The 109,032-nt window shown below is 67.4% G+C and carries 104 protein-coding genes, 1 tRNA gene and 13 pseudogenes (2 of these 118 running past the window's edge); 61 read left to right on the top strand and 57 right to left on the bottom strand.

Annotation, left to right across the window (positions count from 1 at the left end; all coding sequences use genetic code 11):
* The 9 genes from QT17_RS02695 to sdhC all read right to left on the bottom strand — a co-directional run.
* On the bottom strand, positions 1-784 hold the 5' portion of the coding sequence (locus tag QT17_RS02695) for a HEAT repeat domain-containing protein (protein WP_039455937.1). Its footprint begins 350 nt before the window's first position; only the first 784 of its 1,134 coding nucleotides appear in the window; the start codon lies at positions 782-784; the stop codon falls past the left edge of the window.
* The gene (locus QT17_RS02690) at positions 768-1,130 is read right to left on the bottom strand and encodes a response regulator transcription factor (protein ID WP_235283690.1); all 363 of its coding nucleotides are present in this window, start codon (positions 1,128-1,130) and stop codon (positions 768-770) included. Before QT17_RS02690 ends, QT17_RS02695 begins: the two co-directional genes overlap by 17 nt.
* A gap of 10 nt (positions 1,131-1,140) precedes the next feature.
* The gene (locus QT17_RS14195; protein WP_235283689.1) at positions 1,141-1,842 is read right to left on the bottom strand and encodes a tetratricopeptide repeat protein; all 702 of its coding nucleotides are present in this window, start codon (positions 1,840-1,842) and stop codon (positions 1,141-1,143) included.
* The gene (locus QT17_RS02685) at positions 1,755-3,311 is read right to left on the bottom strand and encodes a HAMP domain-containing sensor histidine kinase (RefSeq protein WP_235283688.1); all 1,557 of its coding nucleotides are present in this window, start codon (positions 3,309-3,311) and stop codon (positions 1,755-1,757) included. Before QT17_RS02685 ends, QT17_RS14195 begins: the two co-directional genes overlap by 88 nt.
* A gap of 43 nt (positions 3,312-3,354) precedes the next feature.
* The gene (locus QT17_RS02680) at positions 3,355-3,672 is read right to left on the bottom strand and encodes a cupin domain-containing protein (protein WP_039455933.1); all 318 of its coding nucleotides are present in this window, start codon (positions 3,670-3,672) and stop codon (positions 3,355-3,357) included.
* Positions 3,673-3,734: 62 nt separating this feature from the next.
* Positions 3,735-4,433, bottom strand: a complete 699-nt coding sequence (locus QT17_RS02675; protein ID WP_039455932.1) for a succinate dehydrogenase iron-sulfur subunit — start codon at positions 4,431-4,433, stop codon at positions 3,735-3,737.
* A 9-nt stretch (positions 4,434-4,442) separates the two neighbouring features.
* Entirely contained in the window at positions 4,443-6,176 is a 1,734-nt protein-coding gene (gene sdhA, locus QT17_RS02670) for a succinate dehydrogenase flavoprotein subunit (RefSeq protein WP_039455930.1), read from the bottom strand.
* Position 6,177: 1 nt separating this feature from the next.
* Complete coding sequence (locus tag QT17_RS02665; protein ID WP_039455928.1) at positions 6,178-6,573, bottom strand: succinate dehydrogenase hydrophobic membrane anchor subunit; 396 nt, start codon at positions 6,571-6,573, stop codon at positions 6,178-6,180.
* Positions 6,563-6,928 (bottom strand): succinate dehydrogenase, cytochrome b556 subunit, encoded by a 366-nt coding sequence (gene sdhC / locus QT17_RS02660; RefSeq protein WP_039455926.1) that lies wholly within the window; start codon positions 6,926-6,928, stop codon positions 6,563-6,565. Before sdhC ends, QT17_RS02665 begins: the two co-directional genes overlap by 11 nt.
* Positions 6,929-7,203: 275 nt before the next feature.
* Here sdhC and speD point away from each other — a divergent pair, with 275 nt between their 5' ends.
* The 4 genes from speD to QT17_RS02640 all read left to right on the top strand — a co-directional run bounded on the left by speD (position 7,204) and on the right by QT17_RS02640 (position 10,745).
* A complete protein-coding gene (gene speD, locus QT17_RS02655) occupies positions 7,204-7,641 on the top strand; it encodes an adenosylmethionine decarboxylase (protein WP_039455924.1) in 438 nt (145 codons plus the stop codon).
* A gap of 87 nt (positions 7,642-7,728) precedes the next feature.
* Complete coding sequence (locus QT17_RS02650; RefSeq protein ID WP_039455923.1) at positions 7,729-8,874, top strand: NEW3 domain-containing protein; 1,146 nt, start codon at positions 7,729-7,731, stop codon at positions 8,872-8,874.
* A 1-nt stretch (position 8,875) separates the two neighbouring features.
* Positions 8,876-9,799: an ABC transporter ATP-binding protein gene (locus QT17_RS02645; RefSeq protein WP_039455921.1), complete on the top strand. Its 924-nt coding sequence runs from the start codon at positions 8,876-8,878 to the stop codon at positions 9,797-9,799.
* Complete coding sequence (locus QT17_RS02640; RefSeq protein WP_039455919.1) at positions 9,789-10,745, top strand: ABC transporter permease; 957 nt, start codon at positions 9,789-9,791, stop codon at positions 10,743-10,745. Before QT17_RS02645 ends, QT17_RS02640 begins: the two co-directional genes overlap by 11 nt.
* A 27-nt stretch (positions 10,746-10,772) precedes the next feature.
* Here QT17_RS02640 and QT17_RS02635 read toward each other — a convergent pair whose 3' ends face one another.
* Entirely contained in the window at positions 10,773-11,153 is a 381-nt protein-coding gene (locus tag QT17_RS02635; RefSeq protein WP_039455917.1) for a cupin domain-containing protein, read from the bottom strand.
* Positions 11,141-11,767 carry a phosphoribosyltransferase gene (locus QT17_RS02630; RefSeq protein ID WP_039455915.1) on the bottom strand — a complete coding sequence of 209 codons (627 nt, stop codon included), beginning with the start codon at positions 11,765-11,767 and terminating at the stop codon, positions 11,141-11,143. Before QT17_RS02630 ends, QT17_RS02635 begins: the two co-directional genes overlap by 13 nt.
* Positions 11,768-11,856: 89 nt before the next feature.
* Here QT17_RS02630 and QT17_RS02625 point away from each other — a divergent pair, with 89 nt between their 5' ends.
* A complete protein-coding gene (locus QT17_RS02625; protein ID WP_039455913.1) occupies positions 11,857-13,539 on the top strand; it encodes a long-chain fatty acid--CoA ligase in 1,683 nt (560 codons plus the stop codon).
* Here QT17_RS02625 and QT17_RS02620 read toward each other — a convergent pair.
* From QT17_RS02620 to QT17_RS02575, 10 genes and pseudogenes are all read right to left on the bottom strand, one after another.
* Positions 13,536-14,660, bottom strand: a complete 1,125-nt coding sequence (locus QT17_RS02620; RefSeq protein ID WP_039455911.1) for a cysteine desulfurase family protein — start codon at positions 14,658-14,660, stop codon at positions 13,536-13,538. The two genes, QT17_RS02625 and QT17_RS02620, sit on opposite strands and share 4 nt — an antisense overlap.
* A 9-nt stretch (positions 14,661-14,669) precedes the next feature.
* Positions 14,670-15,115 (bottom strand): annotated as a pseudogene (locus QT17_RS02615) (Rrf2 family transcriptional regulator).
* Positions 15,116-15,130: 15 nt separating this feature from the next.
* Positions 15,131-15,937, bottom strand: coding sequence for a metal ABC transporter permease (locus QT17_RS02610; protein ID WP_039455909.1), 807 nt, complete (start codon positions 15,935-15,937; stop codon positions 15,131-15,133).
* Positions 15,930-16,670 carry a metal ABC transporter ATP-binding protein gene (locus QT17_RS02605; protein WP_039455907.1) on the bottom strand — a complete coding sequence of 247 codons (741 nt, stop codon included), beginning with the start codon at positions 16,668-16,670 and terminating at the stop codon, positions 15,930-15,932. The genes QT17_RS02610 and QT17_RS02605 overlap by 8 nt, the downstream gene beginning before the upstream one ends.
* A gap of 40 nt (positions 16,671-16,710) precedes the next feature.
* Positions 16,711-17,541, bottom strand: coding sequence for an ABC transporter ATP-binding protein (locus tag QT17_RS02600; RefSeq protein ID WP_039455905.1), 831 nt, complete (start codon positions 17,539-17,541; stop codon positions 16,711-16,713).
* Positions 17,542-17,586: 45 nt separating this feature from the next.
* Positions 17,587-18,784, bottom strand: a pseudogene (locus QT17_RS02595) (ABC transporter substrate-binding protein).
* A gap of 11 nt (positions 18,785-18,795) precedes the next feature.
* Entirely contained in the window at positions 18,796-19,863 is a 1,068-nt protein-coding gene (locus QT17_RS02590; RefSeq protein WP_039455903.1) for a branched-chain amino acid ABC transporter permease, read from the bottom strand.
* A pseudogene (locus QT17_RS02585) lies at positions 19,860-20,757 on the bottom strand (branched-chain amino acid ABC transporter permease). Before QT17_RS02585 ends, QT17_RS02590 begins: the two are co-directional and overlap by 4 nt.
* Positions 20,754-22,689: pseudogene (locus tag QT17_RS02580) on the bottom strand (long-chain fatty acid--CoA ligase). The pseudogenes QT17_RS02585 and QT17_RS02580 overlap by 4 nt, the downstream one beginning before the upstream one ends.
* Positions 22,686-23,447 (bottom strand): ABC transporter ATP-binding protein, encoded by a 762-nt coding sequence (locus QT17_RS02575; RefSeq protein ID WP_039455901.1) that lies wholly within the window; start codon positions 23,445-23,447, stop codon positions 22,686-22,688. The pseudogene QT17_RS02580 and the gene QT17_RS02575 overlap by 4 nt, the downstream one beginning before the upstream one ends.
* Before the next feature lie 161 nt (positions 23,448-23,608).
* Between QT17_RS02575 and rpmH the strand changes: the two genes are divergently transcribed.
* Genes rpmH through prmC form a run of 6 tightly spaced genes read left to right on the top strand, consistent with a single transcriptional unit; the run spans position 23,609 to position 27,020 of the window.
* The gene (rpmH, locus tag QT17_RS02570; protein ID WP_014516087.1) at positions 23,609-23,755 is read left to right on the top strand and encodes a 50S ribosomal protein L34; all 147 of its coding nucleotides are present in this window, start codon (positions 23,609-23,611) and stop codon (positions 23,753-23,755) included.
* A complete protein-coding gene (rnpA, locus tag QT17_RS02565; RefSeq protein ID WP_081995761.1) occupies positions 23,725-24,093 on the top strand; it encodes a ribonuclease P protein component in 369 nt (122 codons plus the stop codon). The genes rpmH and rnpA overlap by 31 nt, the downstream gene beginning before the upstream one ends.
* Positions 24,094-24,098: 5 nt before the next feature.
* A complete protein-coding gene (yidD, locus tag QT17_RS02560; protein WP_039455895.1) occupies positions 24,099-24,341 on the top strand; it encodes a membrane protein insertion efficiency factor YidD in 243 nt (80 codons plus the stop codon).
* On the top strand, positions 24,338-25,630 hold the full coding sequence (locus QT17_RS02555) for a YidC/Oxa1 family membrane protein insertase (RefSeq protein WP_039455893.1): 1,293 nt from the start codon (positions 24,338-24,340) through the stop codon (positions 25,628-25,630). The genes yidD and QT17_RS02555 overlap by 4 nt, the downstream gene beginning before the upstream one ends.
* Positions 25,631-25,639: 9 nt before the next feature.
* Positions 25,640-26,227 (top strand): R3H domain-containing nucleic acid-binding protein, encoded by a 588-nt coding sequence (locus tag QT17_RS02550; protein ID WP_039455891.1) that lies wholly within the window; start codon positions 25,640-25,642, stop codon positions 26,225-26,227.
* Positions 26,190-27,020: a peptide chain release factor N(5)-glutamine methyltransferase gene (gene prmC / locus QT17_RS02545; RefSeq protein ID WP_039455889.1), complete on the top strand. Its 831-nt coding sequence runs from the start codon at positions 26,190-26,192 to the stop codon at positions 27,018-27,020. Before QT17_RS02550 ends, prmC begins: the two co-directional genes overlap by 38 nt.
* Here the strand turns inward: prmC and QT17_RS02540 are convergent.
* Both QT17_RS02540 and lptB read right to left on the bottom strand, forming a co-directional pair.
* Positions 26,952-28,337 (bottom strand): DUF3084 domain-containing protein, encoded by a 1,386-nt coding sequence (locus tag QT17_RS02540; RefSeq protein WP_039455887.1) that lies wholly within the window; start codon positions 28,335-28,337, stop codon positions 26,952-26,954. The two genes, prmC and QT17_RS02540, sit on opposite strands and share 69 nt — an antisense overlap.
* The gene (gene lptB / locus QT17_RS02535; protein ID WP_039455885.1) at positions 28,338-29,066 is read right to left on the bottom strand and encodes an LPS export ABC transporter ATP-binding protein; all 729 of its coding nucleotides are present in this window, start codon (positions 29,064-29,066) and stop codon (positions 28,338-28,340) included. It lies immediately after the preceding gene.
* 54 nt (positions 29,067-29,120) lie between these two features.
* Here lptB and gltX point away from each other — a divergent pair, with 54 nt between their 5' ends.
* The 3 genes from gltX to ftsY are packed head-to-tail and all read left to right on the top strand — an operon-like array spanning position 29,121 to position 31,916.
* Entirely contained in the window at positions 29,121-30,533 is a 1,413-nt protein-coding gene (gene gltX / locus QT17_RS02530; RefSeq protein ID WP_039455883.1) for a glutamate--tRNA ligase, read from the top strand.
* Positions 30,534-30,564: 31 nt separating this feature from the next.
* Positions 30,565-31,002: a hypothetical protein gene (locus tag QT17_RS02525; RefSeq protein WP_039455881.1), complete on the top strand. Its 438-nt coding sequence runs from the start codon at positions 30,565-30,567 to the stop codon at positions 31,000-31,002.
* Positions 31,002-31,916 carry a signal recognition particle-docking protein FtsY gene (gene ftsY, locus QT17_RS02520; RefSeq protein ID WP_039455879.1) on the top strand — a complete coding sequence of 305 codons (915 nt, stop codon included), beginning with the start codon at positions 31,002-31,004 and terminating at the stop codon, positions 31,914-31,916. The genes QT17_RS02525 and ftsY overlap by 1 nt, the downstream gene beginning before the upstream one ends.
* Here the strand turns inward: ftsY and QT17_RS13855 are convergent.
* Positions 31,913-32,065, bottom strand: a complete 153-nt coding sequence (locus QT17_RS13855) for a DUF5522 domain-containing protein (protein ID WP_161791372.1) — start codon at positions 32,063-32,065, stop codon at positions 31,913-31,915. The two genes, ftsY and QT17_RS13855, sit on opposite strands and share 4 nt — an antisense overlap.
* A 30-nt stretch (positions 32,066-32,095) precedes the next feature.
* On the opposite strand from QT17_RS13855, the pseudogene QT17_RS02515 reads away from it, so the two are divergent.
* Positions 32,096-32,502, top strand: a pseudogene (locus QT17_RS02515) (disulfide oxidoreductase).
* On the opposite strand, the gene QT17_RS02510 reads toward QT17_RS02515, so the two are convergent.
* The 3 genes from QT17_RS02510 to QT17_RS02500 all read right to left on the bottom strand — a co-directional run bounded on the left by QT17_RS02510 (position 32,499) and on the right by QT17_RS02500 (position 34,291).
* The gene (locus QT17_RS02510; protein WP_039455877.1) at positions 32,499-33,149 is read right to left on the bottom strand and encodes a chromosome segregation protein ScpA; all 651 of its coding nucleotides are present in this window, start codon (positions 33,147-33,149) and stop codon (positions 32,499-32,501) included. The pseudogene QT17_RS02515 and the gene QT17_RS02510 overlap by 4 nt on opposite strands.
* Complete coding sequence (trpS, locus tag QT17_RS02505) at positions 33,146-34,159, bottom strand: tryptophan--tRNA ligase (RefSeq protein ID WP_039455875.1); 1,014 nt, start codon at positions 34,157-34,159, stop codon at positions 33,146-33,148. Before trpS ends, QT17_RS02510 begins: the two co-directional genes overlap by 4 nt.
* Before the next feature lie 45 nt (positions 34,160-34,204).
* A tRNA-Leu gene (locus QT17_RS02500) sits at positions 34,205-34,291 on the bottom strand.
* Between the two features lie 248 nt (positions 34,292-34,539).
* On the opposite strand from QT17_RS02500, the gene leuC reads away from it, so the two are divergent.
* From leuC to ilvD, 7 genes are read left to right on the top strand one after another with little or no spacing between them, the layout of a single operon-like run.
* Entirely contained in the window at positions 34,540-35,958 is a 1,419-nt protein-coding gene (leuC, locus tag QT17_RS02495; protein ID WP_039455873.1) for a 3-isopropylmalate dehydratase large subunit, read from the top strand.
* Positions 35,959-35,969: 11 nt separating this feature from the next.
* A complete protein-coding gene (gene leuD / locus QT17_RS02490; protein WP_039455871.1) occupies positions 35,970-36,575 on the top strand; it encodes a 3-isopropylmalate dehydratase small subunit in 606 nt (201 codons plus the stop codon).
* Entirely contained in the window at positions 36,572-37,609 is a 1,038-nt protein-coding gene (gene leuB / locus QT17_RS02485) for a 3-isopropylmalate dehydrogenase (protein ID WP_039455869.1), read from the top strand. The genes leuD and leuB overlap by 4 nt, the downstream gene beginning before the upstream one ends.
* A gap of 5 nt (positions 37,610-37,614) precedes the next feature.
* Entirely contained in the window at positions 37,615-38,148 is a 534-nt protein-coding gene (locus QT17_RS02480) for a Uma2 family endonuclease (RefSeq protein WP_039455867.1), read from the top strand.
* Complete coding sequence (locus tag QT17_RS02475) at positions 38,145-38,591, top strand: hypothetical protein (protein WP_039455865.1); 447 nt, start codon at positions 38,145-38,147, stop codon at positions 38,589-38,591. Before QT17_RS02480 ends, QT17_RS02475 begins: the two co-directional genes overlap by 4 nt.
* On the top strand, positions 38,588-39,322 hold the full coding sequence (locus QT17_RS02470) for an SDR family NAD(P)-dependent oxidoreductase (RefSeq protein WP_039455862.1): 735 nt from the start codon (positions 38,588-38,590) through the stop codon (positions 39,320-39,322). Before QT17_RS02475 ends, QT17_RS02470 begins: the two co-directional genes overlap by 4 nt.
* Positions 39,319-40,986: a dihydroxy-acid dehydratase gene (gene ilvD, locus QT17_RS02465; protein WP_039455859.1), complete on the top strand. Its 1,668-nt coding sequence runs from the start codon at positions 39,319-39,321 to the stop codon at positions 40,984-40,986. Before QT17_RS02470 ends, ilvD begins: the two co-directional genes overlap by 4 nt.
* Here ilvD and QT17_RS02460 read toward each other — a convergent pair.
* Genes QT17_RS02460 through QT17_RS02420 form a run of 9 tightly spaced genes read right to left on the bottom strand, consistent with a single transcriptional unit; the run spans position 40,983 to position 47,579 of the window.
* Positions 40,983-41,360, bottom strand: a complete 378-nt coding sequence (locus QT17_RS02460; RefSeq protein WP_039455857.1) for a cytochrome c — start codon at positions 41,358-41,360, stop codon at positions 40,983-40,985. The genes ilvD and QT17_RS02460 overlap by 4 nt on opposite strands.
* A gap of 35 nt (positions 41,361-41,395) precedes the next feature.
* The gene (locus tag QT17_RS02455; RefSeq protein ID WP_039455855.1) at positions 41,396-42,451 is read right to left on the bottom strand and encodes a spermidine/putrescine ABC transporter substrate-binding protein; all 1,056 of its coding nucleotides are present in this window, start codon (positions 42,449-42,451) and stop codon (positions 41,396-41,398) included.
* Complete coding sequence (locus QT17_RS02450; protein WP_039455853.1) at positions 42,448-43,227, bottom strand: ABC transporter permease; 780 nt, start codon at positions 43,225-43,227, stop codon at positions 42,448-42,450. The genes QT17_RS02455 and QT17_RS02450 overlap by 4 nt, the downstream gene beginning before the upstream one ends.
* Positions 43,224-44,084, bottom strand: coding sequence for an ABC transporter permease (locus QT17_RS02445; protein WP_039455852.1), 861 nt, complete (start codon positions 44,082-44,084; stop codon positions 43,224-43,226). The genes QT17_RS02450 and QT17_RS02445 overlap by 4 nt, the downstream gene beginning before the upstream one ends.
* Entirely contained in the window at positions 44,077-45,144 is a 1,068-nt protein-coding gene (locus tag QT17_RS02440; RefSeq protein WP_039455850.1) for an ABC transporter ATP-binding protein, read from the bottom strand. The genes QT17_RS02445 and QT17_RS02440 overlap by 8 nt, the downstream gene beginning before the upstream one ends.
* An 18-nt stretch (positions 45,145-45,162) precedes the next feature.
* Positions 45,163-46,242 (bottom strand): rod shape-determining protein RodA, encoded by a 1,080-nt coding sequence (gene rodA / locus QT17_RS02435; RefSeq protein ID WP_039455848.1) that lies wholly within the window; start codon positions 46,240-46,242, stop codon positions 45,163-45,165.
* Between the two features lie 7 nt (positions 46,243-46,249).
* Entirely contained in the window at positions 46,250-46,471 is a 222-nt protein-coding gene (minE, locus tag QT17_RS02430; protein WP_039455846.1) for a cell division topological specificity factor MinE, read from the bottom strand.
* Complete coding sequence (gene minD / locus QT17_RS02425; RefSeq protein ID WP_039455845.1) at positions 46,471-47,274, bottom strand: septum site-determining protein MinD; 804 nt, start codon at positions 47,272-47,274, stop codon at positions 46,471-46,473. Before minD ends, minE begins: the two co-directional genes overlap by 1 nt.
* Positions 47,271-47,579, bottom strand: coding sequence for a helix-turn-helix domain-containing protein (locus QT17_RS02420; RefSeq protein WP_039455843.1), 309 nt, complete (start codon positions 47,577-47,579; stop codon positions 47,271-47,273). Before QT17_RS02420 ends, minD begins: the two co-directional genes overlap by 4 nt.
* Before the next feature lie 73 nt (positions 47,580-47,652).
* Here QT17_RS02420 and QT17_RS13950 point away from each other — a divergent pair, with 73 nt between their 5' ends.
* From QT17_RS13950 to QT17_RS02410, 3 genes are read left to right on the top strand one after another with little or no spacing between them, the layout of a single operon-like run.
* Positions 47,653-47,790 carry a hypothetical protein gene (locus QT17_RS13950; protein ID WP_152607313.1) on the top strand — a complete coding sequence of 46 codons (138 nt, stop codon included), beginning with the start codon at positions 47,653-47,655 and terminating at the stop codon, positions 47,788-47,790.
* A 9-nt stretch (positions 47,791-47,799) separates the two neighbouring features.
* Complete coding sequence (locus QT17_RS02415; RefSeq protein ID WP_039455841.1) at positions 47,800-49,344, top strand: methylmalonyl-CoA mutase; 1,545 nt, start codon at positions 47,800-47,802, stop codon at positions 49,342-49,344.
* Between the two features lie 4 nt (positions 49,345-49,348).
* The gene (locus QT17_RS02410; RefSeq protein ID WP_039455838.1) at positions 49,349-49,729 is read left to right on the top strand and encodes a nuclear transport factor 2 family protein; all 381 of its coding nucleotides are present in this window, start codon (positions 49,349-49,351) and stop codon (positions 49,727-49,729) included.
* 24 nt (positions 49,730-49,753) lie between these two features.
* Here the strand turns inward: QT17_RS02410 and acs (QT17_RS02405) are convergent, their stop codons facing one another.
* On the bottom strand, positions 49,754-51,700 hold the full coding sequence (gene acs, locus QT17_RS02405) for an acetate--CoA ligase (RefSeq protein WP_039455836.1): 1,947 nt from the start codon (positions 51,698-51,700) through the stop codon (positions 49,754-49,756).
* A gap of 128 nt (positions 51,701-51,828) precedes the next feature.
* Between acs (QT17_RS02405) and QT17_RS02400 the strand changes: the two genes are divergently transcribed.
* From QT17_RS02400 to QT17_RS02365, 9 genes are all read left to right on the top strand, one after another.
* On the top strand, positions 51,829-54,360 hold the full coding sequence (locus tag QT17_RS02400; protein WP_039456219.1) for an AMP-binding protein: 2,532 nt from the start codon (positions 51,829-51,831) through the stop codon (positions 54,358-54,360).
* Positions 54,338-56,221 carry an acetate--CoA ligase gene (gene acs / locus QT17_RS02395; protein WP_039455834.1) on the top strand — a complete coding sequence of 628 codons (1,884 nt, stop codon included), beginning with the start codon at positions 54,338-54,340 and terminating at the stop codon, positions 56,219-56,221. Before QT17_RS02400 ends, acs (QT17_RS02395) begins: the two co-directional genes overlap by 23 nt.
* A gap of 246 nt (positions 56,222-56,467) precedes the next feature.
* Positions 56,468-56,743 carry a DUF485 domain-containing protein gene (locus QT17_RS02390; RefSeq protein ID WP_039455832.1) on the top strand — a complete coding sequence of 92 codons (276 nt, stop codon included), beginning with the start codon at positions 56,468-56,470 and terminating at the stop codon, positions 56,741-56,743.
* Positions 56,740-58,275, top strand: a complete 1,536-nt coding sequence (locus tag QT17_RS02385) for a sodium/solute symporter (RefSeq protein WP_039455830.1) — start codon at positions 56,740-56,742, stop codon at positions 58,273-58,275. Before QT17_RS02390 ends, QT17_RS02385 begins: the two co-directional genes overlap by 4 nt.
* Before the next feature lie 105 nt (positions 58,276-58,380).
* Positions 58,381-60,129 (top strand): putative nucleotidyltransferase substrate binding domain-containing protein, encoded by a 1,749-nt coding sequence (locus QT17_RS02380; RefSeq protein WP_039455828.1) that lies wholly within the window; start codon positions 58,381-58,383, stop codon positions 60,127-60,129.
* Positions 60,126-60,302 carry a hypothetical protein gene (locus QT17_RS13945; protein ID WP_200883374.1) on the top strand — a complete coding sequence of 59 codons (177 nt, stop codon included), beginning with the start codon at positions 60,126-60,128 and terminating at the stop codon, positions 60,300-60,302. The genes QT17_RS02380 and QT17_RS13945 overlap by 4 nt, the downstream gene beginning before the upstream one ends.
* The gene (locus tag QT17_RS02375) at positions 60,299-62,791 is read left to right on the top strand and encodes an ATP-binding protein (RefSeq protein WP_039455826.1); all 2,493 of its coding nucleotides are present in this window, start codon (positions 60,299-60,301) and stop codon (positions 62,789-62,791) included. The genes QT17_RS13945 and QT17_RS02375 overlap by 4 nt, the downstream gene beginning before the upstream one ends.
* The gene (locus tag QT17_RS02370) at positions 62,769-63,128 is read left to right on the top strand and encodes a response regulator transcription factor (protein ID WP_039455824.1); all 360 of its coding nucleotides are present in this window, start codon (positions 62,769-62,771) and stop codon (positions 63,126-63,128) included. Before QT17_RS02375 ends, QT17_RS02370 begins: the two co-directional genes overlap by 23 nt.
* A complete protein-coding gene (locus QT17_RS02365; RefSeq protein WP_039455821.1) occupies positions 63,125-64,999 on the top strand; it encodes a 3'-5' exonuclease in 1,875 nt (624 codons plus the stop codon). Before QT17_RS02370 ends, QT17_RS02365 begins: the two co-directional genes overlap by 4 nt.
* Here the strand turns inward: QT17_RS02365 and purD are convergent.
* From purD to QT17_RS02340, 5 genes and pseudogenes are all read right to left on the bottom strand, one after another.
* Complete coding sequence (purD, locus tag QT17_RS02360) at positions 64,989-66,242, bottom strand: phosphoribosylamine--glycine ligase (protein WP_039455820.1); 1,254 nt, start codon at positions 66,240-66,242, stop codon at positions 64,989-64,991. The two genes, QT17_RS02365 and purD, sit on opposite strands and share 11 nt — an antisense overlap.
* A complete protein-coding gene (gene purN, locus QT17_RS02355; protein ID WP_039455818.1) occupies positions 66,239-67,111 on the bottom strand; it encodes a phosphoribosylglycinamide formyltransferase in 873 nt (290 codons plus the stop codon). The genes purD and purN overlap by 4 nt, the downstream gene beginning before the upstream one ends.
* A gap of 1 nt (position 67,112) precedes the next feature.
* Positions 67,113-68,013: pseudogene (locus tag QT17_RS02350) on the bottom strand (MBL fold metallo-hydrolase).
* Complete coding sequence (locus tag QT17_RS02345) at positions 68,007-68,801, bottom strand: fumarylacetoacetate hydrolase family protein (RefSeq protein ID WP_039455816.1); 795 nt, start codon at positions 68,799-68,801, stop codon at positions 68,007-68,009. The pseudogene QT17_RS02350 and the gene QT17_RS02345 overlap by 7 nt, the downstream one beginning before the upstream one ends.
* A 9-nt stretch (positions 68,802-68,810) precedes the next feature.
* Entirely contained in the window at positions 68,811-69,341 is a 531-nt protein-coding gene (locus QT17_RS02340; protein WP_039456216.1) for a glycerol-3-phosphate acyltransferase, read from the bottom strand.
* 84 nt (positions 69,342-69,425) lie between these two features.
* Here QT17_RS02340 and QT17_RS02335 point away from each other — a divergent pair.
* The 9 genes and pseudogenes from QT17_RS02335 (at position 69,426) to QT17_RS02295 (ending at position 77,126) form a co-directional block, all read left to right on the top strand.
* A pseudogene (locus QT17_RS02335) lies at positions 69,426-70,458 on the top strand (substrate-binding domain-containing protein).
* 3 nt (positions 70,459-70,461) lie between these two features.
* Positions 70,462-70,905: a YqhA family protein gene (locus tag QT17_RS02330; protein WP_039455814.1), complete on the top strand. Its 444-nt coding sequence runs from the start codon at positions 70,462-70,464 to the stop codon at positions 70,903-70,905.
* On the top strand, positions 70,905-71,570 hold the full coding sequence (locus QT17_RS02325; protein ID WP_039455812.1) for a hypothetical protein: 666 nt from the start codon (positions 70,905-70,907) through the stop codon (positions 71,568-71,570). The genes QT17_RS02330 and QT17_RS02325 overlap by 1 nt, the downstream gene beginning before the upstream one ends.
* A 10-nt stretch (positions 71,571-71,580) precedes the next feature.
* A complete protein-coding gene (gene mqnE, locus QT17_RS02320; RefSeq protein ID WP_039455810.1) occupies positions 71,581-72,699 on the top strand; it encodes an aminofutalosine synthase MqnE in 1,119 nt (372 codons plus the stop codon).
* On the top strand, positions 72,699-73,517 hold the full coding sequence (locus tag QT17_RS02315; protein ID WP_039455808.1) for a menaquinone biosynthetic enzyme MqnA/MqnD family protein: 819 nt from the start codon (positions 72,699-72,701) through the stop codon (positions 73,515-73,517). The genes mqnE and QT17_RS02315 overlap by 1 nt, the downstream gene beginning before the upstream one ends.
* 56 nt (positions 73,518-73,573) lie before the next feature.
* Positions 73,574-74,110, top strand: a complete 537-nt coding sequence (locus tag QT17_RS02310; RefSeq protein WP_039455806.1) for a YceI family protein — start codon at positions 73,574-73,576, stop codon at positions 74,108-74,110.
* Entirely contained in the window at positions 74,110-74,877 is a 768-nt protein-coding gene (locus tag QT17_RS02305) for a VOC family protein (protein WP_039455804.1), read from the top strand. The genes QT17_RS02310 and QT17_RS02305 overlap by 1 nt, the downstream gene beginning before the upstream one ends.
* A gap of 138 nt (positions 74,878-75,015) precedes the next feature.
* A complete protein-coding gene (gene aroF, locus QT17_RS02300; RefSeq protein ID WP_039455802.1) occupies positions 75,016-76,050 on the top strand; it encodes a 3-deoxy-7-phosphoheptulonate synthase in 1,035 nt (344 codons plus the stop codon).
* Entirely contained in the window at positions 76,047-77,126 is a 1,080-nt protein-coding gene (locus tag QT17_RS02295; RefSeq protein WP_039455800.1) for a prephenate dehydrogenase, read from the top strand. The genes aroF and QT17_RS02295 overlap by 4 nt, the downstream gene beginning before the upstream one ends.
* On the opposite strand, the gene QT17_RS02290 is transcribed toward QT17_RS02295, so the two are convergent.
* From QT17_RS02290 to QT17_RS02280, 3 genes are read right to left on the bottom strand one after another with little or no spacing between them, the layout of a single operon-like run.
* Positions 77,111-78,064, bottom strand: coding sequence for a GGDEF domain-containing protein (locus QT17_RS02290; protein ID WP_039455798.1), 954 nt, complete (start codon positions 78,062-78,064; stop codon positions 77,111-77,113). The genes QT17_RS02295 and QT17_RS02290 overlap by 16 nt on opposite strands.
* 46 nt (positions 78,065-78,110) lie before the next feature.
* Complete coding sequence (locus QT17_RS02285) at positions 78,111-79,460, bottom strand: FAD-binding oxidoreductase (protein ID WP_039455796.1); 1,350 nt, start codon at positions 79,458-79,460, stop codon at positions 78,111-78,113.
* A gap of 9 nt (positions 79,461-79,469) precedes the next feature.
* Positions 79,470-79,949: a hypothetical protein gene (locus QT17_RS02280; RefSeq protein WP_039455794.1), complete on the bottom strand. Its 480-nt coding sequence runs from the start codon at positions 79,947-79,949 to the stop codon at positions 79,470-79,472.
* A 71-nt stretch (positions 79,950-80,020) separates the two neighbouring features.
* On the opposite strand from QT17_RS02280, the gene QT17_RS02275 reads away from it, so the two are divergent.
* Positions 80,021-80,473, top strand: coding sequence for an EVE domain-containing protein (locus QT17_RS02275; protein WP_039455792.1), 453 nt, complete (start codon positions 80,021-80,023; stop codon positions 80,471-80,473).
* On the opposite strand, the gene QT17_RS02270 is transcribed toward QT17_RS02275, so the two are convergent.
* On the bottom strand, positions 80,448-81,668 hold the full coding sequence (locus QT17_RS02270) for a type II secretion system F family protein (RefSeq protein WP_039455790.1): 1,221 nt from the start codon (positions 81,666-81,668) through the stop codon (positions 80,448-80,450). The two genes, QT17_RS02275 and QT17_RS02270, sit on opposite strands and share 26 nt — an antisense overlap.
* On the opposite strand from QT17_RS02270, the gene QT17_RS02265 reads away from it, so the two are divergent.
* Positions 81,667-82,260 carry an L-threonylcarbamoyladenylate synthase gene (locus QT17_RS02265; RefSeq protein WP_039455788.1) on the top strand — a complete coding sequence of 198 codons (594 nt, stop codon included), beginning with the start codon at positions 81,667-81,669 and terminating at the stop codon, positions 82,258-82,260. The genes QT17_RS02270 and QT17_RS02265 overlap by 2 nt on opposite strands.
* A complete protein-coding gene (gene scpB / locus QT17_RS02260) occupies positions 82,253-82,774 on the top strand; it encodes an SMC-Scp complex subunit ScpB (RefSeq protein ID WP_039455786.1) in 522 nt (173 codons plus the stop codon). Before QT17_RS02265 ends, scpB begins: the two co-directional genes overlap by 8 nt.
* Here scpB and QT17_RS02255 read toward each other — a convergent pair.
* Positions 82,721-83,799 (bottom strand): annotated as a pseudogene (locus QT17_RS02255) (PIG-L deacetylase family protein). The gene scpB and the pseudogene QT17_RS02255 sit on opposite strands and share 54 nt — an antisense overlap.
* Positions 83,800-83,832: 33 nt before the next feature.
* On the opposite strand from QT17_RS02255, the gene QT17_RS02250 reads away from it, so the two are divergent.
* On the top strand, positions 83,833-84,456 hold the full coding sequence (locus tag QT17_RS02250; RefSeq protein ID WP_039455783.1) for a GNAT family N-acetyltransferase: 624 nt from the start codon (positions 83,833-83,835) through the stop codon (positions 84,454-84,456).
* Here QT17_RS02250 and QT17_RS02245 read toward each other — a convergent pair.
* A complete protein-coding gene (locus QT17_RS02245; protein WP_039455781.1) occupies positions 84,453-84,776 on the bottom strand; it encodes a heavy metal-binding domain-containing protein in 324 nt (107 codons plus the stop codon). The genes QT17_RS02250 and QT17_RS02245 overlap by 4 nt on opposite strands.
* Before the next feature lie 17 nt (positions 84,777-84,793).
* Between QT17_RS02245 and QT17_RS02240 the strand changes: the two are divergent.
* The 7 genes and pseudogenes from QT17_RS02240 to QT17_RS02210 all read left to right on the top strand — a co-directional run bounded on the left by QT17_RS02240 (position 84,794) and on the right by QT17_RS02210 (position 94,274).
* Positions 84,794-87,015, top strand: a pseudogene (locus QT17_RS02240) (DEAD/DEAH box helicase).
* A gap of 106 nt (positions 87,016-87,121) precedes the next feature.
* Positions 87,122-87,595, top strand: coding sequence for a hypothetical protein (locus tag QT17_RS02235; RefSeq protein WP_152607311.1), 474 nt, complete (start codon positions 87,122-87,124; stop codon positions 87,593-87,595).
* Positions 87,596-87,646: 51 nt separating this feature from the next.
* A complete protein-coding gene (locus QT17_RS02230) occupies positions 87,647-88,045 on the top strand; it encodes a hypothetical protein (RefSeq protein WP_039455777.1) in 399 nt (132 codons plus the stop codon).
* A 2-nt stretch (positions 88,046-88,047) separates the two neighbouring features.
* Positions 88,048-90,642: an adenylate cyclase gene (locus tag QT17_RS02225; RefSeq protein ID WP_039455775.1), complete on the top strand. Its 2,595-nt coding sequence runs from the start codon at positions 88,048-88,050 to the stop codon at positions 90,640-90,642.
* Positions 90,621-92,353, top strand: a pseudogene (gene dnaG, locus QT17_RS02220) (DNA primase). The gene QT17_RS02225 and the pseudogene dnaG overlap by 22 nt, the downstream one beginning before the upstream one ends.
* A gap of 51 nt (positions 92,354-92,404) precedes the next feature.
* Positions 92,405-93,238, top strand: a complete 834-nt coding sequence (locus QT17_RS02215) for an IS982 family transposase (protein ID WP_039454941.1) — start codon at positions 92,405-92,407, stop codon at positions 93,236-93,238.
* A 52-nt stretch (positions 93,239-93,290) separates the two neighbouring features.
* Entirely contained in the window at positions 93,291-94,274 is a 984-nt protein-coding gene (locus QT17_RS02210) for a malate dehydrogenase (RefSeq protein WP_039455773.1), read from the top strand.
* A gap of 6 nt (positions 94,275-94,280) precedes the next feature.
* Here the strand turns inward: QT17_RS02210 and QT17_RS02205 are convergent, their stop codons facing one another.
* Positions 94,281-94,742 (bottom strand): phosphoribosyltransferase, encoded by a 462-nt coding sequence (locus QT17_RS02205; protein WP_039455771.1) that lies wholly within the window; start codon positions 94,740-94,742, stop codon positions 94,281-94,283.
* A complete protein-coding gene (locus tag QT17_RS02200) occupies positions 94,742-95,959 on the bottom strand; it encodes an aspartate kinase (protein ID WP_039455769.1) in 1,218 nt (405 codons plus the stop codon). Before QT17_RS02200 ends, QT17_RS02205 begins: the two co-directional genes overlap by 1 nt.
* 88 nt (positions 95,960-96,047) lie before the next feature.
* On the opposite strand from QT17_RS02200, the gene QT17_RS02195 reads away from it, so the two are divergent.
* From QT17_RS02195 to QT17_RS02185, 3 genes are all read left to right on the top strand, one after another.
* Positions 96,048-97,181, top strand: coding sequence for a class I SAM-dependent methyltransferase (locus QT17_RS02195; RefSeq protein WP_039455767.1), 1,134 nt, complete (start codon positions 96,048-96,050; stop codon positions 97,179-97,181).
* A complete protein-coding gene (gene rpoD / locus QT17_RS02190) occupies positions 97,178-98,494 on the top strand; it encodes an RNA polymerase sigma factor RpoD (RefSeq protein WP_039455765.1) in 1,317 nt (438 codons plus the stop codon). Before QT17_RS02195 ends, rpoD begins: the two co-directional genes overlap by 4 nt.
* 99 nt (positions 98,495-98,593) lie before the next feature.
* Positions 98,594-99,112 (top strand): EamA family transporter, encoded by a 519-nt coding sequence (locus QT17_RS02185; RefSeq protein WP_052155143.1) that lies wholly within the window; start codon positions 98,594-98,596, stop codon positions 99,110-99,112.
* Here the strand turns inward: QT17_RS02185 and QT17_RS02180 are convergent.
* Positions 99,096-99,601, bottom strand: a pseudogene (locus tag QT17_RS02180) (2'-5' RNA ligase family protein). The gene QT17_RS02185 and the pseudogene QT17_RS02180 overlap by 17 nt on opposite strands.
* Before the next feature lie 134 nt (positions 99,602-99,735).
* Here QT17_RS02180 and QT17_RS14185 point away from each other — a divergent pair.
* The 4 genes and pseudogenes from QT17_RS14185 to ribF all read left to right on the top strand — a co-directional run bounded on the left by QT17_RS14185 (position 99,736) and on the right by ribF (position 102,257).
* Positions 99,736-100,260 (top strand): hypothetical protein, encoded by a 525-nt coding sequence (locus tag QT17_RS14185; protein WP_235283685.1) that lies wholly within the window; start codon positions 99,736-99,738, stop codon positions 100,258-100,260.
* Positions 100,143-100,850 carry a hypothetical protein gene (locus QT17_RS14180; RefSeq protein ID WP_235283684.1) on the top strand — a complete coding sequence of 236 codons (708 nt, stop codon included), beginning with the start codon at positions 100,143-100,145 and terminating at the stop codon, positions 100,848-100,850. The genes QT17_RS14185 and QT17_RS14180 overlap by 118 nt, the downstream gene beginning before the upstream one ends.
* A gap of 57 nt (positions 100,851-100,907) precedes the next feature.
* Positions 100,908-101,395: pseudogene (locus QT17_RS13015) on the top strand (NUDIX domain-containing protein).
* Positions 101,373-102,257, top strand: a complete 885-nt coding sequence (ribF, locus tag QT17_RS02160) for a riboflavin biosynthesis protein RibF (protein WP_039455763.1) — start codon at positions 101,373-101,375, stop codon at positions 102,255-102,257. The pseudogene QT17_RS13015 and the gene ribF overlap by 23 nt, the downstream one beginning before the upstream one ends.
* On the opposite strand, the pseudogene gcvPB reads toward ribF, so the two are convergent.
* The 6 genes and pseudogenes from gcvPB to QT17_RS02130 form a co-directional block, all read right to left on the bottom strand.
* Positions 102,254-103,677 (bottom strand): annotated as a pseudogene (gene gcvPB, locus QT17_RS02155) (aminomethyl-transferring glycine dehydrogenase subunit GcvPB). The gene ribF and the pseudogene gcvPB sit on opposite strands and share 4 nt — an antisense overlap.
* On the bottom strand, positions 103,674-104,990 hold the full coding sequence (gene gcvPA, locus QT17_RS02150) for an aminomethyl-transferring glycine dehydrogenase subunit GcvPA (protein WP_039455760.1): 1,317 nt from the start codon (positions 104,988-104,990) through the stop codon (positions 103,674-103,676). Before gcvPA ends, gcvPB begins: the two are co-directional and overlap by 4 nt.
* Positions 104,991-105,098: 108 nt before the next feature.
* On the bottom strand, positions 105,099-105,485 hold the full coding sequence (gene gcvH, locus QT17_RS02145) for a glycine cleavage system protein GcvH (RefSeq protein ID WP_039455758.1): 387 nt from the start codon (positions 105,483-105,485) through the stop codon (positions 105,099-105,101).
* 18 nt (positions 105,486-105,503) lie between these two features.
* A complete protein-coding gene (gene gcvT / locus QT17_RS02140) occupies positions 105,504-106,553 on the bottom strand; it encodes a glycine cleavage system aminomethyltransferase GcvT (RefSeq protein WP_039455756.1) in 1,050 nt (349 codons plus the stop codon).
* A gap of 18 nt (positions 106,554-106,571) precedes the next feature.
* Positions 106,572-108,296: an ATP-binding protein gene (locus QT17_RS02135; protein ID WP_039455754.1), complete on the bottom strand. Its 1,725-nt coding sequence runs from the start codon at positions 108,294-108,296 to the stop codon at positions 106,572-106,574.
* Positions 108,296-109,032: the 3' portion of a DNA double-strand break repair nuclease NurA gene (locus QT17_RS02130; protein WP_039455752.1), read on the bottom strand. Its footprint extends 142 nt past the window's final position; 737 of the gene's 879 nt are visible here — the last part of the coding sequence; the start codon falls outside the window, past its right edge; its stop codon occupies positions 108,296-108,298. The genes QT17_RS02135 and QT17_RS02130 overlap by 1 nt, the downstream gene beginning before the upstream one ends.

Below are 109,032 nucleotides of genomic sequence, written 5' to 3'. Positions count from 1 at the left end.
CGGCCAAGCCATGGAGCTTCAGCCGGCCCAAGGCCTCCAAGGCCGCCCACACCTCCTCGCTTCCCCCCTCTTGCAAAAAACGCCGCACCACCGGCTCTGCCCGCTCTTCCAGGAGGAGAAGGACCTCCAGCAGAGCCCCCCGGGGCAGCGCCGCCCGCAACAAGGCCTGTGCCAACGCCTCCAGGTCTTCCCCCCTGGCTAGCCGGGCCGCAGCCCGGGCGGCCGCCAAGCGGAGCACGGGGTCTTGGTGGGTCAGGTAGGGGAAGACCAGGGGAAAGGCCTCCGGCAACCGGGCCTGGGCCAAGGCATCCAGGGCCTCGAGGCGGCGGGCCCGGGAGGCGAGGGGGCTCCTCAGGGCCCTTTCCCAGCGGGACAAGCCCTGGCGCAGCCAGGGGAGAAGGGCCTCGGCGAGCTCCCCCTTCAGGCTCTCCCGCAAGGCCAGGAGGGCAACGAGGGCGGCCTGGGGCCAAGGGAGGGGCGGAGGGGGCTCCCCCGCCAGGAGGGCCTGGGTAAAACGCTCTAGATACGCCTCCTTCTGTTGCGCTTCCCTTCCTTCCCGCCAGGCGGTGTAGGCGTGGTAGAGGAGGACATAGGCCCCCAAGAGAACCAAGGCCAGCCCCGTGAGGGCGAGGCCCAGGAGGAGGGCACCCATCGTTTCCCCGTACCCCAGGAGGCCGAAGAGGCGACCCGTGAAGGCCAGGACCAAATACCCCAGGGCCAGGGCCTCGAGGAGGACCACCAGGAAGACCACCAGGGCGTAAAGCCCCTCACCGGGCCGCCACATACCGCCCCAAGCGGAGAATAAGCTCCTTCGGGCTAAAGGGCTTGGTGAGGTAGTCTTGGGCCCCTGCCCGCAGGGCCTCGAGGACGTGGTGCTCCTGCTTCAGCCCCGAGAGGACCAGAACCGGGGTCGCCTTCCCCAAGGTCTGGCGCAGGTGGCGCAGGAGGTCCAGGCCAAACCCCCCAGGCAGGTTGAGGTCCAGGAGGATGGCGTCCCAGTCCTCCCCCAAGGCCGCCAGCGCCGAGGCATAGTCCCGGACCAGATGGGGCAGGAACCCTTCCCGCTTCAGGGCAAGCTCCAGGACCTTGGCCACGGCGGGGTCGTCCTCCACCACCAGAACCCGGGCCACAGAGGCCATTCTATTCGCCGGATAAGCGTTCCAAAAGGCCCCGCACCTCGGGATCGGGATTACGGCGAAGCTCCTCCTCCAGAAGGCGCCGGGCCTCCTCCTTCTTTCCCGCCTCCAAGAGGGCCTTGGCCAGGGTGAACCGGGCCAAGGGGTAGTTGGGCTTTAGGGAAAGCACCTGGCGGGCGAGGAGCTCCGCCTCCTTGGCCCGCCCCAAGGCCAGCACCACCTCGGCGAGGCCCCAGCGGGCGTCCAGGTTGCCCGGATCCGCCGCCAATACCCTGCGGTAGCTCTCCTCCGCCTCGGCGTAGCGGCCCATGTGGTAAAGGAGGCGGCCGTAGCGCACCCGGATGTCGGGGCTATCCAGAAGGGCCAAAGCCCGCTCGTAAAGGGGCTTGGCCTCGGCGTGGCGGCCTTGGAGGTAGAGGGCGAAGGCGAGCTCCCCCAAGGCCTCCGCGTCGTCGGGGAAGGCCTCCACCGCCCGCCTCAAGAAGGCCTCCGCCCCCACGGGGTCCTGGGGCAAGCGCCTTTTGCCTTGGTAAAAGCTATACCGCTCCCGGAAAGGCACGGGGTCCGAGGGGTAGCCCAAAAGCCCCACCTCGTCCAGGGCAAAGGCCCGCACCTGGCTCACCCGGTCCGCCTGGGGAAGGTAGCGGAATAGCCCCCCTTCCGCCCGGGCCGAGAGGACCACCCTTTCCCCGCTTCGCACCTCCACCCAAAACCCCCTGGCCCCCTCGGGGCCCAGGAAGCGGAAGACCACCTCGCCCCCTTCCCCCGGCACCGGCCGCACCAGGGGCGCGGGAAGGAGCTTCCTCCGCACCCCCGTGCCCAAAAGGGCACCCTCCCCAGCGGGCAGGCTCTCCTGCCCCAGGGCAAGCCGGCCCCGATAGAGGGAGACCCGGGCCCGCTCCTCGCGGGATAAGCGCAGGTGAGTGCCCGTGGGCCTAAGCTCCCCCTCAGGGGTGGCGAAGGCGAGGCTTGCGTTTCCCTCCCGCACCGCCTCCACCGCGCCCTTTTCCAAGGCCACGCGGAGCCTTTCCCCCCGCCCCAAAGGCTCCGCCAGCGTCGGGCCTCCCCTTGGGCATCGGGGCTGAAGGCGAGCTCAAGCCCCTTAAGGCGCACCACCTCTCCCGCTGGCACTTCTCCAAAGGCCCGGGAGCCCAAGGGTGCGGGGTAGATGGGAAGCCGGGCCAGGGCGATCACCGCCACCAGGAGCAATAAAAGCCGCCCCACCGGGGCCCGCTGCCCGGGCTTGGGCCGGGGAAGGAGGAGGAGAAAGGTGCTTCCCCGCCCCAGGCGGCTTTTTAGGCGCACTTCCCCCCCGTGGGCCTCGAGGACCCGCTTCACCAGGGCAAGCCCAAGCCCCGTCCCCTCCACCTCCCCCCTGGTGGAGGCCCGGAAAAAGGGCTCAAAAACCTTGTCCTGCTCTTCCACGGGGATGCCGGGCCCGGTGTCGGCCACGGCAATGCCGAAATGGTCCCGGCCCTTGAGAAGCCGCACGCCCACCCTCCCCCCTTCCGGGGTGTACTTGACGGCGTTATTGAGGACGTTGAGAAGGGCCTGGTACAGCCAGTCCCTATCCCCATAGACCCAAGCCTCCCCCTTGGGCAGGGCCAGGCGCAAGGCCAGGCGCTTCCTGCGGGCCAGGGGCCGCACCTCCTCCGCCGCCTGGAGGAGCAGGGCCTTTAGGTCCACCCGCTCCGCCTTAAGCCGCACCCCCTGGCCCAGGCTCAGGTACTCCTGGGCCCTTTGCAGGAGGTCCTGGATGCGCCGGGCAGAGCGCTCGGCGATCTCCAAAAGCTCCTTGGCCTCCTCAGGAAGCTCCTCGGTTTCCCGGGCGAGCTCCAAAGCGCCCAGGACGCTCATCAAGGGGTTCTTGATCTCGTGAAGGAGGAGGCGAAGAAGCCGCCCGCTTTCCCCTTGGGCCCGGAGTAGGGCCAGTTCCCGCTCGCGAAGGGCAAGTACCTCACGGAAGGCCTTAAGGAGAAGGCGCAGGGCCTCCTGGAGCTCCCGGGAAGGAGGCCTCCCCTCCCAGTAAAGGGCGAGCTCCCCCTCCTCCCAAAGCTTTTCCCCCCTTAAAGGCGGCTCGGGCAGCACCTCCCCACGGAAGACCACCCGCACCGGGTAGCGGCGGAGGAGTTCCCCCAAAAAGCCCAGGTCGGCGGGGGGGCGCTCCTGGAGCATGGCCTTGAGCTTACCCCTAAGGCTTGAAAGGGGTGTGAAAGCCTTAGGGCCTAGGGGCCATGACCACCAGGAGGAGGGCGGGGCTCGCCGACTCGTTCCGCACCCCGTGGGGCTTACCCGCCTCGGCCAAGGCCGCCATCCCCGGCGCCAAAAGGGCCTCCTCCTCCCCCACCCGCACCACCACCTCCCCCTCCAAGACGTAGTAGACCTTGTCCGTCCCCTCGTGGGCGTGCACCTTCTGGGCCTGGCCGGGGAGGAGGGCGTACAGGTCGTAGAACATGTAGGGGGAGTCAAACACCGGGATCTTGGCCATTTTCTCCTGGCTGAAGCGGGCCAGGCGCTTAAGGTCGCGGATCTCCATAGATGCAGTTTAGCGAGAAAACGGAGGGGAGAAGTCCCCCCTCCGTCCCCCAAGCGCAACGCTTAGAAGCGGTCAAAGAGGATCTCCCGCTTCACCTCCTCAATGAGCTGGGTGACGGGGATCTCCCGCGGACAAGCCTCGGTGCAGTTGTAGGCCGTGCGGCACCGCCAAACCCCGCTTCCCGAGCCCAAGGCCTTAAAGCGCTCCCGCTTCCCCCGGTCGCGGGAGTCAAAGATGAAGCGGTGGGCCTGGACGATGGCCGCCGGGCCCAAGTAGGTGCCGTTCACCCAGAAGACGGGGCAGCTGGTGGTGCAGCTGGCGCAGAGGATGCACTTGGTGCCCTGGTCAAAGCGCTCCCGTTCCTCGGGGGATTGGAGGCGCTCCCTTTGGGGCGGGGGCTCCTCGTTGATGAGGAAGGGCTTCACCGCCCGGTAAGCGGCGAAGAAAGGCTCCATGTCCACGATGAGGTCCTTCTCCACCGGCAGCCCCCGGATGGGTTCCACGGTGATGACGCTGCCCAGGTCCTTCACCAGGGTCTTGCAGGCCAGGCGGTTCCGGCCGTTGATGAGCATGGCGTCGGAGCCGCAGATGCCGTGGCCGCAGCTGCGGCGGAAGGCCAGGGTGCCGTCCTGGTCCCACTTGACCTTGTGGAGGAGGTCCAAGACCCTATCCCAAGGCTCGGCCTCCACCTGGTAGGTCTGCCAGCGGGGCCTTTGGTCCTTAGCAGGGTCAAAGCGGAGGATCTTCAGGGTGACCTGCATGGGCGCCTCCTAGTAGGTGCGGGCCTTGGGCTCAAAGCGGCCCAGAACCACGGGCTTGTAGCGGAAGGCCACCTTGCCGTCCGCCACCTTGTAGGCCAGGGTGTGCTTGAGCCAGTTGTGGTCGTCCCGCTCGGGGTAGTCCTCCCGGGCGTGGGCCCCGCGGGACTCCGTGCGGTTGAGGGCGGAGTGGACCAAGGCCTCGGAGACCTCCAGGAGGTACCCGAGCTCCAAGGCCTCCACCAGCTCGGTGTTGTAGGCGTCCCCCTTGTCGTCAATGGAGATCCGCTGATAGCGGTCCATGAGCTCCTTGAGGATCTCCACCTGCTTTTGCAAAAGCTCCCCGGTGCGGAAGACGGAGGCGTGGTCCATCATGGACTGCTGCAACTCGGCCCTAAGGACGGCCACCTTCTCCTTGCCCGTGGAGTTCTTGATGCGCTCAATGCGCTCCCGGCTTGGGCCCAGGTGCTCCTCGGTGAGCTCGTGGTAGTCGGCGTCCTTGGCGAAGCGGGCGGCGTGGATCCCGGCCCGGCGGCCGAAGACCACCAGGTCCCCCAAGGAGTTGGTACCCAGGCGGTTTGCCCCGTGCAGGCTCACGCAGGCCGCCTCCCCGGCGGCGTAGAGCCCGGGGACCACGGTGTTCTTCTCGTCCTGGATCACCTGGCCCCAGAGCGTGGTGGGGATCCCCCCCATGGCGTAGTGGGCCGTGGGCATCACCGGCACCGGCTCCTTCAAGGGGTCCACCCCCAGGTAGATGCGGCTGAACTCGGTGATGTCGGGAAGCTTTTTCTCAATGACCTCGGGGGGCAGGTGGGTGAGGTCCAGGAGGACGTGGTCCTTCTTGGGGCCCACCCCGCGCCCTTCCCGCACCTCCAGGTACATGGCCCGAGAGACCATGTCCCGGGGGGCCAGGTCCTTGATGGTGGGGGCGTAGCGCTCCATGAAGCGCTCGCCCAGGGCGTTGCGCAAAATGCCCCCCTCGCCCCGGGCCCCCTCGGTGAGGAGGATGCCCAAGGGGTAAAGCCCCGTGGGGTGGAACTGGTAGAACTCCATGTCCTCCAGGGGCAGGCCCTTGCGGTAGAGGATGGCCTGCAGGTCCCCCGTGAGGGTGTAGGCGTTGGAGGTCACCTTGTAGATGCGACCAAACCCCCCGGAGGCGATGACGATGGCCTTGGCCTGGAAGAGGTGAAGCTCCCCCGTGGCCAGCTCCAGGGCCACCAAACCCTTGGCCACCCCGTCCTCGAGGATCACGTCGGTGACATGGAACTCGTTATAGAAGGTGATGTTGTGCTTGACGCACTGCTGGTAGAGGGTCTGGAGGATCATGTGCCCGGTGCGGTCGGCGGCGTGGGCCGCCCGGTGCACCGGGGCCTTGCCCCAGTCCTTGGTGTGCCCGCCGAAGCGGCGCTGGGCGATCTTGCCGTTGGGGAGGCGGTCAAAGGGAAGGCCCATGTGCTCCAGCTCAATCACCGCCTCAATGACCTCCTTGGCGAAGACCTCGGCGGCGTCCTGGTCGGTGAGGTAGTCCCCCCCCTTGACCGTGTCAAACATGTGCCATTCCCAGTGGTCCTCCTCCACGTTGCCCAGCGCCGCACCTATCCCCCCTTGGGCCGCCCCGGTGTGGCTCCGGGTGGGATAGAGCTTGCTGACCACCGCCACGTCGGCGCCTTCCCTGGCCGCATAAAGGGCGGTGGCGAGGCCCGCCCCGCCCGCCCCCACCACGATGACCTCGTGTCTGTGCGCCATACTACTTCACCCCAAAGTCGTGGTTGAACAGGCTCAGGCTCCCCAGGAAGAAGAGGAAAGCGATGAGGCCGTAGAGCACCACCTTGGTCCAAAAGCGCTTGGCCGGGTGGCGGATCCAGTCGTCCAGCACGTAGCGAAGCCCGTTGCCCCCGTGCAGGAGGGCCAGGGCCAGGATGAGCCAGTCGTAGATTTTCCAGGTGGTCTGGGAAAGTCTCTTGGCCACGTAGTCGTAGTTGATGCTGTTGAGATCCGTCATCACGGCGTTCATCCACATGTGGCCGATGAGCAAGAAGACCAAGACCACCCCAGAGATGCGCATGAAGACCCACCAGTAAAGCTCCAGGTTGGTGCTGGCCTCGAGCCGGGCCTCTGGGTAGCGCTTGGACTTAATCGCCATGGCTCCCTCCCAGGATGCCGCCGCCGATCTTCACCAAGAAGGGCAGGTAGAAGAGGACAAAAAGCACCCACACGGCGTACCAAAGTTGCCTCTGGTAGCGCACCCCCCAGGCGGTGAAGTCCATGAGGATGATCCGAAGCCCGTTGAAGCCGTGGTAGAGCACCCCGGCGATGAGGAACAAAAGCCCCACCTGGAACACGGGCTGGTGGTAGAACTTCATGAGGGCGTTGGACACCTCCGGCCCCCACATGGCGCTGGCGATGTTGGCAACGTGGAGCATGAGGAAGACCAGGATGCCCAGGCCCGAGATCCGGTGCAGGTAAAACGCCCACTGCCCTTCTCTTCCCCTGTACATGGCACCTCCTTGCCGGGGTTATCATACACCCTCCTCCTCGCCCGTTGCGTCGGGAAGGGCACACTCCCCCCTCAATACCCCTATCCCGTATAAAAGGCTTGAGCTGAGGGCATCTCCCCCCAAGCCCCCTGGACCAAGAACCCCCGGCGGTATCCCCCGGGGGCCATCCGGGGTTTTTCCGCCAGGGAACGAGGTATTGACAGGGGGGGGAGGGGGGGGCATAATGGGGGGCGTGCCGCGGGGAATACCCCGGGGGGCACGGGAAGGAGGTGGTCATGGTGGAACTCTTCGGATTCGGTCCGCATCTCATGGTGGACGGGTACGACGCCAACCCCGCCAAGCTCCGGGACGCCGAGCTGGTGCGCCGCGTTCTGGACGAGCTCCCCGAGGAAATGGAGATGACCAAGGTGCTTCCCCCCTTCGTCTACAGCTACGGGCCCAACGGGGAAGAAGGGGTGACGGGGGTGGTGATCATCGCCGAAAGTCACATCGCCATCCACACCTTCCCCAAGAAGCGCTTCCTCTCCATTGACATCTTCTCCTGCAAGGCCTTTGACATGGCCAAGGCCCTGAAGAAGCTGGCCGAGGTCTTTGAGATCGGGCGCTACGAGACCTACATGATCCACCGGGGCAAGGAGTTCCCCAAGGACCCCGAGTTGGCCCGGAAGATCGTCCTGGGCGAGCGGGAGTACCTGGAAGCCCGCATGGGCTAGCGGGCCCACCTCCCTTCCCCGGGCGCGCCCGGGGTTTTCATTTTGCGCTCATCCTTTCTGCCTAGCCTTGATAAAGGAGGCTTAGGTATGGTGCGCAAACTGCTTCCCTTGGCGGTCATCCTCTTGGGTCTGGCCTTGGCCCAAGGTTTCCGGGGCCTTTCCCTGGGCACCCCTTACCCCGAGATGGGGGTGCAGCCCGGGGAGAGCGTGAACCTGACCCTCACCCTGAAAAACCACGGCCTGCCCCCGGGGGTGGTGCGGCTCTCCCTGGCGGAGGTGCCCCAGGGTTGGCAGGCGAGCCTCATCGGAGGCGGGCGGTTGGTGCGGGCCGTCTACCTAGCCCCCGATGGGGAGGCCACCTTGACCCTCCGCCTCCAGCCCCCCAAGGAGGTGAAGGCGGGCACCTACCGCTTCCTGGTCCGGGCCGAGGGGCTGGGCCAGACGGCGAGCCTTCCCATCGCCTTGGTGGTGGGCCAAGGGCTGCCGCAACGGCTTAGCCTCGAGGCCGAACTCCCCGTGCTCAAAGGCCCCCCCACCAGCTCCTTCCGCTACCGGGTGACCCTCAAAAACGAGTCCGATCGGGACCTTTTGGTCTCCCTGGAGTACGAGGCCCCCAAGGGCTTCCAGGTGACCTTCACCCCCGCCTTCGCCAGCCAGCAGGTCACGAGCCTCCCCATCAAGGCGGGGGAAAGCAAGGACCTGGACGTGGAGGTTTCCCTGCCCAAGGATACCAAGGCGGACACCTACGGCCTCACCCTGCGGGCGGTGGCGGGGGAGGCCAAGGCGGAGCTCGCCCTCACCCTGGAGGTCACGGGGCGGCCCGAGGTGCGCTTCACCACCAAGGAAGGAAGGCTTTCCGGCCAGGTGGTGGCGGGCCGGGAGAACCCGGTGAAGCTCCTGGTGAAAAACGAGGGGAGCGCCCCCGCCAAGAACCTCTCCTTCAGCGCCATGGAGCCCTCGGGCTGGGAGGTGAAGTTTGAGCCGGACAAGCTAGAAGCCCTGAACCCCGGCCAGGAACAGGAGGTGACCGCTCGCATCAAGCCCACCCCCAAGGCGGTCACCGGGGACTACATGGTGACGCTTTCCCTCTCGGGGGACGAGGGGGTTTCCGCAAGTCTGGACTACCGGGCCACCGTGGTCCGCTCCAGCCTCTGGGGCCTGGTGGGGGTGGGGATCATGGCGGTGGCCCTCCTGGTCCTGGGCTTCGCCGTGAACCGCTTCGGCCGGAGGTAGCATGACGGTCATCCAAACCCGCGGCCTCACCAAGCGCTACGGTCGGGTGGTGGCCGTGGAGAACCTGAACCTGGAGGTGGCGGAAGGGGAGGTCTTCGGCCTCCTTGGCCCCAACGGCTCGGGCAAAACCACCACCATCCTCATGCTCCTGGGCCTCACCGAGCCCACCGCGGGGGAGGCCCGGGTCCTGGGCCTGGACCCCATGCGGGAGCCCCTAAAGGTGAAGGCCAAGGTGGGCTACCTCCCTGACCAGGTGGGCTTCTACGGGGAGCTCACCGCCTGGGAGAACCTGCGCTACACCACAAGGCTTTTGGGCCTTCCCGAGGCCGAGGCCAAGGCCCGCATTGAGGAGGTTCTAAAGCGCATGGGGCTTTGGGAGGTCAAAGACCGCCGGGTTTCCGCCTTCAGCCGGGGCATGCGGCAGCGCCTGGGCCTGGCGGAGGTCCTCCTCAAAAGGCCCAGAGTGGCCATCCTGGACGAGCCCACCCTGGGCCTGGACCCCGAGGCCGCCCGGGAGTTCTTGGCCCTCATCAAGGGCCTGAAGCAGGAGGGCATCACCGTGCTCCTTTCCAGCCACCTCCTGCACCAGGTGCAGGAGATCTGCGACCGGGTGGGGCTTTTCCACAAGGGAAGGCTCGCCCTCCTGGGCACCGTGGAGGAGCTGGCCCAACGGGTGCTGGGGGGCGGGTACGAGATCCTGGTGGAGGCGAGCCCGGGCCTCGCCCAGGCCTTCGCCGCCTTGGACGGGGTGGCCAAGGTGGAGGCGGAAGAGGGGCGCTACCGCATCCTCGCCACCCGTGACCTCAGGCCCGAGCTGGCCCGCATCGCCGTGACCCAAGGTAGCCTCTACGGCCTCTCCTTACGCAAGCCCAGCCTGGACGAAGTCTACGCCCACTACTTCCAGGAGGTGGCCCATGCGGCGTGAAGGCTCCCCGTGGACCGGGCTTTGGGCCGTCTTCTTCAAGGAGATGGCCGACCACCTCTCGGGGCTCAGGATGCGGATCCTGGAGGCCCTCATCCTCCTTTCCGCCCTGGCCGCCCTATACACGGGCACCCAGACCCTGCGGCAGACCGTGGGGGAGGACCCCTACCTCTACCTCAAGCTTCTCACCACCGCCCAGGACCCCCTGCCCTCCTTCGTGGGCTTCCTCTCCTTCTTTGTTCCCCTGGCGGCCATCGCCCTGGCCTTTGACGCCGTGAACGGGGAGTACGCCCGGGGCACCCTTTCCCGCATCCTCTCCCAGCCCATCTACCGCGACGCCCTCCTCTTCGGCAAGTTCCTGGCGGGGCTCGGCACCTTGGCGGTCCTCCTCCTCGCCCTCTTCCTCCTGGTGGTGGGCCTTGGGCTTTTCACCCTGGGCGTGCCCCCCGAGGCGGAGGAGATGGCCCGGGCCTTCTTCTTCCTCCTGGCCACCCTGGCCTACGCCGGGTTCTGGCTCGCCTTGGGCCTTCTCTTCTCGGTGCTTTTCCGCCAGCCCGCCACCGCTGCCCTGGCCGCCATCGGGGTCTGGCTCTTCTTCGCCGTCTTCTTCCCCATCCTCACCGACCTGGCGGCGAGCGCCCTCCTCCTCCAGGCCGACCCCTTTGACCCAGAAAGCCAGCTGAGGCAGGCCAACCTGGCCCTCTGGATCTCCCGGCTTTCCCCCAACACCCTCTACGCCGAAACCCTCACCGCCGTCCTAAACCCGGCGGTGCGCTCCCTGGGGCCCATCCTCATCACCCAACTGGAAGGGGCGGTGCTCGGGACCCCCTTGCCCCTGGGGCAGAGCCTTCTCCTAGTGTGGCCCCAGCTCACCGGGCTTTTCGCCCTGGTCATCCTCCTCTTCACCCTGGCCTACGTGGCCTTCCAGCGGCAGGAGGTGCGGGCCTAAAAAGGGCCGCGGGCGCGCCCACGGCCCTTACTCCTCCAGCCATTCCGTGGCGTAGGCGCTGGTCTTGGGGATGACGCAGAGGAACTCCACGGGCTCCTCCCCCTCGTTCACGTAGGCGTGCGGGGTGTCGGGGGGAATGTAGACCGCCTGGCCGGCGGAAACCTCCCGCACCTCGTTCCCCAAAAAGACCTTCATGCGCCCGGAAAGCACGTACTGCTCGTGCTCAATGGTGGGGTGCTTGTGCTTGGGGATCCGCCCCCCGGGGAGGAGGGTGAACTTGCGGGTGATGAAGTGGGGCGCCCCGTCCTCGGGGCCGATGAGGACCTGGATGAAGGCCTTCTCCCCCCGCTCCACGGGGCGGGCCTCCACGCTGGCCGCCTGCTTGACCACGGGCTTCATGCCGCCCATTGTAGCAAAAGGCCCTCCACTTCCTCGTCCGTGACCTCGCTGAAGTCCAGGTAGTAGGCCCCCACGGCGGCGAAGTCGGGGGGGGCGGAAAGGGCCACCACCTCCGCCCGCTCCTTCAGCTTTTCCACCGCTTCCGGGCTCGCCACGGGCACCGCCACCACCACGCGCCTCGGGCCCTCCGCCAAGATCACGGAAAGGGCCGCCTCCATGCTGGCCCCCGTGGCGATGCCGTCGTCCACCAACACCACGTCCCTCCCGGCCAGGGGCACCTTGGGACGCACCTTGCGGTAGCGTTCCGCCCGCTTGCGGATCACGTCCTTTTGCCGGGCCGCCTCCCGTTCCAAATAGCTTTGGTCGGCGAACTGCAAGGCGTAGGGGCGGAGGATGAGCTCCCCCCTTTCCCCCACCGCCCCCAAGGCGAACTCGGGGTTGCCGGGCGCCCCCACCTTGCGCACCAAGACCACGTCCAGCTCGCCCCCCAGGCGCCGGGCCACCTCGTCCGCCACCACCACCCCGCCCCGGGGTATGCCCAAAACCACGGGACGCTCCAAGCCCAAGGGTTGTAAGGCCTCGGCCAAGAGGGCTCCGGCGTGCCGGCGGTCACGGAAGCGCATAGGAAACCTCCGCCATCCATGCTACACCAGCCCCTGGTCTTGAACGCGGTATAAAGTGTTTGGTAGCCTGAAGGGCAAAGGAGGGTAGCATGTCCGAAGTCAGCACCAAGCCTTGGTTGGCCCATTACGACCCCGGTGTACCGGCGGAGATAGACGTCCCCCCCATTCCCCTTTGGCGCTTTTTGGAGGAGAGCGCCAAGCGCTTTCCCCAAAACGTGGCCCTGGAGTTTTTGGGGAAAACCCTGACCTACGGGGAAACCTGGGACCTCGCCCGCCGCTTCGCCCAAGGGCTTAAGGACCTCGGGGTGAAACCCGGGGAGCGGGTGGCCATCATGCTCCCCAACTCCCCCCAGTTCGTCCTGGCCTTCTTCGGCACCCTCCTGGCGGGGGGCGTGGGGGTGAACGTGAACCCCCTGTACACCCCAAGGGAACTCAGGCACCAGCTATCCGACGCCGGGGCGGAAACCCTGGTGATCCTGGACCACCTTCTCCCCCGCTTCCTCGAGGTGGAAGGGGAAACCCCGGTGAAGCGGGTGGTGGTCACCGGGATCAAGGACTTCCTGCCCTTCCCCAAAAACCTCCTCTACCCCCTAAAGGCCAAAAGGGACAAGCTTCCCCTGGGCTTCCCCAAGCGGGAAGGGTTTCACGCCTTCCTGGACCTCCTCAAGCGCCCCCCCGCCGCGCCCCACGTGGCCGGTCCCGAGGAGCTGGCCCTTTTGCAGTACACCGGGGGCACCACGGGGATCTCCAAGGGGGCCATGCTGACCCACCGCAACCTGGTGGCCAACGTGCTCCAGATTGACGCCTGGGACCCCACCTCCCGGGAGCTTTTGGGCAAGGGGGTGATGCTGGGGGCCCTTCCCTTCTTCCACGTCTACGGCATGACCGTGGCCATGAACTACGGGCTCTTTTCCGGCTACAAGATCGTCCTTTTGCCCCGCCCGGAAATCGGCCCCATCGTGGAGGCCATAGAGAAGCACGGCGTCACCCACTTTCCCGGGGTCCCCACCCTGTACGTGGCCTTCAACAACTTCCCCGGGATTGAGAAGCGCAACGTCAAGAGCATCCGCATCTGCCTCTCGGGGGCGGCGCCCTTGCCGGTGGAGGTGGCCAAACGCTTTGAGGAGATCACCGGGGCCCGGCTCATTGAGGGCTACGGCCTCTCCGAGGCCAGCCCCGTGACCCACTCCAACCCGGTGGAGGGGGTGGTGAAGAAGGGCTCCATCGGCATGCCCCTCCCCAGCGTGGAGGCCAAGGTGGTGGACGCGGAGGGGCGGGAGGTGCCCCCGGGCGAGGTGGGCGAGCTCATCGTCAAGGGCCCCAACGTCATGAAAGGCTACTGGAACCGCCCCGAGGAAACCCAAAAGGCCCTCAAGGACGGCTGGCTCTACACCGGCGACATGGCCCGCATGGACGAAGACGGCTACTTCTACATCGTGGACCGCAAAAAGGACTTGATCATCGCCGGGGGCTACAACATCTACCCCCGCGAGGTGGAAGAGGTCCTCTACCAGCACGAAGCCGTCCAGGAGGCCGCCGTGGTGGGCGTCCCCGACCCCTACCGCGGGGAAACCGTGGCCGCCTTCCTCGTCCTCAAACCCGAGTACCGGGGCAAGGTGACGGAAAAGGACATGGAGGCCTTCTGCCGCCAAAACCTCGCCGCCTACAAGGTGCCCCGCATCATCGCCTTCCGCGATAGCCTCCCCAAGTCCAGCGTGGGGAAGATCCTGAGGCGGGAACTCAGGGAGGAGTTCGCCAAGAAGCAGGGCTAGCCCCGGGCCCGCGCCACCGCCTCCTTAAAGGCGGCCACCGCCTTGTCCACCTCCTCGAGGGTGGTGGCGCGGCCCAAGGAGAAGCGCAAGGAGGCCTTGGCCTCCTTGGGGGAGCGGCCCAGGGCCAGGAGGACGTGGGAGGGCTCCAGGCTCCCCGCGGAGCAGGCGGAGCCCGAGGACACCGCCACGCCCAAGAGGTCCATGGCGAGAAGCAAAGCCTCCCCGTCCGCCCCCTTCACGGTGACGTTCGTCAGGTGGGGCAGGCGGGCCGTGGGGTGGCCGTTCCGCTCCACCCCGGGCACGGCGAGGAGGCCGGCCTCGAGGCGGTCCCTTAGAGCGGCGAGGCGCGGGGCCTCCTCGGGGAGAAGCCTTAGGGCCTTCTCCAAGGCCACCGCCATGCCCCAGGCCAGGGCCGGGCTTGGCGTCCCCCCCCGCCTCCCCCCTTCCTGGCTTCCCGGCACCAGGGGAAGGAGGTCCACCCCCTGGCGCACCAAAAGGGCCCCCACCCCCTTGGGCCCGTGGAATTTGTGGGCGCTCAAGGAAACAAGATCCGCCCCCACCTCGTCCGCCCGGAAGGGAACATGCCCCACCGCCTGCACCGCATCCGTGTGGAAAAGAACGCCGCGGGCATGGGCCAGTTCGGCCATCTCCCGGACGGGGTAAAGGGTCCCCACCTCGTTGTTGGCCGCCATGACGCTCACCAGGATGGTGTCGGGCCGGAGGGCCTCCGCCACCTGCTCGGGGTAGACGAAGCCCGTGGGGTCGGGCCTAAGCCGGGTGACGGCGAAGCCTAACCGCTCCAAAAGGCGCAGGGCCCCGAGCACCGCCGAGTGCTCCACCTCCGTGCTCACCACGTGGCCCCGCCCCTTGGCCAAGGCCACCCCCAAAAGGGCCAAGGCGTCCGCCTCCGAGCCCCCGCTGGTGAAGACCACCTCCCGGGGCCTTACCCCCAGAAGGGTGGCCACCTTCTCCCTGGCCCCCTCCAGCACCCGCCGGGCTTCCTGGCCGTAGCGGTGGATGCTGCTGGGGTTGCCAAATACCTCCTCCACCCCCCGCATGGCCTCCCGCACCTCGGGGTCCAGGGGGGTGGTGGCGGCGTGGTCCAGATAGATCCCGCGCACCTCCTAAGCCTACCCCGCGGGCTCCAGCTGGATGAGGCGCCTCGCCTCTATGAGCTTCCGTTCCTCAATGAGGTCCTTGAGGGTGGTCCCCCCCAGAACCTGGCGCATGGCCAGGTCCACCCGCTTCCAGAGGAGCTCCGTGGAGCACTGCCCCACCTTGGCGCAGCTTTCCGGGTCCTCAATGCAGGAAACGGGGGCCAGGCTCCCCTCCAGGGCCTCCACCACCTCCAGGGCGGTGACCCGCTCCGGGGGGCGGGCCAGGCGGTACCCCCCTTGGCCCCCCGCACGGAGCGGATGAACCCCGCCCGGCGCAGCTGGGCGGCGATCTGCTCCAGGTAGTGCTGGCTGATGCCCTGGGCCTCGGCCACCTCCTTAAGCGGCACCGCCTCGGGGGCGCGGAGGCCGATCTCCACCAGGGCCCTTAGGCCGTACTGGGCCTTCGTGGAAACCCACATGCCCTAAGTATATCCCTATTTGCCGTGCGGAAATAGCCATTTTGTGAAGGCAAGGGCAAAGAACCCCGCCTGGGCCAGGACCACGCTGGCCCCGCTGGGCCAGTCCAGGAGGAAGGAGAGCAAGAGGCCTAAGAGGGTGGAAAGGGCGGCCAAGAGGAGGGAAAGGAGGGTCATGCGGGCGAAGGTGGGGGAAAGGAGCCGGGCCGTGGCCCCGGGGATGACCAAAAAGGCCGCCACCAAAAGCACCCCCACCACCTTCACCGCCAGAACCAGGCTCACGGCGAGGAAGCCGGAAAGAAGGTAGTCGTGGATGACCACGGGCAGGCGGTCCGCCAGGGCGAGCTCCCGGTCCAAGGTGGCGTAGGCCAAGCTCCCCCAAAGGGGGAGGAGGAAAAGCCCCAAAAGGGCAAGGAGCCCCAAGGCCCAAAGGTCCTCAGGTCCCACCGCCAAGAGGGAGCCGAAGAGGTAGCCCATGGCGTCCCCCACGTACCCCTTGGCCTTGGCCAGGAAGACCGCCCCCAAGGCCACGGAAAGGGCGAAGAAGACACCGATGGCGGTGTCCTCGGAAAGCTCGGTGCGTTCCTTCACGAAGGTGATGGCGAGCGCCACCACGAAGGTGAAGGGGAGGGCGAACCATAAGGGCTCTCCCCGCAGGAAAAGCCCCAGGGCCACCCCGGCGAAGGCGGCGTGGGCCAGGCCATCCCCCAGGAAGGAAAGCCGCCTTTGCACCACGAAGGGGGAAAGGAGCCCGGCCAAGAGGCTCACCAAAAGCCCGGCCAGGAGGGCCCGCTGGAAGAAGGGATAAGCCAAGGCCTCAAGCACCGCTACCCCCCACGTAAAGGCCGTGGGCGTGGCCCAGGTGGCCGAAGGCCTGGCGGAGGCACTCCTCGCTTAGGGCCCGTTCAGGAGGGCCGAAGCCCACCACCTTGCGGTTGAGCACCAGGACGTGGCTGGCGTGGTGGGCCGCCTCCCAGTCGTGGGTGACCATGAGGACCGTGGCCCCCGTTTCCGCCTGATAGGCCTCGAGGTAGCGGTAAAGGTCCACCTCCCCCGCCCGGTCCACCCCCGTGGCGGGCTCGTCCAGGAGGAGGAGCCGGGGCCGGCGTACGAAGGCCCGGGCCAGGTAGACCCGCTGGAGCTGCCCCCCGGAAAGCCGGCCCAAGGGCCTTTCCGCCAGGCCCTCCGCCCCCACCCGGGCCAAGGCGCGAAGGGCCTCCGCCCGCACCTTGGAGCTCAGGCGGAAAGGCCAGCGCCCGAGAAGCCCCGTGGCCACCAGCTCCAGGGCCAAGGCGGGGAAGGAGCGGTCAAAGGCCTTGATCTGGGGCACATAGCCGAACCACAGGGGGTCGGCCTCCGCCAAGGGACGCCCCAAGACCCGCACCCTCCCCCGGAAAGGCACCAGGCCCAAGAGGGCCTTGAGGAGCGTGCTCTTCCCCGCCCCGTTGGGCCCCACGATGGCCACGAAGGCCCCTTCCGGCACCCGGAAGGAGACCCCCTCCAGGGCCCAGAACTCCCCCAGGCGCACGGCGAGATCCTCCACCTCCAGGGCCCACACGCCCTTAACGATACTGAGTTTTCACTATTTGGTCAAGGGGCTACATGAAGCGCTTGCGCCTTTTGTAGGCCTTCACCTCCTTGAAGCTCTTCCGCCCCCCGCCCTTGGCCACCCCCAGGTAGAACTCCTGGACGTCGGGGTTCTCCAAAAGGTAGTCCCGGTTCCCCTCCAACACAATCCGCCCCGTTTCCATGATGTAGCCGTAGTGGGCGATGGAAAGGGCCACCCGGGCGTTTTGCTCCACCACCAGCACCGTGACCCCTTCCTCGGCGTTCACCCGGGCCACGATGTCAAAGATCTCCCGCACCAAAAGGGGGGCCAGGCCCAAGGAAGGCTCATCCAGGAGAAGAAGCCTCGGCTTGGCCAAGAGGGCGCGCCCGATGGCGATCATCTGTTGCTCCCCGCCAGAGCAGTAGCCCGCCAGGCGGTGGCGGAGGTCGGCCAGGCGGGGGAAGTAGTGGTAGATGCGCTCCAGCTCCTCCTTAAGCCGGGCGTCTTTGCGGGTGAGGGTCCCCACCCGCAGGTTCTCCTCCACCGTGAGGTGCTTGAAGACCCTCCGCCCCTCCAGCACCTGGACGATGCCCAGCTTCACGATCTCCTCGGGGGGCAGGCCGTGGATGGGCTTTTCCCCGTAGAGGATCTCGCCCCGCACCACCTCCCCGTCCTCGGGGATGAGGAGGCCGGAGATGGCCCTTAGCGTGGTGGTCTTCCCCGCCCCGTTGGGGCCTAAAAGGGCGGTGATCCGGCCCTCGGGCACCTTGAGGGAAACCCCTCTCAGCACCTGGATGATGTCGTGGTAGACCACCTCAATGTTGTTGACCAAAAGCAGGATGGGACCGAGGTCTTCTGGGCGCGTGGGGTTCAGGCTCATGGCGCGAGGGAAAGGCCCGGGGGGTCGCCCCCCGGGCCTAAGGGGCTACTTGCCGTAGTGCACCTTGCGGAAGAGGGCCGAGGTGAAGGGCTCGGTGATGGGGACGAAGCGGCCTCCCTTGGCCTCAAGGATCCTAAGCCCCTCCGCCCCCGTGCGCTCGCTCTTGGTGAAGTCCACCTCAATCCCCTGCTTGGTGGACACGGCGAGCCCCGGCTTAAAGGCGTTGGGCCCGTTCATGCCCACGATGGCCTGGTACACGGTCTCGTTGGTGGTGCGCTTGAAGCGCTCCTGGGCCCGCTTCATGGCCTCAATGGCGATGGCCGCCGCCAGCATACCCGCGGTGTAGTTGTGGTTCTCCACGTAGCTCGCCGGGCGGCCGAAGCGGGCCACCAGCTCCTTTTGCAGGCGGATGCCGGGGGTGTCGTCCTGGGGGGTGAAGTAGGGGCTCGCCCAGAGGAAGCCTTCCGCCGCCTCCCCCGCCAGGCTCAAGAGGTCCACCCCGCCCGTGTACACCGCCCCCAGGTGGCGCATCTTGCCGGAAAGTCCAAGCCGGCGCGTGTCCTTCAGAATGTTGGCTACGGGGCCCGCCACGTTCTGGTGCACCACGAACTCCACCCCCGCCGCCTCAAAGCGCCGCAGGAGGGCGGTGTTGTCCAGGTTCCCCGCCCCCACCTCCTGCACATCCACGATCTGGAGGCCGAGCTGCTGCGCCGCCTTCTTGGCGTCCTCCACCGGGGCCCGGCCGAAGGGGGAGGGGTGGACCACCAGGGCCACCTTGGCCCCCCGCTTCTGCTTGGCGATGTACTCCAGGAGGGCCACCACCTGCTCGGAATAGGTGGAAACGGGGATGAAGTAGTAGTCCCCGTTGGGGGGGTCAATGAGGCCCACGTGGTTGGAGGCGGGCAGGGTGGGGATCCTAAGTTCCTGGATGAGGGCCTTCATCTGCAGCATGGCCCCCGTGCCGTAGCCCAGGTAAATGGGGATTTTGAACCGGTCCACCGCCTCCTCAAAGAGGCGCTGCGTGGTGGCGTTATCGTAGCGGTCGTCCCGCACCACGCAGCTCAGCACCACCCCCGGGATAGCGCGAGCCATGTGCCGGCAGTAGTCCCTCAATCCCCGCCCCATAGGGGGCCCCCGTCTCCGAGGTGGGACCGGTGATGGCCCCCGACCAGAAAAGGGTCACCTGCTGCTGGCCCAAGGCCAGGCCCAACGCCGCCAAAACCGCCACCAAACCCTTGCGCATACTTCCCTCCTCTAGTACTTAAAAGGCCACGTGCGGAAGTAGCTCCGCACGATGCGCCACCAGTTGTAAAGCCCCCGCGGCTCAAACATGAGGAAGAGGACGATGATGAGCCCGAAGGCCAGGGGCCTTAAGGCGCTCGCCACGTCCACCCCGGCCACGCTGAAGCCCAAGGCCTTGATGAGGTTGGAAAGCGCCTCCATGTTCACGTCTAACAGGACCAGGAACAAGGGTCCGAGGAAGCTTCCCACCAAGGTGCCGAGCCCCCCCACGATGGCCATGGCCAGGTACTTCACGGAGTGGGCGAAGACGTAGTCCTCCATCACCACCGCCCGGGAGAGGTAGGCGTAAAGCACCCCCGCCACCCCGGCGTAGAAGGCCCCCAGGGCGAAGGCGAAGAGCTTGGTGCGCCCCGGGTCCATGCCCATGGCGTCCGCCGCCCGGTCGTTGTCCCGCACCGCCACCAAGGCGCGGCCGTACTTGGTCCGCAAGAGGTTGCGGAAGAAGAGGGCAAGGAGGACGAGGGTCGTGAGGGAAACGTAGTACCAGAAGTGGAAGTGGTTGCGGAAACCCGCCTCATAGCCCAAAAAGCTCCCCCGGGGCATATCCATGGCCCCCCCTTGCTTCAGGAGGGGCAGGTGGCCCACGCTCCACTCAAAGATCATCTGGAAAGCCAAGGTGGCCAAGGCCAAATAGAGGTGCTTCACCCTCAGGCTCGGGATCCCCACCAGGAAGCCGAAGAAGGCGGCCACCAGCCCCCCCATGGGGATCACGAGCCAGAGGGGAAGGCCCTGGGGCGCGAGGAGAGCAGCGGTGTAGGCCCCTACCCCCATGAAGGCCGCCTGGCCGATGTTGATGAGGCCGGCGTAGCCCGTGGTGATGTTCAGGCCAAGCACGGCGATGCTGTAAACCAGGATGAGGTCCAGGATGAAGACCTGGGTGCGGGAGAGGAACTGGGGCAACACGAGGAGAAACGCCAAGAAGGCCAAGAGGGAAAGGAGCTCCCGATGGGTGGCGAAGATGGATGTGTCCTGTGGGTAGCTGGTTCGGTAGTTGCCGGTCTGGGCCCAAGGGTTCCTCATACGCGCTCAATCTCCTCCGTGCCGAAAAGCCCGTGGGGCTTAAACCAAAGGACCAGGAGAAGCACCAGGAAGGGGAAGACATCCCGCGTGCCCCCACCGGGGACATAGGGGTCCAAGAAGCCCGCCGCCAGGTTTTCCAAGACGCCGATCAGGATGCCCGCCACCACCGCTCCCGGGATGGAGTCAAGCCCCCCCAGGATCCCACACCACCGGGAAGACCTTTAGGCCGATGTGGACCAAGCCGTCCAGGTTAAGCCCGGAAATGGTCCCCACCATCACCCCTCCCGCCGCCGCCGCCAAGCCCGCCGCCGCCCAGGCCAAGGCGAAGACCTTGGTCACGGAAACCCCCAGGCTCATGGCCGCCATCTGGTCATCGGCCACGCTGCGCATGGCAACGCCCAGGGTGGAGCGCTGGAAGAACCAGGAAAAGAGCGCCAAGAAGGCCCCGGTGAGGAAAAGGGCAAGGAGCTGGGCGTAGGAAACCCGCACCCCCAGAACGCTCACCCCGCCCTCCGGAAGGAAAGGGGGATAGCCGTAGCTCCCAGCCCCGTAGGGGGTGAGGTGCAAGAGGCCATCCAGGAAGAAGGCCAGGCCGATGGTGGCCATGATGACGGAGATGATGGGCTGGCCCACCAGGCGCTTGAGAAAAACCCGCTCCAAAAAATACCCCACCAAGGCGGTGAAGGCCAAGGCCAAGGGGAAAGCCAAAAGCACGGGAAGCTTCAGGTTCACCAGGAAAAAGTGGGCGGAAAAGGCTCCGATGGCCAGAAGCTCCCCCTGGGCGAAGTTCACCACCCGGCTCGCCTTGTAGATGAGGACGAACCCCAAGGCCACCAAGGCGTATATGAGCCCCAGGACCACCCCGGAAAGGAGAAGCTCTAGGAGAAAACTCACGCCAACACCTCCTCCCGAAGGTCCCACACCGGTACCTGGGCCCGCACCCGCTGCGCGGTCCCGTCCTGGTAGCGGTACTCCGCCTCCACCTCCACCTCCTTGCCCTCGCCGTAAAGGGCCTCCACCAAGGGAGCGTACTTCTTGGCGATGAGCCCCCGGCGCACCTTCCCCGTGCGGGTGAGCTCCTCGTCGTCGGCGTCCAAAAGCTTGTAGAGGAGGACGAAGCGCCGGATCCTAAGCTCCTCCGGAAGCTCGGCGTTCACCCGCTCCACCTCATTGCGGATGAGGGCCGCCACCTCCGGCTTTAGGGAAAGGTCCAGGTAGGTGGTGTAGGCAAGCCCCCGCTCCTCCGCCCACTTGCCCACCGTCTGGGGGTCAATGTTAATGAGGGCCGCCAGGAAGGGCTTGCGGTCGCCAAACACCACGGCCTCTTTGATGTAGGGGGAGAACTTGAGCTTGTTCTCCACGAACTGGGGGCTAAACACCGTGCCCCGCTCGGTGCGCATCACGTCGGAGAGGCGGTCAATGACCACCAGGTGGCCATCTTCCGTGAGGTAGCCGGCATCGCCCGTGTGGAGCCACCCGTCCCGGAAGGTTTCCGCCGTGGCCTCGGGCCTTTCCCAGTAGCCGGCGCACACGGCATCGGAGCGGAGGAGGATCTCCCCTTCCTCGCTGATCCGCACCTCCGTGCCGGGAATGGGCAGGCCCACGGTGTCGTGGCGCACGTCCCCATCCCGGTGCACGAAAGCGATGCCGATGATCTCCGTCTGCCCGTAAATCTGCTTCAGGTTCACCCCAATGGCGTGGTAGAAGCGGAACACGTCGGGCCCCAAGGCGGCCCCGCCGGTGTAGGCGCGGCGCAGGCGCAGGAAGCCCAGCTGGTCGCGCAGGGGCTTAAAGAAGGACCTGGTCGGCCAAAAAGTAGGCGAGGCGAAGGGCAAGGGGCATGGGCCTTCCCCGCATGCGGTACTCCGCCGCCCGGTAGCCCAGGCGAAGGAGCCTTTCGTACACAAAGCGGTTGAAGGCGGGGCTTTCCGAGATGCGCACCCAGATGTTGCTCTGGATCCCCTCCCAGACCCTTGGGGGACTGAACATCACATGGGGGCCGATTTCCTTAAGGTCGCTTAGGGCGGTTTCCACCGCCTCGGGGAAGTTCACGGCGAAGCCCCCGGTGAGGGCCATGGCCACCGACATCATCTGCTCCCCGATCCAGGCCAGGGGCAGGAAGGAGAGGTAGTCGTCCGTGGGCTTCAGGGGGTCCACCTCCTGCAGGGCCACCCCCATGTGGATCAGGTTGCGGTGGCGGAGCATGGCCGCCTTGGGCCTGCCCGTGGTACCGGAGGTGGAGGAAAGGTGGCAGACCTCCTCCGGGCTTGCGGCGAGGAGGAGCTTCTCCACCGCCTCGGGATGGCGCTTGCGGTGCTCCCTTCCCCGCTCCAACAGCTCTTCAAAGGAGAGGAGCCAGGGGTCCCGGTAGCCCCGCATGCCCTTGGGATCCTCGTAGATGACGTGGCGCACGTGGGGGATCTCGTTCCGGATCTCGTAGAGCTTGTCCACCTGCTCCTGGTCCTCGGCCAGGACCACGCTGGCCCCCGTGTAGGCCAGCATGTAGGCGATCTCGGGGGGCAAGGAGCTTTGGTACACCCCCACGCTGATCCCCCGCACCGCCTGGGTGCCGAGCTCGGCGTAAAGCCACTCGGGTATGTTGTCGGCGATGATGGCGAGGCGCTCCCCCGGCTCAAACCCCAAGGCCAGGAGGCCGTGGGCGAAAAGGAGGACCTTCTCGTAGTACTCGGCGTAGGTGATCTCGTTCCAGATGCCGTAGTCCTTTTCCCTTAGGGCCACCCGGTCCCCTTCCTGAAGCGCGCGAAGTCTGAGGAGCTGGGGCAGGGTGTGGCGCTTCATCTCGTAGGAGGGCCGGAGCACCTTCACGCTTCCACCCCCAAGTAGGCCTCCTGCACCCTCGGGTTTTGCGCCACGGCCTCCGGCGGGCCCTCGGCGATGACCTGGCCGAAGTCCAGGACGTAGACCCGGTCGGAGATGTCCATCACCACCCCCAAATCGTGCTCAATGAGGATCACCGTGGTGCCCTGGGCGCGGATCTCCAGGATAAAGCGCACCATGTCCTCCTTCTCCTCCAGGGTCATCCCCGCCATGGGCTCGTCCAGGAGGAGGAGCTTGGGGGAAAGGGCCAGGGCCCGGGCCACCTCCACCCGCTTCCGCACCCCATAGGGCAGGTTCCCCACCAGGGCTTTGCGGTAGGGCTCCAGCTCCATGAAGTCAATGACCTCCTCCACCAGGCGGCGGCTCTTCACCTCCTCCGCTAAGGCCCGGCCGTAAAAAAGCCCCGCCTGGAAGAGGCCGTAGCGGAGGTGGGTGTGCCGGGCCAGCATGAGGTTTTCCAGGACGGTGAGGCCCGAGAAGAGCTCAATGTTCTGAAAGGCGCGGGCGATGCCCTTCCGGGTGATCTCGTGGGGGCTTGCCCGGGTGATCTCCTGGCCTTCAAAGAGGATGCGCCCTCGCTGGGGGTGGTAGAAGCCGGAAACCACGTTCAGGAGGCTCGTCTTTCCCGCCCCGTTGGGGCCGATGACGGAAACGAGCTCCCCCTTATCCACCCGCAGGGAAACGGCGGAAAGGGCGGCCACGCCTCCAAAGGTTAGGGTGACGTTCTCCACGAGTAGCTGGGCCACGGACTCCTCCCTAACGACCGTTTGCCGGGAAGTATAAGGGGGACGGCGGGGAAATGTCAACGCTATGGCGCCAAGGTGTAAAAAACCGTTAGACTGGGTACAGGACTATCTGTGCTACACTCTTTAGGGTATCGGGGCGCAAGCCCCAGGGAGGGAAATGAATGAAAAGGACCTGGCAGCCCAACCGGAGGAAGCGGGCCAAGACCCACGGCTTCCGGGCCCGCATGAAGACCCCAGGCGGCAGGAAGGTGCTGAAGCGCAGGCGGCAGAAGGGCCGCTGGCGCCTCACGCCCAAGGTGAACGCCTAAAGGCCCCGCCCCCCGCCCCGGGGGGCAAACTCGTTTCCTTAAAGGGCGACCGGGACTTCGCCCGCCTGCGCAAGGGCAAGGCGGGGCGGGGGCGGTACGTGAGCGTGAAGTGGCTCCCGGCTTCCGAACTCCGGGTGGGCATCGTGGTCTCCAAAAAAGTGGGCAAGGCGGTGGTGCGCAACAAGGTGAAGCGGCGCCTGAGGGAGATCCTCCGCCGCCTCCACCTGCCCAAGGCCCACCTCCTGGTGGTGGCGAGCCCCGAGGCCCGGGAGGCGAGCTACGCCGAGCTCTTCCAGGACCTGGTGCGCGCCCTGAGGAAAAGCGGGCTGATACAATAGGCGGCGTGCGCAGGCTCCTCGTACTCCTGATCAAGGCGTACCGCCGGTACGTTTCCCCCCTCAAGCCCAAGACCTGCCGGTTTCACCCCACCTGTTCCGCTTACGCCCTCGAGGCCCTGGAGCGCCACGGGGCCTTTTGGGGAAGCTATTTGGCGGCGCGGCGGATCCTAAAGTGCCACCCCCTAAACCCCGGGGGGCTAGACCCTGTGCCCCTGGTTTTCCCGATGAGGAAGGAGGGGGCGCGATGAGGCAACTCCTGGCCCTCGTGGCGCTTTTGGCGCCCGCCTTGGCCCTCGAGGCCACCTTCAAGGACGTGGACGTGAACGGGGACGGCACCCCGGAGAAGGTGGCGGTGACCAACCTCATGGACCTGGCCTTTGACCAAAAGGGCCAGATCGTGGGCTGGTACGTGAAGACCTACAAGGGCACCGGCATCGGCGACTACACCCGGGCCCCTAACCTGGCGGAAGGGAGCCCCGTGGTGACCCCGGAAGGCTTCTCCCCGGAAAAGGCGGAGTTCTTGGTGGAGGATGGCCGCCTCCTCGCCCGCTTCCACGGGCGGGAAGGCACCCTCACCTACCGCATAGAAAAGGGGCGCTACACCCTGCGGGTGGAGGCGGACTTCCCCTTAACCCTCAAGCTTAAAGCCCAGGGCCAGCCCAAGGTCCTCCTGGCTGGGGAAAAGGAGCCCGCCCCGAGCGGGGAGGGAAGCCTCCGCTACCTGGCCTGGCAGACCAAGCCCAAGGCGGGCTACGCCCTGGTGGCCTTCGCCGAGAAACCCTTTTTGGGCAAGCTGGTGGGCAGGGAAGGGGAAGTGAGGCTAGAAAGGGGCAAACCCCTCAAGCTTTACGGCGGCCAGAACGAGCTGGTGCGCTTCCACGTGGAGGGGCTCCTTGCCCTTCCCGGGCTTTTTAGCCCCAACATCTGGGGCCAGCTCTCCTTGGGCTTACTTTGGCTCATGGAAACCGCCTTCCGCTACACGGGGAGCTGGGGCCTCGCCATCCTCTTCCTCACCCTGGTGGTGCGCCTCCTCCTTTGGCCTTTAATGCACCAGCAGTTCAAGAGCATGGCGGAGATCCAGCGCCTCCAGCCCCTCATCCAGAAGATCAACGAGAAGTACAAGGACGACCCCAACAAGCGGGCCGAGGCCACCATGAAGCTCTACCAGGAGCACAAGGTGAACCCCGCCGCCGGCTGCCTGCCCCTTTTCATCCAGATGCCCATCCTCTTCATCCTCTGGAAGGTGATCGCCAACTACGAGTTCGGCCAGGGACTTTTGTGGATCCCCGACCTGGCCCTGCCCGACCCCTTCTACGTCCTCCCCGCCCTCTACGTGGCCACCACCTTCCTCTCCACCTGGCTTTCCGCCCACGGCAACAAGGACCTCATCCGCCAAAGCCTCTTCATGAACCTGATCTTCATCTTCCTGGTCCTGCAGTTCCCCGCCGGGGTGACCCTCTACTGGGTGCTCTCCAACCTCATCGGGGTGGCGCAGCAGTGGCTCATCAACCGGAGCCTGAAGCCAATGGGGGCGTAAACTTGAGGCATGGACGAGAAGAAAAAGAGCATTGACGACCTCCTCTCCGACCTCGGGGTCCTGGAAGAAGCCCCGGTGGAGGTGGAGCTCAAGGAAGCGGGGAAGGAACCCCGCCCCCAAGGGCCCAAGGAGGTGCTGGAAGCCTTCTTGGTGGGCCTTCTCCTCCGCTTGGACCCAGCGCACTACGTGGAAGTCCGCCAGGAGGGAAACCTGCTCAAGGCGGAGGTCAAGGGCGGTGACCTGGGCCGCTTCATCGGCAAGGAGGGGCGCACCCTGAAGGCGGTGGAATACCTGGCGGGGGTGGTCCTGGCTAAGCACTTCGGCGGGGCGTACCGGGTGGTCCTGGACGCCGCCGGCTACCGCAAGCGACAGGAGGACAAGATCCGCCGCATGGCCGAGGACGCCGCCCTCACCGTGGCCATGACCGGGGAGCCCTTGCACCTCCCCCCCATGCGGCCCTCGGAGCGGCGCATCGTCCACATGCTCCTCAAGAACCACCCCCAGGTGACCACGGAAAGCCAGGGGGAGGGCGAGGCGCGCCACGTGGTGGTCTACCCCCGTGATAAGGCTCCTCCGGGCGCTTCAGGCGCGGCTTAAGGCGGCGGGGCTCCCCGAGGGGGAGGCTTGGGACCTCCTGGCCTTGGCCACGGGGCTTTCCCGGAAAGACCTCCTCCTCCGGCTGGCCGAGCCCCCGCCCCCGGGAGCCGAGGAGAAGGCCTGGGCCCTTCTGGAGAAGCGTCTTGCCCGCTACCCCCTGCAGTACCTCTTGGGGGAGGTGGAGTTTTTCGGCCTGCCCCTAAGGGTGGAAGAGGGGATCCTCATCCCCCGGCCCGAGACGGAGGGCCTGGTGGCCTTGGCCCTGGCCCTTCCCCTCCCCCCAAGGCCCAGGGTCCTGGACGTGGGCACGGGCACCGGGGCCATCGCCCTCGCCCTGAAAAGCCGCCTGCCCGAGGCGGAGGTCTACGCCACGGACGTGGACGAAAAGGCCCTGCGCCTGGCGGAGGAAAACGCCAAGCGGCTTGGGCTTAAGGTCCGCTTCCTCAAAGCCCCCCTCACGGGGGGGCTTAGGGGGCTGGACCTGGTGGTGGCCAACCCCCCTTACCTCCCCGAGGCCTACCGGGAGGCGGCCCCCCCGGAGCTGGCCTACGAGAACCCCCTGGCCCTTTACGCCGGGGAAGAGGGGCTCGCCGTGGCCCAGCCCTTGGCCCTGGAGGCGGAAGGGGCCTTAAGGCCGGGGGGCTTCCTGCTTCTGGAACTGGCGCCGGAAAACGTCCACCGCCTGGCGGCAGCGCTTCGGGAAAGGGGCTGGGAAGCGGAGGTGCTACGGGACCTGGCGGGTCGGGACCGGTACCTCCGGGCCCGGCGGCCCCCCGAGGAGGCGGAAGGCTAGGAGGGGCCGCTCCGTGGTCCACAGCTCCTTCTCCGCCACCACCCCCACCCGCACCACCCCCTGCCGCCCTTTCAGGAGGGCAAGGCCCCGGGCCAGTTCCTCCGGGGAGGGGAAGGTGGCGTATTCCGGGGGAAACCCCGCTTCCAGAAGGCGCTTCCTCGCCTCTTCCCCCAGGCGCTCCAGGGCCTCTTGGTTGCGGGCGGGCGTGCTCAGGCGAAAAGTGGCGCTACTCAGGACCTCCCCCTCGGCGAAGGCCCGCTTTTCCGGGTAGAAGCGCACCTGCACCAAAAGCTTGCCCTCTTGGTACCCGGCCCCCTCGAGGACCGCAAGCCCCGGGCCCCTGACCTCCCCCAGAAGCTCCACCCCCCGGAAGCCCTGGAGGAGGGCCCGCCTTTCCGCCACCCTCTCCAGCACCGCCCGGCCCTCCTCCGTCCCCAGGCGCACCTCCCCCAGGTAAAGCCCTTGGCTTAGCCGCACCAGGCTCTGGGCCAGCTGCCCCTTTTCCCCCTGCAGGACCTCCGCTTGGGCCAAAAGGCTCAGGAGGCGCTCCTCCGCCTGGCGGAGCTCCCGCCGGGTGCGCTCCAAGGCGGCCTTAAGCCCCTCCGCCTCCTGGGCGAGGCGGGCCCGCTCTTCCCTCGCCCCTTCCAGGCGGGCCTGGGCCTTCGCGAGCTCCTCCTGGAGGCGGCGCCTTTCCGCCTCGAGGCTCCTCGCCGCCTCCTGGAGGCCCTTTAGGCGGCTCTCTAAGCCCTGAAGCTCCCGGCTCCTTTCCCCAAGCTCCTTGTTCTTTAGGGTGAGGAGGTTGGCCAGCTCCTCCCGCTCCGCCTTAAGCCGCCCCGTTTCCTGGAGAAGGGCCTTTCGCTCCTGGGTGAGGGCCTGGACCTGGCGGGAAAGGGCCTGGGCTTCCCCCTCGAGGCGGCGCCTCACGGCCTCCGCCGCCGCCAAGGCCTCGGAAAGCTCCCGCCTTTCCACCCGCAAAGCGTTGAGCTCCGCCAAAGCCCGGGCCGCCTCCGCCTCCATGGCCGCCTTGGCCCGCAAAAGCACGTCCCGCTCGGCCCTTAGCGCATCCCGCTCCTTGCGGATGGCCGTGGCCTCCAGGATCACCTCCCGGGCCTCGCGAAAGACCAAGAGGAAGCCCAGGTAGCTAAAAAGGGCGATGCCCACCCCGGTGAAGACGGCGATCAGGGTGGCGGTCTGGCGAGGGCGAAGTCCAAAGAGGCGGTAATGGCGCTTCCCCGCCCACTTGGCCACCTTGTCCCCCAGGTAGGCCACCAGGGCAGCGAGGAAGAGGATGAGGAATAAAAGCGCCCAAAAGGTCATCTAAAGCTCGTAATCCTCACCCAGGTAGTGCCGCCTTACCCCCTGGTCTTGGGCGAAGGTGTCGGGGTCCCCGTGGAAGAGGACCTGGCCGTCGTACATCAGGTAGACCCGGTCGGTGATGGCCAGGGTCTCCCGCACCGCGTGGTCGGTGATGAAGACCCCCACCCCCCGCCTTTCCCGGAGCTCGGCGATGACCTTTTGGATCTCCCGCACGTTCTTGGGGTCCACCCCGGTAAAGGGCTCGTCCAGGAGGATGAAGTCGGGGTCGGTGCAAAGGGCCCGGGCGATTTCCAACCGCCGCCTTTCCCCCCCAGAAAGGGCGTAGGCCAGGCGGTCTTTTAAATGGTAAATGGAGAGCTCCTCCAGAAGGGCTTTGGCCTTTTCCAGGCGCTCTTTTTTGGAAAGAGGCTGGAACTCCAGGATGGCGAGGAGGTTTTCCAGTACGGTCATCCGCCGGAAGGCGCTGGGCTCCTGGGGCAAATAGCCGAGGCCGAGCCGGGCCCTTTTGTACATGGGCAGGCGGCTCACCTCCTGCCCCTTTAGGTAGATGCGCCCCGCGGTGGGCTTGATGAACCCCACCACCATGTAAAAGGTGGTGGTCTTCCCCGCCCCGTTGGGGCCGAAGAGGGCCACGATCTCCCCCCGCTTCAGGTGAAGGTCCACCCCCCGCACCACCTCCTTGGGGCCGTAGCGCTTGCGCAAACCCTGGGCCAGAAGCTCCCCGTCCATTACCCCCAAGCCTAAGGCCCGGCCTTTAAGCGCGGATGAGATAATGGGCGAGGTATGGTGGTGACCCGCATTGCCCCAAGCCCCACGGGGGACCCCCACGTGGGCACGGCCTACATCGCCCTTTTCAACTACGCCTGGGCCCGCAAAAACGGGGGGCGCTTCCTGGTGCGCATAGAGGACACCGACCGCGCCCGCTACGTGCCGGGGGCGGAGGAAAGGATTTTGGCCGCCCTCAAGTGGCTCGGCATCACCTACGACGAAGGCCCCGACATCGGCGGCCCCCATGGGCCTTACCGCCAGTCGGAAAGGCTTCCCCTTTACCGACAGTACGCTGAGGAGCTTTTGCGGCGGGGGTGGGCCTACCGCGCCTTTGAAACCCCGGAGGAGCTGGAACAGATCCGCAAGGAAAAGGGGGGATACGATGGCCGGGCCCGGAACATCCCCCCGGAGGAGGCGGAGGAGCGGGCTAAGCGGGGCGAGCCCCACGTGATCCGGCTCAAGGTCCCCCGCCCCGGCGCCACCGAGGTGAAGGACGAGCTCCGGGGGGTGGTGGTGTACGACAACCAGGAGATCCCCGATGTGGTCCTCCTGAAGTCCGATGGGTACCCCACCTACCACTTGGCCAACGTGGTGGACGACCACCTCATGGGGGTCACGGACGTGATCCGGGCGGAGGAGTGGCTGGTTTCCACCCCCATCCACGTCCTCCTCTACCGGGCCTTCGGCTGGGAGGTGCCCAAGTTCTACCACATGCCCCTTCTGCGCAACCCCGACAAGACCAAGATCAGCAAGCGGAAAAGCCACACCTCCTTGGAGTGGTACAAGGCGGAGGGGTTTTTGCCCGAGGCCCTGCGCAACTACCTCTGCCTCATGGGCTTTTCCATGCCCGATGGACGCGAGATCTTCACCCTGGAGGAATTCATTGCGGCCTTCAGCTGGGACCGGGTGTCCTTGGGGGGGCCCGTCTTTGACCTGGAGAAGCTCCGGTGGATGAACGGGAAGTACATCCGGGAGGTCCTCTCCCTGGAGGAAGTGGCCGAGCGGGTGAAGCCCTTCTTGCAACAGGCGGGGCTTTCCTGGCCCGAGGAGGCCTACCTGCAAAGGGCGGTGGCCCTCATGCGCCCCCGCTTTGACACCCTCAAGGAGTTCCCGGAAAAGGCCCGCTACCTCTTCGCCGAGGACTACCCCTTCTCGGAGAAGGCCCTGGCCAAGCTGCGGGAGGGCCTACCTCTCCTCCGGGAGCTCCTTCCCGCCCTAAGGGCCCAGGAGGACTGGAGCGAGGCCGCCTTGGAAGGCCTCCTAAGGGGGTTCGCCGAGGCGAGGGGCCTCAAGCTGGGCCAGGTGGCCCAACCCCTCCGGGCCGCCGTCACCGGCAGCCTGGAAACCCCGGGGCTTTTTGAGATCCTGGCCCTTTTGGGCAAGGAGCGGGTCCTGGGGCGGCTTGCGCGGGCCCTGGCCGCCTCGTGAAAAGAAGCGCGAAAGGGCTATACTGGGCGGGATGAGGCGGGTTTTCGTCCTCTTGTTCCTGCTCGGTTTGGCCGGCGCCCAAAGCGCCATCCAGATGCGCTTCGGCCACGGGGAAGCCCTGGGCCTCACCTTTGGGGCCGGGGTGGAAAGCCACTTAAGACAGAACCTGGTGGGCCGCCTCACGGCGGAGCTCGCCCCCGCCGCTCCCGGGGTGGCTTTGGAGGCCGCCCTCCTCTTCAAGCCGGACCTGGGCCAGTACGAGCCGGGCCTACAGGGCCTCCTCCCCTACTTCGGGGGCGGCTTGGGCGCCCTCTTGGGGCCACGCCCCACCGCCGGGGTGGGCTTCACCCTGGGCCTCGAGGGCCTTCTGGACCCCTACACGGGCCTCTTCGCCGAGGGGAGCTACGTCTACGGCTTCGCCGACTTCCCCAAGGTCTGGCGCTTCGCCCTGGGGGTAAACTTCCGCTGATGGGCTTCTTTGACCGCCTAAAGGCCGGGCTCGCCAAGACCCGGGAAACCCTCCTCAAGGCCATCCCCTGGGGCGGCAACCCCGAGGAGGTCTTGGAAGAGCTGGAGATGGCCCTCCTGGCCGCCGACGTGGGGGTGGCGGCCACGGAGGAACTCCTGGCGGAGCTCAAGGCCTCGGGAAGGAAGGACCTGAAGGAGGCGGTGAAGGAAAAGCTCGTCCAGATGCTGGAGCCGGACGAGCGCCGGGCAACCCTGCGCAAGCTGGGCTTCCGCCCCCAAACCCCCAAGCCCGTGGAGCCCCAAGGGCACGTGGTGATGGTGGTGGGGGTGAACGGGGTGGGCAAGACCACCACCATCGCCAAGCTGGGCCGCTACTACCAAGCCTTGGGCAAGAAGGTGATGTTCTGCGCCGGGGACACCTTCCGCGCCGCCGGGGCCACGCAGCTCGCCGAGTGGGGCAAGCGCCTGGGCATCCCCGTGATCCAAGGCCCCGAAGGGGCGGACCCCGCCGCCCTCGCCTTTGACGCCGCCCAGGCCCGAAAGGCGCGGGGTTTTGACCTCCTCTTCGTGGACACCGCCGGCCGCCTCCACACCAAGCACAACCTGATGGAGGAGCTCAAGAAGGTGAAGCGGGCCATCGCCAAGGCCGACCCCGAGGAGCCCAAGGAGGTCTGGCTGGTACTGGATGCCGTCACCGGGCAAAACGGCCTGGAGCAGGCCAAGCGCTTCCACGAGGCGGTGGGCCTAACCGGCGTCATCGTCACCAAGCTGGACGGCACCGCCAAGGGAGGGGTCCTGGTGCCCATCGTGCGCACCTTGAAGGTGCCCATCCGGTTCATCGGGGTGGGGGAGGGCCCGGAGGACCTCCAGCCCTTTGACGCCGAAGCCTTCGTGGAGGCCCTTCTAGAAGCCTAATCCTCCTCCTTGGGCCGCCAGGGGCAGTGGCGGCACCCCGAGCCGCAGCAGTAGCCCCGCTTGCGGTGGTAAGCCTCGGTGAAGACCATCCTATCCCCTTCCCAGTAGAAGTCTTCCCCTTCGCGCAACGCCTCGTCCTCGCCCTTCACAAGCACCAGTTTAGGGGTATGCTTTAGCCGATGAAGCGCGGCGCTTTCCTCCTCAGCTTCGCCTGGGTGGTGGCCCTGGTGGCCACCTTGGGTAGCCTCTACTACTCCGAGGTGCGGCTTTTCCTCCCCTGCGAGCTCTGCTGGTACCAGCGCATCTTCATGTACCCGCAGCGGTGATCCTGGGCCTCGCCCTCTGGCGGCAGGACCTTGGGGTGTGGCCCTACAGCCTCACCCTTTCCCTCATCGGAGGAAGCATCAGCACCCTGCACCTTATGGAGCAGCGCTTCCCTGACCTCTTCACCCTGGCCTGCAAGCCCCCGGTGCCCTGCTCCGTGGAATACATCCCCCAGTTCCCCATCCCCTTGCAGGCCCTGATCGCCTTCCTCCTCATCGCCATCAGCATGGGGCTTCTGGCCCGGGAGGCGAGGCGGGGTTAGGCCAAGCGCCGCGCCTCGAGGGCACCCTCCACCTCCACGTAGAGGGGAGCGAAGGGAGCCTCCTGGTGAAGCCGCACCCGCCCGAGGCGGCGGGCCTCCAAAAGGGCGGCGAAGCCCACCACCTTTTCCTCCCAGGAGGGAAGGGGTAGGCGGTGGAAGGCCACCCGGCCCTTCAGGAAGGGCAAAAGCCTAGCCCAGGCCTCCTGCAATCCAAAGGCCTCCCGCGGCAGGTGAAGCACCGCCTTGCGGAAGGGGCGGGCCGCCTCGGCCAAGACCCCGGGGGGAAGCCGCAGGGAAGGCCTGGGCACAGGGGGAGGCGCCGTTGGGTAGAGCCGGGCCCGCTTGGCCAAACGCCCTTCCAAAAAGGCCACGGCCTCGGAAAGGTCCAAAAGAACCCGCACCAAGGGGGCTTCCTCCCCCTCCTCCTTGGGCGTCAGGGCCTTCTCCGGAGCGAGCTTCAGGACGAGGAGCTCCGCCAAAAGGGGCAGAAGCTCGGCCTTGGCCTTTAGGTCCTCCGGCACCTGGGAAAGGGCCTGCTCCACCACCTGGAGGACGGGGAGGTCCTTGGGGGAAAGCCGCCCCCGCCTTAGGGCCTCCCGGAGCTCTGAGGGAGACCCGGCAAAACCAGGAAACGCCAAGCGGATCACGCCGGGACCGGCCGCTTCTTGGGCAGGAGGAGGCCCACCTTCTCCCGCACCTCTTCCATGGTGGCCGCCGCCACCCCCCGCGCCCGCTTCGCCCCCTCCACCAAAACGTCCATCACGTAGTCGGGGTCCCGCTTAAGCGCCTCCGCCCGCTCCCGAATGGGCCTTAGGGTCTTCATCATCTCCTCAAAGAGGATGCGCTTCACCACGTACGTGCCCACCCCCGCCTTGCGGTACTCCTCCTTCAGGACCTCCACCAGCTCCTTGGGGGCGAAGTAGGAGAGGTAGGTGAAGACGATGGTCCTCTCGGGGTCCCCGGGGTCGGAAAGCCGAATCCTCTGGGGGTCATCGGGCAGGTGCTGGATCTTCTGCCAGATGCTCTCCTCGGGCTCCAGAAGGCCGATGGTGTTTCCCAGGGACTTGCTCATCTTGGCCTTGCCGTCAATGCCCGGCACCCGGGGGGCCTCCGGGTTCAAGAGGGCCTCGGGCTCGGGGAAGGTTTCCCCGAAGAGGTGGTTGAAGCGGCGGGCGATCTCCCGGGTGAGCTCAATGTGCTGCACCTGGTCCTCCCCCACCGGCACGGTGTCCGCCTTGTAGATGAGGATGTCCGCCGCCTGCAAAACGGGGTACATGAGGAGGCCGCTCCAGATGGTTTCCTGCTTGCTGGCCTTGTCCTTGAACTGGGTCATGCGGGTGAGGTCGCCTAGGGGGGTGAGGGTGGTGAAGACCCAGGCAAGCTCCGTGTGCTCGGGCACGTGGGACTGGACGAAGAGGGTGACCTTGTCCGGGTCAAGCCCGGCGGCGATGTTCACCAAGGCCGCCTCAAAGGTGCGGCGGGCCAGGGTCTGGGGATCGTAGGCCAGGGGGTTGGTGAGGGCGTGGTAGTCCACGATGCAAAAGAAGGCCTCCCGGCCCAGCTTCTCCCCGATGGCCACCCACTGCTTGATGGCCCCCAGGTAGTTGCCAATGTGGATCTCCCCCGAGGGCTGGATGCCCGAGAGGACGCGCTTCATGGCCTAAGTGTAGCAAAAGGTTTGGGCCCCCTTGCGGGGGCCTTTTGGTGCCGGGGGCGGGACTTGAACCCGCACGCCCTTGCGGGCACATGACCCTGAATCATGCGCGTCTACCAATTCCGCCACCCCGGCAGACGCAAGGGTCATTGTAGGGGGACGGGCGCTTCCCGTCAAGCTGGCCCCTTCTCCAGCCAAGGAGCCCCCTTCCACCCCCTTCCCCGAAATCCCACCTTGACCAAAGGGCCCCGAAACCCTTAGGCTAGGGGGCAATGCGGCGGGGCATTCTGCTAGACCTAGACCGGGCGGGCCCGGTCTAGGGAGGCCTTTCCGCTTTCCCCCGGGCCCCAAGGACCCGGGGGGCTTTTTATAGGGAGGGAACCATGGGAAAAACGCTTTACGAGAAGGTTTGGGAAGCCCACGAGGTGAGGAAGCTCAGAAACGGGCAGAGCCAGCTCTTCATAGACCTGCACCTCCTGCACGAGGTGACGAGCCCCCAGGCCTTCGGGATGCTGAAGGACCTGGGGCTCAAGGTGCGCTACCCCCACCGCACCTTCGCCACCGTGGACCACATCGTCCCCACCCACGACCGCACCGAGCCCTTCCAAGACCCCTTGGCCCAGAGCATGCTGGACGCCCTCCGGCAAAACACCAAGGAGCACGGCATCACCTTCTTTGACCTGGGGAGCGGAAACCAGGGCATCGTCCACGTGATCGGGCCCCAGCTTGGCCTCACCCAACCCGGGATGACCATCGCCTGCGGCGACTCCCACACCTCCACCCACGGGGCTTTTGGGGCCGTGGCCTTTGGCATCGGCACGAGCCAGGTGCGGGACGTTCTCGCCACCCAAACCCTCGCCGCCCAAAAGCTCAAGGTGCGGCGGATCAACGTGGAGGGGAAGCTCGCCCCTGGGGTCTACGCCAAGGACGTGATCCTCCACATCATCCGCCACCTGGGGGTGAAGGGGGGCCTGGGGTACGCCTACGAGTACGGCGGGAGCGCCGTGGAGGCCATGGACATGGAAAGCCGCATGACGCTTTGCAACATGTCCATTGAAGGTGGGGCCCGGGTGGGCTACGTGAACCCCGACGAGACCACCTTCCGCTACCTCGAGGGCCGCCCCTACGCCCCCAAAGGGGCCGAATGGGAGGAGGCCAAGAAAAGGTGGCTCGCTTGGCGTTCCGACCCCGACGCCGCCTATGACGACGTGGTCACCTTCCGCGCCGAGGAGATCGCCCCCACGGTCACCTGGGGCATCACCCCGGGGCAGGCCATCCCCATTGACGGGCGCATCCCCCTCTTGGAGGAGCTTCCCGAGGAGGAGCGCCCCGTGGCCGAGGAAGCCTTGGCCTACATGGGCTTTCGGCCGGGGCAGCCCATCAAGGGGGTGCCCATCCAGGTGGCCTTCATCGGAAGCTGCACCAACGCCAGGCTTTCCGACCTCCGGGAGGTGGCCCGCCACCTCCAGGGGCACAAGGTGAAGAAGGGGGTGCGGGCGCTGGTGGTGCCGGGCTCCGAGTGGGTGGCGAAGCGGGCCGAGGAGGAAGGGATCGCCGAGATTTTCCGCCAGGCGGGGTTTGAGTGGCGCAACCCGGGGTGCTCCATGTGCCTGGCCATGAACCCGGACCGCCTGGAAGGGGATGAGCTTTGCGCCTCCAGCTCCAACCGCAACTACAAAGGGCGCATGGGAAGCCCCAGGGGGCGCACGGTGCTCATGAGCCCCCTCATGGTGGCAGCGGCGGCGGTGGCCGGGGAGATCGCCGACGCCCGGGAGGTCTTCGGCGTGGTGGGCGCGCGCTGAGGAGGTGGAAGATGCTGGAGAAGTTCACGATCATCCGGGGAAGGGCGGTGCCCCTGCGGGGCGAGGACATTGACACGGACCGGATCATCCCGGCCCGCTTCATGAAAGCCCTCACCTTTGAGGGCTTGGGCCAATACCTTTTCTACGACGAGCGGTTTGACGAAAAGGGCAACCCCAAGCCCCACCCCCTGAACGACCCCCGCTACCAGGGGGCGAGCATCCTTTTGGTGGAGTCGGGCTTTGGCTCGGGCTCTAGCCGCGAGCACGCTCCCCAGGCCATCAAACGGGCGGGGTTTAGGGCCATCATCGGGGAGAGCTTCGCCGAGATCTTCTTCGGCAACGCCACCGCCATCGGCCTTCCCTGCGTGACCCTAGCCCCGGAAGACCTGGCGGTGCTCTTCCAGGCGGTGGAGCAAGACCCCGGGCTGGAAGTGGAGATAGACCTCGTCAACAAGGAGGTGCGCTTTGGGGACCGGGTGGCCCCCCTCTTCATTCGGGAGGAGGCCCGGGAGGCCCTGACCCAGGGGCTTTGGGACCCCATCGGGGAGCTTTTGGAGGCGGGGGAGCTTCTGGACGCCTTTGACCGCAAGCTTCCCTACCCCAGGAGGGCGGAATGAAGGTGGCGGTGCTTCCCGGGGACGGCATCGGCCCCGAGGTGACGGAGGCCGCCCTAAGGGTCCTGAAGGCCCTGGACGAGGCGGAGGGCCTTGGCCTCACCCACGAGGTCCTCCCCTTCGGGGGAGCGGCCATAGACGCCCACGGGGAGCCCTTCCCCGAGGTGACGCGGCGGGGGGTGGAGGAAGCCCAAGCGGTGCTTTTGGGAAGCGTGGGCGGGCCCAAGTGGGACAACCTTCCCCGCAAAATCCGCCCCGAAACCGGCCTCCTCGCCTTAAGGAAAAGCCAGGACCTCTTCGCCAACCTCCGCCCCGCCAAGGTCTTCCCCGGGCTGGAGAAGCTTTCCCCCTTGAAGGAGGAGATCGCCCGGGGGGTGGACGTCCTCATCGTGCGGGAGCTCACCGGGGGGATCTACTTTGGGGAGCCCAGGGGCATGTCCGAGGCGGAGGCCTGGAACACGGAACGCTACAGCAAGCCCGAGGTGGAGCGGGTGGCCAAGGTGGCCTTTGAGGCGGCGAGGAAGCGGAGGAAGCACGTCACCAGCGTGGACAAGGCCAATGTCCTCGAGGTGGGGGAGTTCTGGCGCAAGACCGTGGAGGAGGTGGGGCGGGACTACCCCGAGGTGGTCCTGGAGCACCAATACGTGGACGCCATGGCCATGCACCTGGTGCGAAGCCCCGCCCGCTTTGACGTGGTGGTGACGGGCAACATCTTCGGGGACATCCTCTCGGACCTGGCGAGCGTCCTCCCCGGCTCCTTGGGGCTCCTCCCCTCCGCCTCCTTGGGCCGGGGCACCCCGGTCTTTGAGCCGGTGCACGGCTCCGCCCCGGACATCGCCGGCAAGGGGGTGGCCAACCCCACCGCCGCCATCCTTTCCGCCGCCATGATGCTGGAGCATGCCTTCGGCCTGGTGGAGCTGGCCCGGAAGGTGGAAAAGGCAGTGGCGCAAGCCCTGGTGGAAGCCCCACCCCCCGACCTAGGGGGCACCGCGGGCACCCAGGCCTTCACGGAGGCCGTGCTCCGCCGCCTAAAATGAGGAAAATGGTCCGCCACCGCTTCAGCGCCGAGGACTTCCACCGAATGGGGGAAGCGGGCATCCTCCCCGAGGACGCCCGGGTGGAGCTGGTGCAGGGGGAGGTCCTGGAGATGAGCCCGGTAGGAAAGCGGCACGTGTACGCCTTGAACGCCCTTTTGGACCTTCTTGCCCCCCTAAGGGGCCAGGTGGTCCTCTCCGTGCAAAACCCCTTGGTGCTGGAACCGGAAACAGAGGTATACCCTGACCTCGTCCTGCTCAGGCCACCGAGGGAAGCCTATCGGAACCGTCTACCTGAGGGAAAGGACGCCCTCCTGGTCATAGAGGTGGCGGAGAGCTCCTTAGACTACGATCTCCGGGTGAAGGTTCCCCTCTACGCCCAGGCCGGGGTGCCCGAGGTCTGGGTGCTGGACCTAACCCGGGACCGGCTCCACCGCTTCAGCGAGCCCCAAGGCGGGGCCTACCGGTACCACCAGACGCTGGAAGAGGGCATGCTGGAAGTCCTCGGCCTCTCCTTCCCCCTCCAGGAGGTCCTCCCATGACCCACTGCCGGCTCACCCCAGAAGGATTCCCTCGCACGGCGGAAGCTGGGGTCCTTCCCGAGGACCTGCGGCCGGGGCTCGGGGAGATGAACCCCATCCGTCCCAAGCTCGCTGCCGCCATGCGGCCGCCCACCGCCCGCTTCGCCCCTCTCGCCGCCCGCGGCGAGGCCCCGCTTTCCGCGCAGAACCCCCTGGTGGCTGCCGGGTCCGGGCCCTATCCCAACCGCGCCCTCCTGATGGCGGAGGGGGTGGGCACGCCCTTGTGCCCCGATCCCACCCCCAAGTTCCCCCGCTACGCCCAGGCCGGGGCGCCCAAGGCCTGGGCAGTGGACCTCGAGGGCAGGCGCGCCCTCCTCCACCGCCGCCCCGAAGGCGGGGCCTGCTGGGAAGGGGAAAACCAGCCCCCCCTCCGCGTGGAAATCCCCACGGAGGAACTCCTATGAGAAAAACCCTCATCCTCACCGGGGCGAGCCGGGGCATCGGCAGGGCCCTAGCCCTGGAGCTCGCCAAGGCGGGCTACGACCTGGTGCTCAACGCCCGCTCGGAAGCTCCCCTAAGGGGCGTGGCGGAGGAGGCCCAGGCCCTGGGGGCCAGGGTGGCCCACGTGGCGGGAAGCGCCGGCAAGGCCGAGGTGGCGGAGGCCTTGGTGGAGAAGGCGGCGGGGCTTGGGAACTTCTTCGGCTACATCCACAACGCCGGGGTCCTCCACCCGGGGCCTTTGCTCTATGAGGTGGCGGAGGCTCTCTTTATGGAGGTCCTCGAGGCCAACCTGATCGCCGGCTACCAGCTCGCCCGCTTCGCCTACCCCCTCCTAAGGCGCCAGGGGGAGGGGCTTGCGGTCTACGTGGGCTCGGGAGCGGCGGAGACAAACCTCCCCGGCATCGGCGCCTACGCCGTGGCCAAGGCGGCGGAGGAGCACCTGGCGCGGCAGCTGGCCGCGGAGGTGCCCGAGGTGGCCTGTTTGGTTTACCGCCCCGGGGTGGTGGAAACGGAAATGCAGCGCCAGGCCCGCGAGGCGCAGGGAAGCGCCGCGCCCGTGCTCCAGCGGGTCTTTAGGGGCTACAAGGAAGAAGGGCTTCTGCTCACGCCGGAGGAGGCAGCCAGGGCCCTGGTGTGCCTTCTTCCCAAGGCGAGGCAGTACCACGGCAAAACCGCCAGCTGGAGGGACGCATGAGATCGGACCGCATCAAGAAGGGACTGCAGCAGGCCCCGGCCCGGAGCATGTTCCGGGCGGTGGGGGTGGGGGACGAGGACTTCGCCAGGCCCTTTGTGGGGGTGGTGAACACCTTCACCGACGGGATGCCCTGCAACTTTCACCTGCGGCAACTGGCCCTAGACCTTAAAGCGGGCCTAAGGGAAGCGGGCCTGGTGCCCTTTGAGTTTGGGGCCCCCGCCGTCTCTGACGGCATCAGCATGGGCACCCCAGGCATGCGGGCAAGCCTCGTTAGCCGCGAGGTCATCGCCGATAGCATTGAGCTCATCGCCCAAGGCTACCTCTACGACGGCATGGTGGCCCTTTCCGCCTGCGACAAGACCATCCCCGGGGGGGCCATGGGGGTCATCCGAAGCGGCGTCCCCGGCATGGTCCTCTACGGGGGGACCATCGCCCCCGGGGAGTGGCGGGGCAGGAAGCTCACCATCGTGGAGGTCTTTGAGGCGGTGGGCCAGCGGGCGGCGGGCAAGATCACGGACGAGGAGCTTTTGGAGATAGAAAAGCGGGCCATCCCCGGCCCCGGGGCCTGCGGCGGCCAGTACACCGCCAACACCATGGCCATGGCCCTGGAGGTCCTGGGCCTCTCCCCCGTGGGCTACAACGCCATCCCCGCCGTCCACCCGGAAAAGGCCCAGGCCACCCGGGAGGCGGGGCGGATCCTATCGGAGGCCATCGCCAAAGACTGGAAGCCCAAGGACTTCCTCACCCGCAGGAGCTTCCTCAATGCCATCGCCACCGTGGCCGCCACGGGGGGGAGCACCAACGCCGTGCTCCACCTCCTGGCCATGGCCAAGGAAGCGGGGGTGGAGCTCAGCCTGGACGACTTTGACCAGGTTTCCCGCAAGACCCCGGTCATCGCCGACCTGAGGCCCTGGGGCACCTACACCGCCTGGGAGCTTTACGAGGCGGGGGGCACCGCCTTGGTCTTTAAGCGGCTTTTGGAAGCGGGCCTCCTCTTTGGGGAGGAAAAGACCCTCACTGGAAGGACCCTGGCGGAGGAGGTGGAGCGGGCCTACCGGGAGCGGGAGGGGCAGCGGGTGGTCTTCCCCGTGGAAAGGGCCCTAAAGCCCCACGGCGGCCTGGTGGTCCTAAAGGGAAACCTCGCCCCCCAAGGGGCGGTTTTGAAGCTCGCCGGCACCGAGCGCACCTTCTTTGAGGGGCCCGCCCGGGTCTTTGACTCGGAGGAGGCGGCCATGGAAAAGGTCCTCAAGGGGGAGATCCGCCCGGGGGACGTGGTGGTCATCCGCTACGTGGGGCCCAAGGGAGCCCCCGGCATGCCGGAGATGCTCTCCGTGACCAGCGCCATCGTGGGGGAAGGCCTGGGCCCCGAGGTGGCCCTCCTCACCGACGGCCGCTTCTCCGGGGGCACGCGGGGCCTCATGATCGGCCACATCGCCCCCGAGGCCTTCGTGGGCGGCCCCATCGCCCTCCTGGAAGAGGGGGACCGGGTGCGGATAGACGTGGAGAACCGCCGCCTCGAGGTCCTCCTCCCCGAGGAGGAACTCGCCCGGCGCAAAGCGAGGTGGCAACCTCGCCCCCCCGCCTTCCGCCACGGCCTTTTCGCCCGCTACGCCGCCTTGGTGCGCCAGGCGGACGAGGGCGCCACCCTGGAAGACCCCCTTTAGGGGCGCTTCACCCCGTCGGGGGTGAGGTTTAAGCCCCGCCCCCGGCGCACCTCTTCTGGGGTGAAGGGCTCCCCCTTGGCCCCCAGCAGGGCGCGGAGGTGGTTCAAAAGGGAGGCGAGCTCCTCGTCCTTGAGCTGGGCGAAGCCGGGCATCAGCCCTGCCTCGCCCTTCTTGCCGTAGAGGACCACCAGGACCAGGTAGCGCCGCCCTTCTGGGGTGGCGAAGAGGGGCGCCACTCCTTGAAGGGAGGGGTAAGGGCGCACCCCTTGGCCCTTCTCCCCGTGGCACAGGGCGCAGGTCTTCCCCCAAAGGGCCTCGGTCCCTTGACCCCACGCCAGACCCAAGGCCAGGAGAAGGGCCAGGAGCTTCCTCATGGGTCAAGCTTACCCCATCCCTCGCCAAACGGCCTTTAGCGAGCCTTCACCTCGGTCCAGACCCGGTCAAAAAGGGCAATCTCCGGCCCCAGGTCCTTGAGGTACTCCAGCTTGGCCCGCACCTCCTCAGGGGGGAAGACCACCGGGTCTTGGCGCATCTCCTGGGGCAGGAGGGGAATGGCGGCGGCCACCGGGGTGGCGTAGCGGGTGTACTTAGCCAAGGCGGCGGCGTTTTCCGGGGCCAAGAGGAAGTCTATGAAGCGGTAGGCCAGCTCCTGGGCCGGGCCCCGCTTCAGGACCACCATGGCGTCGGTCCAAAGGGTTCCCCCCTCCTTGGGGATGGCGTAGCGCAGGCGCTCGTCCTCTTGGCGGGCCTGGAGGACGTCCCCCGAGTAGGCCAGGCTTAAGGCGGCGTCCCCCGCCAGGATGCGGTTTAGCGCCTCTACACCCCCGGCGAAGCCCACGGAGCGTCCCTTGGCGGCGATCAAAAGCTCCTTGGCCTTCTCCAAGGCCGCGGGGTCGGTGGTGTTCACCGAGTAGCCCAGATACTTCAGTGCCGCCCCAATGGTCTCCCGCATCTCGTCCAGGAGAAGGAAAGGCCCCACCTGGCGCCCCGGGTCAAAGAACACGGCGTAGGAGTCCACCGGACCCCTCACCAGGTCCTCCCGGTAGGCAAGCCCCGTGGTGCCCCAAAGGTAGGGGACGGAGTACTGGAGGCCCGGGTCATAGGGGGGATTTTGGAAGAATGGGTCCAGGTTTTTAAGATTGGCGAGCTTCCCCTTGTCCAAGGGGGCGAGGAGGCCCTCGCGGGCCATCTGCAGCACGTAGTAGTCGGGGGCCACCACCAAGGAGAACTCCTGGTCCGCCCCCGCCTTCAGCTTGGCCAACATCGCCTCGGGGGACTCAAAGGTGTCCAGGACCACCTTGGCCCCCGTTTCCGCCTCAAACTTCTTAACCAGCTCCTCGGGGATGTAGTCCGCCCAGTTGAGGAAGTAGAGGGTACCCGCCCCCCGGGCCGGCTTGGGCCGCAAGAGGAAAACCCCGAGGAGGACCAAAGCTGCCAGCAACAGGAGAAAAATCCCTCGCCTCATACCCGCCTCCGGGAAAGAGCATACCCCAAAGCCAGAAAACACGCCGAAAGCCCCACGATGAGGGTGGAAAGGGCGTGGACCTTAGGGCTTACCCCAAGCTTGACGCTGGAGTAAATGTAAAGGGGCAAGGTGGTGGCCCCAGGGCCGGCGGTGAAGAAGGTGACCACGAAGTCGTCTAAGGAAAGGGTGAGGGCGAGGAGCGCCCCCGCCGCCACCCCCGGCCAGGCCAAGGGCAAGGTGACGTGGAGAAAGGTTTGGAACCCCCTGGCCCCCAGGTCCCGGGCCGCCTCCTCCAAAGCGGGGTCCAAAAGGAGGAGCCGGGAGCGCACCACCAAGGTGACGAAGGCGAGCTGGAAGGTGATGTGGCCCAGGATCACGGTGAAGAGGGAAAGCCGGGGAAAACCGAAAAGTTCCCGGGAAAAGGCGAAAAGGAGCAGGAGGGAAATCCCCATGACCACGTCGGGCACCACCACGGGGATGTAAAGGAGGTAGCGCAAAAGCTCCTTACCCAGGAAGCGGTAGCGCACCATGCCCAAGGCGAGGAGCGTGCCTAGAACCGTGGAGACCAGGGTGGACACCAGGGCCACCACCAGGGTGTTCAGGAAGTACTCCAGCACCCGCGGGTCTTGGAACAGGGCCCGGTACCAGTCCAGGGTGAAGCCGCTGAAGCGCACCCCCCGGCGGCTTTCGTTGAAGGAAAGGGCCACGATGACCAGGATGGGCACATAGAGGAAGAGGTACACCAAGAGGGCGTGGAGGGAGAGTAGCCGCCTCATACCAGCTCCTCGAGCCCCCTTTCCCCCTGTAGGCGGGCGTAGAGGTAAAGGCTCAAGAGGACGAAGCCCATGAGGAAGACGCTCAATGCCGCCCCGAAGGCCCAGTCCCGGGTGACGCCGAACTGCTGCTGGATGAGGTTGCCGATGAGGACCACCCGCCCCGCCCCCAAAAGGTCCGCCACCACAAAGGTTCCCATGGCGGGGATGAAGACGAGGACGCTTCCCGCAAAGAGCCCCGGGTAGGTCTGGGGGAGCACCGCGTGCAAGAAGGCGCGGAAGGGCCTCGCCCCCAGGTCGTAGGCCGCCTCCAAAAGCTGCCAGTCCAGCCTTTCCACGCTGGCGTACACCGGAAGGACAAAGAAGGGCAGGAAGGTGTAGACCGTGGTCAAAAGCACGGCGCCGAAGGAGGGGTAGAAGGCGAAAGGACCAAGGCCAAAAGCCCCCAAAAGGGCGTTCACCAGCCCTTCCCTCTGGAGCAACACCAGCCAGGCGTAGACCCGGATGAGGAAGTTGGTGAGGAAGGGAAGAAGGAGCAAAAAGAGGAGGAGGTCCCGCTTGGGATGGCGGGCGATGTAAAAGGCTAAGGGGTAGCCCAGGAGGGCGGAAAGGAGGGTGGCCCAGACGCCCACCAAGAGGCTTTCGGTGAAGGCCTCGAGGTAGACGGGCTGTAGGGCCCGGGCGTAGTTGTGAAGCCCCAAGGGCAGGCCGAGCTCGCCATAAGGCCCCCGGGAGAGGAGGGAGGCCAGGAGGACCAAAAGGGAAGGGAGGAGCACGAAGAGAAAAAGCCAAAGCCCCCCCGGCCCCACGGTGACCAGGACCCGCAAGAAGCGCTGCGCAGGGGTCGCCGCCTCATTCATGGACCACCACCAGGTTCTCCGGGGGGAGGTAGCAGTAAACCTCCTCCCCATAGCCGAACTCCTCCGCCCCAGGCTCCTGCAGGTCCTGGTTGAGGGTGTAGGCGAGGAGCCGCACTTCCCCCGCCCTGAGGTAGTACTGGTTCTCCGCCCCCGTGTAGACGATCTCCTCCACCGCCGCCCGCACCAGGTTCTCCCGGGCCGGGGCCCCGTTTTGCGCCGGGTAAAGGCGGATCTTTTCCGGGCGGATGGCCAAGAGGGCCTCCTTCTGCAAAGGCTCCCTTAGACGCAAGGGCCCCAAGGGGGTTTCCGCCCCCAAGGGGTGGGGCTTGGCGGCAAGGAAGTTGGAGCGACCCAGGAACTCCGCCACAAAGCGGCTTTTGGGCCTTTCGTACACCTCGTCGGGAAGCCCCTCCTGCACGATGCGCCCCGCGCGCATCACGGCGATGCGGTCGGACATGACCAAGGCCTCCTCCTGGTCGTGGGTGACGAAGATAAAGGTGGTGCCAAGCCGCCTCTGGAGCTGCATGAGCTCCACCCGAAGCTCCTGACGCAGCCGGGCGTCCAAGGCGGAAAGGGGCTCGTCCAAAAGGAGGACCAGGGGCTCTAAAACCAGGGCCCGGGCCAGGGCCACCCGCTGCTTCTGCCCCCCAGAGAGCTCCCGGGGATAGCGCTTCTCCAAGCCCAAAAGGTCCACGAGCTCCAAGGCCCAGGCCACCTTCCGCTTCACCTCGGCCTGGGGCAAGCCCTTCATCCGGAGACCGAAGGCCACGTTCCCCTCCACGGTCATGTGGGGGAAAAGGGCGTAGTTCTGGAACACGGTGTTCACCGGGCGAGCGTAGGGAGGGACCCCCGCCATGTCCTTGCCGGCGATCTCCACCCGCCCGGTGTCCGGCGTGTCAAAGCCGGCCAGGATCCGCAACAAGGTGGTCTTGCCGCACCCGGAAGGCCCCAGGAGGCTGAAAAACTCTCCCCTTTTCACCTCCAGGTCCACCCCATCCAAGGCCACCACCCCACCGAAGGCCTTGCGCACCCCGGCCACGCGCACCAGCACCTCCGCCACGGGGCCCAGTTTAGCAGGCTAGGGCGCCGCCCGGTCCCGGTGGACCAAGAGGACCAAGCCTAAGGAAAACAGGGTGGCCATGAGGCTAGAACCCCCGTAGGAAAAAAGGGGCAGGGTAAGCCCGGTGACGGGCATCACCCCCAAGGCCACCCCCAGGTTCACCACCACCTGAAAGCCCAGTATCCCCCCCACGCCGGCGATAAAAAGGCGGTCCGCCATCCGGGAACACTCCAGGGCCAGGCCCAGGAGGCGAAGGAGCAAGAGGGCGTAAAGGCCGAGGAGGGCCACCGCCCCCACGAACCCCCACTCCTCCGCCCAGACGGCGAAGACGAAGTCCGTGTGGCGGAAGGGGACGAAGCCCAGTTGCGTCTGGGTTCCCTGCCCGTACCCCTTGCCGAAAAGCCCCCCGGAACCGATGGCGATGGTGGACTGGATCACCTGGAAGCCCTGGCCCAAGGGGTCGCGGTAGGGGTCCAAGACGATGAGGACCCGCTCCCGCTGGTACGGCTTGAGGTTGGGCCAGACCACGGTGGGCACCAGGAGGACCAAGGCCAAGACCCCCACCAGAAGATGCTTCCAGGGAAGCCCCCGCACGAAGAGCACGGTGAAGGCGCCGAAGAGGACCACCAGGGTGCCCCCGAGGTCGGGCTGGAGGAGGAGAAGCGCCGCCACCGGGGCCGTGAGGAGACCCGGGGGCACGTAGTCCCAAACCCGGCGGATGGGCCTTTCCGCGAGGAACTGGGCCAGGGCCAGAACCAGGCCCACCTTGGCGAGCTCCAAGGGCTGGAACTGCAAGGGCCCCAGGACAAACCAGGCCTTGGCCCCGTTGATCTCCCGCCCCACCAAAAGCACCGCCACCAAGAGGACCAGGGAGAGGGCGTAAAGGGGGTAGGCCCAGGCGAAGAGGAGCCTGCGGGAGAGAAACTGGATCGCCACGGCAAGCCCCAAGCCCAAGGCCAGGGCCAAGGCCTGCCTGGGGATGAGGGCGGGGTCCGGGGTGGCGCTTTTCAGATTGACGAGCCCCAAGGCGGCCAAGGCCAAGGCCAGGAGGGCTAGGCCCCAGTCGTAGGCGAGGAGGTTAGGCCGTCTGAGGACCATGCCGCCCTTAACGCAAGGGGATGTCCGCCACCAGCACCACCTTTTCCCCCCGCTCCTCCAGGGCCACCTGGAGCCCTTCTTCCTGGGCGGGGAAGTAGCGGCGGAGGACCTCCAAAAGGTCTTTTTTTAGGCTTTCCACCAATCCCGGGGAAAGCTTGGCCCGGTCGTAGGCCAAGACCAGCTTGAGCCTTTCCTTGGCCTTGTCCTTGCTCCTTTTGCGCCACCACATCACCGACCCCCGAAGAGCTTGCGGATGACCCCCAAGAAGCCCTGGGCTTCCTCCAGGTGGCGGAAGGGCACCTCCTCGCCCCGCATGCGCCGGGCGGTGTCCAAGAAGGCTTGGGCGGCGGGGCTCGCCCCTTTCAGGACCAAGGGCTCCCCCTGGTTGGTGGAAACGATGACCTGCTCGTCCTCGGGGATGATGCCGATGGGCCTTAGGCCCAGGATCTCCACCACGTCCTCCACGGAGAGCATATCCCCCCGGCTCACCATCTTGGGCCGCAGGCGGTTGATGACGAGGTAGTTCTCCCGGATCTCCCGGGCCTCCAAGAGGCCGATAATGCGGTCGGCGTCCCTTACGCTACTCACCTCCGGATTCACCACCACCAAGGCCCCTTCCGCCGGGGTGGCGGCGGTCTGGAAGCCCTTCTCAATGCCGGCGGGGGAGTCAATCAGCACCCGGTCAAACCCCTCCTCGGTGAGGAGAAACTGGACGAGCTCCTTGAACTTGGCGGGGTCCAGGGCCTCCTTGTCCTTGGTCTGGGAGGCGGGGAGGAGGTAGAGGTTTTCCACCCGCTTGTCCCGAATGAGGGCTTGCCGAGGCTTGGCCCGTCCCTCCAGAACGTCAATGAGGTCAAAGACCACCCGCCCCTCGAGGCCCATGACCACGTCCAGGTTGCGGAGGCCCACGTCCACGTCCACCACCGCCACCTTCTCCCCCAGCTTGGCCAAGGCCGCACCCAGGTTGGCGGTGGTGGTGGTCTTCCCCACCCCGCCCTTGCCGGAAGTCACCACGATGGCTTTCGCTTTCACCGTACCTCCTCCTGCTTGGCCTCCAATACCTCCTCCAATCCGCGCAGGAAATCCAAAACCCGCTTGCCCCGCGGGGTCAAGGTGTATTCTACCCGGGGCGGCACCTCGGGGTAGGCCCGCCGCTCCACGAAGCCCAAAAGGTGGAACTCCCGAAGCCTTTCCGCCAGGGTCCTGGGGGAAAGGACGAGGAGGCTTTCCAGGTCGGAAAAGCGGGAGGCCCCCCGGCTCAAGGCGAAGAGCACTTCCGGCGCTCCCCGCCTGGCCAGGACCTTGAGCACCTTGCGGGCGTTTTTGGATAGGGCCATGGGCTAATGCTATCAAAGGAGGAGGTAGCTAGGAAGCGGGGAAGCGAGGCGGGGAAAGGGGTATGCTAAGGGGGTGCGGGAAGAGCCCAAGCCCGACTGGAAGGACTTCTTAGCCCTGGTCCTCGCCGCCTACAGCCTCCTCTTGCCGCCCCTCCTCCTCGTCTTGGGGGTTCTTTTCCTCCTCCTTCTCTTGCTCCGCCTTTTCCTGTAAAACTAGGCTATGGAAGGCCTCTTTGAGTCCCTGCCGGAGGGCTACCGGGAAAGGCTAGGGCGGCCAGGGGAGTACCCCTTCACCCGGGGCATCTACCCCCGCATGTACCTGGACCGGCTCTGGACCATGCGCCAGTACGCCGGCTTCTCCACCGCCGAGGAGTCCAACGCCCGCTACCGATACCTCCTTTCCCAGGGCCAAACCGGCCTCAGCGTGGCCTTTGACCTGCCCACGCAGCTCGGCCTGGACCCCGACCACCCCATGAGCGTGGGGGAGGTGGGGCGGGTGGGGGTGTCCATCGCCACCCTCGAGGACATGCGCAAGCTCTTTGACGGCATCCCCCTGGACAAGGTCTCCACCAGCATGACCATCAACGCCCCCGCCATGATGCTCCTCGCCCTCTACCTCCTGGTGGCGGAGGAGCAAGGGGTTTCTTGGGACAAGGTCTCGGGCACGGTGCAAAACGACATCCTGAAGGAGTACTTCGCCCGGGGCACCTACATCTATCCCCCTGGCCCCTCCATGCGCCTCGTGACCGACATCTTTGAGTTCTGCGCCCGGCACGTGCCCAAGTGGAACACCATCAGCATCTCCGGCTACCACATCCGCGAGGCGGGGGCCACCGCCGCCCAGGAGATCGCCTTCACCCTAGCCGACGGCAAGGCCTACGTGCGGGCGGCCCTGGAGCGGGGCCTGGACGTGGACGCCTTCGCCCCCAGGCTTTCCTTCTTCTTCGCCGCCCACGGGGATATCTTTGAAGAGGCGGCCAAGTTCCGCGCGGCCAGGCGGCTTTGGGCCCGGATCATGCGGGAGGAGTTCGGGGCCAAGGACCCCAAAAGCTGGATGCTCCGCTTCCACACCCAGACGGGGGGCTCCACCCTCACCGCCCAAGAGCCCTTGAACAACGTGGTGCGCACCGCCTACCAAGCCCTGGCCGCCGTGCTCGGGGGCACGCAAAGCCTCCACACCAACGCCTACGATGAGGCCTTGGGCCTGCCCACGGAAAAAAGCGCCCTTCTCGCCCTGCGCACGCAGCAGATCCTGGCCTATGAAAGCGGGGTCACCAAGGCCATTGACCCCTTGGGGGGAAGCTTCTACGTGGAGCACCTCACGGACCAGTTGGAAAAGGAGGCGGAAAGGCTCATCGCCGAGATAGACGCCCTGGGCGGGGCGGTGGCCGCGGTGGAGGCGGGCTACTTCCAGCGGGCCATAGAGGAGTCCGCCTGGCAGTTCCAGAAGGAGGTGGAGGAGGGCAAGCGGATCCTCGTGGGGGTGAACCGCTTCTTTGACCCCAACAGCCCCCTAAACGAGCCCGTGCCCGTGCAGCGCATTGACCCCGAGCTCCACGAGAGGAGGAAGCGGGAGCTTGCCGCCTTCAGGGCCAACCGGGATGGGGAAAGCGTCCGGGTGGGCCTAGAGCGCCTGCGCCAGGCGGCGCGGGGCCAGGAAAACCTCTTCCCCTATGTTTTGGAAGCCTTCCGCCGCCGGGCCACCTTGGGGGAGGTCTGCGGGGTTTTGCGGGAGGAGTGGGGGGAGTACCAGCCGGGGAGGTAAAGCCGTGGAAGGGGAGCTTTGGGCCTTCTTGGAGCGCCACCTGAGGAGCATCTACGAGGGGGACTACACGACTTACGCCGCCACCACCCACGAGGAGCTTGCCCTCTATGAGTGGTTCGTCACCCCCCACCGCCTGGACGGCCTGGACTTCCACCGCTTCATGGTGGAGAAGAACTGGGCCACCAGGGGTAGGCCCTACCGCATTGACCTCTTGGAGCGCCGGCTCCAGCGCTACGGGGAGGTGGCCATCTTCAGCTACACCCTCCTCCTCACCGTGGAGGAGGAAGGGGGGCTGAGGCACCGGGCGGTGAACGAAAGCCGGGTGGCGGTGCGCTTCCCCGAGGGGTGGAAGGTGGTCCACGTGCACAAAAGCCCGGCGGGCTAGCCCGCCGGGCCAAAGGACGGGGCCTTAGGCCCCTTCCTTGAGCTTCTCCACCACGGAGCGGTCCTCGAGGGTGGAGGTGTCCCCCTTGATCTCCTTCTCCCCGGCGGCGATCTGCCGCAGGAGGCGGCGCATGATCTTGCCGGAGCGGGTCTTGGGCAAGGCGTCGGTGAAGCGCACCTCGTCGGGGCGGGCGATGGGGCCGATCACCTTGGCCACGTGGGCCTTGAGCTCCTCCTTAAGGGCATCGGAAGGCGCGAAGCCCTCCTTCAGGGTCACGAAGGCCACGATGGCCTCCCCCTTCATGGGGTCGGGCCGGCCCACCACCGCCGCCTCCGCCACCGCCGGGTGGGAGACCAGGGCGGACTCAATCTCCATGGTGCCCAGGCGGTGGCCCGCCACGTTCAGGACGTCATCCACCCGGCCCTGGATCAGGTAGTAGCCGTCCCTGTCCCGCCGGGCCCCATCCCCGGTGAAGTAGACCCCGGGATGCTGGCTGAAGTACTGCTGCAGGAAGCGCTCCGGGTCGCCCCAGACGGTGCGGAGCATGCTGGGCCAGGGTCTGGTGATGCAGAGGTGGCCGCCCTCATCGGGGTTCTCCACGGGGCGGTGCTCGCTGTCCAGGATCTCCGGCTTCACCCCGAAGAAGGGCTTGCCGGCGTGCCCCGGCTTCATGGCATGGGCCCCGGGCAGGGTGGTGATCATGATGCCGCCCGTTTCCGTCTGCCACCAGGTGTCCACGATGGGGCAGCGCCCTTTGCCGATCACGTGGTAGTACCAAAGCCACGCCTCGGGGTTGATGGGCTCGCCCACGGTGCCCAGAAGCCTCAGGGTTTCCAAGCGGTGCTTGGCGGGCCACCCCTCCCCCCACTTCATGAAGGCGCGGATGGCGGTGGGGGCGGTGTAGAAGATGGTCACCCCGTACTTGTCCACAATCTGCCAGAAGCGGTCGGGCTCCGGCCAGTTGGGAGCCCCCTCGTACATCACCGTGGTGGCCCCGTTCAGAAGGGGCCCGTAGACCACGTAGGAGTGGCCCGTGATCCAGCCCACGTCGGCGGTGCACCAGTAGACGTCCTCATCCTTGAGGTCAAAGACCAGCTTGGTGGTGTAGTAGACGTAGGTCATGTAGCCGCCCGTGGTGTGCAGGACCCCCTTGGGCTTACCCGTGGAGCCCGAGGTGTAAAGGATAAAAAGGGGCTCCTCCGCCTCCATGGGTTCCGGGTCCAGGCGGTCGGGGGCCGCCTCCATGAGCTCGTGCCACCAGTGGTCCCGGCCCGGGGTCCAGGGCACCTCCTCCCCGGTGCGGCGCACCACCACCACGTGCTCCACGCTGGGGGTTTCCTTGAGGGCCTCGTCGGCGTTCTGCTTCAGGGGGACGATGCCGCCCCGGCGGTAGCCGCCGTCGGCGGTGATGAGGACCTTGGCCTGGGCATCCTTGATGCGGTCGGCCAAGGCCCCTGAGGAAAAGCCCCCGAAGACCACGGAGTGCACCGCCCCAATGCGGGTGCAGGCCAGCATGGCGATGGCCGCCTCGGGAACCATGGGGAGGTAGATGGTGACCCTATCGCCCTTCTTCACCCCGAGCCGCTTTAGGACGTTGGCGAACTTCTGCACCTCCCGCCAAAGGTCGTGGTAGGTGAGGACCCGCTCCTCCCCCGGCTCCCCTTCCCAGATGATGGCCGCCTTGTTTTTGCGCCAGGTCTTCACGTGGCGGTCCAAGGCGTTGTAGGAGAGGTTGGTCTTGCCCCCCACGAACCACTTGGGGTGGGGGAGGTCCCCCTCCAGGACCTTCTGCCAAGGCTCAAACCAGTGGAGCTCCGAGGCCACCCGTCCCCAGAAGCCCTCGGGGTCCCTTAGGCTTTCCTCGTAGAGGCGCGCGTACTCCTCCTCGCTCTTGATGTGGGCCTGCTGGCGGAAGGCCTCGCTCGGGTAAAACACCCGCTCTTCCTTGAGGACGCCTTCAATCCGGTCCATACCTCCTCCTTTGCTCTTGAGGATAGGGAGAACCAAGGGTAGGGTCAAGAAAGGGAGTGTTTTTCACCATTTGCCAAAGCCCCCCTTTCTTGACAGAAGGGGGCTTGCCAAGGGCAAGATGGGAGCAGATGGCCAAGAAGCGAAGCCTTTCCACCGTGCAGGCCGCCTTGCGCATCCTGGCCTACCTGGCGGAGCACCCCGAAGGGGTAGAGGTGAAGGAGGTGGCCCGCCTCCTGGGCAAGAGCCTCTCCACCGCCTACGCCCTCCTGAATAGCCTGGTGGAGGAAGGCTTTGCCGTCAAAGGGGAAAGGGGTTACCGCCTGGGGAGCGCCAAGCCGGTTCCCCTGGAGACCACCCCCTTGGAGGAGGCCCTGGAAGAGCTTTACCTCCGCACCCGGGAGCGCTGCTACCTGGCCCTCCTCACCCCCCAAGGGGTGAGGCTGAAGACGAGGGGGCGGCAGGGCCAGCCCCACCCCCTGGGGGAAACCCTTCCCGAGGAGGCTCACGCCCTGGCCTTAGGCAAGGTGCTCCTGGCCTTTGGCGCCCTGCCCTTACCCCCCTTGCGCCCCCGCACCCCCTACACCCTCACCGACCCCTTGGCCCTCGAGGAGGAACTCAAGCGGGTGCGGGAGTCGGGCCTGGCGGCGGAGATGGAGGAGTACGCCCTGGGGCTTTCCGCCCTGGCCGCTCCCCTTTTCGGCCCGGGGGGGGAGCTTCTTGGCGCCTTGGGCGTGGTGGTGCCGGCTCGGCGTTTCCCCTTCGCCTTTAGCCGCCTGGCCCGGGCCCTTTCCGAGGTGGCCCAGGTCTCCCCCTACCTCAAGCCCCCCGAGCCCCCAAGCCTGGCCCTGCCCCCGGAGGCGGGCTTCCGGGTGGAGGTGATGGAGCCTCCCGACGAGTTGAAGGAGAAGGCCAACCTACAGGACCTCGCCGCCGCCTACCGAGAAGCCCTCGAGGACCCCGAAGCCTTCTTTGGCGCCTTCGCCCGGGAGTTCTTCTGGGAAAGGCCTTGGGAAAAGGCCTACGACCCCGAGAGCCGCCGCTGGTTCCAAGGGGGGCTCACCAACGCCGCCCTCAACGCCTTGGACCGCCACCTCCCGGAAAAGGCCCAACAGGTGGCCCTCCTCACCCTGGACGGGGAAGGGCGCCTGGAAAAGTGGACCTACCGGGAGCTCCAGGAGCTTTCTGCCCGCCTGGCGGGCCTCCTTTGGGGCCTGGGCGTGCGGCCTGGGGACCGGGTGGCCCTCTATACGCCCACGGGAGCCGAGGCCACCCTAACCCTCTTGGCCCTGGCCCGCATAGGCGCGGTGCACATGGCCTTGCCCGTGGGCCTAGGGCCTGAAGCGCTAAGGGACAGACTTCTCCAAAGCCAGGCCCGGCTCCTTCTCGCCGCCGACGGCTACTACCGCAGGGGCCAGCTCATCCCCTTGCGCCCCGTGGTGGAGGCGGCGGTAGCGGGGCTGGACCTCCCCGTGCTCTGGCACGTGCGGGGAACCACGGAGTTCCTGGAAAGGGCCTCCGAAGGGAGACCGGTGGACCCTGTGCCCGTGCCCGCCCACCACCCCTTGTTCCTCCTCCACACCTCCGGGTCCACGGGGAGGCCCAAGGGCGTGGTCCACGGCCACGGGGGGTACATGGTGGGGGTGGCCTGGGCCCTCCGCTACCTCTTTGACCTAAAGCCGGGGGAGGTCTTCCACACCACCGCCGACCTCTTCTGGGTGGTGGGCCACTCCTTCGGCCTCTACGCCCCCCTTTTCCTGGGGGGCACCAGCCTGCTGGTGGAGGACCGCCCCGACCACCCAAGCCCCGCCGCCTTCTACGAGCGCCTGGCCCGGCTCAAGGTGGATGTCCTCCTCACCTCCCCCACCCTCCTCCGCACCCTCAGGCGCCACGGGGAGGCAAGGCCCACGGGCCTACGGCTGGTGGGGAGCGTGGGGGAGGCCTTGGCCCCGGAGGTGTGGCGGTGGACCCGGGAAAACCTGGCGTGGCCCCTGGACAACTGGTGGCAGACGGAGCTCGGGGCCCCGGCCCTCGCCACCCCCCTCGCCCTCCCCGCCAAGCCCGGCTACGTGGGGGTGCCCCTCCCCGGGGTGGAGGCCCGGGTGGTGGATGAGGGAGGCCAGGTCCTCCCCCCGGGGGCCAAGGGGCACCTGGTCCTCCTCCGGGCGGGCCCCGCCCACATGGTGGACCTCCTGGGGGGGGAAAACCCGTGGCGGGGCGGGCTCTACTGGACCGGGGACCTGGCGGTGATGGACGAGGAGGGGTATTTCCGCATCCTGGGCCGCTCGGAGGAGGTGATCAAGGTGGGGGAGGCCAGGCTCGGCACCGCCGAGGTGGAGGCCGCCGCCCTCACCCACCCCCAGGTGGCGGAGGCGGCGGCGGTGGGGGTGCCGGGGGAAGAGGGGGAGGAGATCGTGGTCTTCGTGGTGCCCAAGCAGGCGGTCCCCGAGGAGCTCAAGCCCCTCCTGGCGGAAAAGCTCAAGGCCCACCTCCTGCGCCACCTGGGCCCGGTGACCCCGCCCCGGGTCCTTTTTGCGGAAAGCCTGCCCCGCACCCGGAGCGGCAAGATCCTGCGGCGGCTTCTTAAGGCGGAACTCTTGGGCTTAGACCCGGGGGACACCTCGGGACTGGAGGAAAGCGATGGCGGTGGAAAAGCTTCTTAAAGCGGAAGAGCGGCTTTGGGCCCCTGAAGCCTTGCGCCGGGCGGCAAACCTCAAGGGCTTCGCCGCGGAGTACCGGCGGAGCCTCGAGGACCCCGAGGGCTTCTGGGGGGAGTGGGCCAAGCGGTTCTACTGGGAAACGCCCTTCCAGAAGGTCCTGGAGTGGGACCTCCCCGAGCACCGCTGGTTCCTGGAAGGCACCACCAACGCCGTCTACAACGCCCTGGAGCGCAACGTGGAGCGGGGCCTCCGGAACAAGGTGGCCCTCCTCTACCTAAGCGAGGACGGGCAGGAGCAAAAGCTCACCTATGGGGAGCTTTTGGACCGGGTGCGCCGCCTGGCCACCGCCCTTAAGCGGCTTGGGGTGGGCAAGGGGGACCGGGTGGTGATCTACATGCCCCTCACCCTGGAAGGCGTGATGGCCATGCTGGCCACCGCCTACCTGGGGGCCATCCACAGCGTGGTCTACGCCGGGCTTGGGGTGGCGGCGCTGAGGGAGCGCATCCTGGATGCAGGGGCCAAGCTCCTCATCGCCGGGGACGTGAGCCACCGAAGGGGGAAGGGGGTGGACCTCCGCTCCATCGTGGAGGAGGCCATCCGGGACCTCCCCCTAAAGGTCATCTGGTTCCAGAGGGCCTACCGGGCGGAGCTTCCCGAAGGCCACCATGACTTCCAGGAACTCCTTTGGAACACCCCCCCGGAGGCCCGGGCGGAGATGGTGGAGGCGGAACACCCCCTCTTCATCCTCTACACCTCGGGCTCCACGGGCAAGCCCAAGGGGGTGGTCCACGTCCACGGGGGCTACATGGTGGGCACCACCTACCACCTGCGCACCTTCTTTGACGTGAAGGACGAGGACGTCTTCTGGGCCAGCAGCGACATCGGCTGGATCGTGGGCCACTCCTACATCGTCTACGCCCCTCTCTTGGAGGGCATCACCTCCGTGCTCCGGGAAGGGGCCCCCGACTACCCCGACCCCGGGGCCTTCTGGCAGGTGGTGGAGCGGTACCGGGTGAACGTGATGTTCACCGCCCCCACGGCGGTGCGGCTTTTCATGAAGTACGGCCCCGAGTGGCCCAAGCGGTACGACCTCTCCTCCTTGCGCCTCCTGGCCGTGGCGGGAGAGCCCCTAAACCCGGAGGCCCTGCGCTGGGCCTATGCGCACCTGGTGGACGGGGGCAAAAGGGGCTTCGTGGCGGACAACTGGTGGCAGACGGAGCTGGGGGGGCCCACCCTGGGCACCCCCCTCACCCTCCCGGCCAAGCCGGGCTTTGCCGGGGTGGCCCTGCCCGGGGTGGAGGCCGCCGTGGTGGACGAGGAGGGGAAGCCCGTGCCCCCAGGGCAGGGGGGGCTTTTGGTGCTCAAGCGGCCCTTCCCCCACATGATGCGCACCGTCTGGGGCAACCACGAGCGCTACCTCCAGTACTGGCGGGAGGTTCCTGGGGGGGTCTACGCCGCCGGGGACGTGGCAAGCCAGGACGAGGAAGGCTACTTCAGCGTCCTGGGCCGGGCGGATGACGTCCTCAACGTGGCCGGCCACCGCATCGGCACCGCGGACGTGGAAAGCGCCTTGGTCTCCCACCCGGCGGTGGCGGAGGCGGCAGTGATCGGGGTGCCCGACCCCCTGAAGGGGGAAGCCATCAAGGCCTTCGTGGTCCTGCGCTCGGGGCAGAGCCCCTCGGAGGCGCTCAAGGAAGGGATCATCCAGCACGTGCGCCGGGAGCTTGGCCCCATCGCCACGCCCAGCGAGGTGGTCTTCCTGGAGAAGCTTCCCAAGACCCGCTCGGGCAAGATCCTGCGGCGGCTTCTGAAGGCGAGGGAGCTGGGGAAAGACCCTGGGGACCTTTCCACCCTCGAGGAGTAACCCCAACACCCGTGAGGGCGAAACCGGGTCCAAGCAAAGGGTCTCCGGGTGGAAAATCACGCCCTTCCTCTTCTCGGAAAGTAAAGGAGAAAACCCACCTTTTGCGCATGACCGAAAAAGCTGGTTTTCTTGACATGCTCCTCACCGAGAAATCATACTGGGCCCCAACCCAAGGGAGTTTAAAGGCCCTGCCCAGCGGAGCAGGTTCCCCTTGGGGTACCGAGAAGGAAAGGGAGGAGGTCAACCATGTCCAAAGACCAGTTGGAGCAGCTCGTTCAGGCAAGATGGCGGATCGCCCTCGCCCTCACAGGGGCCATGCTCGCCATCTATTTGGGGTTTTTCCTCCTTGTCGCTTACGCAAAGGGGGCTATGGGCACGCAAATCGTACCTGGCTTGAGCTGGGGTATTTTCCTTGGCGTCTTGGTGATCCTGACCGCCTGGGTGCTCAACGGGATCTACGTCCGGTGGGCTAACCGTTACTACGACGAGGCCATTCGCCAGCTGAAGGAGGTGCGAGGATGAGCGGAAGCGCGTTGGGACAACCCAACCCCACGGCAATCCTTTTCTTCTTCGTCTTCATCGCACTAACTCTGGGCATCACCTACTGGGCCGCGCGGCGAACGAGGTCTACGGAGGAGTTCTATGCCGCCGGCAGGTCTATCTCTGGTTTTCAGAACGGCCTCGCCCTGGCCGGTGACTACATGTCAGCGGCGAGCTTCCTCGGCATCGCCGGTCTCGTAGCCCTTTCCGGTTTTGACGGCCTCCTCTACTCCATCGGCTTCCTCGTGGGCTGGCCCGTGGTCATGTTCCTCGTGGCCGAGCCCCTGCGAAACCTCGGCAAATACACCTTCGCCGACGTGGTGGCCTACCGCCTCCGGCAAGCTCCGGTGCGCAGCGCCGCAGCGGTGAGCACCTTGGTTGTGGTCACCCTCTACCTCATCGCCCAAATGGTGGGGGCCGGCAACCTGATCAAGCTCCTCTTCGGGCTATCCTACGAGTGGGCGGTGGTGCTCGTAGGGGTGGTGATGCTGGCCTATGTTCTCTTCGGAGGCATGGTGGCCACCACCTGGGTTCAGATCGTCAAGGCCGTACTCCTCTTAAGCGGGGCCTTCCTCCTTGCCCTCCTGGTGCTGGTCCGCTATGGCCTGAACCCTCTTTCGTTGTTCCAAGATGCGGCCGCTAAGTACGGGGAACAAGTCTTGGCTCCTGGAGGGCTCGTTGCCAACCCCATAGACACCCTTTCCCTGGGCTTGGCCCTAATGCTGGGCACCGCAGGCCTACCCCATATCCTCATGCGGTTTTACACGGTTCCCGACGCCAGGGCCGCCAGAACGTCCGTGAGCTGGGCTACCCTTTTCATCGGCTTCTTCTACCTTCTCACCTTCGTCTTGGGGTTCGGCGCCATGACCCTGGTGGGCCGAGACCCCATCCGGGCCATCGACAAGGGGGGCAACATGGCGGCGCCCCTGCTCGCCGAGGCGCTCGGGGGGACAGCCTTTTTAGGGTTCATCAGCGCCGTGGCCTTCGCCACCATTCTAGCGGTGGTGGCAGGCCTTACCCTGTCTGGAGCCGCCGCCCTTTCCCACGACCTTTGGGTGAATGTGGTCCGGCAAGGAAAGGCCCCCGAAAAGGAACAGCTGGCGGTCGCTCGGATCGCCACCTTGCTCTTGGGCATCGTGGCCATCCTCCTGGGCATCGCCTTCAAGGGGCAAAACGTGGCCTTCACGGTGGGGCTAGCCTTCGCCATCGCTGCCAGTGGAAACCTTCCCGCCATCGTCTACTCGGTTTTTTGGCGCAAATTCACAACCGCCGGAGCAGTAGGCGCCATCCTCGTCGGCACTCTCTCCGCGGTCATCCTCATCTACCTCTCCCCCACGGTGCAGGTGGACATCCTTAAGCATGCAAGCCCCATTTTCCCCCTCAAAAACCCGGGCATTGTTTCCATCCCGCTAGGGTTCTTGGCCGGCTACCTCTTTTCCCTTCTGTCCCAAGAAAAGGAGGCGGAGGAACGCTACCGGGAGGTTGAGCGTCGGGTGCACCTGGGAGGGGACTAGGTATCCCGCCTTAGCTCCGGCACCCAAAGCTGGCTCAAGTCTCCTCCAGGACCCCAAGGGGTCCTGGAGGAGGTTGAAGCCAGGCTGGCCATAGGCCTTTGTTTTATGCGTCCGAGGACGATACCCCCGTTACAGGCCCTGCCCAAACCCGTACAAGAGGCTTTCCTAGCCCAAGGGGTAGAGGAGGCCCACCCTCCCGGAACCCGTTTCCTGGAGCAAGGAGGAGTACCTGTCCAGGCGCTCTACCTGGTGCTGGAGGGGGAGGTGGCCCTCCTGGACGGGGAAAGGGAGGTGGGGGTGTTGGGCGCAGGGGAGTTTTTCGGATTCCCTTCCCTCCTTACCGGGGAGCCCCCGGCGTTTAGCGTGGTGGCCAAGACCCCGGTGCGCCTCCTGCGTTTTCCCGAAGCCGCTTTTCGCCGGCTCCTCGCCCACCCCGAGGCCGCCCGCTTCTTCGGGCAGGGCTTGGCGGAGCGGGTGCGGCTTAGGGCCTTGCCCGAACTTTCCCTCTTTGCTCCCGTGGGGCGGCTCGTGCGGCGGGCACCGGTCTTCATCGCACCGGAAGCCCCGGTGCAGGAGGCGGCAAGGAGGATGCGGGAGGAGGGCATCAGCAGCCTCCTGGTGGCCTCCGACCCCCCCGGCATCCTCACCGACCGGGACCTGAGGAACCGGGTCTTGGCGGAGGGCCTTCCCCCCTCTACCCCGGTGGCGGCGGTGATGACCGCCCCCCTCTTCGCCCTGCCCGCGGACACCCCCCTCTACGAGGCGGTGGCGGCCATGGTGGAGCGGGGCATCCACCACCTGCCCCTCACGGAAGGGACGAGGATCGTGGGCCTTTTGACCCACACCGACCTCCTCCTGCACCAGGCGCAAAGCCCCCTTCTCCTCCTGCGGCGGATTGAGCGCCTGGAGCTCACCCGCTACAGCGCCGAGGTGGCCCACCTGGTGGAGGGGCTTTTTCAGAAGGGCCTCGAGGCCCTGGAGATCGGCCGGGTGGTGGCCTCCCTGAACGACGCCCTGATCCGCCGCCTGGTGAAGGAGGGGGAAGCCGCCTTAGGGCCACCCCCCACCCCCTATAGCTTCATGGTCTTCGGCTCGGAAGGCCGCCGGGAGCAGGCCCTCCTCACCGACCAGGACAACGCCCTGGTCCTGGGGGAAGGGGGGCACGAGGCCTACTTCCAGGCCCTGGCGGAGCGGGTGGTGGGGGGGCTTTTGGAGGCGGGGATCCCCGAGTGCAAGGGGGGGTATATGGCCACCCGCTGGCGCATGCCCCTCACGGACTGGATCGCCACCTTCCGCCGCTTCATGGAAACGCCCGAACCCCAGGCCCTCCTGGAGTCCCAGATCTTCTTTGACTTCCGGGGCGCCGCCGGGGAGCTTTCCCTAAAGCCCTTGGAAGAGGCCGTCTTGGAAGGGGCCAAGCGGGGGGTTTTCCTCTACCACCTGGCCCGGGCCAGCCTGGCGTTCCACCCTCCTTTGGGCTTTCTGGGCCGGGTGCGCACGGAGGAGGGCTTCGTGGACCTCAAGCGCTCGGCCCTCGCCCCCATCGTGGCCCTGGCAAGGCTTTACGCCCTCCTGGCGGGAAGCGCCGCCAAGGGCACGGTGGAGCGGCTTAGGGCGGCGGCGGAAGGGGGGACGCTAAGCCGCGAAGGGGCGGAAAGGCTGGAGGAGGCCTTCCGCTTCTTCTTCGGCCTGCGCCTGGCCCACCAGCTCCAGGCCTTCCGCGAGGGGAAGGAGATCGGCAACAAGGTGCTCTGGGCGGCCCTCTCCCCCGGGGAAAGGCGGCGGGCCCTGGAGGGGTTTAGGGCCATCCAGGAGGTGCAGGAGAGCACGGCAAGCCGCTTCAACCTGCGATGAAGGAGAAAGCCTTCGCCCTCTTCCTCCTGGCCCTCTTCCTCTTCACCCTGCCCCTAAGCCTCCTCTTCCGGGGGGTGGAGGGGCCTTGGGGGCTTCCCCCCCTTTACCTCTACCTCTTCGGGGCCTGGGCCTTGGTGGTCCTCTTGGCCTTTCTCCTCTTCCGCCGGCCATGAGCCCTGGGGTGCTTCTCCTCGGCCTTCTCCTCTACCTGGGCCTCCTCTTCCTGGTGGCCCTGTGGGGGGAAAGCCGCCCGAGCTTCACGCAAAGCCCCTGGATCTACGCCCTCTCCCTAGCGGTCTACGCCACCGCCTGGACCTTCCTGGGCAGCGCCGGGCGGGCGGCCACGGAAGGGGCCACCTTCCTCCCCGTCTACCTGGGGGCAACCTTGGTCCTCCTCCTCTGGCCTTGGCTTCACGGAAGGCTCCTCGCCCTGGCCCGGACCCACCGCCTCACCTCCTGGGCGGACTTCCTCCACCTGCGCTATGGCCCAGGTCCCTTGGCCCCCCTGGCGGCGGGGTTTTTGGTGGTGGGGCTTCTGCCCTACCTGGCCCTGCAGCTTAAGGCCATCGCCCAAGCCTTCCTCTTCCTTAGCTGGGAAAAGGCCCCCTTGGCGGACGTAGCCCTCCTCACCGCCCTTCTCCTCGCCCTCTTCGCCATCCTCTTCGGCACCCGCCGCCTGGACCCTTCGGAGCGCCACCCGGGCCTGGTCCTGGCGGTGGCCTTTGAATCCGTGGTGAAGCTCCTCGCCCTCCTCCTGGTGGGGGCCTTGGTCCTCTTAAGCCTCGGGAACCCCTTTCCCCGCGCCCAGGCCGAGCCCCACCTCCACCCCCTCCTCCTCCCCCCTGAGGGGCTTTCCGGGCACCTGGCTTGGGTGAGCCTGGTGGCGCTTTCCGGCCTCGCCTTCCTCCTCCTGCCCCGGCAGTTCCACGTGGCGGTGGTGGAGGGCCAAGACCCCCGCCACCTGCCCCAGGCCGCCTGGGCCTTCCCCCTCTACCTCCTCCTCATCAACCTGCCCATCCTCCCCCTGGCCCTTTGGGGGAGGCTTCTTTTGCCCGGGGAAAACCCCGACCTCTTCGTCCTGGCCCTCCCCCTCCTGGCGGGAAGCCCCCCCGTGGCCTTTTTAGCTTTCCTGGGGGCAGTGTCCGCCGCCACGGCCATGGTGGTGGTGGAGGGGCTTGCCCTCTCCATCCTGCTTTCCAACCACCTCCTCTCCCCCCTCCTCCTGCGCTACCGGGCCCTGGGAAGCCTCCTCCTGTGGCGAAGGCTTGCCATCCTCCTGGTGATGCTTTTGGCCTACCTCTACTTCCGCCTGGCGGGGGAAGCCCACGCCTTGGTGGGCATGGGGCTCATCTCCTTCGTGGCGGTGGCGCAGCTGGCCCCGGCGGCCCTTCTCGGCCTCTACTGGAAGGGGGCCACGGGGACGGGGGCTCTGGCGGGGTTCCTGGCCGGGGTGGGCCTTTGGGCCTACACCCTCTTCCTCCCCACCCTGGCCCGCTCCGGCTTCCTTTCCCCCCTCTTCCTGGAAGGCCCCCACCCCCTCCTCCATCCCGAGGGGCTTTTGGGCCTAAAGGGCCTAGACCCCATCACCCACGGCTTCCTGGTGAGCCTGGGGGTGAACCTGGCCCTCACCCTGGGCGTTTCCCTCTTCACCCGCAAGGACGCTCCCCTAGGGGGGCGCACCGGGGAGGTGGCGGCGCTCGCATCCCTTTTGGAAAGGGTCTTGGGGAAGGAGACGGCGGAGGCCTTCCTCAAGGAGGCCGAAGGCCTTCCCGGCACCGAAGCCGCCCAAAGGGCCGAGGCCTTCCTCTCCTCCGCCCTGGGGCCCGCCACCGCCCGGCTCCTCCTCCTTTCCGTCACGGAGGAAGCCCCAGGGGCGCATCGGCCCCTCCTGGAGGAGGCGGCCCGGGAGTCAAAAGAGGTGCGGGCCTACGCCCAGGCCCTGGAAAGGGCCCAGGCGGAGCTGGCCGAGGCCTACGAGCGGCTAAAGGCCCTGGACCGGGCCAAGGACGAGCTCCTTTGGGCGGTGTCCCACGAGCTCAAGACCCCCCTCACCGCGGTGCGGGCCCTGGCGGAGATCCTGGCCGCCCACCCTGACCTCTCCGAGGAGGAGCGGGGACGCTTCACCGCCCTCTTGGCGAAGGAGGCGGCAAGGCTTTCCCGCCTGGTGGAGGAGGTCCTGCGCTACGCCCGCCTCCAGACGGGCCCCGCCCCAAGGAAGGAGCCCACAGACCTAAAGGCCCTGGCGGAGGAGGCCCTAAGCCTCACCGAGCCCCTGGCCCGGGAGCGGGGGATCAGACTGGAAAGGGCCTTGACCCCCCTTTTCACCCACACCGACCGGGACCGGGTACTCCAGGTGCTCCTTAACCTCCTCACCAACGCCATACGCCACGCCCGAAGCCGGGTGCGCCTGGAGCTTATGCCGAAGGGGCAAGAGGCCCTTTTCCGCGTCTTGGACGACGGCCCCGGGGTGCCCGAGGAGGCGCGGGAGCGGATCTTTGAGCCCTTCCAAAGCCTCTCGGGGGGCATGGGGCTCGGGCTTTACCTGGCGAGGCGCCTGGCCGAGGGCTTGGGCGGGCGGGTCTACCTGGAAGCGGGGGAAGGCGGGGCCTTCGCCTTCACCGTACCCTTGGAGGTGGAAGATGCGGATCCTTCTGGTGGATGACGAGGAGAGCATCCTGGTGCCCCTGGAGTTCCTCCTGCGCAAGGCGGGGTACGAGGTGGCCTTGGCCAAGACGGGAGAGGAAGCCTTGGGGGCGGCGGAGGCGAGCCCCTTTGACCTGGTGGTGCTGGACCTCATGCTCCCCGGTGTGGACGGCTTTGCCGTCCTGGAGCGCCTCAAGGCCCACTCCCATCCCCCAAAGGTCCTGGTCCTCACCGCCCGGGGCCGGGAGGCGGACCGGGCCAAGGCGGAGGCCTTGGGGGCGGAGGGCTTCCTGGGTAAACCCTTCGCCGTAGAGGACCTCCTCGCCCGGGTGCGGGCGCTTTTGGAGGGGACATGAGGGAGATCCTACGCTTCCTGGGCGCTCTCCTTTTGGGCCTCCTCCTGGTGGGGGGAACGGCGGGGGCGGGGCTTTTCCTCCTCCTCCAGGGGGAGGAGGCCCTGGCGCGGGAACTCCTGCGGCTGGCCCGGGAAAAGGCCTTCCTCCTCCTCTTTTTGGCCTTCCTCTTCGCCTTGGTGCTGGCCGCCCTCCTCCACCCCCTTTTCCTGGGGTACCTGGCCGCCACCCGGGCCCTGGGCCAGGAGGCGGAGATCCTCCTGGCCAACCCCGGCCACCGCCTGCGCCTCCGGGGGCCCTTTGAACTCAGGGCCCTGGCGGACCTCATCAACCGCCTGGCGGAGGAGAAGGAAGCCCTGGAAAAGGAGGTGGAGGCCCGCGTGGCGGAGGCCAAGGCCCTTTTAACCCGGGAGCGGGAGGTCTTGGCCACCCTGATCGCCCACCTGCCCCAAGGGGTGGTCCTGGCCAACCCCAAGGGCCAGGTCCTCCTCTACAACCCCCCGGCCCGCCGGCTCTTGGGGGAGGGGCTTGGGGCGGGGAAAAGCCTTTTTGGCCTTCTGGACCGGAGCCTGCTGGCCCACGCCCTGGCCCTGCCCGAGGAGCGCTTCCTCACCCAGGGCCCCAAGGGCCCCTTGCGCCTGCAGGCGGTGCCCCTGGAAGCTGGCTTTTTGCTCCTCTTGGAGGAGGCTCGGGAGGAGGGGGCCCTGGAGGAGGCCACCCTGCACCGCCTCAAGGACAAGCTGGCGGGGCTTAGGGCCCTGGTGGAGGCGGCGGCGCAGGAAGCCCCCCATCCCCTCCTGGCCCAGGCCCGGGCCACGGCGGAGGCCCTTTCCCGCCTGGTGGAAGGCTTGAAGGCGCCGGTGCGGGCGGAGGAGGTGCGGGCGGAGGACCTCCTTGCCCTCTTGGCCGAGGCCCTGGAACGGGAAGCGGGACTTTCCCCGGGGTTTTCCCTGAAGGAAGGGGCCGAGGGGCTTTTGGTGCAGGCGGACACCTACGCCCTCGCCCGGGGCCTCGCCGCCACCCTGGCGGGGGAGGAAGAGGTCTTTTGGGAAGGGGGGCGGCAGGGGAACCTCTTCCGCCTCACCCTCCTCTTCCCCCACCCAGCCCCGAAGCCCCACCCCCTGCTGCAGAAGGCGGTGGAGGCCGCCCAGGGAAGCCTTTGGCGGGAGGATGGCCGGCTTCACCTCCTCCTGCCGGCCCGGGAAGCCCCGAGCCTCCCCGCGCCCCAAGGCCCCCCGCCCCGGGCCGAGGTGGTGGACCCAGCTCTCCTCCTGGTGCCGGAGGCCCTCGAGGACGCCCCCCTGGAGGGCCTCCTCTACACCGCCTTTGACCTGGAAACCACGGGGCTGGACCCGGAAAAGGACGCCATCGTCGCCTTGGGGGCGGTGCACGTCCTGGGACGGCGGGTCCTCCACCAGGAAACCTTTGAGGCCCTGGTGGACCCCGGCCGCCCCATCGCCAAGGCGGCCACGGAGGTGCACGGCCTCACCTGGGAGATGCTGAAGGGCAAGCCCAGGCTGGAGGAGGTCCTCCCCGCCTTCAAGGCCTTCCTGGAAGACACAGTCCTCCTCGCCCACAACGGGGCCTTTGACCTGGCCTTCCTGCGGCGGGTGGGGGTGGGGGAGCCCCCCCTGGTGGACACCCTCCTCCTCGCCCACCTCCTCTTCCCCGACCTCAAGGACCACCGCCTCGAGGCCCTGGCGGAGCGCTTCGGCGTTCCCGTTTTGGGGCGGCACACCGCCCTGGGGGACGCCCTCATGACCGCGGAGGTCTTCATCCGCATGGTCCCCCTCTTGAAGGAAAAGGGCTACACCACCTTGGGGGCGGTGCTTTCCGCCTGCAGGCGGCTTCCCCTGGCCCGCCTCAGGTACTAGCCCGCCGCAGGGCCTTGCGCCCGATGTCCTTGCGGTAAACCGACCCCGGAAAGCCCACCTTGGGGACGAAGGCGTAGGCCCGGCCCAGGGCCTCCTCCAGGTCCTTCCCCAGGCCCACCACGTTCAACACCCTTCCCCCGGCGCTCACGAGCCGCCCCCCCTCCCAGCGGGTGCCCGCGTGGAAGACAAGGACCCCCTCCGGGGGCTCGGGCACGTGGAGGGGAATGCCCTTCTTGGGGGCCTCGGGGTAGCCGGGGGCGGCCAGGACCACGCAGGCGGCGGCCCCCTCCCTCCAGGCGAGGGCGGTGCCCCCAAGCCGCCCCTCCGCCACCTTCAGGGCGAGCTCCACCAGGTCGCTTTCCAAGAGGGGAAGCACCGCCTGCGCCTCGGGGTCGCCGAAGCGGGCGTTGAACTCCAGGACCTTGGGGCCCTCCCGGGTGAGCATGAGCCCGGCGTAGACCACCCCCCGATAGACCACCCCCTCCGCCCGGAGGCCCCGGACGAGGGGCTTGAGGATCTCCTCCTCCACCCGCTTGAGGGTGGCGGGGTCCATGGGGTAAGGGGCCACCGCCCCCATCCCCCCGGTCATGGGGCCCTGGTCCCCATCCAGGAGGCGCTTGTGGTCCTGGGAGGGGATGAGGGGTAGGATGGCCTCCCCGTCGGTGAGGGCCAGGACCGTGGCCTCCTCCCCCTCCAGGTACTCCTCCACCACCACCTCCCCCCCTTCGGGGCCCGAGAGGAGGTTTAAGACGGCCTGCTTGGCCTGGTGTAGGTCAAAGGCCACCGTGACCCCTTTCCCGGCGGCGAGCCCCGAGTCCTTGATCACGATGGGGACCCCCACCGCCTCCAGGTACTCCAGGGCCTCGAGGGCCTCGGTGAAGACGCGGTAGCGGGCGGTGGGGATGCCGTGGCGCTCCATGAAGCCCTTGGCGAAGGCCTTGGAGCCCTCAATCATGGCGGCTTTCTGCGCGGGGCCGAAGACCTTAAGGCCCCGCTCCGAGAAGGCGTCGGCGATCCCCTCCACCAAGGGGGCCTCGGGGCCCACCAGGGTGAGGTCTATCCCCTCGGCCAGGGCCCAGTCCGCCAGGGCCTCCACGTCCCCGTTCCAGGGGACGAGCTCCGCCAAGGCCGCCATCCCGGCGTTGCCGGGGGCGGCGTAGAGCTTCTCCACCAGGGGGCTTTGCGCCGCTTTCCAAAGGAGGGCGTGCTCCCGCCCCCCGCTCCCCACCACCAAAACCTTCATAGAGGGGATTCTACCCGCTTCCAAAGGGCCAGGGCCGCCTCCCCCACCTCGGGCAAGGCGGCGAGTTCCTCCTCCAGGGGCAGGTGGGGCGCGGCGAGGAGGTGGGCGAGGAGAAGGGCTCCCCGCACCCAAGGGTTGCGGGAAGGCCCCAAGGCCTCGGGCCAGAGGTCCTCCCGGCCCCAAAGGGCGAGGGCGGAAAGGGCCCGGGCCCATAGGGCCCGCTCCCCCGGGGTAAGGGCGTAGAGGGCCTCCCTAAGCCCGCCGAAGGCCTCGGGGGGGCGGGCCAGGCCCAGGAGGAGGAGGCGCACCGCCCTGGGGTAAAGCCAGTGCTCCAGGCGCAGGACCCGCGCCTCCACCTCCTCCTCCCGGTCCCCGGGGAGGATGGGCACCCGCCCCTGGAGGACGATGGGCCCGGTGTCCATCCCCTGGTCCACGAAGTGCACCGTGGAGCCCGTTTCCTTTTCCCCCGCCTCCAAAACCCGCCGGTGCACGTGGAGGCCGGGGTAGGCGGGGAGGAGGGAAGGGTGGATGTTGAGGAGGCGGCCGTACCACCTCTCCACGAAGCCCGGGGAAAGGAGGCGCATGAATCCAGCCAGGAGGACCACGTCCACCCCCTTGGCCTCGAGGCGGGCCAAGGCCTCCCCTTCAAAGGCCCGCCGCCCCCGCCAGGGCAGGGCCACCGCCTCCACACCCCCCTCCCTCGCCCGCTTTAGGGCCAGGGCCTCGGGGTTGTCGGAAAGCACCAGCACCACCTCCCCCAAGGGGTTGCCGGGAGGGAAGGCCTGGAGGAGGGCCATCAAGTTCGTCCCCCGGCCCGAGGCCAAGACCGCCATCCGGGCCGGGCGGCCCAGGGGAAAGGGCCAGGCCATCTCAGCCCTCCAAGGCCTCGGGATGGTGCTTCTGCCAGTAGCGCGCCAGGCCCTGCAGGTTCATGTACGGAGGGTCGGCGAGCTCGTAAAGGCGCATCCCCGCCTCGTCCACCCCCGCCCGCTTCAGGCCCTCCCGCCAGTAGGCCTCAAAGCGCCGGGTGAGCTCCTCCGGCGAAAGCCCCTCCTTGAGGCGGCTTAGCGTCCAGCCTGCCCACTCCTCCAAGACGTGGCGCAGGGCCAAGAGGTGTTCCTCCACGTCCTGGTAGGCGCCGAAGTGGGTGAGGTAAAGGGCCTCCGGGCGCAAGGCCAGAAGCCGGTCCAAGGAGGCGTACCAGCTTTCCAGGTGGATGTCGGGGGGAGGGGTGGGGGGAAGCACCGGCCCCGGGGCGATGCGCACCCCGGCGATGTCCCCGGCGAAGACCACCCCATCCACCCGATAGGCGTGGTGGTGGGAGGCGTGGCCCAGGGTTTCCAGGGCCTGCACCTTCACCCCGCCCAGGTCCACCACCTCCCCGTCCTCCAGGACCCGCACCCGCTCCGGGGGGATGCCCCTAAGCTCCCCCCAGAGGGGCTTGAGGAGCGCCCCATAGATGCGCTCCGCCGAGGCCAGGAGCCGGGAAGGGTCCACCAGGTGCGGCGCCCCCTTGGGGTGGAACGTAGACCGTGGCCCCAGCCTCGGCCAGCCGCCAAGCGGCCCCGGCGTGGTCCAGGTGGATGTGGGTGACGAAGACGTGGCGCACCGCCTCGAGCTCCACCCCGTGGGCCTTAAGCCGTTCCACCAGGCGGGGGTAGGTGCTCTCGGGGCCCGTTTCTATCAGGACCGGACCTATGGGGGTCTCCAGGAGGAAACTGGCGATGACCCTCTCCGCCCCCTGAAACCCCAGGTCCAACACCCTCACCACGGCCGCTCCTCCTTGGGGCCGATGCGGGTGTGGAGGGTCCCCACCCCCTCCACCGCCACCTCCAACCGGTCCCCGGGCTTTAGGGCACCCACCCCTTCTGGGGTGCCCGTGAGGACCACGTCCAAGGGCTCGAGGGTCATGAAGGTGGAGATGTAAGCAAGGATCTCCGCCACGCTAAAGATCATTTGGGAAGTGTGCCCCTCCTGCCGGAGCTCCCCGTTCACGTAGGTGCGGAGCCAGACGTTCTGCGGATCCAGATCGGTCTCCAGCCAAGGCCCCAGGGGCAGGAACTTGTCGGCGCTCTTGGCCCGCACCCACTGCAGGTCCTTTTTCTGGGCGTCCCGGGCGGTGATGTCCACGGCCACGGTGTAACCGAGCACGTGGTCCAAGGCCTTCTCGGGGGGAACGTTGCGCATGCGGTCGCCCACCACCACGGCAAGCTCCCCCTCGTAGTGGAGCTCCTCGGTGAAGAAGGGGTAAGGCACGGCGTCCCCCGTGTTCCACGGGTCCATGGGGTTGCCCGGGTGGGCCAGGGTGTTGGGGGCCTTGAGGAAAAGCCCCGGCTCCTTTGGCAGGTCGTGGCCGAAGTCGTGCCCCATCTCCCGGATGTGCTCCCGGTAGTTTCGCCCCACGCAGACGATCTTGCTAGGGGTCGCCGGCACCAGAAGCCGCACCGAGGCCAGATCGTAGCGCCGGCCCGTGGGGTTTCCCCCGGGGCCGTCCGTTTCCAGGACCACCTCCCCTTCCAGGATGCCCCAGCTTCCGCCGTTAAACCGGAGGATCTTCATGCCCCAAAGCTACCACCTTCCCCTTAGGATTTGTAGGCCCCTTAAGCCCACCACCAGGGCCACCAAGAGGACGGCAAGCCGCCCTTCCTCGGGGGCCAAGAGGAAGAAGGCCAGGTAGCCGAAGGCGGCCCCGAAGGGGATGGGGTAGACCCCCCGCCGCCTGCGCCACCAAAGGAGGTGGTAAACCCCAGCCACCAGGAGGGCGAAAAGGGTGGAAAGGAGGGCCTCCCGGGGGAACCAGGCTAGGAAAAACCCCAAGGAGGGCGCGATCCCCCCGCCCCCCCGGAAGCGGAAGAAAAGGGGCCAGGTGTGCCCCGCCACCAAGGCCGCCCCCGCCCACGGGCGCCAGGCCAGCGGGGTTAAAAGGCCCACCAAAACCCCTTTGCCCACGTCAAAGAGCACCACCCCCAGCGCCGCCCAAGGTCCCTTTTTCCGGAAGACCCCGGAGCCCCCGGGAAGATCCTTCCCCCGGATCTCGGGATAAAAGAGAAGCCCCCCCACCAAGGAACCCATGAGGTAGGCCAGGAGCACGTACCCCATGCCCCCATTCTTGCGGAAGACCCCCTTTTGCTCTATCCTGAGGGTGGAAGTTTCCATGAAGCGCTTCCACCACGGGACCAGGCCATGAGAAAGAAAAAGCCCACCATCCACGAGGTGGCCGCCCGGGCCGGCGTGGGCCTGGGCACGGTGAGCCGCGTGCTCAACAACCACCCGGCGGTGCGCCCGGAAACCCGGGCCCGGGTCCTGAGGGCCATGGAGGAACTGGGCTACACCCCCAACCCCCACGCCCGCAGGATCGCCGGGGGAAGGAGCTACACGGTGAGCGTCCTCCTCCCCTTCGTGGCCACGGAGTTCTACCGCAGGCTCATTGAGGGGATAGAAAGCGTCCTCCTGGAAAAGCGCTACGACCTGGCCCTCTTCCCCATCCTCTCCGAGGCCCGGCTTAGGCGCTACCTGGAAAGCCACACCCTGGCCTACCTCACGGACGGCCTCATTCTGGCCTCCTACGACCTCACGGAGCACTTTGAAGGGGGCAGGCTCCCCACGGACCGGCCCGTGGTCCTGGTGGACGCCAAAACCCCCGGTACGACTCCGTCTACCTGGACAACTTCCTGGCGGCCACCTGGCGGGGGCCTACCTGGCCCGCTTCCCCGGGGCCATCTTCGCCGTGAAGGTGGAGGAGGAGCCCGACCGGGCCTTCCGCCACACGGTCTTCGCCGAGCGCATGGCGGGGTTTTTGCAGGCGCTCAAGGAGCGGGGGCGGCCTTTCCCGGAGGAGCACCTCTACACCACCCGCCTATCCCCCGAAGGGGGGCGGCTCGCCCTTCGGTACTTCCTGGAGAAAAGCTCCCCACCCCTCAACGTCTTCGCCGGGGCCGACCAGGTGGCCCTGGGGGTCTTGGAGGAGGCGGGGCGGCTCGGCCTCACCCTGGGCAAGGAGGTGCGGGTCCTGGGGTTTGACGGCCACCCCTTCACCCAGGAAGTGGGGCTTTCCACCATCGCCCAGCCCGTGGAGGCCATGGGGGCCAAGGCGGCCCAGCTCCTCTTGGAGAGGATGCAGGGCTACGCCGGCCCCCCGCGGGAGGTGCGGTTTGAACCCCTTTTGATTGAGCGGGCCTCCACCGGGACCCCGCCCGCCGTACCCTACGTGCCCTAAGCCATGCGCCTGGAACCCTTCGCCAACCTGGTCCGTTGGGTTATGCTCCTGCCGGTGGCGGGGCTTCTCCTCGGGGCCTCCTACTTCGCCTGGAACGCTTTTTTTGAGGCCGTAAAGGCCCTTTTCCACCCCCTGGAAGAAGCCCTCCCCGCCTTGGTGGGGGCGGTGGACCTGGCCCTTTTGGCCGCCGTTTTTCTCCTTTTCTCCCTGGGCCTCTTTGAGCTTTTCATCCGCCCCTTGGAGCTTCCCATGGGGAACATCCTGGCGGTGGCAAGCCTCTCCGACCTCAAGGCCAAACTGGGGCAGGTGATCGTCATGATCCTGGTGGTGAAGTTCTTTGAGAGGGCCCTGGGCTTCAAACCCAATAGCGCCCTGGACTTCCTCCTCTTCGCCGGGGGGGTGGCCCTCTTGGCGGGGGCGCTTTGGCTCGCCAAGGCCAAGGAGTAGTGCTCGCCTACCTGGACCAAAACTATGCCAGCCGCATGGCCAAGCACCTCCTGGGCCAGCCGGGCCACGAGGCCTTTGGCAGGCTCTATGAGGCCCTAAAGGGAAAGGCCCTGGCCCCGCCCAGCCCCTTTCACGTCCTGGAAACCCTTCACCCGCAAAGGGGCCCCGAGGAAAAGGTGGGCTACCTCCTCCCCGCCCTTAAGGCCGTCTTCGGCGAGCTTTCCCACGGGTACTGGGTGCGCCCGTGGCCGGAGGTGGCCTGGCGGCAGGGCCGGGGCCTTTACCGGGAAGACCTTCTCTGGCGGGGGGGAAGTTGGGAGGAGCCGGCGGACCTCTCCCCTTTCCTGGGCCTTCCCGAGGGCCTTAGGGGGCTTCCCTTCCTCGAGGCCCAAGAAACCGCCCGCCGGGAGATCCTGGCCCGCACCGGCCTGAAGGAGGTCCCCTTCGTCCGCCTCCTGGCGGAGCTCTTAGCCCGCATGGCCACGGACCCCACCCGCAAACCCCGCCCCTCCGACCTCCTGGATGCGGTGATGGCGGCCACGGTCTACCCCTACGTGGACCTCCTCCTCACCGACCGCTACCTTAGGAACCTCCTCCCCCAAAAGAGCGTGGGGGGAAGGCAAAAAGAGGTGGAGGCCCTGGTCAGGCGCCTCGGCGGGGAGTAGACTGCCCCCCGTGAAGGGGATCAAGGACCCCCGCCTCCTGCCCATCGCCGAAAAGGTGGAAGCCGGGGAGCGGCTCACCTTCGCCGAGGGGCTCGTGCTCTACGAAACCCAAGACCTCCCCACCCTCATGCGCCTGGCCAACCGGGTGCGGGAAAGGAAGCACGGCCACAAGACCTATTTCGTCCATTCCATCCGCGTTTCCCAGACCAACATCTGCTACGTGGGCTGCACCTTCTGCGCCTTCCAAAGGCGCTTTGGCGAAGAAGGGGCCTGGGACTGGGACGTGGAGGAGGTGGTGGCCTGGGTGAAGGCCCGCTACCAGCCCGGCCTAACCGAGATCCACATGACCGCCGGCCACCACCCCAAGCGGCCTTTCCAGTACTACCTGGACCTGGTGCGGGCGCTAAAGGAAACCTTCCCCGGCGTTCAGGTGAAGGCCTGGACGGCGGCGGAGATCCACCACTTTTCCAAGATCGCCCGCCTGCCCTACCGGGAGGTGCTCCAGGCCCTAAAGGAGGCGGGCCTGGACGCCATGCCCGGGGGCGGGGCGGAGATCTTCGCCGAGCGGGTGCGCAAGCGGATCGCCCGGGCCAAGGTGAGCGCCGAGGGCTGGCTGGAAATCCACCGCACCGCCCACGCGCTTGGCATCCCCACCAACGCCACCATGCTCTACGGGCACATAGAAACCCTGGAGGAGCGCCTGGACCACATGGACCGCCTGCGGCGCCTCCAGGACGAAACGGGGGGGTTCATGAGCTTCATCCCCCTGGCCTTCCAACCCGACGGGAACCAGCTCGCCCGGGAGCTGGGCAAGCGGGAGTTCACCACGGGCCTGGACGACCTGCGCAACCTGGCGGTGGCCCGGCTTTACCTGGACAACATCCCCCACATCAAGGGCTACTGGGCCACCTTGACCCCGGAGCTCGCCCAGGTCTCCTTGGACTGGGGCGTCACCGACATTGACGGCACCCTCATTGAGGAGCGCATCGTACACATGGCGGGAAGCCCCACCCCCGAAGGGCTCTCCAAGCGGGAGCTCGCCCGCATCATCCTGGCGGCGGGCCGGATCCCCGTGGAGCGGGACGCCCTCTACCGGGAAGTGCGGGTCTGGGACCAGGTGGAGGCCTGATGGCCTACGTCCTGGGGGTGCCTCTTTACGCCAACACCGCCCCCCTCCACCGCTTTCTGGAAGCGGATGGGTTTCTCCTCCGCCACGGGGTGCCGGCGGAGCTGAACCGCATGGTACTTTCGGGGGAGGTGGGGCTTTCCCTGGTTTCCAGCTACTTCTACCTGAAGCACCAAGACGTCCTCGGCCTCCTTCCCGATTTCTCCGTGGCGGTGTTGGGCCGGGTGTACTCCGTGAACCTTTTCCACAAGGTGCCCCTCGAGGCCCTAAAGCAGGTGGCCCTCACCACGGAAAGCGCCACCAGCGTGGAACTCCTCAAGCTCCTCCTACGGGAAAAGGGGCTAACCCCCAGCTACGCCCAGGTGGAGGGGGGCTTGGAACTCTTGGAAAGGTACGACGGCGTCCTCCTCATCGGCGACCGAGCCATAAAAGCTTATGCCAGCCTCCTACCCGAGCTTCCCGAAACCCCCCATGTTCTTCCCACCCGCTTCGGCGGGGTGGAGGTGGTGGACCTCTCGGCCCTTTGGTTCCAAAGGACCCACCTCCCCTTCGTCTTCGCCGTCTGGGCCTACCGCAAGGAAAACCCTCCCCCCAAGGCCCTGGTGCAGGCCCTCAGGCGGGCGAGGCGGGAGGGCTTGGGCCGGCTTAAGGAGGTAGCGGAGGCGGAAGGGAAGCGGCTTGGCGTGAACCCCGCCCTCCTGCAGCACTACCTTTGGAACTTCCGCTACCACCTGGAGGAGCCCGACCGGCTGGGCCTAAAGGCCTTCGCCGAGGCCTTGGGGCTTCCCTTCCAGCCCACGTACTACCCAGCTAGCGCTTGACTTCATATAGCGCTTTAGATAATATTCTACTGGGCCGAGGGCCCGAGGAGGTGTGTATGCGTTGGAACCTGGACCCCACCCACACCAGCGTGGAGTTCGCCGTACGGCACATGATGATCGCCACGGTAAAGGGCACCCTGAACCTCAAGGAGGGGTACGTGGAAACGGACGAAGGCGGCAAGCCCCTTCGGGTGGAAGCCCGCCTGGACGCCAGGAGCATCCACACCGGGGTGGCGGACCGGGATAACCACCTGCGCTCGCCTGATTTCCTGGACGTGGAAAACCACCCCGAGATCGTCTTCCGGAGCGAGAAGATCACCCCCCTGGGCGAGGGGCGCTACCGCGTGGAAGGGGAGGTGACCATCCGCGGCGTGACCCGGCCCCTTTCCTTTGAGGTGGAAACCCATGGCCCCGCCAAGGACCCCTGGGGCAACGAGCGCATCGCGGCCCACTTTGAGGGCAAGCTCAACCGCAAGGACTTCGGCCTCACCTGGAACGTGCCCCTGGAAATGGGCGGGGTGCTGGTGGGGGAAGAGGTGCGCTTTAGCGTGGACACCGAAGCGGTAAAGGCGCAGGAGGCGGTGGCCCGGTAATGCCCTTTCCCAGGCGGCTCCTTTCCCTGGCCCTAAGGGTGCGGGACCTGGGGGCCGCCTTGGGGTTTTACCGGGACCTTCTGGGGCTAGAGGTGGAGGAAGACCCCCCTTTTTTCCGCCTCTTTCCCCAAGGGAAGGGGTTTTGCCTAGAGCTTCACCACGACCCCAAGGCCCCCCTAAGGCCCTACCCCTCCCTGGGCCTTTACCACTTCGCCCTCCTCCTCCCGAACCGCAGGGCCTTGGCCGGGGTTTGCCGCAGGCTCCTGGAAGCCGGGGCCTTCTTTGAGGGGGCGGCGGACCACGGGGTTTCCGAGGCCCTTTACTTCCGCGACCCTGAGGGGAACGGCCTCGAGCTCTACCGGGACCGCCCCCAGGGGGAGTGGCCCAAAGGGCCTTTGATGTTCACCGCCCCCCTAAACCTGGAAAGGCTCCTGGCGGAAAACCCCAAGGCCACCCCCCTGGCCCCGGAAACCCTCCTCGGCCACCTCCACCTGCACGTGGCGGACCTGGGCGAGGCCGAAACCTTCTTCGCCGGAAGGCTTGGGATGGAGGTCACCTTGCGCACCTACCCCGGGGCCCTCTTCTTCGCCTGGGACGGCTACCACCACCACGTGGGGGCCAACACCTGGGCGGGGCCAAGGAGGGCTCCAGAAGGGGCCACGGGGCTTGTGGGCTACACCCTCTTGGACCCCAAAGGACGCGAGGAAACCCTCCTGGACCCCGTGGGGATACGGGTGCGGTTGACAGGCCATGGGGCCACCCCCTAAACTTGGGGGCAATATGCGGAGACCAGGGCGCTACTTCGGCTTTTATTATCCCGCCGGGGGCGCCCTGCGGTCCGCATAGGCTTTCACCGCAACCGGGCGCCCCCAAAAGGGGGCGCCCAAGGTTTTTAGGAGGGGAAGATGCTCATCGTGATGAAGCGGGGACACACGGAGGCGGAGCTGGACGAGGTGGTGCGGGAGATAGAGAAGGTGGGCTACCGGCCCCACGTCTCCCGGGGGGTGGAGACCACCCTGGTGGGGGCCATCGGCCGCGGCCCCACCCCCGAGCTCATGGAGCACTTCCGGGCCCTTCCCGGGGTGGCGGAGGTCATCCCCATCTCCAAGCCCTGGAAGCTGGCGAGCCTCGAGGTTCAACCCTTCCCCACCGTCTTAGACTTCCCCACGGGGAAAACGGGGGGCGGGCACGTGATGGTGGCGGCGGGCCCCTGCGGGGTGGAGTCCCGGGAGCAGACCCTGAAGGCGGCCCGGTACGTGAAGGCCCACGGGGGGGCGATGCTTCGGGGCGGCGCCTTCAAGCCCCGCACGAGCCCCTACGCCTTCCAGGGCCTAGGGGTGGAAGGCCTGAAGATCCTGGCGGAAGCCCGTAAGGAAACGGGCCTCCCCGTGGTCACCGAGGTCCTCTCCCCGGAACAGGTGGAGCTCGTGGCGGAGTACGCCGACGCCTTCCAGATCGGCGCCCGTAACGCCCAGAACTTCCCCCTCCTCCAAGCGGTGGGGGAGGCGAAAAAGCCCGTGCTTCTCAAGCGGGGCATGAGCATGACCCTGGAGGAGTTTTTGATGAGCGCGGAGTACATCCTCTCCCGGGGAAACATGCAGGTCATCCTGGTGGAGCGGGGCATCCGCACCTTTGAGAAGGCCACCCGCTTCACCCTGGATGTCGCCGCCGTGCCCGTGCTCAAGAGTTGGACCCACCTTCCCGTCTGGGTGGACCCCTCCCACCCCGCGGGCAAGCGGGATTGGGTCATCCCCCTGGCCCTGGCGGGGCTCGCCGCCGGGGCAGATGGGCTCATCGTGGAAACCCACCCGGAGCCCGAAAAAGCCCTTTCCGACGCGGCGCAACAGCTTCATGAGCACGAGTTCGCCGAGCTCATGGAAAGGGTGCGCCGCCTGGTGGTGGCCTTGGACAAGACCCTTTCCACCCCTGCCCTGGCATGAAGCCCCTCTTCGGCAAGGTGGGCATCTTCGGCGTGGGCCTCCTGGGGGGAAGCGTGGCCCTGGGGCTCAAGGAGCGCTTCCTGGCGGAGGAGGTCCACGCCTACGACCAAGACCCCTTGGCCCTGGAAAAGGCCCTCTTCCTGGGGGTGGCGGACCGGGTCCACGCCGAGCTCGGGCCCTGGGTGGGGGAGCTTTCCCTGGGCATCCTCGCCGCCCCCGTGGGGGCTTTGCCCGCCCTGGCCCAGGCCCTAAGCCCCCTGGCCCACCCCGAAAGCCTCTGGACGGACGTGGGGAGCGTCAAGGGCAAGGTGGTGGCGGCCCTGGAGGGGCTTCTTCCCCACTACCTGGGGGGCCACCCCATGGCGGGAAGCGAGCGGGCCGGGGTGGAAAACGCCCACGCCGGGCTTCTGCAAAACGCCGTCTGGGTCCTAACCCCCACGGCCCGCACGAGCCCCAAGGCCCGGGAGGGCATACTGCGCCTGGTGGAGGCCCTAGGGGCCTACCCCCTGGAGATGCCCCCCCTCCTTCACGACCAGCTGGTGGCCCGGATCTCCCACCTCCCCTACCTCCTGGCCGTGGCCCTAAACCGCATGGTGGCGCAAAACCCCCATAAGGACCTCCTCATCTTCCTGGCCGCCGGGGGCTTCCGCGACCTCACCCGCATCGCCTCGGGAAGCCCCAGGATGAGCCGGGACATGGTGGTGGAGAACCGGGAAGCCCTCAAGGAGGCCATAGAGGAACTCCGGGCGGTGCTTTTGCAACTGGAAGGACTTCTGGACGAGCCCGAGGCCCTCTTGCAGGTGGCGGAGGAGGCCAAGCGCACCCGGGACAGCCTTCCCATCGTGCGCCGGAGCCTCCTCCCCGAGATGTACGACCTGGTGGTGCAGGTGCCGGACCGCCCTGGGGAGATCGCCCGCATCGCCACCGCCTTGGGGGAGGCCGGGGTGAACATCAAGGACATAGAGGTCCTCACCATCCGGGAAGCGGCGGGGGCCCTCCGCCTTTCCTTCGCCACTCGGGAGGAGCGGGAGGAGGCCAGGCGGGTTTTGGAGAGGGCGGGCTACCGGCTTCCCTGATCGGTGTACCGGGCCACGCGGTCTTTGCCCCCCCGCTTGGCCCGGTAAAGGGCCTCGTCCGCCTTCCGGTAAAGCGTCTCCAAATCCCCCCGGTAGGAGGCCACGCCGAAACTGGCCGTGGTGCCCAGGGCCTTGAGGCCCTCCCGCAACCGCTCCGCCAGGCGGGTGGCCTGGAGGGCGTCGGTCTCCGGCAGGAGGATGGCGAACTCTTCCCCACCCCAACGGCCCACCAGATCCCCCTGGCGCACGTGGGCCACCAGGTAGCGGGCCACCTCCTTCAGGAGCCGGTCCCCTTCCGGGTGACCCTTTTCATCGTTCACCCGCTTGAAGTCGTCCAGGTCCAAAAGCACCAGGCTGAAGGGCTTCCCGCCCCGCTCCACCCGGGCCGCCTCCCGCTCCAAGGCCATCTCCAAGGCCCGGCGGTTGGGCAGGCCCGTGAGGGGGCAGGTGAGGGCCTGCTCCCGCCAAAAACGAGTCCGGCCGTAAAACTCCCGGAAGCGGGCGAGGAGAAGGGTGAGGGCGAGGAGCACAGGCTGGCTCAGGGCGAAGTGGGCGTAATAAGGACCGAGCTCCCGGCCCCAAAGAGGCGGGGCGAGGAGAAGAAGCGCCCCCCAAAAGAGGGAGGCCGCCAAGGCCCAAGGCACAGGGTAAGCGAAGGCAGCCACCAGGTAAAGGGCGGGAGACCAGTACCCCACCACCCACCCGTCCTCCTGGGCCCGCCAAAGCTCAAAGAGCAGGTACGCCCCAAGCCCGTGAACCAAGAACTTAGGGGCCCGCCTTGGCCCGCGGGTCAGCGCAAAGAGGAAGTAAAGGGCGAAGACACCATAGGCAAGCCATAGACCCAAGGTCTCTGGCGGGTACCAAAGCAACTGGAGGCCGATACCCAAGGGAAGGCCGAACCAAGCGGACCAGTAAAGGAGGCGGGCCAAGCGGTCCATGGAGTCATTTTATCCAAAAAGAAGGCGAAAAGGGTGTGAAAGAAAACTAAGGAAGCAGCTTCCCCGGGTTTAAAAGCCCCGCCGGGTCCAGGGCCGCCTTCACCTGGCGGAAGGCCTCGAGGGTCTCCCCGTCCACCGCCTCCGCCATGAACTTCCGCTTCATGACCCCGATACCGTGCTCCCCGGAAAGCACCCCGCCATGCCTGAGGGCCACCCGGGCGATCTCGTGGGCCAGCGCCCAGACCCTCTCCTCGCTCTCCCGCCTGGGGTCAAAGAGGATGTTGGGGTGGAGGTTGCCGTCCCCGATGTGACCAAACTGCACCACGATGAGGCCAGAGGCCTCCCCCAAGGCCCGGATCTCCCGCACCACCTGGGGCAAAGCGGAGCGGGGCACGGCGATATCCTCGTTCACCCGCTTGGGCCGGATCCGCCCCAAGGCCGGGCTCACCGCCCGCCGGGCCCGCCAAAGGGCCTCCGCCTCTTTTTCGTCTTGGGCCCGCCGCACCTGGGCGCCGTGGGCCTTGGCCGTTTCCTCCAGGAGGGAGAGTTCCTCCTCCACGAGCTCGGGATCGTCCCCGTCCGTTTCCGCCAGAAGGAGGGCGTGCCCCCGGGGTAAGCCCATAGCCAGGTAGTCCTCCACGGCATCCACGCAAGCCGGGTCCAAAAACTCCAGCCTAGCCGGCACCGCCCCCAAGGCGATGGCCCGGGAAACCGCCTCCGCCAAGGCCCCCACCTCGGGGAAGGCGGCCATGAGGGCGGCCCGGTGGCGGGGCAAGGGCAAAAGGCGCACCCGGGCCCCGGTGATGAGGCCCAGGGTGCCCTCGGAGCCCACCAAAAGCCCCGCGAGGTCAAAGGCCTTCCTGTCCAGCAGGTGGGCCTCCCCGAAGGCGTCCACGAACTCCAGGGCCAGGAGGTAGTCCCCCGTGACCCCGTACTTAAAGCAAAGGGGCCCCCCGGCGTTTTCCCCCAGGTTGCCCCCGAGGGTGCTGGTGCGGTGGGAGGCGGGGTCGGGGGGGTAAAAGAGCCCGTAGGGCCTCGCCGCCTCGGAGAGGCGGGCGGTGGTCACCCCCGGCTCGGCCCAGGCGGTGCGCGCCACGGGGTCCAGGGCCAGGCGGTCCATGCGGGTGAAGGACACCACGACGACCTCCCCCAGGGGCACCGCGCCCCCGGAAAGCCCGCTTCCCGCCCCCCGGGGCACCAGGGGAAGCCCGTACCGCCGGGCGAGGCGCACCAGGGCCTGCACCTCCTCCCGGGTTTCCGGGAGGACCACCGCCAAGGGCCTTTCCCCCACCAGGATGGCGTCGTAGCGGTAGACCTCCTTTTCCGCCGGGGAGAGGAGCGCCTTTGGCCCCAAAAGCCGCCTCAGCTCCTCCTTGGCCGCCTCCCAAGCCCCCATGCCCTTAGGCTACCAGGCGGGGTCGCAGGAAAGGGTGCCGTCCGGATAGACGGGGTTCCCCCGCACGTAGGGCCCCGCGAGCCCCCCGGTGAAGCCCTGTAGCCAAAGGCGGCGGGGCGGGAGGTTGGGCTCCACGCCAATTCCCTGAACCCCCACCCTCCCTTGAGGGGACACGGCGGAAACCCCCCGGATGGCCCCGTCTGGGGTCACCTCCACGTAGCCCCGGACCACCCCGCCGTAGATGGGGCCCTGGAGGACCGCCCGCTCCTCGGGCAGGGCGCTCTCAGGAGAAGCCCCCTCGGGGAGCCAGTAGAACGCTAGCCTGTCCAGCCTGCCCTCGAGGAAGAAGCGGTAGTCCACCTGGGTGGTACCAGAGGTGCAGTAGGTGGTCTGGGTGGCGAGATCGGAAATGCGGTGCCCGGGGTAGACCACCTCCAGGGTCAAGGAGCAGGCGGCCAAGAGGGGAAGAAGGAGGAGGAACTCTCGCATACCCTCATCTTTGCCTCCTCCCCACCCCTCCAGGCTTTGCCCAGGCTAAAGGGAACTTTAGACTGGACCCCATGGCGTACTGGCTCCTCAAGTCCGAGCCCCAGGTGTACAGCATGGAGGACCTCCGGCGGGAGGGGCGGTCCCTGTGGGATGGGGTGCGCAACTACCAAGCCCGCAACTACCTCCTAAAGATGCGGGAAGGGGACCTCTGCTTCTTCTACCACTCCAGCGTCCAACCCCCGGGCATCGCCGGGCTATGCCGGGTGGTGCGCGTGGGCATCCCCGACCCCACCCAGTTTGACCCAAGTAGCCCCTACCACGACCCCAAGGCTACCCCGGAAAAGCCCCGGTGGTACACGGTGGAGGTGGCCTTCCTCGAGGCCTGGCCCCTCATCCCCCTGGAGGAGCTCAGGGCCTGCTTCCCCCCCGACCACCCCCTGGTGAAAAAGGGGAACCGGCTTTCCGTGATGCCGGTCCCCCCGGAGGTGGCCGAACGGCTTATTGCGCGGAAAGGGTGCCGATGATCTTGAAAAGCGGCAGGAACATCCCGGCCACGATCATGCCCACGATGACGCCCAGGAAGATGATCATGAGGGGCTCAATGGCCGCGGTGAGGCTCGCCACCGCCTCGTCCACCTCACGCTCGTAGAAGTCCGCCAGCTTGTTCAGCATGGTGTCCAAGGCCCCCGTCTCCTCGCCGATGGCCACCATGGAGCTCACCATGGGGGGGAAGATGAAGGGATGCTGGGCCAAGGTGAGGTTCAAGGGGTCGCCTTGCTGGATGCGCTGCTTCGCCGCCTCCACGATCTCCTCCACCACCACGTTTCCCGCCGTCCCCTTGGTGATGTCCAAGGACTCCACGATGTTCACCCCGCTTCCCAAAAGGAGGGCCAGGGTGCGGGAGAAGCGGGCCACCGCGGTCTTGCGGTTCAGGTTGCCAAAGACGGGGATGCGGAGCTTGATGCGGTCAATGACCTTGCGCCCCTGGGGGGTGCTGTAGTACCAGCGGTAGACGAAGAAGAGGACCACCCCCAAAAGGAGGAGGGGTAGGGTGGCGGCCCGGAGCAGGTTGGAAACGGCGATGAGGAAGCGGGTGAGGAGGGGGAGCTCCGAACCCAGATCCGTGAGGATCTGGGCGAACTGGGGCACGATGCCCGTGAGGAGGAAGTAGGCCACGCCCACGGCGAAGACGAAGACGATGGCTGGGTAGGTCATGGCGCTTTTGATCTTGCCCCTGAGCTCCAGCTCTTTCTCCAAGAAGCTCGCCAGGCGGTCCAGGATCACGTCCAAGCCCCCCGAGGTCTCCCCCGCCCGCACCAGGTTCACGTAAAGCCGGGAGAAGAGCTTGTGCTTGGCCAGGGCCTCGGAGAAGGCCATGCCGCCTTCTATATCGGCGCGCACCTGTTTTAGGATTTCCCGGAACTTCTTGTTCTCCGTCTGCCGCTCCAAGATGGCCAGGGACTGGAGGAGGGTGAGGCCTGCCCCCAGCATGGTGGCGAGCTGCCGGGAGAAGATGGCGAGGTCCTTAAGGCCAGGACCCCGCTCCAAGGCGGGAAGCCGCACCTCGGCCCTCAGGCCCTTTCCCGGCTCCTTGATCTCCGCCACGAAAAGGCCCCGGTCGCGAAGGAGCCGCGCGGCGGTGCGGAGGTCTTCGGCCTCAATGGTGGCCTCCACCAGGCGGCCCTGCCGGTCGCGGGCCTTATACTGGTAGACTGGCATGGTAGAAGTATACCAGAAGGAACTGGAAGAAGCCGCCCGTACCCTTCGGGAAGGGGGGCTTGTGGCCTTCCCCACGGACACGGTCTTCGGCGTCTTGGCCCGCATGGAGGACGAGGCCGCCTGCCGCCGCATCTACCAGGTCAAGGGACGGCCCGAGGAAAAACCCCTCCAGGTCCTGGTGGCGGACCTGGAAAGCGCCCTAAGGCTCGCCGAGCTGGGCCCCCTGGAGGACAGGTTCGTGCGCCTGGTGGAGGCCTTCTGGCCCGGGGGGCTCACCGTGGTGGTGCCGGGGCGGAACATCCCCCCTTGGATCAGCAAGGACGGCTCCGTGGGCCTAAGGATGCCCGCCCACGAGGTGTTGCGGGAGCTCCTTTCCCGGGTGGGGGGTTACGCCGCCGCCACCAGCCTGAACCGGAGCGGGGAAGCGCCGGTGCGCACCGCCGAGGAAGCCCGGTCCTTCGCCGTGGACTTTGTCTTCCCCGGGGAGGCGGGGGGGCTCGCCTCCAGCGTGGTGGACCTGCGCACGGGAGAGGTCCTGCGGGAAGGCGCCATTCCCAAGGAAGCCCTCCTCGCCTACCTCCAGGATGCCTAGCCTGAAGGCGGAGATTCTGGCCGTCCTCTTCGCCGCGGGGAGGCCCGTGCGCCTCAAGGAGCTTCGCGCCCTGGGCCACCCGGAGGAGGGGATTTTGCGGGCGCTAAAGGCCCTGGAGAAGGACCTGGCGGAGGGCCATTTGGGGGTGGCCCTGGAGCGGGTGGCGGGAGGGTGGCGGCTCGTGGTGCACGAAAGCGCCCTTCCCGCGGTGGAAAAGGTGCTCAAGCCTTCCCCCCCCAGGCTTTCCAAGGCGGCCCTCGAGGTCCTGGCCCTCATCGCCTACCACCAGCCCGTGGCCCGGGCGGAGCTGGAGGCCATGCGGGGGAAAAGCGTGGAAGGCGTTCTGGAAAGCCTTCTGGAACGGGGGCTCATCCGGGTGGTGGGGGAAAAGGAGGCCCCGGGCCGCCCAAAGCTCTACGGCACCACGGAGCGCTTCCTGGAGGTCTTCGGCCTGGAAAGCCTAGAAGACCTCCCGCCCCTCGAGGACGGCCCACCCCTCCTCCTCCGCGGCTAGGGCCTCCTTGGCGGGGATGGGCAGGGGGCTAAAGAGCTCGTTCTGGCGCACGAAGGCCAGGAGAAACCGCCCCAAAAGGCGCATCTGGCTCCGGTGGGCCCGGATGGCCTTTTCCTTGAGGCGCACCTCCTCCTCCGCAAGGGGAAAGCGCCGCCAGGGAAGCCCCCGGCCCCTGGGGGGCGGGTAGAGGGGAAGCCGGGGGTGGAGGCCCTTGGGCAGGGGGTACTGGTACCCCCCGTGGACGATGTAGTACTCCAAAATCCCCTCCAGGCCCAAGGCCGCCGCCGCCTGCATGCCGAAGTAAGCGGTGGCCTGGTGGTCCCGATGGGCGTCCAAGGGGCTTGGCAAGAGGATGCGGTTCGGCCTAAGCTCCCGAAAAAGCTCCAGCAAAACCCCTTCCAGGGCCTTGCCCGTGTAGGGGAGGCCCAAGCGGTAAGCCCCGGGGTAAGCCACCGCCTTAAGCCCGGTGTAGGGGCTTCCCCAGGGCAGGTAGTAGTGGGTGGTGAAGAGGGCGAAAAGCCCCTGGTCGGGAAAGCCCAGGAAGACGGCGCTTTCCCGGCCAAGCCCCAGGGCCTCGAGGCCCCGCCAGGCCTCCACCATGCGCCTTAGGGCCAACCGGCGCATGGCCTCTTGCGAGGGCAAGGGGCTTCCCGCCGCCAGGTCAAAGGCGTCCCCCGAGGTGAGGTAGACCACGCTAACCCGCCCCCCTTGGGCCGCCACTCGGCGCATGCGCCCCGCCGCCGCCAGCACCTCGTCGTCGGGGTGGGGGGCGAGGACGAGGAGGTGCTCCCCGGGCCGAGGGTCTTCCGCCAGGGAAAGCCCCCGGGTCCGCAAGGAGGCGAAAAAGGCGTGATAGTAGGCGAAGAGGAAGCGGCCGTTGATGAAGGCCCAAACCCCAAGGGCCGCGAAAAGGAGCGCCACCCGCTCGGCCCAAAGGAGCCCCAGCCAAAGCCTCAGCGCCTCCGCCAGGACCAAGTAGGCGAGGAGGAGAAGAAGGAACCACTGCAAGGAGCCAAACGGCGCACGAGGGGCATTCTACCCAGGGGTAAACTGGAAGCGTGCCCAAGGTGCGCCCGGCGAAGCCCCAGGACCTCCCCGCCATCACCCACATCTCCCACCAAACCCTCCTTTTGGGCCGGGAAGGGTCCCAGGTCTTCCCCAGTGAGGCCCTTTGGGGCGAGCTCTTCGTGGCCCCGTACTTGAAGCGGGGGTGCTGCAACCTGGTGGCGGAGGAGGGGAACGAGGTGGTGGGCTACATCCTCGGGGCCTGTTCCGACTGGGCCCTCCTGGGCCACCTCCTCCCCCGGCTACCCCTCCTCCTCCTTTGGCTCGCCCTCGGCCGCTTCGGTCCCCCGCTCCCCCACCTGGCTTACCTCCTCCGCCTGCTCCTCTTCCGGGGCCCCAGGGCCCCCAAAGACCGCTACCCCGCCCACCTCCACATCGCCGTAAGCCCCAAGGCCCAGGGCCAGGGGGTGGGCCGGGCCCTCCTCGCCACCTTCCTGGACTGCCTCAAAGAAAAGGGGGTACCCGGGGTGCAGCTTTCCACCACCCGGGCCAACCAGGCGGCCCGCAGGCTTTACCAAAGCTTTGGCTTCCGCCTTTACGCCAAGCGGGCGAGCCCCTTCTGGGCCCCTTACCACGGCCGCCCCGTGATCCACGAGGTCTGGGTGAAGGCGCTTTAGGGGGCGAGGCGCACCGCGGTGCCGCTTACTGTGACCATGAGCATGGAGTTGCCCTGGCCCAAGACCTCGTAGTCCACGTCTATGCCCACCACGGCGTCGGCCCCAAGGCGCCGAGCCGCCTCCGCCAGCTCCTTTAGGGCGATTTCCCGCGCCCGCTTAAGTTCGGCCTCGTAGGCCCCGCTCCGGCCCCCCACGATGTCCCGGATCTGGGCGAAGAGGTCCCGGAAGAGGTTCGCCCCCAGGATGGCCTCGCCGAAGACCACGCCCAGGTAAGCCTCAATCCGCCGCCCTTCCACGTTTGGGGTGGTGGTGAGGATCATGGGCCCATAATAAAGGGGTGTTGCCCGAGGCCCTAAGGGGGTGGGAGAGCTACCGGGAGTGGCTCGAGGCCGACCCCGAGTTCCAAGGGCGCATCGCCTTCGCCCGGCTCCTCCCGAAAAGGCCCCCGGAAAGGACCCCACCCCACGGCCCCTTCGCCGGGGTCCTGGAAGCCTTGGGCCTGGTCCCCTTCCGCCACCAGCAAGAGGCCCTGGACCGGGTGGCCGAGGGGCAGAACCTGGTCATGGCCTACTCCACCGCCGCGGGGAAAAGCCTCGTCTTCCAGGCGCCCGTGCTCAAGGCCGCCTTGGAGGGGGAGACGAGCCTCCTCCTCTTCCCCACCAAGGCCCTGGCCCACGACCAGCTAAAGCGCCTCCGGGCCATGGCGGAGGCCCTGGGGATCCAGGGGGTTTACCCTTACGACGGGGACACCCCCGCCGCCACCCGCCGGAAGGCCCGGGAGGAGGGGAGGGTCCTCCTCTCCAACCCCGACATGCTCCACTTCGGCCTCCTGCCCCGGCACGGGGAGTGGGCCCCCTTCCTCGCCCGCCTCCGCTACCTCGTCCTGGACGAGCTGCACGCTTACCGGGGGGTCTTCGGCACCCACGTGGCCCTGGTCCTCTTCCGCCTCCTGCGCCTCGCCCGCCACTACGGGGCGGACCCCCAGGTGATCGCCGCCAGCGCCACCATCGGCAACGCCAGGGAGCACGCGGAAAACCTCACGGGCCTCCCCTTCGTGGAGCTCCAAGAAGAGGTGGCCCGCTCGGAGCGGGAGCTTTTGGTCCTCCTCCCCAAGCCCCTGGACCGAAGGGGGGAAAGGCGGCGGAGCCCCCTTTTGGAAGCGGCCTACCTGGCCCGGGCCCTGGCGGAGGGGGGGCTTCGCGCCCTGGTCTTCGCCAACGCCCGCAAGAGCGCCGAGCTCATCGCCCGCTACGCCGCCCACCCCGGGGTTAGGCCCTACCGGGCGGGCTACACCGCCCGGGAAAGGCGCCGGCTGGAGGAGGCCCTGAAGGAGGGGGCGGTGCGGGTCCTGGTGAGCACCAGCGCCTTGGAGCTCGGGGTGGACATCGGGGAGCTGGACGCCGTGGTCCTGGTGGGCTACCCGGGCTCGGTTTCCGCCTTCTGGCAGCGGGCGGGGCGGGCGGGGCGGGGGGAGCGGCGGGCCCTGGTGGTTTATATCCCCCGGGAAGACCCCTTGGACGAGTACTTCCTCCACCGCCCCGAGCTCCTCCTCCAAACCCCCCCCGAGGTGGCGGTAGCAGACCCCAAGAACCCGGTGCTTTGCCCCTTGCACCTCCACGCCGCCGCCTGGGAGATACCCCTCCTGCGGGAAGAGGTGCGCTGCCGGGAGGCGCTGGCCGAACTTCAGGAGAAGGACGGCCGCTTCTACACCCCAAGGCGGCGGCCCCACCGGGAGATCTCCTTGCGGGGCCTTGGGGCCACCTTCACCCTAAGGGGGCCGGAGGGGGAGGTTCTGGGCTACCTGGACGAGCGCCAGGCCTACTGGGAGGCCCATCCCGGGGCCATTTACCTCCACGGGGGGGAAAGCTACCTGGTGCGGAACGTGGACCCCGCGCGGCGGGAGGTGTGGCTCCTCCCCGCCCTGGAGGACTACTACACCGAGCCCCGGGCGGAAACGGACCTGGAGGTCCTCTCCGGGGAGCCCGTGGGCCAGGGGGTCTACGTGGGCAAGGTGGTGATCCGGGAGCGGGTGGTGGGCTACGTGAAGAAGCGCTTTTTCACGGGAAGCGTCCTGGAGGAGGTACCCCTGGAGCTCCCCGAGATCTCCTTCCCCACGGAGGCCTTGTGGTTCCACCCCCTCGAGGCGGTGCCCCCCCACCAGATCCCTGGGGGCATCCACGCCCTGGAACACGCCATGATCGGCCTCCTGCCCCTCTTCGTCCTGGCGGAAAGGCAGGACATCGGGGGCATCTCCTACCCCTTCTACCCTAGGCCCCTCCCCTCCGGGCAGGGCCCCGCGTCTTCATCTACGACGGCTACCCCGGGGGCGTGGGCTACGCCCGGGCCGCAGCCCAGCGCTTTGCGGAGTGGGTGCGGGCCACCTTTGAGCTCCTAAAGGGTTGCCCCTGCGAGGAGGGCTGCCCCCGGTGCGTCCTCTCCCCCAAGTGCGGCAACGGCAACCAGTACCTGGACAAGAAGGCGGCGCTCCGCCTGGCCGAGGCCCTGGCCTGGCAACTGGCGTGGGGCCTTGACGGAACTCCTAGACGAATCATAAACTGAAGCCATGAAGGGATTAAAAGCGCTTTTTATACCGGGTATTCTTCTACTGGGGCTCCTCAGCGCCTGCACCCAAGGGCCACCCCTTAGCGCCCAGGACGTGGAGGCCATGGTGAAGCCCCTGGCTCCCTTGCTTGTGCCCAAAGCCCCCGAGCCCCAAGGAAGCTTAAGCCCGGCGGGCATCAGCCTCACCTTGACCAAGGCCTGCCCCGCCGGGGGGAGTCTGGCGGTCCAGCACAGCGCCGACTGGAGCGAAAACGGGGGGAGCTTCTCGGGGAGCCTCCAAGGGGAGCGGTGCGCCTTCGCCGAGCCCGAGCCGCTGGAGTACCGCAACCTTTCCCTCACGTACACCGGCTGGGCCCAAGGCACGGGGAGCGCGGCCTCCTTCGTTTACCGCCACCAAGGCCAGGGCCAAGCCATCTTCCGGGGCCAAACCTATAGCCTGCGGCTTTCCCTGGAAATTCGGGTCCAGGCCGTGTACGAGAACGGCTTCGCCCTAAGCTACACCCTCTCCGGCACCACCTGGGTGAACGGGCAGGCCTACCCCGTGGAGGAGCAGTTCACCCTCACCTACACCCCCTAATCCCCCAAAGCCGGCTTCCCAGGGGCCCTTCGGGGCCCTTAAACTTTTCCCATGGCCCCGGTGGAGGAAAGCCCCGAAACCTTTTACGCCCGCTTCCGGGAACACGCCATTTTGGCCCACCTTTTCCCCGAGCCCTGGGGGAGCCCCCTCCTCGAGGCCCTGGCGGAGGGCGTCCTGGTCTACGCCTTTGACCGGGGTGCCCCCCCGGCCCCCACGGGGCCCACCCGCGTCCTCCTCCACGGGGTGGTGGCGGAGGCCAGGCCCTTGGAAGGCGCCCCCTTCCTGGAACGAAAAAAGGACCGCTACCGCCTGGGCGGGGAGGCGGTGCCCCTAGGGGAAGGGTTTTACCTCCTAAAGGCCCCCCTTCCCGTGGTGGTCCACGCCGAGGCTCCCCTGCCCCCCAAGGCCGAGGTCCTCCTCCACCCTCCCCTAATGCTCTTCCGGGAGTAGCCGTGCGCTGCGAGTGCGGGCACAAAAACCCCCCCGAGGCCCGGTTCTGCATGGCCTGCGGCCGGGCCCTGGGGGCCCTCCTGCCCGAGGAGCGGCGCTTCGTGAGCGTGGTCTTCTTTGACCTGGTGGACTCCACCCGGGGTTTCCAGGAAGGCCTAGACTCCGCCTACGCACGGCTGCAGGAGGCCCTGGAGGAAGCGGCCCGCGCCGCCCGGGCCAAGGGCGGGTTCGTCCACCGCTTTTTGGGGGACGGGATCCTGGTGCTCTTCGGGGCCCCCAGGGCCCGGGGCCTGGAGCCCTGGCGGGCCCTGGAAGCGGCCTTAGACATGGTGAAGGCCTCCCCCTTCCCCGCCCGGGCCGGGGTCGCCAGCGGGGAGGTGCTCTGGGCCCCCTTGGGAAGCGGCCAAGCGGGGGAGCCCACGGCGGTGGGTAGCCCCGTGGTCCTGGCGGAGCGGCTTTCCAAGCTGGCGGCCCCGGGGGAGGTCCTGGCGGACGCCGCCACCTTGGCCTTGGCCAAAGGGGCCCAAGCGGAGTTCTTGGGCCAGCGGGAAGCCCGGGGCCTGGGATGGGTGGCGGTGCACCGGGTAAGGAGGGTGGAAATGGCCCTGGACCCCGAGGAACAGGCCCTCCTTCAGGAACTGCACCGGGCCCTGGCCCACCCCCCCGCCCGGCTCAACCTGGTGGGCCCCCCGGGAAGCGGCAAGAGCTTTCTCTTGACCAAGTTTTTGGAAAACCCGCCCTTTCCCGTGGCCCTCCTGGAGCGCATGGGCCCGGAAACCCCCTTGCGGGCAAGCCTCCGCCAGGCGGTGGAAGGCGCCTTAGGCCACCCCGAGGCCCTTTTGGCCCAGGCGGGCCTCCCCCCCAGGCTGGCCCTGGCCTTCCGTTATAGCCTCGGCCTCGAGGCCCGCCCCTCCTGGGGCCGGGAAGAGTTGGAGCAGGCGATCCTCGAGGCTTGGAAGCAACTCCTAGCCACCCTGGGAAAACCGCTTCTTATCGTCCTAAAGGACCTCCACGCCCCCGACCCCACCTTGGAGCGCTTTCTCCACACCGAGCTTCCGGCCAACGTCTGCCTTCTGGTGGAAAGCCGCCTCCCCCTCTTCGCCCCCAGCCTGGCCCTAAGCGGCAGGAGGGCACCCCCCCTCCTCGCCCTCCAGCCCGCCCTAGACGCCTTGCCCCCAGCGGAGCGGCGGGCCCTGTTGGCCTACGGGGTCTTGGGGGAAGCCCCGGAGGCCTTGGTGAGGAAGCTGGTGGAGCCCTTCTCCAAGGCGAGGCTTCTTAAGGAAGGGCTTCTGCGAGGGGAAACCGCCCTACCCGAGGTGCGGGAAGTGGCCCTCACCCTGGTGCCCGAGGCCACGGCCAAGGCCTGGCACCAGGAGGCCGCCCACTTCCACCTGGAAGGAGGCCATCTCGCCCAGGCCGCCTCCCACCTGGCCCAAGCCGGGAAAGCCCGGGAGGCGGCGCAGATCCTCCGCTCCCTGGCCCAGGCCGCCTGGAGAAAGGGCCACCCAGAAAAGGCCCTCCCCCTCTACCAGGAGGCGATCCGGGTAGCTCCCCCCTCTTGGAGGGGCTTCTTGGAAGCGGAGCTTCGGGACGCCCACGCCTCCTTGGGCCTGGGGGAGGAGGCCCCGGGAGGCCTCAGGTCCCAAGACCCCATCCTCCAGGCCTTCCGGGAGGCCAAAGACCCCCTGGACCTCCTCCCCCTCCTCCCCGGGCTCAAGCCCTACCCCCTGGAGGAGGCCCAGGCCCGCCTCCTCCTGGCCGGGGCCCTTTGGCGCCGCTTCCAGCCCCAGCGGGCCCTGGAGGTGCTAACCCCCTTCCACTCCGCCCTACCCCCAGCCCTCCACCTCCACCGCCAAAGCCTCTTGGCGGGCCTCCTCATGGACTTGGGCCACTACGCCGAGGCGGAAGCCCTCCTCGCCCAGGAAGGGAAGGGAGACCTCGAGGCCCTCACCCGCCTCCGCGCCACCCGGATCCGCCTCCTTTTGGAAACGGGCCGCCTGCCCCAAGCCCTGGTGGAGGGGGAGGCGTGGTACCACAAAGCCCCCCATCCTTGGCTCGCCGCCGCCCTCCTAAGCGCCTGGACCCTCCGGGGCCGCTTCCGAGAGGACCTTTTCCAGGAGGCCCTAAAGCACCCGGACGGCCGGGGCCTCGCCGCCTTGGCCCTGGCCCACCACCGCTGGCAAGAGGGCCTGGACCCCGTGCCCCTCCTCAAAGAGGCCCTGCGGGAAGCCCGCCGCCTTTCCAACCCCTACGTGCACCACCTGGCCCTCACCTCCTTGGCCCTTTACCTCTGGCCCTTAGCCCCCAGGAAGGCCCAGGCCCTCTCCCAGCACCTCCTCTACCAGACCCACCGCACGGGCTTCGCCGTGCACCACGAGGTGGCGAGACTCCTAAGGGCCCAGCTCCTCCTGGAAAGCGGGGAACCCGTGGAGCACCTCCTGGGGTTCTCCCCCTCCGTCCCCTTGACCCAAGCCTGGCACGGCCTCCTGGCCGGAAAACCCCCGGGGCGGGAGCTCAGGGGATACGGTATCCTGGGGAGGTGGGTTCAGCGCCTTTGGCTTGAGCGGGGGATGGCATGGACACGGCGCAAGCGGTAGAGGCCATCAAGCGCCGCCTCTCCTTGAAGGAGGTGGTTTCCCGCTACGTGGCCCTGAAGCCCGCGGGCCGGGGGCGGTGGAAGGGCCTATGCCCCTTCCACCAGGAAAAGACCCCCTCCTTCTACGTGGACGAGGAGAAGGGCCTCTTCCACTGCTTCGGGTGCAAGGCGGGCGGGGACCTTTTCGCCTTCGTGGAGCGCATAGAGGGGTTGGACTTCCCCGCCGCCCTGGAGCGCCTGGCGGAGGAGGCCGGGGTGGAGCTTCCGCAAAAGCCCGGCACCCCGCAAAACCGCAAGGAGCTCCTCGAGGTCCTGCGCCTGGCCCAGGCCTACTTCCAAGAGGCCCTCGCCGCCTCGGAGGAGGCCAAGGGCTACCTGCAAAGCCGGGGTCTTAGCGAGGAAAGCGTGGCCCGCTTCGGCTTGGGCTACGCCCCGGCCAAGGCCGATGGCCTCCTCACCCACCTCGTGCGCCACGGGGTGAGCCCGGAAGAGGGCCTGAAGGCGGGGGTGCTGGCGGAAAAGGAGGGGCGCTTTTTTGACCGCTTCCGCCACCGCATCACCTTCCCCATCAAGGACCACCTGGGCCGCATCGTGGCCTTCACGGGGAGGGCCTTGGGGGAGGAAACCCCCAAGTACCTGAACTCCCCGGAAACCCCCCTCTTCCGCAAGCGGGAGGTCCTCTTCGCCTACCCCGAGGCCAAGGCTAGGCTCCGGGAAGGGCGGGCCATCGTGGTGGAGGGCCTTTTTGACGCCATCGCCCTGCACCAGATGGGCTTTGGGGAAACCGTGGCCGTGCTGGGCTCCGGGCTTTCCGAGGAGCAGGCCCGGCTTTTAAAAAGCCAAGAGGTGCGGGAGGTCTACCTGGCCTTTGACGCCGACGAGGCGGGGCAGAAAGCCGCCTTGCAGAGCCTGGACCTGGAGATGGCGCGGCAGTTTCTCTTCTACGCCGTGCGCCTGCCCGTGAAGGACCCCGGGGAGCTCCTCCTTTTGGAAGACGGCCCCGCCCGCTTCCAGAAGCCTTGGAAGCGGCGCTCCCGGAGGTGGAGTTCCGCTTCCAGGAGGCCGCCAAGGGCCTAGACCTCACCCGGCCGGAGCACAAGCGGAAGGTCCTCGAGGCCCTCACCCCGAGGATGCTTTCCCCCGAGCCCTTTGACCCCGTGGCCGAGCGGCTTAAGGCCCTGGTGGTGGAAAAGCTGGGCCTTTCCCCGAGGCAACTGGAGGAGTACCTGGCAAGCCGCAAACGAGGCCGGCCCGCCCCACCCCCGCCCCCCAAGGCCGAGCCCAAGGACCGGGCCCTCCTTTTGGAGCTGGACGTCATGGCCCTCCTCCTTTCCCTTCCCGAGGAGCGCTTCTTGGACTGGGTCCTCTACGTTTCCGACCACGTCTGGCCCCCCGCAGGCTCCCTCCTCGCCGAGTTTTTGGACCTGGCCCGGCGGGAACCCCGGCGGGACTACCTGAGGCAGGTGCTAAGCCGCAAGGAGGCGGGGGGGCTCTTCTTGGAAAAGCTCATGATGGCCCCACCCCTGGAAGAACCCCGCTTCCCCGAGGTCATGGAAAAGACCCTCGCCCGCCTGCGGGAGGCCTACTACCTGGAACGGCGGGCGAAACTCAAGGCCCTTCTGGCCCAGGAACCCCGGATGGAGCTCCTTAAGGAGATCCAGGAGCTGGACCAGGCCATTGAGGCGGAGCGGCGCATCTACCGGGGGCTTTAGCGTAACCCAAGTTGCTACCTATCCCCTGGATCTGAAAAAATAGTGGCCGCTATGCTTTCCCGTCTCATAGCGGCCTTTTGCATTATAGACGACGCCCTGCAAGCCATGGGCTACAAGGATGACCCCCAAGCCAAAACGCCCGCCTCCGCCATCCTCACCCTCGCCCTCCTTGCCGCCCTAGAGTTCGGCGGCAAGCACAACAAGGCCCTGGCCCTCGCCAAAGACCTCGGCCTCTTCACCCACGTCCCCTCCCCAAGCCGCTTCAACCGCAGGCTCCACGCCCTCTACCCCCTCCTTCTCCCCCTCCTCCACCTCCTGGCCCAGGTCTGGAAGCACCTCCACCAGGCCCAGGCGTATGCCTTGGACACCTTCCCCCTCCCCGCCTGCGAGAACATCCGCGCCCCCCGCTCCCGCCTCTTCCCGGACAAGGCCTACCGCGGCTTCATCCCCAGCAAGCGGGTCTACTTCCACGGCCTCAAGCTCCACCTCCTGGTGGACGACGGGAAGTTCGTCCACGAGGTGAACCTGACCCCGGGGAGCTTCCACGACCTCGCTTCGCTTCTCCTCCTTCCCCTGGACCTTCCCGAGGGGGCGGAGCTCTACCTGGACCGGGGGTACGAGAGCCATCTGTACGAGGACCTCCTCCGGGAGGCCCAGGAGGTTGTTCCCATGGTCATCCGCAGGAGGAACAGCCGGCGGTATCTCCCTTGGATGCAGTACCTGGCCATCGTGGGGCGGAGGGTGGTGGAGACGGTGGGGAGCATGCTCCATCACCTCTTCCCCAGGCGCATCCACGCCGTGACCCAGGAGGGTTTCGTCATCAAAGTTCTCACCTTCGTCCTGGCCCATAACATCAGTCTCCTGACCCAGAAGATGGCTGGGTAGCAACTTGGGTTAGCGTAAAATCCCCTTGGGCGTAAGCCCAAAGGAGGGAAGCATGAAAAGCCCTGTTCGCGTGGCGGTCACCGGCGCCGCAGGCCAGATCGGTTATAGCCTTCTCTTCCGCATCGCCGCGGGGGAGATGCTGGGCAAGGACCAGCCCATCATCCTGCAGCTTCTGGAAATCCCCCAAGCCCTGAGAGCCCTGGATGGGGTCATCATGGAGCTGGAGGACTGCGCCTTCCCGCTTTTGGCCGGGGTGGTGGCCACCGACGACCCCAAGGCGGCCTTTAAGGACGCCGACTACGCCCTCCTGGTGGGGGCGGCCCCCCGTAAGGCGGGCATGGAGCGGCGCGACCTCCTGGAGATGAACGGCAAGATCTTCACCGAGCAGGGCCGGGCCCTGGCGGAGGTGGCCAAGAAGGAGGTGAAGGTGCTGGTGGTGGGCAACCCCGCCAACACCAACGCCCTCATCGCCTACAAGAACGCCCCGGGCCTAAACCCCCGGAACTTCACCGCCATGACCCGCTTGGACCACAACCGGGCCAAGGCCCAGCTGGCCAAGAAGACGGGGGTGGCCGTGGACCGGATCCGCCGCATCGCCGTCTGGGGCAACCACTCCTCCACCATGTTCCCCGACCTCTTCCACGCCGAGGTGGACGGGAAGCCGGCCCTGGAACTCGTGGACATGGAATGGTACGAGAAGGAGTTTATCCCCACCGTGGCGGGGCGGGGTGCGGCCATCATCCAGGCCCGGGGGGCTTCCAGCGCCGCCAGCGCCGCCAACGCCGCCATTGAGCACATCCGCGACTGGGCCTTGGGCACGCCGGAGGGGGACTGGGTATCCATGGCCGTCCCCTCCCAAGGGGAGTACGGCATCCCCGAGGGCATCGTCTACTCCTTCCCCGTGACCGCCAAGGACGGGGAGTACCGCATCGTGGAGGGGCTTACCATCAACGAGTTCGCCCGCAAGCGCATGGAAATCACGGCCCAAGAGCTCCTGGACGAGATGGCGCAGGTGAAGGCCCTAGGCCTCATCTAAGGCCTTCTAAAGCCAGACCTCGGGGGCCCAGGGATAGACCACCCAGGCCCCCGTTTCCTTGGCGTAGAAATCGGGGCGGTCCGGCACCCGGTTGCGGCCCGGTTTGAAGTGGAGGGTAGCCACCACGGGCACACCCCCCGCCCTTTGGATGCGCCCCTTCACGGCGAAAGCGGTGCGCCCCGAGTCCCAGACGTCGTCCACCACCAAGACCCGCTTGCCGAAGAGGAGGGGGTCAGGGGGGAACTGGAGGAAAACGGGCTCGGGCAGGGTTTCCTCCCCCTCTTCGTAGAACATCACCGCCGCGGTGAGGATGTTGCGGATGGAAAGGGCCTGGGCCAGGAGGGCCGCGGGGATGAGGCCCCCCCGGGCGATGCCCAGGAGGAGGTCAAAGGGCTCTTCCCCAAGCTTCCCGGCCAGGAGGCGGACCAAGGCGAGAAGCTCGTCCCACGAAGGCGCCTCCCGCTCCATCAGGGCTTATCCAGTTCAAAGGCCTGGTGCACGGCGCGCAGGGCGGCCTCGGCGTACTCGGCGGGGATGATGACGGAGATGCGCACCTCGCTCGTGGCGATCATCTCAATGTTGGCCCCGGTGGAGGCCACCGCCTGGAACATCTTGGCGGGGATCTCCGGGGCCGAGGCGAGCCCCACCCCCACGATGGAAACCTTGGCGATGTCCGGCCTCAGGATAGCCTCCCCGCCAATCTCCGCCAAGACGGGCTCCAGGGCCTCGAGGGCCTCCTGGGCGAAGTCCTTCTTCACGGTGAAGGCCATTTGCTGCCGGGAAGGGTCGTGGCCGGGCACCCCTTGGATGATCATGTCCACGGCGATGCCCCGCTCCGCCAAGGCCTGGAAGACCTTGGCGGCGATGCCCGGCTGGTCGGGAATGCCGATAAGCCCGATCTGGGCGTGGTCCAGGTCCAAGGCCGCGCCCGTCACCACCTTGCCCATTTCCATGTCAACCTCCTTCACCAGGGTACCGGGGTTGTAGGAGAAGCTGGAGCGCACGTGAAGCACCACCCCGTAGCGCTTGGCGTAGTAGACGGCCCGGGGGTGGAGCACCCTGGCCCCCAGGGCCGCCATCTCCAGCATCTGGTCGTAGCCGATGACGTCCAGCTTCCGCGCCTCGGGGATTAGGTGGGGGTCGGTGGTGTAGACCCCTTCCGTGTCCGTGTAGATCTCGCACTCCTTGGCCCCCAAGGCGGCGGCGATGGCCACGGCGGTGGTGTCCGAACCGCCGCGGCCCAAGGTGGTGATCTCCCCCTCCGGGGTGGTGCCCATAAAGCCGGCGATCACCGCCACGTAGCCCCCGTCCATGGCCTCTTGGATACGCCTCGGGTCCACCTCGAGGATGCGGGCATCCCCGTAGCGGCCGTCGGTGGTGATGCCGATCTGGTGCTGGACAAACCCCTTGGCGGGGATGCCCATGGCCCAAAGCTGCATGGAAAGGAGGGCCACGGAAACCTGCTCCCCCGTGGTGGTGAGGAGGTCCAGCTCGCGAAAGGGGGGTCTCGGGTTCACCCGCTTGGCCAGGGCGATGAGCTCGTCCGTGGTGTGCCCCATGGCCGAGACCACCACCGCAAGTTTATGCCCCTTCTCCCGGTAATGGGCGATGCGCTGGGCCACCTTGTGGATGCGCTCTAGGTCGCCCACGGACGTGCCGCCGTACTTTTGAACCACCAGGGCCACGCTCGCCTCCTTCCCGCCCCAGGGGCGGTTTGAAGAGGAATACTATCACATTTGCCCTTCCTCCCCAAGCCCCGTATCCTGAAAAGACGTGAGCCTGACCCTCGAGGCCTACCACCGCCTCACCCCCCTGCCCCGGCAAGGCGGCCTTCTTTACGTGAAACCGGGCGCCCGGGGCTACCGGGACCCCGTCTACGATGCCTTGCAAAAGGCCGTGGCCCCCTTTGGGGAGCGCGCCTTGGACCTGAACCCCGGCGTGGGCTGGGCCAGCCTCCCCCTGGAAGGGCGCATGGCGGTGGAACGGCTGGAAACCTCCCGGGCCGCTTTCCGCTGCCTAGCGGCGAGCGGCCTAGGGGCTCGGCTTGCCCCCCCATGGGAGGTGGAGGAAGGCGCTTATGACCTGGTGGTCCTGGCGCTCCCCGCAGGCCGGGGGACCGCCTACGTGGAGGCCACCTTGCTGTCCGCCGCCCGGGCCTTGCGCCTTGGGGGAAGGGTCTACCTGGCGGGGGACAAGAACAAGGGCTTTGAGCGCTACTTCAAGGAGGCCAGGGCCCTTTTCGGGTACGGGGAGGTCATCCAGCGGGAAGGCCCCGTGCGGGTGGCCCTCCTGGAAAAGGAGAAGGAGGCCCCACCCCTGCCTCCCCTTTGGCGAAGCTTCCAGGCAAAGCTTCTTGGGGAAACCTTCACCTTTCACCACCTTCCCGGGGTCTTCTCCGCCGGCAAGGTGGACCCCGCCTCCATCCTGCTCCTCCAAGCCCTCCGGAACGCCCTAGGCCCGGAAGGGGTGCGGGGCAAGCGGGTGCTGGACCTGGGGGCGGGCTACGGAGCCCTCACCTTGCCCCTCGCCCAGTGGGGTGGCGAGGTGACGGCGGTGGAGGACGATCTGGTCTCGGTACTCTCCCTAAACCGGAGCTTGGCGGAAAACCACCTCCAGGCGCGAGTCCTGCACTCGGACGTGGACGAGGCCTTGACGGAAGGGGAGCAGTTTGACATCATAGTTACGAACCCCCCTTTTCACGTGGGGGGTGCGGTCATCCTGGATGTGGCCCAGGCGTTCGTGGAAGCGGCGGCGGCCCGGCTAGCGCCGGGCAGTGGGTTTTTCCTGGTGGCGAACCCCTTTCTCAAGTACGAGCCCTTGCTGGAGGAGCGCTTCGGCGCCTTCAAAACCCTCTTGGTGAGGGAGTACAAGGTGCTTTACGCCAAAAAGGAGGGAGGACGGCGTTGAAAAAGGCCAAGACCAAGAAGACGAAGGTGCAGGAGACCGAGGCCAAGGACACCCTCACCGCCTTAGAAGCCCTTCCGGAGGCGGAGGCCCCGGGGGAGGACCTCGCCGACCTCCCCGACCCCGATCCCGAGCTCTTGGAAGCCGAGGGGGACCTCGCCCTTTTGGACGAAGGGCTGGACCTGGACGCCGACCTCCTCCTCCCCGAGGCGGAGGGTGAGGAGGTTTTTGAGGAGGCGGAGGAGGAGGAACTCGTCCTTCCCAAGGTTTCCACCTCTGACCCCGTGCGCCAGTACCTGCACGAGATCGGGCAGGTGCCCCTCCTCACCCTGGAAGAGGAGATTGAGCTCGCAAGGAAGGTGGAGGAGGGCATGGAGGCCATCAAGAAGCTCTCCGAAGCCACGGGGCTGGACCAGGACCTCATCCGCGAGGTGGTGCGGGCCAAGATCCTGGGCACCGCCCGCATCCAGGAAATCCCCGGCCTCAAGGGCAGGCTGGACCCCCAAACGGTGGAGGAGGTGGATCAGAAGCTAAAAAGCCTCCCCAAGGAGCTCAAGCGCTACCTGCACATCGCCCGGGAAGGGGAGGCGGCGCGGCAACACCTCATTGAGGCCAACCTGCGCCTCGTGGTCTCCATCGCCAAGAAGTACACGGGGCGGGGCCTATCGTTCCTTGACCTCATCCAGGAGGGTAACCAAGGCCTCATCCGGGCGGTGGAGAAGTTTGAGTACAAGCGCCGCTTCAAGTTCTCCACCTACGCCACCTGGTGGATCCGGCAGGCCATCAACCGGGCCATCGCCGACCAGGCCCGCACCATCCGCATCCCGGTCCACATGGTGGAGACCATCAACAAGCTCTCCCGCACCGCAAGGCAACTGCAGCAGGAGCTGGGCCGGGAGCCCACCTACGAGGAGATCGCCGAGGCCATGGGCCCGGGCTGGGACGCCAAGCGGGTGGAGGAAACCCTTAAAATCGCCCAGGAACCCGTGTCCCTGGAAACCCCCATCGGGGACGAGAAGGATAGCTTCTACGGCGACTTCATCCCCGACGAGCACCTTCCCTCCCCCGTGGAGGCGGCGGCGCAAAGCCTCCTTTCCGAGGAGCTGGAAAAGGCCCTCTCCAAGCTCTCCGAGCGGGAGGCCATGGTCCTCAAGCTCCGCAAGGGGCTCATTGACGGCCGGGAGCACACCCTCGAGGAGGTGGGGGCCTACTTCGGCGTGACCCGGGAAAGGATCCGGCAGATTGAGAACAAGGCTCTGAGGAAGCTCAAGTACCACGAGTCCCGCACGCGGAAGCTCCGGGACTTCCTGGACTGAGCCGCCTTCCCCCCAGGCGCTGGCCCCGCCTGGGGCCTTTTTTATGGACGCCACGGGCCTCGCCTTGGGCTTCCGCCTCCTTTCCGCCCTCACCTGGGGGTGGGGGACTTTCGGGGGCGGGACGGAGGCCAAAACCGCCCGCAGGCGGTGGTCCTCTGGGCCTCCCCCCTGGGAGGGCTCCCCTTCCTGGCTTTGGCTCAGGCCCGCCAGGAGCCCTTCCGCCCCCAGGACCTGCCCTTCGCCCTTTGGGGCGGGGCTTTGGGGGTGTGGCTGGCCTCGAGGCCCGAAGGGAGAACCAAGCCCCTGGGCCCTTCTCGCCGGGCTAGGCTTAGGCGGCTTCTACGTCCACATGGACCGGGTGGAAGGCCTCCTCTGGCCCGCCGGCTCACCGCCTTCGCCCTGGTCCTCCTCTTCTTTCCCCAGCCCAAGGTCCATCTTCCCAAGGCCGTCCCTCCCTGGGTCCTCCTCGCCGCCCAGGCGGGGCGGCTGGACGTGGCCGCCTCGGTTTCCTCCTTCTACCCCGCCACCACCGTGGCCTTGGCCTGGCTCTTCTTAGGGGAGCGCCTCGGCCCTGCCCGCGCCCTGGGGGTGCTCCTAAGCCTCATCGCCTTGGGTTAAGGAGGGGAAACCGCGCCACCTCCACGAGGTCTTCCCCCTCCCGATCCTTCACCAAGGCCACCTCCTTTACCCAAAAGGAACGCCGGGGCGGGGGGGAAGCCCTTCCGCCAAGGTCTTGGCCTCCGCTTCGGAAAGCCCCAAGGCCAGGGTAATGTGGGGCAGGTAGCTCGGGCCCTCTATCTCCTTCAAGGGCGGGGCCAGGGGCTCGAGGGCGTGGTAAAGCCGGCGGAAAGGCGTGCCGCCGTAGGCCCGGAGGTAGACCACCCCCTGGGGGAAATAACCCCACCCGCCAAGCCGCAGCCGGAAGGGAGCGTGCCCCCGCAGGATGCCTTCCAAGGCGATCTTCAGGGCCTCCTCTTCATAGGGCCAATCAAAAGGTTGGCGCAGGTTCAGGTGGGGGGGGCCGAACCCCCGCACCCCGTGGTGAGCCTGCAAACCCTCCAAAAAGGCCCGCAGGTCAGGGGGCGGCCACACCAGCACCCCGTACACGCCGCCAGTATACCGGGAAGGCGAGGGCGGCCGAAGGCTTGGCCGGGTACAGGAAAAAGCCCTTTTCGGGACATATTACCCTTGACTTGTTTCATGATGGGGGTGTGAGCTAAGACCGTAGGGAGGTGGCGTGTATGAAAAAGGCCCTTTTGGCCCTCCTGGCCCTCGGTCTCATGGTGGCCTTCTCCAGCAAAGAGACCATCCAGAAGGAGTGGGAGCAAAGCGCCCACAACAACGGGGTCATGGGGTTCAAGACCCTCACCGAGGCCACGGTGGAAGCCCGTCAAGCCAACGCCGCCCACTGCGCCCGCTGCCACAGCGAGCAAGGCTTTTTGGCTTGGCTGGAGCAGCTTAAGAAAGGCAACCCTGGCAACCTGGTGGGCCCAGACGGCAAGCCGGCCACGGTGGACTACCTTAAATCCTTGGGCCTCACCAAGGACCAGGTGAGGCCCATCACCTGCAATACCTGCCACGACGAGGACGGGGACCTGCGCCTGGTCCACGACACCCCCATGCTCCCTCCGGCTTCAAGGCCACGGCGGTGGGCAACGCCGCCTTGTGCATCACCTGCCACAACTCCCGCAACGGCCGCATCACCTGGAACGCCGAGGACCCGGGCCGCTACACCTACCCCCACGCCTCCAGCCAGGGGGACGTGATCCTGGGCAAGAACGCCTACTTCGTGGACGACACCAAGGACTGGCCTAACCCCCACGCCTTCTTCACGGGGAACGCCTGTTCCACCTGCCACATGAGCCTGGCGGGCACCGGGGAGTACACGAGCCACACCTTCAAGGCCCCGGAAAACCTCTGCGCCTCCTGCCACGGGGCCAAGTACACCAAGGAGATGGTGCAGGAGAACACCGAACACCTCCTCTCCCTCCTGCGCGCCAAGGTGAACGCCAAGGTCCTGGCGGTGCGGGACCGCATCAAGACCGTGCGGGCCTACAACCCGGAAAACGCCCAGTTCACCCAGGGCGTGGCGGTGAAGGCCCCGGTGTACCGGGTGGACATCCTCTCCATCGCCGGGCAGATCGCCTTCAAGATGACCCTCACGGACGGGACGGTGCTTTATAGCCAGCTTGGGGACATCCGGGACGAGAAGGGCCAGCCCGTCTTCCTCACCAAGGACCCCGTGGTGCGGGCCGCCTGGAACTACCTCCTGATCCAAAACGACGGCTCCAAGGGCGTCCACAACCCCACCTACACCCGGGCCGTCCTTCTGGCCACGCTAAACGCCCTGCAGTAGGGGCGGCGCCAAAGCCCTGGGGGCAGGCCCCCCGGGGTTTTCCCGTACCATGGAGGCGTGAGCCGCACCTACCTCTACCGCGGGCGCATCTGAACCTGGCCCTGGAAGGGCGCTACGAGATCGTGGAGCACAAACCGGCGGTGGCCGTAATCGCCCTCCAAGAGGGCAAGATGCTCTTTGTCCGCCAGATGCGCCCCGCCATAGGCCTTGCCCCCTTGGAGATCCCGGCGGGGCTCATTGAACCCGGGGAAGATCCCCTGGCGGCGGCCCAAAGGGAGCTCGCCGAGGAAACGGGGCTCACCGGGGACCTCACCCCCCTCTTTAGCTTCTACGTCTCCCCCGGTTTCACCGACGAGAAGACCTTCGTCTTCCTGGCGGAAAACCTGAGGGAAGCCCAGGCCACCCCCGACGAGGACGAGGCCATAGAGGTGGTCTGGCTAAACCCGGAGGAAGCCTTAGCCCTGCACCGCCGGGGCGGGGCGGAGTTTTCGGCCACGGGGCTCGTGGGAGTCCTCTACTACCATGCTTTTCTCCGAGGTCGCTGACGTCCCCAAAGGGCCTAAGGTGGTGGCCGTGGGCTCCTTTGACGGGGTGCACCTGGGCCACCAGTACCTCCTGCGCCAGGCCCTGGCCGAGGCCAAGGTGCTCAAGGCACCCCTCCTCGTCTACACCTTTGATCCCCCCACCAAGGTCTTCACCCGAGGGGAGGGGTTCCTCATGGACCTCACGGAGAAGGTGGAGGCCTTGCGGGAAGTGGGGGTGGAGCTCATCCTGGCGGTGCCCTTCAACGAGGCCTTTGCCAAAAGACCGGCGGAAGCCTTTCTGGAGGACCTAAAGGCCTTGGAGGCGGTTCGCATCCACGTGGGGGAAGACTTCCGCTTCGGGCAAGGAAGGGCGGGGGGAGTGGAGGAGCTTTCCCGGGTGGCCCCCACCCGGGTGGTCCCCCTCCTCACCCTGGGAGGGGAAGCGGTGAAGTCTAGCCGCATCCGCGCCCTCCTCCAGGAGGGGAAGGTGGAGGAGGCCCGCCACCTCCTGGGCCGCCCCTACGGGGCCTACGGGGTGGTGGTGGAGGGGGAGAAGCTTGGGCGGAGGCTCGGCTTCCCCACCGCCAACCTGGCGGTGCACCCCAAGAAGGTCCTGCCCCCCGGGGTGTACGCCGTGGAGGTGGAAGGAGGCTTCGGCCGCTACAAGGGGGTGGCCAACGTGGGCACCCGGCCCACCCTGGGAGGGGAAGAAAGGCGGCTTGAGGTCCACCTCCTGGGCTTCGCCGGGGAGCTTTACGGGGAGGAGGCCCGGGTGCGCTTCCTGAAGCGCCTCCGGGAGGAAAGGCGCTTTCCCAGCCTCGAGGCCCTCAAGGCCCAGATCGCCCAGGACGTGGCCCTGGCCCGGGCCTACTTCGGGCTCTAACCCTCGTCAAAGTAGGTGAGCTTGGGGCGCTTGTTAGCCCTAAGCTCGTCCAGGCGGCGCACCGGGGTGGTGTAGGGGGCGTTTTCCAGCCACTCCTTGGGCTTCGCCAAAAGCTCCACCATGGCCTCGGCGAAGGCCTCGAGGTCTCCTTGCTCTCCGTTTCCGTGGGCTCCACCATGAGGGCCTCCTTGATGATGAGGGGGAAGTAGACCGTGGGGGGGTGGAAGCCCAGCTCCAAAAGCCCCTTGGCCAGGTCCAGGGCCCTAAAGCCCGCCGGGGGTTGGGCCACGAACTCGTGCATGCAAGGCCCATCGTAGGGGATGCGGTAGCCCTTTTCCTTAAGGAGCTCCTTGAGGTAGCGGGCGTTCAGGACGGCAAGGGCCGCCGCCCGCTTGAGCCCGGGAAGCCCCAGGGTGCGGATGTAGGCCCAGGCCCGCACCAAGGCCAGGAAGTTGCCGTAGAAGCTCTTCACCCGCCCGATGCTCTTGGGCCGGTCAAAGTCCAGGTAGTAGCCTTCCTCCCCCTTGGCCACCAGAGGGACGGGCAGGTAAGGGGCCAGGTGGGCCTTCACCCCCAAAGGGCCCGAGCCGGGCCCGCCTCCCCCGTGGGGCACGGTGAAGGTCTTGTGCAGGTTGAGGTGGACCACGTCAAAGCCCATGTCCCCGGGCCGGGCCCAGCCCAGGATGGCGTTGAGGTTGGCCCCGTCGTAGTAAAGCTGCGCCCCCGCCTCCTTGGCCAGGCGGGAGATCTCCAGGATGCGCCGCTCAAAAAGCCCCAGGGTGTTGGGGTTGGTGAGCATGATGGCGGCCACGTGGGGGCCGAGCTCCCTCTTTAGGGCCTCGAGGTCCACCTCCCCGTCGGGCCCCGAGGGCACCTCCCTCACCTGGTAGCCCGCCATGCTGGCGGTGGCGGGGTTGGAGCCGTGGGCCGAGTCCGGCACCAGCACGAGCCGGCGCGCCTTCCCCTCCCCCCGGTCCTCGTGGTAGGCGCGGATGACGAGGATCCCCGTGAGCTCCCCGTGGGCCCCGGCGGCGGGCTGAAGGGTGATGGCGTCCATGCCCGTGAGGGCCTTGAGGTACTCCCCCAGCTCCCACATGAGCGCCAGGGCCCCTTGGGCCGTCTTGGGGTCCTGGTAGGGGTGGAGGTCGGCGAAGAGGCGGGCCGCCTCCTCGTGGAGCTTGGGGTTGTACTTCATGGTGCAGCTGCCCAAGGGGTAGAAGGTGGTGTCCACCCCCACCTGGCGGCGGGAAAGCCCGGTGTAGTGCCGCACCAGGGTGAGCTCGTCCACCTCGGGAAGCCTGGGGGGCGCTTCCCGCAGGAAGGCCTTGGGGATGAGGTCTTCCGCCCGGGGCGCCTCCTTCACCAGCTTCAGGCCCCGCCTCCCCTTACGGCTCCGTTCAAAGATCAGGGGGTAACTCACGCCAACACCTCCTTTAGCGCCTCCCGCAGGGCCAAAAGGTCCTCCTCCTGGTGAAGCTCCGTGGCGGCGAAGAGGGCCAGGTTCTCCCCGTACTCCTCGGGCACGGGGGTGGCGGCGTGGAGTCCCCGCGCCGCCAAGGCCTCCCGCACCGCCCCCGGGGCCTTGGGAAGCCTGAGGGCGAACTCGTTGAAGAAGGGCTTTGGGGTGAAGGGCTCCACCCCCGGCACCTCCAACAGGAGGTCGTGGAGGCGGTGGGCCAGGGCCACGCCCCGAAGCGCCACCTCCCTAAGCCCCTCGGGCCCCAGGGCTGCCAGGTACATGGCCCCCATGAGGGCGGTGAGCTGGGCGTTGGTGGTGATGTTGCTCTTGGCCTTGGCCCGCCTTATGTACTGCTCCCGGGCCTGCAGGGTGAGGATGAAGCCCCGCTTGCCCTCGGCGTCCACGGTCTCGGACACAAGGCGCCCCGGGAGCTGGCGCACGAAGGCCTTCTTGGTGGCCAGGTAGCCGAAATGGGGGCCGCCAAAGCCCATGGGCAGGCCCAGGCTCTGCCCGTCCCCCACGGCGATGTCCGCCCCGTAGGCCCCGGGGGGCTTGAGCACCCCCAAGGAGAGGGGGTCCGCCACCGCCACGAAAAGCGCCCCCGCCCGGTGGGCCGCCTCCGCCAAGGGGGCGAGGTCCTCCAAGGCCCCCAGGTAGTTGGGGTTCTGGCCCACCACCGCCCCCACCCCCTCGGGCACGGGAAAGGAGGGGGTGCGCCCCCCTTCCAGGGGAAGCACCTTAAGCTCCGCCCCCACCGCCTCCAGATAGGCCTTCAGGACCGCCCGGTACTCGGGGTGGACCCCGTGGGAGATCAAGACGCTCATCCGCCCCGTCTCCCGAAGGGCCAGCAAGACGCCTTCCGCCAGGGCGGTGGCGCCGTCGTACATGGAGGCGTTGGCCACCTCGAGGCCCGTGAGCTCGGCGATCATGGTCTGATACTCAAAGGTGGCCTGCAGGACCCCTTGGCTCACCTCGGGCTGGTAGGGGGTGTAGGCGGTGAGGAACTCCCCCCGGCTCGCCAGCGCCTGGACCACGGGGGGGGCGTGGTGGCTCCGGATCCCCCCGCCCAGAAAAGCCTTGCGGGCGGGCCTGTTCCTCTCGGCAAGCCGCCCAAGCTCCTCCAGAACCGCCCACTCCGGCAAGGGCTCGGGCAGGGCGATCTCGGGGTTTAGGATCTCTTCGGGCAGGTGGCGGAAGAGGTCCTCCAGGCTTTCCGCCCCCACCCGTCTGAGCATCTCCTGGATTTCCGCCTCGGTATGGGGCGTGTAGTCCATAGGTCCATCCTTAACCAAAGCCCCCGGGCCATTTGACCCGGGGCCACAGAGGAGCATGCCCCCCCGCCTAAACCCGTGCGGGAAAGGGCCGCCCTCGGGAAAGCCATATCAAGCCTCGCTCTCCAAAGCCTCCTGGTAGCCGTCGGCGTCCAGGAGGTCGTCCAGGTGCGTCATGTCCAGGGGACGGAGGCGGAAGATCCAGCCCTCCCCATAGGGGTCCTGGTTGATGAGCTCCGGGGTTTTCTCCAGGGCCAGGTTCACCTCCACCACCTCCCCGGCCACGGGAGCGTAGATGTCGGAGGCGGTCTTCACGCTCTCCACCACCGCCACCGCCTCGCCCTTCTCCACCTTGCGCCCCACCTCGGGAAGCTCCACGTAGACCACGTCCCCCAAGGCGTCTTGGGCGTAGTCGGTGATGCCCACCAGCACCGTGTCCCCTTCGGGCAGGGCCCACTCGTGGGTCTTGGTGTAAAAGCGGTCCTTGGGTATGTCCATAGCGCCTCCTAACCCCCGCTATTTTAGCGGCACAAAGGGCAAGGGGCTAAGGGAAGCCCGTACCGGTTTGCCCCGCACCGCCACGAAGAAGGGCTCCTCCACCCCCTCCTCCACGTAGGCCAGGGCGATGCCCTTCTCCAGAAGGGGGGAATAGCCCCCGCTGGTCACCCGGCCCACCGGCCTCTCCCCGGAAAGGACCGGGTAGCCTTCCCGGGGGATGCCCGTCTCCAGCACCAGGCCCACGAGCTTTTCCCGGCAAGGGGCGGCCAGCATGGCCTCCTTGCCGAAGAAGTCCTTCTCCTTCTTCACCACCCAGGCCCAGGGGGTACAGAGGGGGTTGGTGGTGTCGGTGAGCTCGTGGCCGTAAAGGGGAAAGCCGGCCTCGAGCCTAAGGGTGTCCCGGGCTCCAAGGCCACAGGGCTTCGCCCCCCTTTCCACCAAGGCCAGGAACACCGCCTCGGCGTCCTCCGGGGCGAGGAAGAGCTCAAACCCGTCCTCCCCGGTGTACCCGGTGCGGGCGAGGAGGGCGGGGCGTCCCGCCACCTGGGCCCGGAACACGTCGTTTTTTCTCCTCTGGGAAAGGTCCTCCTCGGTAAGCCCCTGCAGGAGGCTTGCCGCCTTTGGGCCCTGGAGGGCGAGGAGGGCGGTGGCCTCGGAGCGGTCTACGAGCTCCACCCGAAAGCCTTCCGCCAGGGCCTTAAGGTGGGCGAAGTCCTTGGCGATGTTGGCGGCGTTCACCACCATGAGGTACTCCACCTCCCCCAGGCGGTAGAGGTAGATGTCGTCCACCACCCCGCCCCTTTCGTTCGGGAGCATGGAGTACTGGGCCCTTCCCACCTTGAGCCGGGCGGCGTCGTTTGCCGTGGCCCACTGGAGGAAGGCCAATGCCTCCTCCCCCCGCACCCAGAACTCCCCCATGTGGCTCACGTCAAAAAGCCCCGCTCCCCGGCGCACCGCCAGGTGCTCCTCCACGATGGAGGTGTACTGCAGGGGAAGGGCGAAGCCAGCAAACTCCACCATGCGCCCGCCCAGGCGCAGGTGGGCCTCGTAAAGGGGGGTACGCTTCATACCAACGCCATGCTACCCCTAAAAGAGTTCCCGCCTTAGGGCCTCGGCGGAGTTGTCCTCCAAGACCTCCTCCCGCTTGGTGGCCCAAGCCGGGAAGGGGAAGCGCACCAAAAGGGGCACGGGGATCTCCGGCTGCTGGAGGATCACCGCCCCCTGGGGCAGGATGAGGGCCCTTTGGCGGAAGGAGGTGGGAAGGAAGCGGTACTCGGGGCGCTCCGCCTCGGCGGCGTCCAAGCGGCCCACCACCCGGATGGCGGCATTGGCCACCACCCGGCGCTCCACCTCGCTCGCCGTCTGCTCCGCCCCGATGAGGATGACGCCCAAGGAGCGGCCCCGCTCGGCGATGTCCAAGAGCACGTCCTTGATGGGGCCCTCCTCGTCCCGGGGGGCGTACTTGTTGAGCTCGTCCAGGACGATGAAGACCCGGCCCCGGTACTGCCCCCGCTCCTTCCGCTCAAAGACGTCTTTAAGGAGGCTTCCCACCACGAACATCTGCGCCTGGGGGGAAAGCTTGGCCAGGTCCACCACGTGGACCTGCTCCCCCTGCAGGGGGTCTGGGGGGTTGCCGAGGCGGTCGCCCCGGATGAGGTGGGCCACGTTCTCCACGCTGGCCCGAAGCCGCCTGATGAAGGCCTCGAGGGTCCCCCGGGCCTGCCTTGCGGTCCAGCTCCGGTCCCCTTCCCCCTCCCCCGTTTCCGGCCCCAGGAGCTTGTACTCCAGGTAGCGCACCAGCTCGGCGAAGCTCTTCAGGCGCACCTTGCCCAGGGCGTCAAAGGTGATCCCCTCGGGCAGGTCCTCCTTGGTCCAGTCCTCCACCAGGAGGTGGGGGCCCCTCTGCCCCTCGGCGAGCCGCCGGAGCTTTTCCGTGAGGTGCTGCACCAAAAAGCCCAGGTTGGTCATAAAGCCCCGGTCGGCGAAGAGGAAGGGGAGAAGCCCCCTTTGGCAGAACTGGACCAGGTCGTAGTGGTAGGCCCGCACGCCCTCGAGGCGGGTCTCCACGTCGGGCACGTACCCGTCCTTCTTGGGCGGGGCCAAGAAGGCCACGCTCCCGAAGGGGGTGGCGGGCAGGCCCAGGGCCTGGTACGCCTGCCGGGCCTCCTCCGTGAGGCGGGCGTTGGGCTTGTCCAGGAAGAAGAGGTCCTCCCCCTTGACGTTAAAGAGGAGCACCTTGGCCTGGTGGGCGTCCTCCAGGACCCCGCTTTCCAAGAGGCTCTTGAGGAGGAAGGTGGCGTAGCTGGTCTTGGCCGCCACCCCGCTGATGCCGGAGATGTTCACGTGCCCGCCCTTCACCCCGTTCAAAAACTCCAGGTTCAGGTAGGCCACCTCCCCGTTCTTGAGGAGGCCGGCGGGAAGCTTGGTGCTTCCCCTTTGGTTCTTCATGGCCTCGTAGTAAAGGGCGAGCTCCAGGTCCTCCCCCTCCGCCAGGTAAACGGGGGAGCCGGGGTCGGGGGGGAAGAACTCCTCGGGGAGGATCCGGGTCACGCTCACGTGGGCCACGTAGGCCAGGCTCACGGGGATCTGGCCCCGGGTGGCCAGGAAGATGTCCGTATCGTACGTTTCCCCCTCGTGCACCTTGGCCACGTGGTCCACCATGCCGAAGTAGCGCACCTTGCCCACCTTGGGGTGGAAGCCCTCCACCACCACCAGATCGTCCAGCCTGAGAAGGCCTTCCCCCTCCACCCCCACCCAGAAGGAGAGGGGGGTGGCCTCCCGGCTTCCCAACACCACGCCGATCCGCTCCATCAGCCACCTCCCAGGTGCCGGGCCAGAAACCTTGCCACCACCTCGCGCCTTCCCATCCTCCGGCCAAGCTCCCTTTCCAAGCCCCCCACGGGGGTGAGGTTCTGGGGCGCCCGGGGGTCCTTGACGGGGTGGGAGGCCAGGGCGGGAAAAAGGCTTACGGAAAGAGCGGCAAGCCTCTCATAGGAGCCCTCCAAAGGGGTTTCCAAGCGCAAAAGCCCCGCCTCCGGGGGCCTCACCCCTTCCGGGGGCAAGGGCAGGCGCAAATACCAACTGGCGAGCTCCAATCCCTTGCGCCGGATGCGGAAGAGGGGGCTTCTTTCCCCAGGGGCAAGCCTATGCAGGAGGGCCTCCTTTTCCGGGGGCAGGTAGCGGGCCCAGTGGGTCTTGATGTAGCCCAGGATAGGTGCCTCCCGCCTAAGGCGCACGGGACCATCCACCACCAAAAGCCCCCCGGAAAGTCCCGAGGCAACCTCCGCTTCCAGGTTGGCCCTGGCCCGCCGCAAGCCCTCCTGGAGGGCGTAGATCCCCTCCCCCTCCACGGGGAAGGGCTCGTAAAGGAGTTCCCCCGCCCTTAAGGCCTCGGAAAGCCCCACCCCCACCCGGCGCACCAGGGGGGGAAGAAGCCGCATCCTCCCCCCCTCAAAGACCACGGCCCCCGCGGCCACACACCCCAGAAGGGCCAGTCGCCTCCCCTCCGCCACCAGCCCCTCCGCCCGCTCCTTCCCGTCCAGGAAGT

It is taken from the genome of Thermus sp. 2.9, assembly GCF_000794385.1.
Lineage (GTDB): Bacteria > Deinococcota > Deinococci > Deinococcales > Thermaceae > Thermus > Thermus thalpophilus.
The sequence above is the reverse complement of the archived record's forward strand: the minus strand, read 5'-3'. Positions and strand labels throughout refer to the sequence as shown.

What these genes read in the sequence shown, in the direction of transcription:
- sdhC (WP_039455926.1), bottom strand. Translation starts at nt 6,928, where the DNA reads ATGTACAGGGGAAGAGAAGGGCAGTGGGCGTTTTACCTGCACCGGATC.
- speD (WP_039455924.1), top strand. Translation starts at nt 7,204, where the DNA reads ATGGTGGAACTCTTCGGATTCGGTCCGCATCTCATGGTGGACGGGTAC.
- QT17_RS02680 (WP_039455933.1), bottom strand. Translation starts at nt 3,672, where the DNA reads ATGGAGATCCGCGACCTTAAGCGCCTGGCCCGCTTCAGCCAGGAGAAA.
- QT17_RS02475 (WP_039455865.1), top strand. Translation starts at nt 38,145, where the DNA reads ATGACCCACTGCCGGCTCACCCCAGAAGGATTCCCTCGCACGGCGGAA.
- QT17_RS02665 (WP_039455928.1), bottom strand. Translation starts at nt 6,573, where the DNA reads ATGGCGATTAAGTCCAAGCGCTACCCAGAGGCCCGGCTCGAGGCCAGC.
- purN (WP_039455818.1), bottom strand. Translation starts at nt 67,111, where the DNA reads ATGGCCTGGCCCTTTCCCCTGGGCCGCCCGGCCCGGATGGCGGTCTTG.
- QT17_RS13945 (WP_200883374.1), top strand. Translation starts at nt 60,126, where the DNA reads ATGAAGGAGAAAGCCTTCGCCCTCTTCCTCCTGGCCCTCTTCCTCTTC.
- QT17_RS02420 (WP_039455843.1), bottom strand. Translation starts at nt 47,579, where the DNA reads ATGGCCCTATCCAAAAACGCCCGCAAGGTGCTCAAGGTCCTGGCCAGG.
- QT17_RS02470 (WP_039455862.1), top strand. Translation starts at nt 38,588, where the DNA reads ATGAGAAAAACCCTCATCCTCACCGGGGCGAGCCGGGGCATCGGCAGG.
- leuB (WP_039455869.1), top strand. Translation starts at nt 36,572, where the DNA reads ATGAAGGTGGCGGTGCTTCCCGGGGACGGCATCGGCCCCGAGGTGACG.
- QT17_RS02285 (WP_039455796.1), bottom strand. Translation starts at nt 79,460, where the DNA reads ATGGGGGCTTGGGAGGCGGCCAAGGAGGAGCTGAGGCGGCTTTTGGGG.
- QT17_RS02445 (WP_039455852.1), bottom strand. Translation starts at nt 44,084, where the DNA reads ATGAATGAGGCGGCGACCCCTGCGCAGCGCTTCTTGCGGGTCCTGGTC.
- QT17_RS02600 (WP_039455905.1), bottom strand. Translation starts at nt 17,541, where the DNA reads ATGAGCCTGAACCCCACGCGCCCAGAAGACCTCGGTCCCATCCTGCTT.
- QT17_RS02630 (WP_039455915.1), bottom strand. Translation starts at nt 11,767, where the DNA reads ATGCGCTTCCGTGACCGCCGGCACGCCGGAGCCCTCTTGGCCGAGGCC.
- QT17_RS02685 (WP_235283688.1), bottom strand. Translation starts at nt 3,311, where the DNA reads ATGCTCCAGGAGCGCCCCCCCGCCGACCTGGGCTTTTTGGGGGAACTC.
- QT17_RS02215 (WP_039454941.1), top strand. Translation starts at nt 92,405, where the DNA reads ATGCTTTCCCGTCTCATAGCGGCCTTTTGCATTATAGACGACGCCCTG.
- QT17_RS02375 (WP_039455826.1), top strand. Translation starts at nt 60,299, where the DNA reads ATGAGCCCTGGGGTGCTTCTCCTCGGCCTTCTCCTCTACCTGGGCCTC.
- QT17_RS02345 (WP_039455816.1), bottom strand. Translation starts at nt 68,801, where the DNA reads ATGAAGATCCTCCGGTTTAACGGCGGAAGCTGGGGCATCCTGGAAGGG.
- QT17_RS02295 (WP_039455800.1), top strand. Translation starts at nt 76,047, where the DNA reads ATGAAGCCCCTCTTCGGCAAGGTGGGCATCTTCGGCGTGGGCCTCCTG.
- QT17_RS02390 (WP_039455832.1), top strand. Translation starts at nt 56,468, where the DNA reads ATGTCCAAAGACCAGTTGGAGCAGCTCGTTCAGGCAAGATGGCGGATC.
- QT17_RS14185 (WP_235283685.1), top strand. Translation starts at nt 99,736, where the DNA reads ATGAAAAAGGCCCTTTTGGCCCTCCTGGCCCTCGGTCTCATGGTGGCC.
- QT17_RS02365 (WP_039455821.1), top strand. Translation starts at nt 63,125, where the DNA reads ATGAGGGAGATCCTACGCTTCCTGGGCGCTCTCCTTTTGGGCCTCCTC.
- QT17_RS02370 (WP_039455824.1), top strand. Translation starts at nt 62,769, where the DNA reads ATGCGGATCCTTCTGGTGGATGACGAGGAGAGCATCCTGGTGCCCCTG.
- QT17_RS02275 (WP_039455792.1), top strand. Translation starts at nt 80,021, where the DNA reads ATGGCGTACTGGCTCCTCAAGTCCGAGCCCCAGGTGTACAGCATGGAG.
- ribF (WP_039455763.1), top strand. Translation starts at nt 101,373, where the DNA reads ATGCTTTTCTCCGAGGTCGCTGACGTCCCCAAAGGGCCTAAGGTGGTG.
- QT17_RS02235 (WP_152607311.1), top strand. Translation starts at nt 87,122, where the DNA reads ATGGTGAAGCCCCTGGCTCCCTTGCTTGTGCCCAAAGCCCCCGAGCCC.
- ilvD (WP_039455859.1), top strand. Translation starts at nt 39,319, where the DNA reads ATGAGATCGGACCGCATCAAGAAGGGACTGCAGCAGGCCCCGGCCCGG.
- QT17_RS02330 (WP_039455814.1), top strand. Translation starts at nt 70,462, where the DNA reads ATGCGCCTGGAACCCTTCGCCAACCTGGTCCGTTGGGTTATGCTCCTG.
- QT17_RS02340 (WP_039456216.1), bottom strand. Translation starts at nt 69,341, where the DNA reads ATGGGGTACGTGCTCCTGGCCTACCTCATGGGTTCCTTGGTGGGGGGG.
- QT17_RS02270 (WP_039455790.1), bottom strand. Translation starts at nt 81,668, where the DNA reads ATGCCAGTCTACCAGTATAAGGCCCGCGACCGGCAGGGCCGCCTGGTG.
- QT17_RS02650 (WP_039455923.1), top strand. Translation starts at nt 7,729, where the DNA reads ATGGTGCGCAAACTGCTTCCCTTGGCGGTCATCCTCTTGGGTCTGGCC.
- leuC (WP_039455873.1), top strand. Translation starts at nt 34,540, where the DNA reads ATGGGAAAAACGCTTTACGAGAAGGTTTGGGAAGCCCACGAGGTGAGG.
- QT17_RS02555 (WP_039455893.1), top strand. Translation starts at nt 24,338, where the DNA reads ATGAGGCAACTCCTGGCCCTCGTGGCGCTTTTGGCGCCCGCCTTGGCC.
- purD (WP_039455820.1), bottom strand. Translation starts at nt 66,242, where the DNA reads ATGAAGGTTTTGGTGGTGGGGAGCGGGGGGCGGGAGCACGCCCTCCTT.
- QT17_RS02290 (WP_039455798.1), bottom strand. Translation starts at nt 78,064, where the DNA reads ATGGACCGCTTGGCCCGCCTCCTTTACTGGTCCGCTTGGTTCGGCCTT.
- QT17_RS02135 (WP_039455754.1), bottom strand. Translation starts at nt 108,296, where the DNA reads ATGGAGCGGATCGGCGTGGTGTTGGGAAGCCGGGAGGCCACCCCCCTC.
- QT17_RS02590 (WP_039455903.1), bottom strand. Translation starts at nt 19,863, where the DNA reads ATGAGGAACCCTTGGGCCCAGACCGGCAACTACCGAACCAGCTACCCA.
- aroF (WP_039455802.1), top strand. Translation starts at nt 75,016, where the DNA reads ATGCTCATCGTGATGAAGCGGGGACACACGGAGGCGGAGCTGGACGAG.
- QT17_RS02675 (WP_039455932.1), bottom strand. Translation starts at nt 4,433, where the DNA reads ATGCAGGTCACCCTGAAGATCCTCCGCTTTGACCCTGCTAAGGACCAA.
- QT17_RS02280 (WP_039455794.1), bottom strand. Translation starts at nt 79,949, where the DNA reads ATGCGAGAGTTCCTCCTCCTTCTTCCCCTCTTGGCCGCCTGCTCCTTG.
- QT17_RS02205 (WP_039455771.1), bottom strand. Translation starts at nt 94,742, where the DNA reads ATGGAGCGGGAGGCGCCTTCGTGGGACGAGCTTCTCGCCTTGGTCCGC.
- QT17_RS02210 (WP_039455773.1), top strand. Translation starts at nt 93,291, where the DNA reads ATGAAAAGCCCTGTTCGCGTGGCGGTCACCGGCGCCGCAGGCCAGATC.
- QT17_RS02310 (WP_039455806.1), top strand. Translation starts at nt 73,574, where the DNA reads ATGCGTTGGAACCTGGACCCCACCCACACCAGCGTGGAGTTCGCCGTA.
- QT17_RS02540 (WP_039455887.1), bottom strand. Translation starts at nt 28,337, where the DNA reads ATGACCTTTTGGGCGCTTTTATTCCTCATCCTCTTCCTCGCTGCCCTG.
- QT17_RS02455 (WP_039455855.1), bottom strand. Translation starts at nt 42,451, where the DNA reads ATGAGGCGAGGGATTTTTCTCCTGTTGCTGGCAGCTTTGGTCCTCCTC.
- acs (WP_039455834.1), top strand. Translation starts at nt 54,338, where the DNA reads ATGGCGGTGGAAAAGCTTCTTAAAGCGGAAGAGCGGCTTTGGGCCCCT.
- QT17_RS02550 (WP_039455891.1), top strand. Translation starts at nt 25,640, where the DNA reads ATGGACGAGAAGAAAAAGAGCATTGACGACCTCCTCTCCGACCTCGGG.
- scpB (WP_039455786.1), top strand. Translation starts at nt 82,253, where the DNA reads ATGCCTAGCCTGAAGGCGGAGATTCTGGCCGTCCTCTTCGCCGCGGGG.
- acs (WP_039455836.1), bottom strand. Translation starts at nt 51,700, where the DNA reads ATGGACCGGATTGAAGGCGTCCTCAAGGAAGAGCGGGTGTTTTACCCG.
- gcvH (WP_039455758.1), bottom strand. Translation starts at nt 105,485, where the DNA reads ATGGACATACCCAAGGACCGCTTTTACACCAAGACCCACGAGTGGGCC.
- QT17_RS02525 (WP_039455881.1), top strand. Translation starts at nt 30,565, where the DNA reads ATGAGGCGGGTTTTCGTCCTCTTGTTCCTGCTCGGTTTGGCCGGCGCC.
- gcvPA (WP_039455760.1), bottom strand. Translation starts at nt 104,990, where the DNA reads ATGGACTACACGCCCCATACCGAGGCGGAAATCCAGGAGATGCTCAGA.
- QT17_RS02265 (WP_039455788.1), top strand. Translation starts at nt 81,667, where the DNA reads ATGGTAGAAGTATACCAGAAGGAACTGGAAGAAGCCGCCCGTACCCTT.
- minE (WP_039455846.1), bottom strand. Translation starts at nt 46,471, where the DNA reads ATGTGGTGGCGCAAAAGGAGCAAGGACAAGGCCAAGGAAAGGCTCAAG.
- trpS (WP_039455875.1), bottom strand. Translation starts at nt 34,159, where the DNA reads ATGAAGCGCGTCCTCTCGGGCATCCAGCCCTCGGGGGAGATCCACATT.
- QT17_RS02645 (WP_039455921.1), top strand. Translation starts at nt 8,876, where the DNA reads ATGACGGTCATCCAAACCCGCGGCCTCACCAAGCGCTACGGTCGGGTG.
- QT17_RS02625 (WP_039455913.1), top strand. Translation starts at nt 11,857, where the DNA reads ATGTCCGAAGTCAGCACCAAGCCTTGGTTGGCCCATTACGACCCCGGT.
- rodA (WP_039455848.1), bottom strand. Translation starts at nt 46,242, where the DNA reads ATGGTCCTCAGACGGCCTAACCTCCTCGCCTACGACTGGGGCCTAGCC.
- QT17_RS02450 (WP_039455853.1), bottom strand. Translation starts at nt 43,227, where the DNA reads ATGAGGCGGCTACTCTCCCTCCACGCCCTCTTGGTGTACCTCTTCCTC.
- QT17_RS02640 (WP_039455919.1), top strand. Translation starts at nt 9,789, where the DNA reads ATGCGGCGTGAAGGCTCCCCGTGGACCGGGCTTTGGGCCGTCTTCTTC.
- QT17_RS02480 (WP_039455867.1), top strand. Translation starts at nt 37,615, where the DNA reads ATGGTCCGCCACCGCTTCAGCGCCGAGGACTTCCACCGAATGGGGGAA.
- QT17_RS02635 (WP_039455917.1), bottom strand. Translation starts at nt 11,153, where the DNA reads ATGGGCGGCATGAAGCCCGTGGTCAAGCAGGCGGCCAGCGTGGAGGCC.
- QT17_RS02460 (WP_039455857.1), bottom strand. Translation starts at nt 41,360, where the DNA reads ATGAGGAAGCTCCTGGCCCTTCTCCTGGCCTTGGGTCTGGCGTGGGGT.
- QT17_RS02305 (WP_039455804.1), top strand. Translation starts at nt 74,110, where the DNA reads ATGCCCTTTCCCAGGCGGCTCCTTTCCCTGGCCCTAAGGGTGCGGGAC.
- QT17_RS02315 (WP_039455808.1), top strand. Translation starts at nt 72,699, where the DNA reads ATGGCCTACGTCCTGGGGGTGCCTCTTTACGCCAACACCGCCCCCCTC.
- gcvT (WP_039455756.1), bottom strand. Translation starts at nt 106,553, where the DNA reads ATGAAGCGTACCCCCCTTTACGAGGCCCACCTGCGCCTGGGCGGGCGC.
- QT17_RS02245 (WP_039455781.1), bottom strand. Translation starts at nt 84,776, where the DNA reads ATGATCCTCACCACCACCCCAAACGTGGAAGGGCGGCGGATTGAGGCT.
- QT17_RS02415 (WP_039455841.1), top strand. Translation starts at nt 47,800, where the DNA reads ATGGAAGGCCTCTTTGAGTCCCTGCCGGAGGGCTACCGGGAAAGGCTA.
- gltX (WP_039455883.1), top strand. Translation starts at nt 29,121, where the DNA reads ATGGTGGTGACCCGCATTGCCCCAAGCCCCACGGGGGACCCCCACGTG.
- ftsY (WP_039455879.1), top strand. Translation starts at nt 31,002, where the DNA reads ATGGGCTTCTTTGACCGCCTAAAGGCCGGGCTCGCCAAGACCCGGGAA.
- rpmH (WP_014516087.1), top strand. Translation starts at nt 23,609, where the DNA reads ATGAAAAGGACCTGGCAGCCCAACCGGAGGAAGCGGGCCAAGACCCAC.
- lptB (WP_039455885.1), bottom strand. Translation starts at nt 29,066, where the DNA reads ATGGACGGGGAGCTTCTGGCCCAGGGTTTGCGCAAGCGCTACGGCCCC.
- sdhA (WP_039455930.1), bottom strand. Translation starts at nt 6,176, where the DNA reads ATGGCGCACAGACACGAGGTCATCGTGGTGGGGGCGGGCGGGGCGGGC.
- leuD (WP_039455871.1), top strand. Translation starts at nt 35,970, where the DNA reads ATGCTGGAGAAGTTCACGATCATCCGGGGAAGGGCGGTGCCCCTGCGG.
- QT17_RS02380 (WP_039455828.1), top strand. Translation starts at nt 58,381, where the DNA reads ATGCGTCCGAGGACGATACCCCCGTTACAGGCCCTGCCCAAACCCGTA.
- QT17_RS02400 (WP_039456219.1), top strand. Translation starts at nt 51,829, where the DNA reads ATGGCCAAGAAGCGAAGCCTTTCCACCGTGCAGGCCGCCTTGCGCATC.
- QT17_RS02230 (WP_039455777.1), top strand. Translation starts at nt 87,647, where the DNA reads ATGGCCCCGGTGGAGGAAAGCCCCGAAACCTTTTACGCCCGCTTCCGG.
- QT17_RS02385 (WP_039455830.1), top strand. Translation starts at nt 56,740, where the DNA reads ATGAGCGGAAGCGCGTTGGGACAACCCAACCCCACGGCAATCCTTTTC.